This window comes from Stenotrophomonas sp. 22LJNL06-5-1 (genome assembly GCF_056861455.1).
The window spans coordinates 1-112,155 of sequence record NZ_JBSPUE010000001.1 but is presented as its reverse complement, the minus strand read 5'-3'; the positions used below and the strand labels follow the sequence as shown (position 1 = coordinate 112,155).

Genomic DNA, 112,155 nt, shown 5'->3' with positions numbered 1-112,155 from the left:
TACCGCGCCAAGAGCGACGGCCGGGATCGTACGAGCATTGGTTGATTGCATCCACGCGTGGCGTGGATCTACCGTCCGGTGAGTGGTGGGTGCGGACCGATGGTCCGCATTGCGTGGATGCGGTTGCGTCGTTGGCTGGCTTACCGCGGCCAGGCGTTGGCGATGGTGCAGAACAGCCGCGCGGTCTGCTCGGTGTCATACACCGCGCTGTGCGCCTCGTTGGCATCCCAACCCAGCCCGGCGGCGGTGGCCGCACGCGCCAGCACGGTCTGCCCATAGGCGATGCCGGCCAGGGTCACTGTGTCGAACACGCTGAACGGATGGAACGGATTGCGCTTGTGACCGGTACGTGCCACCGCCGCATTGACGAAACCGAGATCGAAATGGGCGTTGTGGCCGACCAGGATCGCGCGCTGGCAGCCGTACTTCTTCATCGCCGCGCGTACCGGGGTGAAGATGTGATCCAGTGCGGCCTTCTCTTCCTTGGCCAGCCGGAACGGGTGGTCGAGGATGATGCCGGTCACTTCCAGCGACTTCGGGTCGATCTCCAGGCCTTCGGCCGGCACCACGTGGGCGCTGGCGGTCTGGCCGGGGTAGAGCAGGCCGTTCTCGTCCATCTCGATCGGCACAGCGGCGATTTCCAGCAGCGCGTTGCGCTGGCTGTCGAAGCCGCCGGTTTCCACATCCACCACCACCGGCAGGAAGCCGCGGAAGCGTTGTGACATCGCGCGCTGCGCCTGGGGTACTGCGGAATCGGGAGCGGCGGCAGGTGCGGGGGTGGGGTCAGTCATGCGTGAATTCTAGCAGAGCGACCCTGAGCGCCCGGCCAGCCTGTGGCGCACGGGTTCCCTGCGCAGGAGCGTGTCGACCAAGGTCGACACCCACCGGTGCACCGCGCACTCAGGACTCCGGTAGGTGCCAACCTTGGTTGGCACACGACGCGCCGACCAGGGTCGCCATCTACCGGACTGCGGGCCGTGCCGTCGTGCCCGATGGCTGCCACCGCGCCAGCCATGCATCCACGCTCAGCCTGCCGGCGCCGGTGAAGATCAGAGGCAGCAGCATCGCCATGAACAGCACCGGCAGCTTGAAGTTGCCGAAGCCCTGGTCAGTGATCGCATAGCCCATGGCGAGGTCGGCCAGCGAGTTCCACTCCATCGGCCAATGCACCGCATAGGTCGCCACAACGGTCAGCACCAGCAGGCTGGCTGCGGCAAACCGGGTGCCGAAGCCAACCAGCAGGCAGGCCGCGCCGATCAGTTCGAACCAGGTGGCGAGCTGCCAGTTCAGGGCAGCCGGTAGCTGGTCGAACGGGAACGGAAAGGCGTCCTGCAGGTCGGCGAACCAGTTCTGGCCGTGCAGTTTTTCGCGGCCGGATTCGAAGTATTCCCAGGCCAGCAGCAGGCGCAGGCCGAGTGGGGCCAACCAGGGGGCGAGACGGTCCAGCTGGCCGCGCGCAGCGGCCAGGGTCGGGAGGTTCATCGGTGGTTCTCCGGGGGAAGGGGGCGTCAGCCGGGGACTGCGAGCGGGCCGATCACGCCGGCCTGCAGGAACTGCTGCAGCAGCGCAGCACCGGGTCCGGCCAGCGCGTCCTCGGCCAGGCCGTGCGCAGCAGCCAGTTGCTGCAGGTAGGCATGACCATCGAGGCCGGGGTGTTCGCCGATGCTGGACAGCAGGTACACCGCCAGCGGGCTGAGTACGGCAAAGCGCACCTCGCCATCGGCCTCGCGACGGACCAGCAGGCCGGTGGGTTCGGCGGGTGGTTGTGATGGTGCGTCCTCGGCACCGAGCCGGTGCACCGGCCACTGGTACAGCAGCGGCCATGCCAGCGGCGAGCGCTGCAGCGGCACCCGCAGCGGGTCGATGTCACCCGCCGCCGGCAGCGGCTCGGCAGGAAGCTGGTACAGCGCGGTTTCCACCCACTCGTAATGAGCAAGTTCGGCCAATGCCGGGTGCGGCAGCAGTGGCTGCACCTGCAGCCACTGCACGAATTCGGCGGCCAGTTCGGTGAACAGCGGTGTCTGGCAGCGATGGGTCGCGAAGTACTGGCGCACCAATCCGCTCCAGGCCGGTTCGCCGAGCAGGCGCACGCAGACCGGGAAGCCGTTGTTCAACAGGCCGAGCAGGTTGTTGAACAGCAGTCGTTGGTATACCGCGACCCGGCGTGGTTCCAGCCCGGCCGGTGGCGGCATGCCCTGTGGATCGCGCAGATGGGCAGTGAATGCGTGCTGCTGCGCGCGCAGCATGTCGGGAGCATCAGCCATGTGCGCCCCCCGCATGCGTCGCCTGCAGGCGGCGGATGGTCTGCAGCTCGCCCTGCAGTTCGGCGTAGGGTGGGAAGTTGAAATCGCGCTCGAGCAGGGTGGGGCGTGGGCCGATGCGCGCGTAGGTACGCGCCAGCAGCTCCCAGACCGGGTCGATCACCGCGCTGCCATGGGTGTCGATCTTCAGGTCCGGCGCCTCGTCCAGGTGCCCGGCCACGTGCAGGCAGACGATGCGCTCTGCGGGCAGCCCGGCAATGAAGGTGTCGGCGTCGTAGCCATGATTGCAGGCGTTGACGTAGACGTTGTTGACGTCCAGCAGCAGGTCGCAGTCGGCCTCGGCGAGCACGGCATTGGTGAAGACCAGTTCGTCCATCGCTGGTTCCGGTGCCAGGTAGTAGGACACGTTTTCCACCGCGATGCGGCGACCGAGCAGGTCCTGCACGCGGGCGATGCGCGCGGCGGTATGGCGCACCGCTTCGTCGGTGAACGGAATCGGCAGCAGGTCGTACAGGTGTCCGTCGTCGCTGCAGTAGCTCAGGTGCTCGCTGTACAGCGGCACGCGGTGCTTCTCCAGGAACTGGCCGACCTGTTCCAGCAGCTGCGTATCCAGTGGCGCGCTGCCGCCCAGCGACAACGACAGGCCGTGGCAGCTCAACGGATGGCGCTGCGCCAGTTCGGCCAGTGCATCCCCGGCAGGACCACCGACATGGATCCAGTTCTCCGGCGCGCATTCGAGGAAATCGAAGTCACCCGCCGGTGCATCACGCAGGTCCTGCAGCAGCGCCCGGCGCAGCCCCAACCCGGCGGCCGCCGCACGAAGCGGCGACCGCAGGTGGACGGCGCTGGCGCGGACGTCAGTGCTTGGCACCGCACTTGCCTTCGCCGCACTTGCCCTCGGCCGACTTCTTGTCGCCGGACGTGGCCTTGGCGCCTGCCGCAGCACCGGCGGCCTTGCCCTTGTCGGCGCCGCATTTGCCTTCGGCACTCTTGCCGTCGGCACCACATTTGCCTTCGGCGTGCTTGGTCGCGTCGGCGGCCATCTTGGTATCTGCTGCCTTGGCATCGGTGCTGGCCTTGGCCGCCTGGCCGGCCACCAGATAGCCCTGGGCGAGGTCGCTCATGCTCAGCGCCGAGGCACTGGCGGTCATGCCCAGGCCGGCGGCCAGGGCGGTAGCAGTCAGCAGGGACAGGGTCTTGTTGGAACTGCTCATCGGTCGTGCTCCTGGGTGGTGTGGGCGGGTGCCCGGGTGGCCGGCAGGGATGCCGGTGGAATAGATGGTGCAGCGATCCTACTCAACGAATCCTCGCCAAGACCTCAAAATTTCGTGAGGTTTGTTACAGAAGGGGAACACGGTTCCCAGGGAATCGCGTGGATCCATCTGCGACCGGCCAGTAGATCCACGCCATGCGTGGATGAACCGCCGGAATGCCCAGAAACAAGAAGGCCGCTGTCACCAGGACAGCGGCCACCTTGGAGTCAACTCCGGTGTTGCAGTGCAGCGTCAGGGCTGGCCGGTGCTGGAGGTCTCGTCGCGCTTCTCGCGCGGCGGCAGCGGCTGCTCGCCGTGCACCAGGAACCACACGTTCTCGGCGATGTTGGTGGCGTGGTCACCCACGCGCTCCAGGTTCTTGGCCATGAACAGCAGGTGCGTGCACGGGGTGATGTTGCGCGGGTCTTCCATCATGTAGGTCAGCAGCTCGCGGAACAGCGCGGTGTACTGCGCGTCCAGGCGGGCATCGTCCTCGCGCAGTTCCAGCGCGGCATCGGCGTCGTTGTCGCGGTAGGCGGCAATGGCACGGCGCACCTGCTGCGCAGCCAGGCGGCCCAGCGCACGCAGGCCCTGGATCTGCGGCAGCGGCGGCACCTTGCCCAGTGCGATCGAACGCTTGGCCACGTTCGCTGCATAGTCGCCGATGCGTTCGATGTCGGCCGGGATGCGCAGGCCCGCCAGGATCTCGCGCAGGTCGCGCGCCATCGGGCCACGCAGCGCCAGGCGCATCACGTCGTGGCTGATCTGCTGCTCAAGCGCATCGATCGCTTCGTCGTTGGCGATGATGCGATGGGCGGCGTTCTCGTCGCGCTTCTCGATCACGTCCATTGCGGCTTCGAGCTGGGCGACGGCCATCTCGCCCATGCGCACGATTTCGGCCACCAGGCGCTGCTGCTCTTCGTCGTAGCTCTTGACGATGTGGTCGTTGGGAAGGTTCATGGTCTGCAATCCGGGTAGAGCCAGGCCGTGCCTGGCTGGGACATGTGGCGAAGGATCAGCGTCGATCAGCCGAAACGACCGGTGATGTAATCCTCGGTCTGCCGCTGCGACGGCTGCGAGAAGATCACCTCGGTGCGGTCGTGCTCGATCAGGTCGCCCAGGTACATGAAGGCGGTGTAGTCGGACACGCGCGCGGCCTGCTGCATGTTGTGGGTGACGATCACGATCGTGTACTCGTTCTTGAGCTCTTCCACCAGCTGCTCGATGCGGCTGGTCGAGATCGGATCCAGCGCCGAGGTCGGCTCGTCCAGCAGCAGCACCGACGGGCGCAGGGCCACGGCACGGGCGATGCACAGACGCTGCTGCTGGCCACCGGACAGGCCCAGGGCGCTCTGCCCCAGCTTGTCCTTCACTTCGTCCCACAGTGCGCCCTGGCGCAGTGCCTGCTCGACGCGGTCGGCCATGTCGGCCTTGCTCAGCTTCTCGTGGTGGCGGATGCCGTAGGCCACGTTCTCGAAGATGGTCATCGGGAACGGCACCGGCTTCTGGAACACCATGCCGACCTTGCTGCGCAGGCGGTTCATCGGGTACTTCGGCGACAGGATGTTCTCGCCGTCCAGCAGCACTTCGCCGCGCGCTTCCAGCTTCGGGTACAGCGCGTAGATGCGATTGAAGATGCGCAGCAGGGTCGACTTGCCGCAACCGGAGGGACCGATCAGCGCGGTCACGCGCTTTTCCGGAATCTCCAGGTTGATGCCCTTCAGGGCGTGGAACTTGTCGTAGTAGAAGTCCAGTCCACGCGCAGCCAGCTTCACCGGCGACGGCGTGTGCAGGCTCTCGTGCGAGGACGGCACGGCGATGCGCTGCATCGGCACGGCGTTGGAAAGGTCGTTCATGGCGTTATCCACGGAAAGGTCAGTCATGGGAGATACGGTTGCGCAGCAGGATGCCGCGGGCGGCAAGGCTGACCAGCAACACGAAGACAGTCAGCACCAGGGCACCGGCCCAGGCCAGCACCTGCCAGGATTCATACGGGCTGCCGGCGAACTGGTTCATCACCACCGGCACCGAGGCCATCGGCTGGAAGATGTTGTTGTTCCAGTACTGGTTGCCGAAGGCGGTGAACAGCAGCGGTGCGGTCTCGCCGGAGATGCGGGCCAGGGCCAGCAGGATGCCGGTGATGATGCCGGCCGACGCGCTGCGGTACAGCACCTGCACGATCACCTTCCATTGCGGGATGCCCAGCGACAGGGCCGCTTCGCGCATCTGCGAGGGCACCAGGCGCAGCATCTCGTCGGTGGTGCGCACCACCACCGGCAGCACGATGAAGGCCAGTGACAGGGCACCGGCGAACGCCGAGAAGTTGCCGCCGGTCTGCATCACGTACAGGGTGTAGACGAACAGGCCAAGCACGATGGACGGCGCCGACAGCAGGATGTCGTTGACGAAGCGGACCACGGTGCCGGCCTTGCGGGCGTTGCCGTACTCGGCCAGCCAGGTGCCGGCCAGCACGCCCAGCGGAGTGCCGATGCCGATCGCCAGCGCACACATCACGGCACTGCCGAAGAAGGCGTTGGCGAGGCCGCCTTCCTGCATCGGCGGCGGCGTCATCTTGGTGAACAGATCCCAGTTGATGCCGGCCAGGCCCTTCGAGGCCAGGGTGAACAGGATCCAGCCCAGGAAGAACAGGCCGAACAGGGCGGTGGCGCACGACGCGGCGATGGCGATGACATTGCCGATGCGGCGGCGCAGGTACAGCGAATCAGCGGTGGTGGACATCAGTTGCCCTCCTTGCGGGACAGGCGCATCAGCATCAGGCGGGCGATGGCCAGCACCACGAAGGTGACGATGAAGAGGACGAAGCCGAGCAGCAGCAGGGCCGAACGGTAGGTTTCAGTGGCTTCACCGAAATCGTTGGCGATCAGCGCGGCAATGGTGGTGCCCGGTTCCAGCAGCGACGGCGACAGGCGCACGCTGTTGCCGATCACGAAGGCCACCGCCATCGTCTCGCCCAGGGCGCGGCCGAGGCCGAGGAAGATGCCGCCGATCACCGCCGAGCGGGTGTAGGGCAGCACGATGTCCCAGCTCACTTCCCACTTGGTGGAACCCAGCGCGTAGGCCGATTCCTTCAGGCGGGTCGGCACGGTCAGGAACACCTCGCGCATCACCGAGGAGATGAACGGAATGACCATGATGGCGAGCACGAAACCGGCGGTGAGCATGCCGATACCCAGCGGCGGGCCCTGGAACAGCGGGCCGATGATCGGCATCTCGCCCAGCGTTTCGTTGAGGAACGGGGTGACGTACTCGGTCATCACCGGCACCAGCACGAACAGGCCCCACATGCCGTAGATGATCGAGGGGATGCCGGCCAGCAGTTCGATGGCGGTACCGACCGGCCCACGCAGCCAGCGCGGCGCAACTTCGGTCAGGAAGAAGGCGATGCCGAAGCTGACCGGCACGGCGATGACCATCGCGATGAGCGCGGTGACCAGGGTGCCGTAGATCGGTGCGAGCGCACCGAACTTGTTTTCGACCGGATTCCAGTCGGCGGAGAAGAAGAAGCTCAGGCCCTGCATCTGCAGGGCATGACGGCCGCCCCACAGCATCGACAGTGCGGCGCAGGCCAGGGCGATCAGGACGAAGATGACGGTGCCGACCAGCACCCATCGGAACAGTTTGTCGTTGCGGGCATCACGCGTATCACGCGTGGACGGGGCTGCTACAGGCTGGGCGATGGCATTCATGGGGACGGCAGGGCCAGGAAGGGGCGGGGCGGCACGGCGTGGAAGAGGCGGTGCCCGCGCGGGGCGGGCACCGTCGTGTCCATCACTTCAGGTCGGTCGCCCAGTAGGCCTCGATCTGCTTGACCAGTTCGGCCGGCAGCGGCACGTAGTGCAGCTCGTTGGCCTGGGCCTGGCCGTTCTCGAAGGCCCACTTGAAGAAGGCCAGGGTGTCCTGGTTGCGCTTGGCGTCCTTCGGCTGCTTCTGCATCAGCATGAAGTTGGTGGCGGTGATCGGCCACGCCTGCTCGCCCGGAGCGTTGGTGATGACCAGGTTGAAGTCCTTGGCGCTGGCCCAGTCGGCGCTGGCGGCTGCAGCGGCGAAGGTTTCCGCGCTCGGCTCGACCCAGTTGCCGGCCGCGTTCTGCATGGCGGTGTACGGCATGCCGTTCTGCAGGGCGTAGGCCAGTTCGACGTAGCCGATGGAGCCCTTGATCTGCTTCACGTAGGAAGCAACGCCTTCGTTGCCCTTGCCACCGACGCCGTCCGGCCACTGCACCGAGGTGCCTTCGCCGACCTTGCTCTTCCACTCCGGGCTGACCTTGGACAGGTAGTTGGAGAAGTTGAAGGTGGTGCCCGAACCGTCCGAACGGTGGACCAGGGTGATCTTGCCTTCCGGCAGCTTCACGCCCGGGTTGGCGGCGACGATGGCCGGATCGTTCCAGGTCTTGACCTTGCCCAGGAAGATGTCGGCCAGCAGGGCGCCGCTCAGGCGCAGCTTGCCGGCTTCCAGGCCTTCGATGTTGACCACCGGCACCACGCCGCCGATGGCGGACGGGAACTGCGCCAGGCCGGCCTGGGCCAGCTCTTCGCTGCTCAGCGGCTTGTCGGAGGAACCGAAGTCGACGGTGCCGGCCTTGATCTGGGCGATACCGCCGCCCGAGCCGATCGACTGGTAGTTGATCTTGGAGCCGGTGCTGGTGTTGTAGTCAGCCGACCACTTGGAGACCAGCGGGAAGATGAAGGACGCGCCGGCACCGGACACTTCGGCGGTCACCTTGGCACCGGCAGCGGCCGGGGCAGCGGCACCGTCGGCAGCCGGCTGCTGCGCGGCCTGCTTGTCGCCACCGCAGGCCGACAGGCCCAGGGCGATGGCCAGGGAAAGGGCGGCAAGGCCGGCCGAGTGCAGTTTCATGGTCACTCCATAGCGGGGTAGAGCCGACGGCGTCGGCGGATGCGGCTATGAAATGATGTTTTTGTTACAGCCGTATTACGACCATGACAGAGGTGTCCTGGATCACGTTCTGACAAGGGTTTCACGGGGTTGGCTGCGATCCGGGAGACCCCCGGGGACCCCGGATCTGCGCACCGGTATGACGGTCGGGGCTCTACAAACGCTCTTGCCTTTGCTCCTGCCTTCCATGATCCCACCGCGCCCCCGCTGAACCGTCCAGAGGCGGTGGGCCAGGGCGTGCAGGACCGTCCACGGCATGGATGCCGTGGCCGAGCCCCCAGGGACGGGTTTACGGCGTGTCCTGCACGCCCTGGCCCACTGACTCACCCACGGATCAGCGTAAGCGCAACGCTCTTCACGACCAACCCCGAAAAAACAAGAAGAGCGCGAGATCTCGAGGATCTCGCGCCCTGGGCGGGATCGGCGGGGGAGAGAGGACCCGCCGATCCCGTTCCTGCGGGGGAACGCGCTTACTTCAGGTTCTGCGACCAGTAGGTCTCGATCTGGCGGACCAGGCTGTCCGGCAGCGGCACGTAGTCCAGCTGGCGTGCCTGGGCGTCGCCGCTCTTGTAGACCCAGCGGAAGAACTCCTGGGTGGCCTTGCCGTTGGCAGCGTTCTTCGGCTTCTTGTGCACCAGGATGAAGTTGGTGGCGGTGATCGGCCAGGACTCGGCGCCCGGGGCGTTGGTCATCACCAGGTAGAAGTCCTTGGCGCTGGCCCAGTCGGCGCTGGCGGCAGCGGCGGCGAACGAGGCGTCGCTCGGCTGCACGAAGCGGCCGGCGGCATTCTTCATCGCGGTGTACGACAGCTTGTTCTGCAGCGCGTAGGACAGTTCGACGTAGCCGATGCCGCCCTTGATCTGCTTCACGTAGGCAGCAACGCCTTCGTTGCCCTTGCCGCCGATGCCGGCCGGCCACTGGACCGAGGTGCCTTCACCGACCGAGCTCTTCCACTCCGGGCTGACCTTGGACAGGTAGTTGACGAAGTTGAAGGTGGTGCCCGAGCCGTCCGAACGGTGCACGACGGTGATCTTGGCGCTCGGCAGGGTCACGCCCGGGTTCAGCGCGGCGATGGCCGGATCGTTCCAGGTCTTGATCTTGCCCAGGAAGATATTGGCCAGCACGGTGCCGTCCAGCTTCAGCGCGCCCGGGGCGATGCCGGCCACGTTGACCACCGGCACCACGCCGCCGATCACCGACGGGAACTGGGCCAGGCCCGAAGCCGCCAGTTCTTCCGGCTTCAGCGGGGCGTCGGAGGAACCGAAATCAACGGTCTTGGCCTTGATCTGCGCAATGCCGCCGCCGGAACCGATCGACTGGTAGTTGACCTTGTTGCTGGTGGCGGCGTTGTAGTCGGCCGACCACTTCGACATCACCGGGTAGATGAACGAGGCGCCCGCGCCGGTGATTTCAGCGGCGTTGGCGGCGAACACGGACGACGCTGCGAAGACGGCAACGGCAACGCGCGACTTGAAGGCGTGGATCACGGGGTGGCTCCTGGGTTGATTGGGATGCGGGGTTACCCGCCCGGCGCACATTCCATAACGGTTCGATGACAGCGCAGGGACCGTTGTATGACGCAACCGTTACAGCGCTGCCCGGCGCCCCCACAGCAAGGGCGTGAAGGTTCTGCGTACCGCGGGCGACGTGATGACCGATGCGCTGGAGACGGACGTGGCCCGGTTGCGATCACGTTCTATATGTCGCTGAAGACCTGCCCGCTGTGATCGTCAATGCCGTCCCGGCCCGGCATTCCGCAGTGATGCCGCGTCATCCACACGAAACCATCGATACAGGTGAGGGCTGTGCGGCGGCCGGCCCGGGGCGAGACGCCGATACGTGACGCCATATGCCGCAAGGGATCGACAAGCATGTGGCCACAAATGAGTCGTACGCATGACCGCACGAAGAAATCTGTGGTTGGTGCTCAATCTGTCATTCGGTTGTCATGGTTTTAACGGAACGTTCGCAAAACGCTTGACCGGCCTGCCGGCGTGGCGTTCTGCCCAAGCCATTCCAACCCTCTGGAGAAATCCAAAATGCGTTCCCATTTGCTCGCCGCCGCGGTCGTTGCAAGCCTCGGTCTGGTTTCCGCCGACGCCTTCGCAGCCCCCGCCAGCTCGGGCGTGTCCCAGGCACAGTTGCAGCAGCTGCAGGCACAGATCGCTGCGCTGCAGGCCCAGGTCCAGCAGTTGCAGAACGATTCGCAGGCGCTGCAGGCACAGTCCGATGCGCAGTCCGAAGTGAACATCACCCAGGCCCAGGCCCTGGAAGGTGCACAGAAGACCCAGACCAGCGTCGACAAGCTGGCCAAGCTGGTCAATGACAACAAGATCGGCGGTCGCATGTTCTTCGACCTGACCAACATCGACAAGACCAGCAACGGCAAGGACACCGCCGCCAGCGGCACCGGCCTGGACGTCAAGCGCTTCTACCTGACCGTCGACCACAAGTTCAACGACATCTGGTCGGCGAACCTGACCACCGACTTCCAGTACAGCTCGGCCATCGGCAACACCGAACTGTTCGTCAAGAAGGCCTACGTGCAGGGCAGCTTCGACCCGGCCTTCAACCTGCGCGTCGGTGCCGCCGACATGCCGTGGATCCCGTACGTCGAGAAGTTCTACGGCATGCGCTATGTTGAGAACACCCTGACCGACCGCCTGAAGTACGGCAACTCGTCCGACTGGGGCCTGCATGGCTTCGGCAACCTGGGCAACAACTTCAACTACGCGGTCTCGGTCGTGTCCGGCGCCGGTTACAAGAACCCGACCCGCAGCAAGGGCATGGACGTGGAAGGCCGCGCGGCCTATACCCCGAACGAGAACTTCGTGGTTGCCGTCGGTGGCTACAGCGGCAAGCTGGGCAAGGAAACCGACATCCAGAGCGCCGAGAACACCTATACCCGCGCCAATGCGATGGTGGCCTACGCCAGCAGCGACTTCCGCGTCGGTGGCGAGTACTTCCAGGCCAAGAACCTCAACAACGTGATGACCGTCGCCACCGACAAGACCAGCGGCTGGTCGGTGTGGGGCAGCGTGCGCGTCACCGACGGCGGCATCAACGTGTTCGGTCGTTACGATGACACCGACGTCAGCAAGACGCTGGACCCGACCCTGAGCGACAAGTACTGGAACGTCGGCGTCGAGTTCCCGGTCATGAAGAACCTCAAGCTGTCGACCGTGTACAAGTACACGCACCTGGCCAACGCCAGCGACAAGAAGAACGACAAGACCAAGGAATTCGGCGTCTGGGGCGACCTGTCGTTCTGATGTCCTGAAGTACCCTTGCCTACACGCAAAGACGGCGGGCCTTGTGCCCGCCGTCTTTGTTTTGTCACACCACCAACGTGGTCACGCCTCGGCCGTGGTCTTTTCCTTGAACCGGCACAGGTCGGCGATCACGCAGCCAGGGCAATCCGGCTTGCGCGCCTTGCACACATAACGCCCGTGCAGGATCAACCAGTGATGCGCGTCGAGCAGGAACTCGGCCGGAATCACCTTCACCAGTTTGTCTTCCACTTCGCGCACGTTCTTGCCTGGCGCCAGGCCGGTCCGGTTGGAGACGCGGAAGATGTGCGTGTCCACCGCCATCACCGGCTCACCGAACGCAGTGTTGAGCACCACGTTGGCGGTCTTGCGGCCCACGCCCGGCAGCGCTTCCAGTTCATCGCGATCGCGCGGCACTTCACCGCCATGCTTCTCCAGCAGGATCGCGCAGGTGGCGATCACGTTCTTCGCCTTGGCGTTGAACAGGCCGATGGTGGCGATGTACTGCTTCAGCCCGTCCTCGCCAAGCGCGAGGATCTTCGCCGGCGTGTTGGCCACCGGGAACAGACGGCGCGTGGCCTTGTTGACGCCGACATCGGTGGCCTGCGCCGACAGCGCGACGGCCACCAGCAGCTCGAATGGCGAGCTGTACTCCAGTTCGGTCTTGGGGTGCGGATTGAGTTCACGCAGGCGGGTGAACATTTCCACCACGTCGGCGCGCGGCATGCTGCCACCGCGTCGCGCCGGCGCGCGCGGGGTCTTCTTCGCGTTGGCCATTACTGCTCCTTGCCAGCGGCGCGGGCCTTGGCCCGGGCGAGGATGGCGGCGGCTGCGGCGGGCAGGGCGGGTTTCACGTCCGGCGCCGGGGCCGGCGTGCGTCGCGCATCGCGTTCGGCCTCGCGGCGCGCCAGGCGCACCGCACGGGCACGGTAGCGTTCGCGTGCAGCCCAGGCAGCGCGCAGCTGCTGCTGGGCCTGCTGCAGGCGTCGTGGAAGGTCAGGGTGGCCGGGCAGCAGCTGTTCGTCGCCAGCGCGGGCGACGTAGTCCATCAGGCCCGCCTGCAGGGCGCCATCGAGATCGTCTGCCTGGACCCGGGCGAACAGCTGCGCTGGGTTGGGTCGGGATGCCATGGCGTCAGCGGTTCTGGAAGGCCGGCGGGCGGCGCTGCAGGAAGGCGCTGGTGCCTTCGCGCATGTCTTCGGTGGCGAACAGCAGGCCGAACTGCGCGCTTTCATACTCCAGCCCAGCCTCCAGGCTGCATTCGCCACCCACGTGCACGGCATCAAGCAGGCCGCGCAGGGCCAGCGGCGCCGAGCGCGCCAACTGGCGGGCGACGTCCTGCACACGGTTGTCCAGCGCGTCGACGGGTACCACCTCGTTGACGATACCCAGTTCCAGCGCACGCGCGGCGTTGACCGGTGCACCCAGCAGGCACAGCTCCAGGGTGGCGGCGCGGCCGCACAGGCGCAGCAGGCGCTGGCTGCCGCCGAAGCCGGGAATCAGGCCGAGGTTGATCTCCGGCTGCCCGACCTTGGCCGTATCGGCAGCGATGCGCAGGTGGCAGGCCATGGCCAGCTCCAGCCCGCCGCCCAGAGCGAAGCCGTTCACGCGCGCGATCACCGGCTTGGGCATGCGCTCGATCTGGCGCATCAGGGCCTGGCCGAGCAGGGAGAAATCACGTCCCTGAACCGCACTGAGTGTGTTCATCTCGGCGATGTCGGCCCCGGCCACGAACGCCTTCGGACCGGCACCGGTCAGCACCACCACGCGCACATCAGGGTCGGCTGCGGCGGCGCTGAACGCCTCGGCCAGCGCCTGCAGGGTCGCGGCATTCAAGGCATTGAGCTTGTCCGGGCGCTGGACGGTCACGGTGCGGATGGCGCCGTCGTCGGCGACAGCGATCAGGGCATCGGCCACGGGAAAACTCCTGAAACGTTAAAAAAAAGTGAGATTGAACTCCGCCAACGCAGACGGGTCTTAGCCTGCATCGTGAGTAGCGGTTACACGTTGTGCCCGTTATCCTAACCCGTCGCCTCAGGGCGGCGCAGAACGTCCCTGAGTTACCACCCCTGGAGAACTGTTTGATGAAGTTGCGTTCTATCGCGGTCGCCGTCGCGGCCCTGGCCCTGACGGGCAATGCCTTCGCCCAGGACGTCTCGTCCGAAAAGGGCAAGCTGAGCTACTACTTCGGTTACGACTACGGCAACAACCTGGCGGAGCTGACCGGTCGTGGTGAGCAGCTGGACATCAACTCGGTGGTGAAGGGCCTGCAGGACGCCTACGCCAAGAAGCAGCCGGCGATCACCGCCGACCAGCTGAAGCCGGCCGTTGAAGCGTTCCAGAAGCGCGAGCAGGGCCGTGCCCAGGCTGCCAAGGCCGAGTACGAAAAGGCTGCTGCCGAAAACAAGACCAAGAGCGATCAGTTCGTCGCGGCGAACAAGGCCAAGGCCGGCGTGCAGTCCCTGCCGAGCGGCGTCCAGTACCGCGTGATCGAAGCCGGCAAGGGCGCCAAGCCGACCCAGGCCAGCACCGTGCAGCTGGAAGTGGCCGGTCCGTTCCCGTACGGCCAGCGCCCGACCGAAGCCCGCCCGGCCCAGCAGATCCCGTCGATCAAGGTCAGCGAAGTCGAAATGAAGGCCATGCGCGAGACCCTGCTGCAGATGCCGGCAGGCTCGAAGTGGGAAGTCACCCTGCCGCCGGATCAGGCCTACGGTGCCGACCCGCGCACCCCGTTCCCGCCGAACGTGGCTGTGCAGTTCGAGATCAAGCTGGTCAGCGTCAAGTAAATCGACGCCGTAAACGAAACGCGCCGGTGATTCCACCGGCGCGTTTTTGTTTGCGCGGAGCGCGACGGTGCCATGCACCGCATCTGCACCTCGCGCAAATTCAGCCCGATCGCGCTACTGTTGCCGGGTGCAAACAATGGAAGAAACGGCGCGTGTTGTCGCAAGTCCCTGCATCGGAGTGTGCACGCTGGATCCGGACCGGCAATGCACCGGCTGCGGGCGGCACATCGATGAAATCGCACGGTGGTCGTCGATGAGCAACGAGGAACGCAGCCGCATCCTGCATCGCGTGCAACCCCTGCGTGAACAGCTGCAGCACTCACTGCGCGGCTCGCTGGCCGATCACGAACGCCTGATGCGCGCGCTGCATCCACTGGCCGAGCCGCCGGCCGGCGACGGCTGGAACCGCAGCGAACTGAGTGACCTGCTGCCGCCGGGGCCACCCGTGGAAGCCGCCGTACTGGCCGGCATCGTGCCGCGCGCCAACGGCGCACAGGTCATCCTTACCCGTCGCACCGAAACCCTGCGCACCCATGGTGGCCAGGTTGGGTTCCCCGGTGGCCGCACCGAACCCGATGACCGCGACGCACTGGCGGCCGCGCTGCGCGAGAGCCAGGAAGAAATCGCACTGGCTCCGGGCCAGGTGCAGGCGCTGGGTTATCTCGATCCCTTTGTGACGATCACTGGCTACCGGGTCACGCCGGTGGTGGCGGTGGTCGATCCGGACTTCGTGCCGGTGCCGCAGCCCAGCGAAGTGGCCGAAGTGTTCGAAGTGCCGTTGGCCTACCTGATGGCCGCAGACAATCTGCGCCAGGTCGAAATCAATCACCGCGGCCGCATCCGCCACGTCCTCGAATACGGCTGGCCGGGCCAGCGAATCTGGGGCGCGACCGCCGCCATTCTCTACAACCTGCGTCGCCGCCTGGAGCAAGTGCAATGAACCCGATCGATCCGCCGTGGACCACCCTGGTCGATGTCGCCACCCTGGCTGCCGCGTTGGGCGAGGGCATCCGCGTGGTCGACGCACGCGCCACCGCCAGCACTGCGGTGCGCGTGGTCGATGCGCGCTCCTCGCTGGCCGACCCGCAGGCCGGCAGCGGCCAGTACCTCGCGGGGCACGTTCCGGGCGCGGTGTATGCCGACCTCAATCGGGACCTGTCGGATCTGACCCGCAGCGGCCACGGCCGTCACCCGCTGCCGGACAGCGATGCCTTCGCCGCGAAGCTTGGCCAGTGGGGTATCGGTCCTGACACCCAGGTGGTGGTCTACGACGGCAGCGACGGCAGCATGGCCGCCTCGCGCCTGTGGTGGCTGCTGCGCCTGATCGGGCACAGCAAGGTGGCCGTGCTCGATGGTGGTATCGCCGCGTGGCAGGCCGCAGGGCATCCTTTGGCGACGGGGCAGGATGAGGTGACCGCGCTGCCGGCTTACCCGGGCCGTTTCGACACCACCCAGATCGCCAATGCCGATGAAATCAGCGCACGCCTGAAGCACGCGCCGGGCTGGCTGGTCGACGCACGCGCGGGCGAACGCTTCCGCGGCGAAGTCGAGCCGCTGGACCCGGTCGCCGGCCACGTACCCGGCGCGGTCAACCGTCCGTTTGCGTTGAACGTCGCCGACGGCCGCCTGCGCGATGCACAGGAACTGCGCGCCGAACTGCAGGGCGTGATCGGCAACCGTGATCCGCAGCAGGTGGTGCTGATGTGCGGCTCCGGCGTGACCGCCTGCCACCTGCTGCTGGCGATGGAAGCAGCAGGCCTGCCCGGCGCGCGCATCTACGCCGACTCCTGGAGCGGATGGGTGAGCGACAGCAGCCGCCCGGTGGCGACCGGCGCCTGAGCTCGTACCCTCGCACGCATCGCGCATGAAGCAGTCGAGCGCGGAGCCTCTCCAGAGCCGAGCGGCCGGCTCCACGCGCATGGCGATGCGTTCAAATCATCGGCGCCCGCAGGTCATGGAGCGCGGCTCGACTCTACAAAGGCACCCTCCGATCGATTCGATCCCGTGCCGACCAAGATCGGCACCCACCAACAGCAGCGGGAAACTGTCGAAGGCGGGGTGGGTCCGGTTGCGGGGGTGTCCGCGGCATGGATGCCGCGGCCAAGCCCCCATGGACGGGTTTACGGCGTCCCCCGCAACCGGACCCACCCCGCCATCCCACGGAATGCCAGCGTTTGACGTTGCCGTTGCCGTTGCCTCTGCGGGTGCAGGGCGCAGCCCTGCCGCTTACCCAACCGGCTGCAGCGGCACCTTCGCCAGCACCCGCGCCCACGGGAACAACGGCCCCGGGTCACGCTTGCGTGCCACCATCAGCGTCGGGTCATCACTGGCCGGCACCTGCTCCAGATCCAGCTGGTCATGCCCGGCAATCCGCCGCAGCGACGGATAGCGCACCACCAGCGCCTGCAGCAGCTGCTCCAGCGCCTGCAGCTGTGCCTCGGTGTACGGCTCGTCCATCGCCTGGTGGCGGCTGTCGAACCAGTCCGGGTAGCGCCCGGTGTTGACCAGCTCGATGCCCAGCGTATGCGCGTTCATGCCGCGCACGTGGTGGGCCACGCGTTCCGGCGCCACGTACTGCACCACGCTGCCATCGCGGTCGATGTAGAAGTGGCCGCTGTTGCCGGCGCCGCTGTCGTACAGCACGCGCTCGCCATACTCGCGGGCCATCGCCAGATCGGGCAGCTCGGTGCAGTGGATCACCACCATCTCCAGCGTGGCCGGGTCGCGCAGTGGCAGACGGTCTTGGTAGGGCAGGGGCTGCAGCTGCAGGCCGGGCAGGAGCGGGTTGGGCATCCGGCGATGCTAGCATTGCGGCATGAACCTGCCTCCTCTTTCGCCGCCGACCCGCTCCCACGGAGCGCGCGCATGAGCCGCGGCCACTGCATCCTGTCCCACGGTTTCGAGAGCGGCCCGGAGGCGACCAAGGTCACCGCGCTGGCTGACGTGGCGCAGCGCCTGGGCTGGACCCATGAGCGCCCGGATTACACCGACCTGGACGCGATGAGCGAGGTCAGCCGGGTGGGTGACGTGCGCACCCGGCTGCAGCGCCTGGTGGAACGCACCGCCATCGCCGCCCAGCAGGGGTCGGTGGTGTTGGCCGGCTCCAGCCTGGGCGCCTACATCTCCGCCATCGCCTCGCTGCAGGTGCCGGTGGCCGGCCTGTTCCTGATGGTGCCGCCGACCACCATGGGCCCGATGCCGGCGCTGGATGCCGCTGCGGTGCCCACCACGGTGGTGCAGGCCTGGCATGACGAGGTGGTACCGGCCGCCGGGGTGATTGCCTGGGCGCAGGCGCGTTCGGCGCAGCTGCTGCTGGTCGACGACGGCCACCGCCTGGAACGCCACGTGGAGGCCTCCGCGCAGGCCTTCGAGCGCCTGCTGCGGCAACTGTGAAGCCCGGGCGCACGGCGCGCCCGCCCGCATTGACTACAATGGCAGCCCCGCCGCCCCCGGCGCGGGCCTGCCGGCCGTGCCTACGGCCCTCCTTTCCGACTGGCCCGGCCCCTGTGCCGCGCCCGACCACCTGCGAACCGATCCCGTGAAATTCTTCGTCTCCTGCGCCAAGGGCCTGGAATACCTGCTTGCCGATGAACTGTCGGCCCTGGGCCTTGGCAAGGCCACTGCTACCATTGCCGGCGTCAACGCCGAAGGCGAACTGGAGCAGGCGCTGCGGATCGTGATGTGGTCGCGCCTGGCCAGCCGCGTGCTGTGGCCGATCGACGAGTTCGAGTGCCCGGACGAGCAGGCTCTGTACGACGGCGTGCGTGCGCTGCCGTGGCATGAGCACATCAAGCCGGAGATGACCCTGGCGGTGGACGCACATGTGTCCGGCGACAAGATCACCCATGCCCGCTTCGCCGCGCAGCGGATCAAGGACGCCATCGTCGACCGCATGCGCGATGAAGGCCTGGAGCGCCCCTCGGTCAACACCGACCTGCCGGACGTGCGCGTCAACCTGTCGCTACGCAAGGGCCGTGCTTCGCTGTCGATCGACCTTGGCGGCGGCCCGCTGCATCGCCGTGGCTGGCGCGGGGCCGCCCACGAGGCACCGCTGAAGGAAAACCTGGCTGCCGCGCTGCTGCTGCGCGCGCAGTGGCCGCGCCTGCACGCCGCCGGTGGTGGCCTGCTGGACCCGATGTGCGGCAGCGGCACCCTGCTGATCGAAGGCGCGCTGATGGCCGCCGACGTTGCTCCCGGCCTGATGCGCCATGGCAGCCTGCCACCGAGCCGCTGGCTGGGCTTCGACAAGGCCGCCTGGAAGACCATCCAGAGCGAAGCGCGTGACCGTGAGGCCGCAGGCCTGGCCGCGCTGAAGCCGGTCATCCACGGCAGCGACATCGACCCGACCGCGATCCAGGCGGCACGCGAGAATGCCGAGGTCGCGGGCGTCGCTCATGCGATCCGCTTCACCCGCGCCGATGTGGCCGACCTGGCCGCGCCTGAACAGGAGATCGGTGCGGTGGTCTGCAACCCGCCGTACGACGAACGCCTGGCCGCCGACCCGACGCTGTACCGCGCACTGGGCAACGCCCTGCAGAAGGCCGTGCCGCAGTGGCGTGCCAGCCTGCTGTGCGGCAACGACGAACTCGCTTTCGCCACCGGCCTGCGCGCGGGCAAGAAGTACCAGATGTTCAATGGTGCGCTGGAATGCGCGTTGATCGTCTGCGACCCGATTGCCGTGCCGGGCCGTGATCCGGCACAGCCGCGCGAGCTGAGCGAAGGTGCGCAGATGGTGGCCAACCGCCTGCGCAAGAACCTGAAGAAGTTCAAGAGCTGGCGTGCCCGCGAAGACATCACCTGCTTCCGCGCCTATGACGCCGATCTGCCGGAATTCGCGGCGGCCATCGACGTCTACGAGGAGGACGGCGGCAAGCGCCGTACCTTCCTGCACGTGCAGGAATACGCCGCACCGGCTGCCATTCCGGAGAACGACGTGCGCCGTCGCCGCAACGAGCTGCTGGCGGCTGCGCGTGAAGTGTTCGGCGTGCCGCCGGAGCAGGTCTCGATGAAGTCGCGCGAGCGAGGCAAGGGCGGCAGCAAGTACGGCCGCTTCGAGCAGCGTGACGAATTCATCGTGGTGCGCGAGAACAACGCGCTGCTGCAGGTGAACCTGTTCGACTACCTGGACACCGGCCTGTTCCTCGACCACCGCCCGCTGCGCCGGATGATGGCCGAGCAGGCGCGTGGCAAGCGTTTCCTCAACCTGTTCTGCTACACCGGCGTGGCCAGCGTGCAGGCCGCGGTGGCTGGTGCCGCCAGCACCACCAGCGTCGATCTGTCGGCCACCTACCTGCAGTGGTGCTACGACAACCTGGCATTGAACGGGCAGGGCGGCAACCAGCACCTGCTGGTGCAGGCCGATGCGATGGCCTGGCTGGAAGGCGACCGCGGCCAGTACGACGTGATCTTCTGCGATCCGCCGACCTTCTCCAACTCCGCGCGCGCCGATGACTTCGACGTGCAGCGCGAACAGCTGAAGCTGCTGCGTGCAGCCGTGGCGCGGCTGGCGCCGGGTGGCGTGCTGTATTTCTCCAACAACTTCCGCCGCTTCAAGCTGGAAGAGAACGCCATCGCCGAATTCGCCCAGTGCCGCGAGATCACCGCACGCACCATCGGCCCGGACTTCGAACGCAACGCGCGCATCCACCGCGCGTGGGAACTGAAGCGGTTGGGGTAAGCCCGGTAGTGCCGGCCGCTGGCCGGCAACGGTGTCAGACGCGCAGAGGGTTCATGGGATGCCGGCCAGCGGCCGGCACTACCCATATCCGGTCGGCACATCCACGCAATGCGTGGAGGGTTGTTCAGTAGATCCACGCCATGCGTGGAGGGTTGTTCAGTAGATCCACGCCATGCGTGGATGGCAGTTACAGCAACGCCACCAGCAGCCCGGCCACGGGCAGTGCGACTGCCAGCGGCGCGATCCATTTCGGTCGGTACGGGTACAGTCCGAACGACAGCACCACGCCGCCCACGGTCATCACGCCCAGCCACAGCACCGGGCCCATCGCCCAGCCGTGGTCGACCACGCACAACGAGAACGCTACCGTCAGCAGGGCCCAGCCCAGCACCCGCCACTGCGTGCGCCGTGCCGGGGTGGCTGCCGCCTTGCCGTGCAGGTCGTGCTGGTGCTTTTCCATCGCCAGCGACAGCGCGGTGAACGCGGAGAACGACAGGGTCAACGCCAGCAGCATCATGCGCTGGCCTCCGCTTCGGTGGGTTCTGCCACAGCCTTGGGCGCCGCCGCAGCCGCCGCACGCTTCTTCTTCTCGGCCGCGCTCAGCGGTGGCGTCCAGCGCTGCATGCGCCAGCCGCACAACGCCAGCATCGCGCCGAAAGCGATCATCGACAGATCGAAGCCGGCCAGCACCCAGTCACCATTGCGCAGGGTGATGCCCAGGTGCGCGTGCGTGGTCAGTGCATTGACCACCGGCACCAGCGCGAATGCAGCCGCGCCCAGGTACAGCTGCCATGCCCACATCATCCGCTTCGGCCAGATGAAGGCGGCCAGCAGCGCGCCGCCCCAGGCGTAGAAGAACACGTTGGCTTCCGCACTCGAGCGCTCGGCGATGTCCAGCGGCAGCAGGCGGTTGCCCCAGAAGTAGGCGGCAAAGGCGATCGGCAGGCCAGCCACGGTGCCGATGTTCAGCGCATCGACCAGGCGCAGGCCGAAACCGGTACGGCCGCTCTTGGCGTGCTTGGGGCGTTCCTTCACTGCCCACAGCACCACGCCGCTGGCGACCATCAGGCAGCCGACCAGGCCGGACAGGAAGAACAGTGCACGCAGGCCCCAATCGGCAAAACGCGCCAGGTGCAGGCCGTACAGCACGCCGCGGGTGGCGGTGGCGCCACCGGAAGGCGGTGTTTCTTCCAGCAGCGTGCCGTTGACCATGTCGTAGCGCACGGCCGGGGTGTCGGTGGACAGGCGCTTGCCGTCGCGCTGGCGGATGTCGATCACTGCATTGGCAGCGCCCGGGTTGGACACGGTGAAGCCGGCCACTTCCACGCCGTGCCAATGCGCACGCGCGCTGTCCAGCAGCTGCGCGATCGGCAGCGGCGTGGCGCGGCCTTCGGCCGGCGCGGTCACCTCCGGCATGCCGCCGAAGGCTTCGCTGAAGAACTTGTCCTCGTCCTGCGGGTAGGCCACCTTCACGCCCCACGGCAGGTACATGATCATCAGCGTGACGATGCCGGTGTAGGTGATCATCGCGTGGTAGGGCAGGGCCATCACCGCGCTGACGTTGTGGAAATCGAGCCAGGAGCGCAGGCCCTTGTCCTTGCGGAAGGTGAAGAAGTCCTTGAAGATTTTCTTGTGGGTGATGACGCCGGTGATGATCGCCACCAGCATGAACATCGCGCAGAAGCCGACCAGATAGCGTGCCCACAGCACCGGGATGTAGTGCAGGTCGAAATGCAGGCGGTAGAAGAAATCACCGCCACGCGTTTCGCGCGCCTTCAGTGCCTGGCCGGTGTTCGGGTCCAGCGTGGCATCGCCGAAACCACCACGACGGCCACGGCTGGGGTCGGCCAGCTCCGGTGGCAGCCGCCAGAACATCTGCATGGCCGGGTTGCGCGGCTGCGGCAGGGTGACGAACCAGTTCTCGGCCTGCGCGGCGTTGGCCTGCAGGTAGTCCACCGCGCGCTGCGCGGCGACGTCGATGCTGACGTTGCTGGACGGCAGCTCCGGGCGCATCCAGCGGCTGATTTCCTCGCGGTAGTAGCTGGCCGTGCCGGCCATGAAAATCAGCAGCAGCAACCAGCCGACCAGCAGGCCGGTCCAGGTGTGCAGCCAGGCCATCGACTGGCGGAATCCGTTCTTCATGCCCAGGCTCCCAGCATGCGCGCGATGGCTGCCATCAGCAGGGTGGGAGCGAGAATGCCGACCCACGCACGCAGCGCGCTGCGGGTGGCGAACGCCCACAGTGCCGCGCAGGCGGCCACCAGAATCGCCAGCAGCATGCCGGTCAGCACGGTCTGGCCGCGCGCGCCAGGCAGTGCCACTGCGCAGAACACGCTGGTCACTGCGGCCAGCGCGTAGCCGCCGAAGATTGCAGCCAACGAGCGTGACAGCACGCCCCAGCGCGGGTTGGAAAAGAAGGTGCGGGGGCTGGCGGTTGCGGGCGAGCGGTCCACGGCGTTCCTGCAGGTTTCAGTGAAAAGGAACCGGCGCACCGCAGCGCGCCGGGGTTGGCCATCCGTGGCCGGGCGCTGGTCGCAGAACCAGCGCCATCCATCGGGTTCAGAGCTTCCAGCGCAGCGTCACGGTGACATTGCGCGGCTCACCCCAGAACACGCCGTCATAGAAACCGACGCGGTTGTAGTACTTCTTGTCCAGCAGATTGTTCACGTTCACCTGCGCGGTGAAGTTTTCGTTGAAGCGATAGCCACCGGACAGGTTGAGCAGGTAGATGTCACCCTGTTCGATCGCCACGCGGTCACGCTTGCCGGTGGTCGCAAAGGTCGCGCTTGGGCGGTTGCTCAAGCTCCAGATGCCGCTCTGCCAGGTGGCACCGCCACCCAGCCAGAAGCGGCCGTCAGCAAAGGCTGGGCGCCAGCTGGCGTTGAGCCGGAACAGATCGACCGGGGTGGTGGTGTTCTGGCGCACGCCCAGCGCATTGCGGCTGACGGTATGGGTGAAGCCGGCCGACAGGTTCCAGTTCTCGCCGAGGCTGCCCTGAGCTTCGATCTCCCAGCCCTTGACCTTGTTGCCCTTGCCGGTGGAGCGGTAGGCGCTGGCCCCGCCGGGCAACGAGTTCTCAGGCACGGAGTCGTCCAGTTCGGCAACGTTGTCCTTCTGGCCCTTGAACACTGCTGCGGAGGCGTTGAGCAGTCCATCGAAGAACTCGGCCTTTACACCGGCTTCCCACATGTCACCGACCACCGGTTCCAGGTAATTGTTGTCCTTGTCCCGGTAGTCCTGCGGCTGGAAGATGTCGGTGTAGCTGGCATAGCCGCTGAAATAGCGGTTGAAGTCGTAGATGAACCCGGCATAGGGGGTGAACGAGTCGTCCGGCTTGTAGCCGCCGCGACGGGTTCCGGTCAGGCGCGCGGCAGCGTCATGGGTGTAGGTCCAGGTGCGGGTTTCCCAACTGCCATAGCGTGCGCCGAGCACGGCGGTCAGCGGGTCGGCCAGTTGCAGGCGCGTCGCCAGGTAGGCCGCACGCTGGCGCAGTTCGTCTTCCGACGCCAGATAGCCCAGGCGGGTGACCTGAAGCGGTGCGACGTCTCCGTTCCAGTTGCGCCAATCCGGAACACGTTCATAGCCGTCCGGGGAGTCGGCCGTTTCAGTGGCGGGCACTTCCCCCTTGCGCACCGATTGGCCGAACCCGAACACCAGTTCGTGCTCGCGGCCGAACAGCTGGAACGGGCCGCCGACGTTGAAGTCGAACACCTGCATGTCGCCGTTCTCGCCGAAGCTGCCGACGAACGCGCTGATGCCGCTGCCATCGGCGCGCGGGTAGCCGGAGGCGCCATACCACACGGCGCCGTTGGTCTCGCGCTTGGAACGGGTATAGGCGGCCTTCGCGGTCCAGCCGTTGCCCAGCTGTTGTTCAAGGCGCGCGAAGGCGCTCTTTTCGATGATCGGCCAGCTGCTCCAGCGCGCGGACAGATTGGTCGAGCGCGGCAGGTGGGCCGGCTGGCCGTCGGCCCCCCAATAGGGCACCACGCCCCAGGTCACGCCCGTGGTGCGCGGCGACTGGTACTCGTAGCCGGCTTCCAGCAGCGTGCTGTCGGTCAGGTCAGCCTGGACGATGCCGTAGAACACATCCTTGTCCAGCTTGTAGACATCGCGGAACGAATCGCTCTGCTGCTTGGCAGCCACCACGCGCGCGCGGATACGGCCGTCCAGCGCGATCGGACCACCAAGGTCAGCTTCCATGCGCCGGTTGCCCCAGCGCCCAAGCGTCAGGTTGGCGCTCATCTGGAAACTGTCGGTGGGGCGCTTGCGCACGAAGTTGATGGTGCCGGACGGATCGCCTGCGCCGGTGGTCAGGCCGGTCGCACCGCGCACCACCTCGATGCGGTCGTAGATCACGCTGTCGGTGTTGGTCTTGATGTAGCCACCGAAGGTGTTGAGCATCCCATCAACCTGGAAATTGGTGATGTTGTAACCGCGCGAGACGTAGTTGATGCGTTCGCTGTCGGTGAACGACACCGCCACGCCCGTGACCTGGCCCATCACGTCAGACAGCGAGAACAGGCCCATGTCATCCAGGCGCTGGCGGGTGACCACGGTCATCGATTGTGGCGTGTGACGCAGCGACAGGCCGAGCTTGGTCGCGGTGCTGGCGCGCTTGACCGTGTAGCTGTCGGTGATATCGCCGTCGGCGGTGACCTGCACGGTGTCCAGCGTGCGCGCGGAAGGATCGGCAGTGCCGTCGGCGTGGGCCAGCGGGGCGATCATCAGTGCGGTCACGGCCAGGGCCAGCAGAGTGGGATGAGGGTGGTTCAACGGCATTGCCATCGGTGCGATTCCATGCAGGACGAAACAGGCGATGGAATGCGCAGACACAGCAGCCATGCGCTTCGCGCACGTCGCCCAGCGAGTCCCATCGACGGTGCGCCACCCGCTTGGTGCGGGCGACCCGGTAGTCGGGGGATGTACACGGGCGAAGGGGCGGGTAGGTGCGTGCTTCCGTGCCCCGCTTGGCTAAGCGTACAACCGATCGGCAAATGATAGGCATTCGCATTTCGTTAATCAAGCGTGACGGACTCGGCCTTCCACGCAGGGCGTGGATCAACTGCCGGATGGGTTCCTAGAACCTGAACACCACCGTCGCCGCATGCAGCAGCAGGCCGATCAGGCCACCTACCAGGGTGCCGTTGAAGCGGATGAACTGCAGGTCGCGACCCACGCTCAGTTCCAGTTGCTCGACCAAGTGACGTTCGTCCCAGCTCTTCACGGTCTGCGCGATGTGCGTGGTCACGCCTTCGCGCAGGCGGCCGGTCAGACGCTGGGCGCCCTCCAGCAGATGCTGGTTCAGCGCGTCGCGCAGGGCGGGGTCGGCCTGCAGGCTGCTGCCCAGTGACGCGAGGCTGCGCTGCAGGTGCCCGACCAGCGCCGAATCCTCGCGCTGCAGGTCGGCACGCAGGCTGGCATGGATGCGCGCCCACAGCCCCTGCACGTAGTCCTGCAGGGCCGGGTGGTCGATCATTTCCTGCTTGAGCTGTTCGATGCGTTCGGCCAGGGCCGGGTCCTCGCGCAGGCGCTGCACGTAGTTCTGCAGCCAGCTCTCGTAGTCCTGGCGCAGCGGATGCTGCGGCTCTGCCAGCACCTGCTGCAGTTCTTCCAGCACCGCCCGCGCCAGGCGCTCGGCCAGGCTGTCGCCGATCTCGTCGATCGGCTTGACCCAGTTCACTGTGCTCGACAACGTCGGCCATTCGCGCTGGATATAGCGCACGATCAACTGCGAGGCGCGTTCCTTCACCTCCGGTTGTTCCAGCCAGCGCCCCAGCCGCTGCAGGCCCTCGTCCAGCACGCGCTGGTGGCGCCCATCGGCGGTCAGCAGGGCCAGCAGTTCACCGGCGGTGGCGGCGGCATTCCACTGCCGCAGCTGCTGCACCACGAAGGCATGCAGCTGACGGCGTACGGCGGTCTCGTCGAAGAAATCCAGCGCCTGCAGGGCCCAGCCGCGGGCCATGTCGGCCAGCATCCGCGAACGTGCCGGGTCGGCCAGCCAGCTGCCGAGGCGGCTGGCCGGATCGAACACCTGCAGCTTGGCCAGCAAAACACCCGGCTCCAGAAACTGGTCGCGCACGAACAGCGCCAGGCTGTCGCCGATGCGTTCCTTGCTGCGTGGAATGATCGCGGTGTGCGGGATCGGCAGGCCCATCGGTCGCCGGAACAGCGCGACGACCGCGAACCAGTCGGCCAGTGCGCCTACGGCCGCTGCTTCGCAGAAGGCCGAGACCCAGGCCCAGATGCCGCGCTCGCCCTGCCAGTGGCTGACCGCGAAACCGGCCAGCATCAACAGCAGCAGGCCCAGCGCGAGGGCTTTGAGGCGCCGCAGCTGTGCGCGGCGCGGATCGTGGGCAGACGTCATGCCGGAAGTCTAACCGGCACGGCATGAGCATCTGGTAGTGCCGGCCGCTGGCCGGCATCCTCAACGCACCCGGAACGTTCATGGGGTTGCCGGCCAGCGGCCGGCACTACCCGTTGGTTCAGAGCGCTTCGAGCTGCTTGCGCAGCGCGGCCAACTGCGCGCGCAGGGTGTCGTTCTCGCGGGTCAGCGCGACCACGCGGCGGCGCAGCGCCGGGGCATCCTCGCCCAGCTGCTCCAGTGCCGACAGCACCTCGGCGTCGCGGCTGGCGATCTGCACTTCGTCCGCTTCCTCGAAGTCCATCTCGGCTGCTTCCGGCTTCGGTGCGCGCGGCTTGCGCTTGGACTCGCGCACGCGCTTGGCGGCCTGCTTCAACTCATCCTTGCCACCGGCGGCAGCGGCGCGCTGCTCGTCTTCCGGCAGGTCGGCCACGGCCGCGGCAGCGCTGATCGAAATCACGCCGGCCTTCACCGCTTCCACCACCTCGGCCGCGGCCTGGGCGTGGATGCGCTCGATCATGCCGACCTGGCTGGTGCTCAGCTTGGCCTCGCGGGCCAGCTCGGCGCGGCTGATTTTCGGTGCCGGTTCCCACGGCGGGCTGTCCTCACCCACGTCTTCGACGACGTCGGCGGTGCCGTCGCTCTCGCGCTGCAGCTGTGCCTGCTCGACCTGCTTGCGGGCCGCCAGGATGTCGCGCTTGCGCAGCGCCAGTACGCCGCGCTGGAAGTCGGACACGCTGCGGCGGCCCAGGTGCTGCTCGATCATCCACAGGTGCACGTCTTCCATGCTCTGGAAGCGGGTGTTCTGCACGGTATTGAACGTCAGGCCATGCTTCTGGCAGATGCCGAAACGGTTGTGGCCATCGACCAGCACATCACCCCACAGCACCAGCGCATCGCGGCAGCCTTCGGCCAGGATGCTGCGCTCCAGCGCGTCATGTTCGTCCGCGGTCAGCGGGTCGATGTAGGCCTTGAGTTCTTCTTTGACGACGATATCCATGGGCACGGCAGCGAGCAGGAGCGGAACCGCCCATTGTACCCGCTCGCCACCGCCGGCCCGGGCTCAGGCGGTGGCCCGGATCATCTCGCCCAGGGTGCCGGTGATCTGGTCGATCTGTGCCTTGTCCACGATCAGCGGCGGCGACAGCGCGATGATGTCGCCGGTACAGCGCACCAGCAGCCGGCCGTCGTGGAAGCAGCGCCGGAACACCTCGTAGCCACGGCTGCCGGGGGCGTCGCGGCGCGGCGCCAGCTCGACCGCGCCGACCAGCCCGAAGTTGCGGATGTCGATCACGTTGGGCAGGCCCTGCAGCGCATGCAGCCGTTCCTGCCAGTACTCGCCCAGCTCGATGGCACGCTCGAACAGGCGTTCCTCGGCGTAGACGTCCAGCGTGGCCAGCGCTGCGGCGCAGGCCAACGGATGGCCGGAATGGGTGTAGCCGTGGAACAGCTCGATGGCCTGCGGTGGCGCCTGCATCAGCGCGGCGTGCACGGCGTCGCTGGCCAGCACGCCGCCCAATGGCACCGCGCCGTTGCTGACCGCCTTGGCGAACGTCAGCAGGTCCGGGGTGACCCCGAAGCGCTGCGCGGCGAACGGCATGCCAACCCGGCCGAAGCCGGTGATGACCTCATCGAACACCAGCAGGATGCCGTGCTGGTCGCACAGTTCGCGCAGGCGCTGCAGGTAGCCGGGCGCGGGCAGGATGACCCCTGCGGAACCGGCAATGGGTTCGACGAACACCGCCGCGATGGTGGAGGCGTCGTGCAGCGCGATCAGCCGTTCCAGGTCGTCGGCCAGCTCCGCGCCCTGGCGTGGCAGGCCCTTGCTGAACGCATTGCGCGGCAGGTCCAGGGTGTGCCGCAGGTAGTCCACGCCACCCAGCTGCAGGCCGAACGGCTTGCGGTTGTTGGGCAGCCCGCCCAGCGCCATGCCGCCGAAGCCCACCCCGTGGTAAGCCTTCTCGCGGCTGATGAAGCGGGTGCGCTGGCCCTCGCCACGCTGGCGGTGGTAGGCCAGCACGATCTTCATCGCGGTATCCACCGCCTCGGACCCGGAGCTGGTGAAGAACACATGGTTGAGCGGGCCTGGCGCCAGTGCCGCCAGCCGCTGCGCCAGCGCGAAGGCCGGCGGTGAGCCCATCTGGAAGGCCGGCGAATAGTCGAGGGTGCGTGCCTGCTCGACGATGGCCTCGACGATGCGTGGGCGGGCGTGGCCGGCGTTGCAGCACCACAGGCCGGCGGTGCCGTCGAGGATCTGGCGGCCGTCGACGTCCTCGTAGTGCATGCCTTCGGCGCGTACCAGCATGCGCGGCGCGGCCTTGGACTGGCGGTTGGCGGTGAACGGCATCCAGTACGCGTCCAGTGACTCGGGGCGCTGGGTGGCCAGGTCGTGCAGGTCGCTTTCGGGACGCTTCATGCCAGCTCCATCGGATCCGATGCGATGAATGTAGCGCAGCTGCGTCACGGCGGAGTCGCGGCGGCCCCGGTATAACCAAGGCTCGTTGAATGTTGGAGCTTCCCATGGCCGATTTCCCCGACCGCAGCCATTGGCAGGCGCTGGCCCTCCAGCTGTCGATGCCGGGCCAGGCCTTCATTGACGGCCGCTATGTCGATGCCGCCAGCGGCGCCCGCTTCGACTGCATCAGCCCGATCGACGGTCGCGTGCTGGGCGCGGTTGCCGACTGCGACGCGCAGGATGTCGAGCGCGCGGTACGGGCTGCGCGGCGCAGCTTCGAGGCGGGCCACTGGTCGCAGGCGAGCCCGGCCCATCGCAAGCGCGTGCTGCTGACGCTGGCGGCATTGGTGGAAGCGCACGGCGATGAACTGGCCCTGCTGGAAACCCTGGACATGGGCAAGCCGGTGCGTGACGCGCGCCGTATCGACCTGCCCGGTGTGGTGCGCTGCCTGAGCTGGACCGCCGAAGCGGTGGACAAGCTGTACGGCGAGGTCGCGCCCACCGGCCCGCACGAACTTGGCCTGGTCACGCGCGAGGCCGCTGGCGTGGTGGCGGCCATCGTGCCGTGGAATTTCCCGCTGTTGATGGCGTGCTGGAAGATCGCGCCTGCATTGGCCATGGGCAACTCGGTGGTGCTCAAGCCTTCCGAGCGGTCACCGCTGAGTGCGCTGCGGTTGGCCGCACTGGCGGCCGAGGCGGGCCTGCCGGAGGGCGTACTGAACGTGCTGCCGGGCCACGGTGCGCGCGTCGGTGAACCGCTGGCCCTGCACATGGACGTGGACGTGCTGGCCTTCACCGGTTCCACTGCCACCGGCGCGAAGCTGCTGGAGTATTCCGGGCGATCCAACCTCAAGCGGGTCTGGCTGGAATGCGGTGGCAAGAGCCCGCATGTGGTGTTCGCCGACGCCCCCGATCTGGACGCAGCCGCCAAGGCGGTGGCACAGGGCATCTTCTTCAATCAGGGCGAGGTCTGTACTGCTGGCTCTCGGCTGCTGGTCCAGCGCTCGATCCGCGAGGATTTCGTGCATCAGGTGATCGCCCATGGCCAGCATATGCAGCCGCAGCATCCGCTGGAGGCGGATGCGCCGATGGGCGCGCTGGTGGACGCCGCGCATCTGGACAAGGTGATGGGCGACATCGCACGCGCCGAAGCCGAGGGTGCCCGCCTGTTGCTGGGTGGCCATCGTGCCGAGGTGGAGGCGGGTGGCAGCTATGTGCAGCCGACGGTGTTCGACCAGGTGCGCCCGGAGCAGGCCTTGGCACGCGAGGAAGTGTTCGGGCCGGTGCTGGCCGTGCTCGGCTTCGACGACGAGGCCGAAGCCGTGCGCCTGGCCAATGACAGCCGCTACGGCCTGGCTGCGGGTCTGTGGACGCGCGATCTCGGCCGCGCGCATCGGGTCGCGCGACAGTTGCGCGCCGGCAGCGTCTGGGTGAACGGCTGGGACGGTGGTGACATGACCGCACCGTTTGGTGGTTACAAGCAGTCCGGCAATGGGCGGGACAAGTCACTGCATGCGTTCGACAAGTACAGCGAGATCAAGGCTACCTGGATCCAGTTGTAACGACGCGATTGCTGGACGGCTGTTCGCTCTTTGTAGAGTCGAGCCATGCTCGACTGCCGTTCGTTCTTCTGTAGAGCCGAGCCATGCTCGGCTGCACTCGGGAAGAGCAGTCGAGCATGGCTCGACTCTACAAAGGCGTGCCCGCTACCGGCAGCGGGCACTCACCTGCAGCACTGCCGCGCGCAGCATGTCGCGGTCGGCTTCTTCGACCGCGTTCTGGAAATACTCCATATTCTGCTTGCCCAGTTCGCAGGGGTCGACGATGTACCCCGGTGGCCACAAACCCAGCAGTTGCGCCACGCCATGCACGATCTGCTCGGGGCTCATCTGCCGACGGATCCGGAAGTAATTGCGGCGAGGCCCGAACGCAGGATGGACCTCGCGCCGACCGATCAGGCGCGGCGCCACGCCCGCTGCGCTGATGCCGTCACCGCCATCGATGCTGCCCGCAGGCAGGTCCAGCATCAGTGGCGCTGTTGCAGGCGGTTCCTCGGACGCGGGCGCAATGGCATCCGTGGGTGCAGCCAAGGTCGGGCGTGGCGCTGTCGATGCCGCTGGTCGCGTCGCCGATGCAGAGGGCAGCGCCGGGTGTGGTTGAACCGCCGCGGGTTGCTCCGGCGGTAACCAGCGCAATGAAATCCTGGCAGCTTCTTCGCCACGCAGCGCCATCCTGCCACTGCCCAGCAGCCACACTGCCATCAACCCATGCACCAGCAGCACCACCAGCCATGCCGCCATGCGCGGCAGCTTCGGCGAATCGGACCACGACAGCGCGACTGCAGTCATCGGCAAAGCATCCATGCAGGGACCGGTGGCGCAGCCTAGCGGGCGGCCCGAAAAATTCCGTTGGCATCGGTGTCGGCTGAAACCATCGCCCCGTGCGGCCATCGGCCCGTGGCAGAATCGGGCGATCCGCCGTTACCCGTGTTGCCGATGTCGACGATCACCGCTGCCGCGCCGCCCGTGAATTCCCCCAGTCGAGTCCTGCTGGCCAGCCTGATCGGCACCACCATCGAGTTCTTCGATTTCTACATCTACGCCACGGCGGCAGTGCTGGTGTTCCCGCACCTGTTCTTCCCGGACAGCAGCGAACAGGCTGCGCTGCTGCAGTCACTGGCAACGTTCGCGGTCGCGTTCATCGCGCGCCCGGTGGGCTCGGCGGTGTTCGGCCACTTCGGTGACCGTATCGGTCGCAAGGCCACCTTGGTCGCCGCGTTGCTGACCATGGGCCTGTCCACGGTGCTGATCGGTTTGCTGCCGACCCACGCGCAGATTGGCCTGTGGGCTCCCGCGCTATTGGCGCTGTGCCGCTTCGGCCAAGGCCTGGGGCTGGGCGGTGAGTGGGGCGGGGCAGTGCTGTTGGCCACCGAGAACGCACCGCCGGGCAAGCGCGCCTGGTACGGCATGTTCCCGCAGCTGGGCGCACCGCTCGGCTTTCTGCTGTCGGCCGGCATCTTCCTCGTGCTCGGCCGCTGCCTGAGCCAGGACGACTTCCTGCAGTGGGGCTGGCGCATTCCGTTCGTGGCCAGCGCGCTGCTGGTCGGCCTCGGCTTGTGGGTGCGCCTGAACATCCACGAGACGCCCGATTTCAAGAAGGCGCTGGAGCGCAAGGCGCCGGTGCGGCTGCCGATGTGGACGGTGCTGCGTGACCATCCGGTGCCGATGCTGCTGGGCACCCTGGGCGCGTTCGCCACCTTCGTGCTGTTCTACCTGATGACGGTGTTCAGTCTCGGCCATGGCACTGCGGTGCTGGGCTACAGCCGCGAGCAGTTCCTGCTGATGCAGATGGCCGGCATGCTGTTCTTCGCGCTGGGCATCCCGCTGTCGGCGCGCTATGGCGACCGTTGGGGCACGCGGCGCACGATGATTGTCGCCAGCGTACTGATCGTCGGCTTCGGCGTGCTGTTTGCACCACTGTTCCAGCCGCACAGCCCGTGGCTGGTCACTGGCTTCCTGTGCCTGGGCCTGTTCCTGATGGGCCTGACCTACGGCCCCTGCGGCACCTTCCTGGCCGAGATCTACCCGGTGGAGGTGCGCTACACCGGTGCATCGCTGTCATTCAACCTGGCCGGCATCCTCGGCGCGGCACCGGCGCCGTACCTGGCCACCTGGCTGGCTGAACGCTTCGGCCTGGTCGCGGTGGGCTACTACCTGTGCCTGACCGCGGTGGCGACCCTGTGCGCGCTGGTGGCACTGCACCGGCGCGCGCTGCGGCTCAACCAAAGAAGCGCTTGAGCGTGCGCCCCAGCCAACCGCCGCCCTGGTGTTCGCGGGCGAACTGGTTCAGGTGCGCCTTGACCTGTTCGGCATAGGCCTGGTCATCACCGCGGATGTGGTTGAACAGCCAGCGCGAGAGCATGGTGCGCAGTTCGTCGCTGATGTCCTCGCCGGCCTGGAAGCGCATGCGGTACTCCGATACCCGCTTGATGAAGACCTCATGCACGCGCTTGTGCGCGGCACAGAACGGATAGCCCGCTTCTTCCATCAGCTCTTCCTCGAACGCGAAGTGCGACATGGTGTAGTCCACCACCTCGTCGATCACTTCACCCACCGCCGCACGCTGCATGCTGGCCTGGGCCACGTGCAGGTGGTTGAGCATCTCGATGATGCGGCGGTGTTGTTGGTCGATCACATCGATGCCGATGTTCAGATCGTCCTGCCAGACCAGTAGTGCCATCCCCGGCTCCCCTTCATGCGTATGTCGGGGGCGACTGTAGAACTGCCGCGCGGGTGCGGCGTTGATCTGGATCAAAGCGGGCCGGTCAGGGTAGGGCCGGCTCGCGCGGGCGCAGCGGGCTGGCCACCGTGGTGCAGCTGACCCGGTTGCGGCCACCGGCCTTGGCCAGGTACAGCTGGCGGTCGGCCTCGGAGATCAACCGGTGCAGTGCATCGCGCTGCGGGCGCAGGCAGCACAGGCCGATGCTCACGGTCATGCGCAGGGTAGCGCTGCCGATGTCCACTTCCAGTGCGGCGATGCGCTGGCGCAGTTCCTCGAAGTACAGCAGCGCCTCGTCCTGTTCCATGTCCGGCACCAGCAGGCAGAACTCCTCGCCACCGAAGCGTGCGATCAGATCCTGGCTGCGTGCGTGTGCGGCCACCGCGCTGGCCACTGCCCGCAGCGCATCGTCGCCGGCTTCATGGCCGTGGGTGTCATTGATGTGCTTGAAGTGGTCGATGTCGATCATCGCCACCGCTACGCACTGGCCATGCAGCTGGAGCTGCGGCAGCTGGCGCTGGCTCTGTTCCAGGAAGCAGCGGCGGTTGGGCAGGCCGGTCAGGAAGTCGCGGGTGGCCAGATCCTGCAAGGTGCCGATCAGTTCCAGCTGGTCCACGTTCTGCGAGACGCGGCAGAAGAATTCCTCGCGCGAGAACGGCTTGCGCAGGAAGTCGTTGGCACCGTTCTTCAGGAAGCGAGGGATCAGCGAGGCATCGGTATTGCCGGAGATGCCGATCACCGCCACCTTGTCGCGCGAGCGCAGGGTGCGCAGGCGGCGGGTGAACTCCACGCCCTGCATGCCGGGCATTTCCTGGTCGACCACCGCCAGGCGGATTGCCGGATGCGCCTCGATTGCAGCCAGGCCCTCGTTGCCGTCGGCCGCTTCATGCACCTCATGGCCGTACATGCGCAGCAGGGCTGCGGCATAGCCACGTGCGGACGGCGAATCGTCCACCACCAGCGCGGCGATGCGACGGTTGCGTTCCAGCCGCTGCACCAGCCACACCAGGTAGTCGATGCTGCCGGGGGTGTTCTTCAGCACGTAGTCGATGATCTGCTGCTGCAGCACGCGCTTGCGCAGGTCCTCGTCGTACACGCCGCTGACCACCACGGTCGGCAGGTCGCGCTTGAGGAAGAACTCGACCACCGCATCGCGGTCGCCGTCGGCCAGCACCAACCCGGTCAGCACCAGGAACCAGCCGCCGCCTTCGTTGAGCAGGCGGTCGGCCTCGGCCAGGGTGGAGGCAATCACCACCGGCAGTTCCAGGCGCTGCTCGATGGCTTCGCGCAGCATGCCGGTGAAGGCACGGGAATTTTCGACCAGCAGGATCCGCTGTGGCAACGGATCGGCCAGGTCGCCATCGACGGCGGCCTGCGGCAGGACGGGCATGATGCGGTGGCTCACGAAGGAGGACTCGGCACGGAAAGCGGCGGTTTCGGGCGTAACTTTAGCCGGAGCCCTCGCTTGTGGACATATCTGCCCTGCGCGGTTCGGAGCAGTGCATCGGTTATCTTTGGGACGATAGAGTCAGGTTCGAAGGCTCCCTTCATGGCGCTCACAGTGCGGCATGGTTATGCTGGGTCGCACCACCCCTACTGGTGTCTTGGACACGACTGCGTCGAACGAAGGAACCCTTCAAGCGAGGTCGAACGCCATCCAGTAGTGGGGTGGCGAAACGGAATTGCCTGGAGTTGTCTTTCCAACCATCCATGGGGGTGAGCGTGAGATTTTCTGAATTGCGAGTGTTGCTTCCGGCCGCATTCCTTCTATCTGCATCCGCTTTCAGCGCGTCGGCATGTTGTCCGAGCGATGACAATGGAGTCGCAATGGCCAAGAGCGGTTTGGGCGAATCGTTGCCGCTCGCGGCGGACCTGAGCCTCAATCCGAACTGGCGTGTCTACGGATTCGAACGCGAGGGGATCAACTACTATCAGGTCAATGACCTCTCTGGTCAGGTTGTGCTCATTGTCGCCAATGTTGAGGCCACATTCTGGACATTGCCCGCCGGAAAGCGCCCAGCCAAGGTATCGTTGCCAGCGCACCGGTTGACCCTCCCAGCGAAGGCACTCCGGCACGTAGTGTTCCGCAATGCGGAGTTTTCGCTGGTGGTGCATGGTGGTGGCGTGGACGCGATTTGGGTTATCGAGTCTGCGGGTACGCCTCGCTGAATCCCGCCGTAGAGACAAGGGGCGGAGGCGGAAAAGCAGGAGTCGGGTATGGCCGACTCCTGCAGGTTTTGGATGCCGGGATGCAGCAGGTGCCGATTCTCTATGCAATGTCAGTGCGGGCGATCCAAGCGGCGTGAGTGCTGCCATGTGAAATGCCGGTGGCAGGCTCCAGCAGCAGTACACGAACTCGATTTCCAGAGCAATCCACGCGACCTCCATAGGCAACTGCACGCGAGCTCAAGCGCTCTACCGCCAGCTTTGTTGTTTCGAGCATCAATTGACGATCGCGATCAAGCAGGGCAACGCTGAGCAGGATTCCCTGCTGGTCGCGCAGCCTGCCAGAACGCGCGCTAATCTGAATTTGCCCCTGTTCATTTTTGAGGAGCAGAGCCACGGCCTCTGTAAGCGTGCGGTAGGCTGCGAGCTGCAGCGCAATGCTCAACTGACAGGGATCTCCGGCTAGACGCGGAGGCACGATGCGATGCGTCTGATCCCAGCTTTCACGGATGCCACTGACCTGAAGGGCCAGATACAGCCCAACCTGCTCGACTTCAGTTGGATACACCAAGCTGGTCAGTTCGCGGAACTGGCGTGAATGCGCATTGGACGTAGTCAGAAGGTCCATGGCAGGCGAGTCATGTCCGTGCATTTTCAGCAGGTCGGCAGTCTGATTGAGGGAAGCCTCGATACCGTTGGCAATCCTTCTGAGATCCAAAGCGCGCTCCCTGAGATCCATCTCTCCGGCCATGTGTGCAGTGCGGGAGAGCTTGGCGGTCTGGCTGCCGTCCAGATCCCTCCGCACACGCTGGTGATAGTGCTGTGAGATCCGGGATCCCAGTGCCAATAGTGCCGTTCCCGCGACGGCAACTAGCTGTTGTGTCATGAAGGTTCGTTCATCGAATGAGCCGGGAAGTCCCGATGTTGGAGTCGTCATTGCGATGAGAATGTTCAGGAGCGGAACGCTGATTGCCGCGCCCTGCCATCCGTGAACGCAGGTCAGCACGATTGCCGGCAAGGTCATCGCCAGCTGCAGGGTTGTCTTGCTGGTGTCGGATAGGCCAGGGGCAAACGCTGTGAACAGCCCAAGACCAAGCATCAATGCGAGGGACGTAAGTGTCGGTGAAGAGCGCCAGAATCGCGACTCGGAAGCTAGGTTCCGCCTTGTCCACAACAGGGTGATCGGCGCCACTGTGAGAATTGCTATGTAGTCACCGAGGACAAATCGCATTGCCCTTGTGGCCAATGGAATACTGGAAGGGCTTTCCGACAGCAGATGAGCGAGCCCCAGTTTCAATGCTGTGGCGACCAGTGCGGCAGATACGGCGATCGATAGCAGCCATCCTTCCGAAGCCGCTGTTCTGGCCTTGCGGTGTGCTCCAACTACCAGCGCGACGGCAGGCATCAGGAAGGCCGACCCCAGGATTACCCAAGCCAGTCCGTATTTTTCTATTAGCGGGTATCGCAACTGAGCGAAGTACGCATACTCGCCAAGGAGCAAGTAGGGCCAGAGGCGAGGGGGGCATAGCAGCAGCGCCGCTACCCGGATGCCCGCAGGCAAGTAGAACTGGTCAAGAGAGATCTGTCGGGCTCCCCAGCACATCACGGCATAAAGCGCAGCGATGGCCAGTCCATGCGGCCGTACCCGAAAACTCAGATCAATTCCTTTTTTCCACCAATTCAATCCCAAGCCTCCCTTGCTCGATACATGGCAGCAGGCCCATCGATGATTGGACGCCCCATGGGGCGACAGTATCGGCAGAAGCAACAGTGCGCAATCGTGAGGTATCGACGAGCATTGATCGGTCTACTGGGCGCGCCAACAAACATCACTTTCGAGAAGTGATCAATGTCTCGTTTTTTTGCAGTATCAGATTGCTGCCTGTGGGTCGTTTGGGTCGATTGGGCGAGTGGTTGCCTGAAACAAGGTGGAACGAGCTGTGTGGGGGAGATCTTCCTGTGCTTCCAGCAATACCATGCGGAGCCTGTTGCCAATAATGTCCATGTGGCCACCGTGGGCAATGACCCGGCCAAGAAATTGCTCGTTTGCCAGTTCCTTGGTTCGGCTTCCCAATGCCTCGTGCTGGTCCAGCAGGGCCACGCAGATGAACACGCCAAGTCTCCCCCTGAAGTTCCCACAGCGGATACGGACCGAAATCTGTCCGGATTCGCACTTCAGCAGGAGTGATACCGCATCCACCACAAGTCGGTATGCCGCAAGCTGCAGGCCAACCCCCAGTGGGCAGGGATCACCCATCAACCTGGGTTGCCCGATTCGATGCGTGGCGTTCCATGCCTCACGCACTCCACCCGCCTGCAAGGCCACGTACAAGCCCAGCCGTTCCAGGGCGGCGGGATAGATCATGCTGGCCTGGGCCCGGAACAGGCGTGAATGCACCTCCGAGGTATGCCGCAGGCTGTCGGCCACGGCGTGATGACCCTGCGCATGCAGCCAGTTCACCATTTCGTTCAGCGACAGGTCCATGCCATCGCCCAGCTGGCGCAGATGGGCCGCGCGCTCACGCAGGTCCATCTCGCTGGCCAGATGTGAATTCCGAGCAAGCTGCAGGGCCGCTCTGCCATCTTCCTCGCGCAACCGGTGCTGGTTCTGGAAGTGGGTGATGCGCGCGCCGAGCAACAGCAGGGCGATGCTGGCGATGGCCATGGCCTGCTGGGTGGCGAAGGTAGCCGGGTCGAATGCCGTCGGATGGTCGGCGGGGGTGCTGAGGCCAAGAATCATGTTAACGGCGGCGACACCGATGGCCGCACCGCGCCATCCCAGCAGGCATGTCAGAGCGATCGCGGGAATAGGCAGGATCAACAACAACTGCAGCGAGCCAGGGGCGGTGATCGAGGCAGGTACCGGCGTCGCCTGCAGGCCAATGACCAGCATGGCTCCGAGGGCTCCGACGGTGGCCGCAACAGACCGGATCGTCCATTGTTCCTCGGCGCGGCGGATCCACAGCAGTGCCAGAGGCGCCAGGATCAGGATGCCGGTGAAGTCGCCCAGCGCATAGCGCAGCACGTTGGTGAGAAATGTCTCTTCATGCAACGGTTCCCAGATCAGGTACGAGATGCCCAGGTTGAGCAGACTGATGACCGTCGCGGCGCATACCGCAATTGAGATCACACCGAGGATCGTGGTGCGCGCAAGCAGCTTCCGGTGCAGGCGCACGATCAGCATCACGGCAGGCATCAGGAACACCGAGGCCAGGATCACCCAGGTCAAGTTGTATTTGCTGATCAGGGGGATGCGCAGATGCGCGAAGTAAGCGTATTCACCGATCAGCAGGTAGGGCCAAAGACGGGGCGGGCACAACAGCAATGCGGCCACCCGTACGCCGGCAGGCAGGAAGAACTGGTCCAGTGACAGCTTGCGCGCACCCCAGCAGGCGAGGGCATAGAGCAGCGCCAGCGCCAGCCCTTCGGGGCTGACCCGTATCCTCACCAGCAGGCCGTCTTTCCACCACTGCATCCACGTGCTCCCCAGCTCCTGCGCCGATTATGTGGCTGGGAAGGCCCCGCTACCACAACGCATCCCGCAGCTTGTACCACGACATCGCCGCCACCAGCAGCGGCGTGCGCAGCCACCGGCCGCCGGGGAAGGGGGAATGCCGCAGGCGCTGGAACACGTCCAGGCGCTCACTCTGGCCAGCAATGGCGGCGGCGATCACCTCGCCGGCCAGCCCGGCGGCGGCCACCCCATGGCCGGAGAACCCCTGCGCGAAGTACAGATTGCCGTCCAGCCGGCCCCAATGCGGGGCGCGGTTGCGGGTAATGTCCACATAACCACCCCAGACCTGCTCCAGTGTCACGTCGGCCAGCTGCGGGAACACCTGGTGCATGCGCCGCTGCATCACCCTGCGCAGGCCGGGCGGGGGCAGTGCCGAGTAGCTGGCGCGGCCACCAAACAGCAGGCGGTGGTCGTGGCTGAGACGGAAGTAGTCCAGTGCCCAGGCGGTGTCGGCCACGGCCATGTTGTTGCCGATCAGGGCCCGGGCGCGCTCGGGACCCAGCGGCGCGCTGGCGCCGATATAGGTGCCGACCGGCATGATCCGCCGTTCCAGCTCGGGTAGCAGGCCCTGCAGCCAGGCGTTGCCAGCCACCACCAGATGCGCAGCGCGCACGCTTCCCTGCGCGGTATGCAGGGTGGGCTGCGGTCCGCGTTGCACGCGGGTCACTGCGGAGTTCTCGTGGATCACCACGCCGGCCGCACGCGCCGCATCGGCCAGTCCGCGGGCATAGGCCAGGGGTTGCAGATGCGCGCTGAGCGGATCGAACATCGCGGCGCGGTAGCGCGGGCTGTCCAGCTGTGAGCGCAGGGCATCACGATCCCACCACTGCATGGGGTAGTCGTAGTGGCGTTGCAGATGCTCGCAGTTGGCCCGCAGGTCGCGCTCATGGCGTTCGCGGATCGCGACGCTGGCGTGGCCTTCCATCCAATGGCAGTCGATGCCGTGGCGATCGATGCGTGTGCGCATTGCCTGCACCGCGTCCCGTGACCAGTCGAACAGGTGGCGCGCATCATCACGGCCGAGCTGACGCTCCAGTTCGTCCACCTCGCAGCCATAGCCGACCAGCGCCTGGCCACCGTTGCGACCGGATGCGCCCCAGCCGATCCGCTGCGCCTCCAGCACCACCACGCGCTGGCCACGTGCGGCCAGTTCCAGGGCCGCGGTCAGGCCGGTGTAGCCCGCACCAAGCACTGCGACATCGGCCTGAACCTCACCCTGCAGCGGGGGCAGCGCGGGTGGTTCGGGCAGGCTGGCGGCATACCAGCTGGGCGGGAAGGCGGCGCTCACAGCGGGCCTCGCGGGCGCAGTGCGGGAGGGGGGAGTGGGGCAGGACGATCAGCATTCACCCGCGTAGTTTCGCCGATGCGTGACAGCCATGGTGTGACGGCGACGACTTGCCGCCCTCGGCGGGCGACGGGTAACGTGGCGGCACGCCAAGGAGTTTTCCCATGCGCCGCCTGCCCTGGGTGGGCCTGCCCACCGACAGTACCGTGCTCGGCCACCACCGCTTCGCGGTGGCTGGCGAGAAGTACGTGCGCGCGCTGGCCGAGGCCGCCGAAGTGACCCCGGTGGTACTGCCGAGCCTGCAGCCTCCTTTGCCGGCTGGCGACTGGCTGCAGGGGCTTGATGGCCTGTTGTTGACCGGGGCGGTCAGCAACATCGAACCGCAGCACTACGAGGGCGGCCGCAGCTGGCCGGGCAATCCGCATGACCCGGCCCGTGATGCCAATGCGTTCGCGCTGCTGCGCGAGGCGCTGGCGCTGGACCTGCCGGTACTGGCGATCTGTCGCGGCTTCCAGGAACTGAACGTCGCGCTGGGTGGCAGCCTGCATCCGCAGGTGCACGCGGTGCCTGGCCTGGCTGACCATCGCGAAGACCCACAGGCGCCGGTGGAGGTGCAGTACGGTCCGGCCCACGCGGTTACCCTGGTTGCTGATGGATGGTTGGCGCGGTGGAGCGGCAGTGACAGGACGCAGGTCAATTCGGTGCACGGGCAGGGCCTTGCCCGCCTCGCGCAGGGCCTGCAGGTCGAGGCCGTGGCTGATGATGGACTGGTCGAGGCGGCGCGCAGCCTGCACCATGGTTTCGTGCTCGGCGTACAGTGGCACCCGGAGTGGCGTGTCATGCAGGCGCCGTTCTATCACGCTATTTTCCGTGCGTTCGGCCAAGCTTGCCGGCAGCACCAACAGAACCGACTGGATTCCCGATGAGTTCCCGAACGCGCCCGCGCAAGACGGCCACGCCCCCCGCACCGCAGGAAAGCAGCCTGCTGCGCTGGCTGAAGGAGCGGCGCATCACCGAGGTGGAATGCCTGGTGCCGGACATCACCGGCAACGCGCGCGGCAAGATCATTCCCGCCGACAAGTTCTCGCACGACTACGGTACGCGGCTGCCCGAAGGCATCTTCGCCACCACCGTCACCGGTGAGTTCCCTGACGATTACTACGACCTGACCTCGCCGTCGGACTCGGACATGATGCTGCGCCCTGATCCGGACACGGTGCGCATGGTGCCGTGGGCGGCCGATGCCACCGCGCAGGTCATCCACGATTGCTACACCAAGAACGGTGAGCCGCACGAACTGGCACCGCGCAATGTGCTGCGCCGCGTGCTGGCGGCCTACGCCGAACTGGGCCTGCGCCCGGTGGTGGCGCCGGAGCTGGAGTTCTTCCTGGTGCAGAAGAACACCGACCCGGACTTCCCGCTGCTGCCACCGGCCGGCCGCTCCGGGCGCCCGGAAACCGCGCGGCAGTCGTACTCGATCGACGCGGTCAACGAATTCGACCCGATCCTCGACCTGATGTACGACTACGCCGATGCGATGAAGCTGGACGTGGACACGCTGATCCACGAGTCCGGCGCGGCGCAGCTGGAGGTCAACTTCACCCATGCCGATGCGATGGACCTGGCCGACCAGGTGTTCCTGTTCAAGCGCACCATGCGCGAGGCGGCGATGCGCCACGGCGTGTATGCCACCTTCCTGGCCAAGCCGATGGAGAACGAGCCGGGCAGCGCCATGCACATCCACCAGAGCCTGGTGCGGGTGAGCGATGGCAGCAATGTGTTCGCCGGTGAGACCGATGCCGAGGGCGAGTTCAGCCCGGTGTTCGGCCACTACCTGGGCGGTCTGCAGAAGTACGTGCCGCAGGCGATGGCCTTCTTCGCGCCGAACGTGAATTCCTATCGGCGGCTGGTGTTCGGCGAGGTCTCGCCGAGCAACGTGCACTGGGGCTATGACAACCGCACCTGCGGGCTGCGCGTGCCGCTGGACACGCCGGAGAACATGCGCGTGGAAAGCCGTTTCGCCGGGTCCGACGCCAATCCCTACCTGGCGATGGCGGCGACCCTGGCCTGCGGCCTGCTGGGCATTCGCGAGCGATTGGCACCGGATGCGCCGGTGACTGGCAGCGCCAAGGAACTGGGCTACAACCTGCCGCGCTCGCTGGGCGAGGCGCTGGACGGGCTGGAGCAGTGCAGCGAGCTGCAGGCACTGCTGGGCGAGCGCTTCTGCCGCGCCTACATCTCGGTCAAGCGCAAGGAATACGAGACCTTCTTCCGCGTCATCAGCTCGTGGGAGCGCGAGTTCCTGCTGCTGAACGTCTGAGCATCTGGAATAGAAAAATCCGCCGCCGGGGGGTAGGCTGGCACCCGTTGCCGGCCCCGCCGGCCCCCCTTTCCGCATTCTGGAGCACCCGATGAAGCTGCGTATCCTCACGCTCAGCCTGGCCTCCGCCATGCTCGCCGCCTGCAGCGGTGGCAACGGCGGCGCGCAGGACAGCCAGGTCCTGAACGTCTACAACTACAGCGATTACATCGCCGAGGACACCATCCCGACCTTCGAGAAGGAGAGCGGCATCAAGGTGACCTACGATGTGTTCGACAGTGATGAGATGGTCGAGACCAAGCTGCTGGCCGGCAACAGCGGCTACGACGTGGTGGTGCCGACCCTGAACTTCTTCGGCCGCCAGATCCAGGCCGGCGTGTTCCTGCCGCTGGACAAGAGCAAGATTCCGAACCTGGCCAATCTCGATCCGGCGGTGATGAAGCGCATCGCCACCCAGGACCCGGGCAACCAGTACGGCGTGCCGTACATGATCGGCACCACCGGCATCGGCTACAACGTGGAGATGCTGAAGCAGCGCTTTGGCGGCAGCACCGACATCGCCAACAGCTGGGACCTGGTGTTCAAGCCGGAGAACATCAGCAAGATGAAGGACTGCGGCGTGACCATCCTGGACACGCCGGCGGACATGATCCCGATCGCGCTGCATTACCTGGGCCTGGACCCGCACAGCGGCGATGCGGCCGAGCTGCAGAAGGCTGCCGACCTGCTGAAGTCGATCCGCCCCTACGTGCAGAATTTCCACTCCTCGCAGTACGTGGGTTCGCTGGCCAATGGCGGCACCTGCCTGGTGGTCGGCTGGTCGGGTGACATCATCCAGGCCCGCGACCGCGCCGAGGAAGCCAGCAATGGCGTGCACGTGGCCTATTCGATCCCGAAGGAAGGCGCCCCGCAGTGGTTCGACATGCTGGCGATCCCGAAGGATGCCAAGCATCCGGAAGCCGCTTACGCGTTCATCAACTATCTGCTGCAGCCGAAGGTTGCCGCGGCCAACACCAACTTCATCCACTACGCCAACCCGGTGCCGACTGCGACTCCGCTGGTGGATGAGGCGATCCGTACCGACCCGACCATCTACCCGCCGGCCGACGTGGCCGAGAAGATGTTCACCTATTCGATCAACACGCCGGAGACCGACAAGCTCTACACCCGGCTGTGGACCGAGGTGAAGACCGGCCGTTAAGCCGGTCTGGCGCCACCGGGTCATGCCCGGCGGCTCCCTTACCCTAGGCCGAAGCCGGTACTCCCGCTTCGGCCCAGGTTCCGCAGGATGGCCGGCAACAGGTCGCGTGCATCGCGACCGCCGTTGCACAGGAACGACGAACTCATCCGCTGCAGGTTGTGCATGCCGATGAAGAACAACCCCGGCTGCGGTGAAACGCCGAACTCCCCGAGCGGATAGCCGTGTGCATCCAGCGCGCCCTGCACGTCCAGCCAGGGCCATTCGGCAACGAAACCGGTGGCCAGCACCACCGAGCGGATGCCTGCGGCCTGCAGATCCAGCTCGCATGGCGACGGTTCCGGCTCCCAGTGCAGATAGACCTCTTCGGGAATGTAGCGGGCATCATCGGTGCGCGGTTCGGGCCGCGTGGCGTAGTACGCGCTGGCCAGCGAATCGAGATAGTCATATTCGCTCCGTGTCGCCTCGATCGCGGTGTGCAGCTGCGGGCGGACATCGGCGAAGCGGGCGGTGTTTCCACTGAACTCCTGCAACCGGCCCAGCAACCTGATGCCTGCGCGGTGCATCGCCAGCAGGCTGATCGAGCTGCCCAGGCCGGCACTTCCCTTGCCGGAGATCAGCGGGAACTCGGCGGTGCGGGCCTTGCGCAGCGCATCCGGTTGTCCGGCCAGTACGGCGGCCGCTTCACTCACATGCTGGTGGATGCGCCCGGCCATGTCCCACCAGGTCATCGAGTCCTTGCCGCGCAGCCGGCGGGTATGCGAATGACGCTGGGCCAATGACCAGTACACGCTGCGACCGCTGTCGCGCAGGTCCTGGGCGATCTGTGCGCCGGACTGCCCACCGCCGATGACCAGCACGGCGCCATCGGGCAGCTGGCGGGCACTGCGGTAGTCGCCCGAGTGCAGCACGGTCAGGCCTGGCGCGGCTGCGAAGGGCACCCGGGGCAGCCGCGCGCGGCGGTATTCACCCGTGGCGACCACCACTGCGCGGGCGTGGATCGGCCCCTGGCTGCTGTCGATGGCGTATCCACCGGACTCAGGCCCAACCCGATCCACCACGCATCCCTCGCTGATCGGCAACGAGCGCTCGTGGGCATAGACGCGGAGCCGCCGGATCACCTCCGGGGCCCCCATGAAGCCTTCCGGGTCATCGCCGGCATAGGCATGACCGTGCAGGGCCATCGTCGCGTTGGCGGTGTTGGTCTGGAACGACTCCCAGCGCCGCTGCCAGCTGGCGCCCACGGTTTCGGCCTCCAGCACGCGATGCTCGACGCCGGCCTCCTGCAGGAGTGCGCTGAGCGACAACCCGGCCTGGCCGGCGCCGATGATGACCAGCGGCAGCCTTGCAGGCAGGGAGCCCGGCAGGCGGGGCGGGAAAGGGGAGGGGCTGTCCGGGGAGATCACCAGTGGGGGTCCATGCAAGGCCTTGATCCGGGGCATTGCGCGGGCAATGGCCCGGGCCTTCAACAGATCCGGTTCTGAAAAACGTTGCAGATCGGGGCGTCGCCCGTGGTGTCTGGCCGGGACGGCCGCAGGGGCGTCCACGTGAGCTCGGGCCTTTGCGCGGACAGGCCACCGTGGCGGGGGAAAACCGACACTCCTCGGGCCCCCGGGGCCGGCCAGCGGCCGCTTCCGCCTGCCTCCGTCATATCCCCTGCGGCCCCCGGCCGTTAGAATGGCGGCCGCTGTCCACCGCCCGCTCCCGGAGCCCCCATGCCCGTTGAAGCCCAGCCGGTAGCCGCCGTCGTCGACGTCGCTGGCGGTTGAAGCGGTCCGTAGCGACCCGACCATCTACCTGCCGCCTGACGTGGCCGAGAAGATATTCACCTATTCGATCTACACGCCGAATATCGACAAGCTCTACACCCGGCTGTGGGCCGAGGTGAAGATCGGGCATTGAGCGCTGGTCGGGAGGCGCGGGTGATTGCCGACCGTTGGTCAGCGCGCCTTTAGATGAAGGCGCATGCCGTGCAGTCAAGCAGCGATGGAAGCAGCCCATGATGGAAAGCGCACAGTGGGGGTACAGGAGTGAAGCGGATGTAGACACGTCTCCCTAGCCGAGAATTCCTTGGAGCAGGGCTGCACTGCAAAAATTCTGAAAATGGCGAGTGGATTAGCATTCGTTCGTCGATTTCTTGCATTTTCATTCTCATGTCGCGGATGCTTGTTGTCCATCCACCTCAAGGGAGTGAATAATGAAAGCCATATCCTGGATCGGTTCTGTGGTCATATTTCTGGCCGGGGCTGCTTCGGCAAATGCGCAGTTGTCCGTGGAAATGAAGCAGGCAGCAGGAGCCGCCATGGCTGACGTAGTGGTCCACGTCACCTACATCAATTCGGGCGCAGTGGCGCTCAGTATTCCCGAGAGGGGGCTACCCAGAGTCCTGCAGGATGGAAGGCTGTGGAATGATGCGTTTCTTGTCGTTTCGCAGGATGGAGATGCAGCTGCATATCGCGGAATCATTGCCCACCTGAGCGCCGCAGCCCGAGAGAAAACGCTGACGCTGGAGCCTGGACAGCGGCTTGTTCGACAGGTCAATCTTTCCCTGAACTATGAGCTTCGTCCGGGTCAGACATACAAGATTTCCGCTCCGATTCTTAGATACCGGGTTCTTGACGGTACGGAGACTGCAGGAGCGGCCGCGATCGACAAGGAGGCTTCCACATCTCCCGTCTCGTTGCTGATCGTGGCTCCGCTGCCTCGTGCAGGCCAGCGCGCCGAAACTGCGCCGCAGGAAGCATCCCGAGTGGCATCTTGCCCGCCAACCCGATTAAAGGAGGTAACGGCGGGAATTGCCGCTGCGGCGGGTATCGCCCGCAGTTCGAAGAATTATCTGGAGTCGCTTTATGGATATGAGTCTGGAGAATCATCCATTATCGTGACGTTCAAAGAGACTGCTCGCTACAGGTCGTGGTTCGGTGAGCATGGCGATCCTAACATCGCAAATCCGGTCAATGACCGGATCAGAAAGACAGTCTCGGGAGTCGCTACCCGGTTCGCATTGCTCAAGCAACCTTCTTGCGATTGCCCGGAAGAGATGGTTGGAGACACCAATGCTTGGATCTCCACTGCAGTTCCCTATGTTGTGAATTATTGCCCACGTTTTTTCGATCTCCCGATAGGTCCCAATGTGCCCTCTGGGTCAAAGGCGGCGACCATCTACCATGAAGTAACTCATTTTTCCGATACCTTCGCACTTGGAACGACCGATTTGGACGAGCAGTTTCCAAGCCCGGAAGACGCGCGCTACGTCGCTAGGACGGCGCGTGATCTGGCATCTGAGCATTCATACGGATACGAGTACTTCGCTGACAATCATGGCAATGAGAACTGATCGGCGGCGCATGAAGGGTGGTGTTACTTTGTAACGATCGTATTGGTGCGTGGGGTAGCGGGCGGGAATGACGGGTCCGCGGCCGATGCATCGGCGTCGTCTTGCCAGCTCCCCGTCATATCCCCTGCGGCCCCCGGCCGTTAGAATGGCGGCCGCTGTCCACCGCCCGCTCCCGGAGCCCCCATGCCCGTTGAAGCCCAGCCGGTAGCCGCCGTCGTCGACACGACCGGTGCGCCCGGCTATCTCTCCATTCGTGACCTGCGCAAGGAATTCGACGGTTTCGTCGCCGTCGACGACGTCAATCTGGACGTGCGCAAGGGCGAGATCTTTGCCCTGCTCGGTGGCTCCGGCAGTGGCAAATCGACCCTGCTGCGCTGCCTGGGTGGCTTCGAGACGCCCACCAAGGGCAGCATCACCCTCGATGGCCAGCGCCTGGACGCGCTGCCGCCGTACCAGCGACCGGTCAACATGATGTTCCAGTCCTATGCGCTGTTCCCGCACATGACGGTCGAGCAGAACATTGCCTTCGGCCTGAAGCAGGATGGCCTGGGCAAGGACGCGATCAGCAAGCGCGTCGGCGAGATGCTCGACCTGGTGCAGATGGGCCACCTGGGCAAGCGCAAGCCGCACCAGCTGTCCGGCGGCCAGCAGCAGCGCGTGGCGCTGGCGCGGTCGCTGGCCAAGGGGCCGAAGCTGCTGCTGCTGGACGAACCGATGGGCGCGCTGGACAAGAAGCTGCGCTCGCAGATGCAGCTGGAACTGGTCAGCATCATCGAGTCGTCGGGCGTGACCTGCGTGATGGTCACCCACGACCAGGAAGAAGCGATGACCATGGCTACCCGCATCGCAGTGATGGATGCGGGCTGGATCCAGCAGGTCGGCAAGCCGGACGAGGTCTACGAGCAGCCGGCCAACCGCTTCGTCGCCGAGTTCATCGGTTCGGTCAACCTGTTCGACGGGGTGATCGACGAGGACCTGCCCGAGTACGTGACCGTGCGCTCGCCGCTGTTCCCGGCGCCGATCTACATCGCCCATGGCATCACCGGCTATGAAGGGCAGCCGGTCGCGTTCGCGCTGCGCCCCGAGAAGGTGATGATCGGCAAGGACGAGCCGGAAGGGCACACCAACAAGGCCCAGGGCGTGATCGAGGACATCGCCTACTTCGGCAGCCATTCGGTCTACCACGTGCGCCTGCCCAGCGGTGCCAAGGTGCTGGCCAACTTCGCCAACTCGCAGCGCTGGGCCAGTGATGGCCTCACCTGGGGCGACGAGGTGTGGGTGCACTGGCGCGACAACGACGGCGTGGTGCTGACCTCATGAGCACGGCCGGACTGAAGCGCTGGCTACCGGGGCTGCGTGCCACGGTGATCGGCATTCCGTATCTGTGGCTGCTGCTGTTCTTCGCAGTGCCGTTCCTGATCGTGCTGATGATCAGCTTCTCGCTCAGCCGGGTCGGCTCGCCGCCGTATACCTGGCTGCTGCAGTACGCCGACGGTGGCTTCTCGCTGAAGCTGAATCTGGAAAACTACCTGGCGCTGTTCCGCGATTCGATCTATGCGCAGGCCTTCCTGAGCTCGATCAGGATCGCGGCGATCTCGACCTTCCTGACCCTGCTGATCGGCTACCCGATGGCCTATGCCATCGCCCGCCTGTCCCCGGCCGCGCGCAACGTGGCGATGATGCTGGTGGTGCTGCCGTCGTGGACCTCGTTCCTGATCCGCGTGTATGCGTGGAAGGCGATCCTGGACCGCAACGGCCTGCTCGACCAGTTCCTGCAGTTCACCGGCCTGCAGACACTGATGACCAGCATGGGCCTGCCCAAGCTGCAGCTGATCGACACCCCGACCGCCGCCTATATCGGCATCGTCTACTGCTATCTGCCGTTCATGGTGCTGCCGCTGTACGCCAATCTGGTCAAGCATGACCACCGCCTGCTGGAAGCGGCCTACGACCTCGGTGCCAAGCCGTGGCAGGCGTTCCTGCGCATTACCCTGCCGTTGTCCAAAGCGGGCATCATCGCCGGCTGCATGCTGGTGATGATTCCGGCCATTGGTGAATTCGTGATCCCCGAGATGCTCGGTGGCTCGGAAACGCTGATGGTCGGCCGCCAGCTGTGGAACGAGTTCTTCAACAACCGCAACTGGCCGGGCGCCTCGGCGATGGCGGTGGCGATGATCCTGTTGCTGCTGGTGCCGATCCTGCTGTTCAACCGTTCCCAGCAGCGCCTGCTGGAAGGGAAACAGGCATGAGCCCGCGTAGCGCAAAGGGCCTGGGGCTGGGCGTGCTGCTGCTCGGCTTCGCCTTCCTGTACCTGCCGATCCTGCTGTTGATGTTCTATTCGTTCAACAGCTCGCGGCTGGCGATGGTCTGGGCCGGGTTCTCCACCCGTGCCTACAGTGACCTGTTCGCCGACCGCGCGCTGATGGACGCGATGTGGACCAGCCTGGTGGTCGCGTTCTGGACCGCCTGCACGGCCACCGTGCTGGGCACGCTGGCGGCGATGGTGATGACGCGCTTCAAGCGCTTCCGTGGCAAGCCGCTGTTCGGCGCGCTGGTGACTGCACCGTTGGTGATGCCGGATGTGATCCTGGGCTTCTCGCTGATGGCGCTGCTGGCTTCGATGGGCGCGATTCCCGGCTTCCCGGCACGCGGCCTGACCACCATCTGGATCGCCCACGTCACCTTCACCCTGTGCTTCGTCACCGTGGTGGTGTCCTCGCGTCTGCAGGAAATGGACCTGTCGCTGGAAGAAGCGGCGATGGATCTGGGCGCCAGCCGGTTGACCGTGTTCGGCCGCATCACCCTGCCGATCATCGCGCCGGCGCTGGTGGCGGGCTGGCTGCTGGCGTTCACCCTGTCGCTGGATGACGTGGTGGTGGCCAGCTTCGTGGCCACGCCGGGCTCGACCACGCTGCCGATGAAGGTGTTCGCCTCGGTGCGCATGGGCATCAGCCCGAAGATCAACGCACTGGCCACCCTGCTGGTATCGGCGGTCTCGATCGCTGCGGTGATCGGCTGGTACATCAATGCCCGCGCCGAGAAGCGGCGCCAGCGCGACCTGCAGCTGGCACGCCAGGACAACGGCTGAGCACACGGTTTGTCGACAGCGTCGGCAACACCCGGCTCACGGGCAGCGGCGCACAATGGGGGTCTTCCAGATGGAGATCCCCCATGACCGTCGAGATCATCGACCCGGCTACCGGCCAGGTGACCTACCGCCATGAACTGATGGGCGCAGCCGACATCGAGCAGCGCCTGCAGGCCGCTGCCGATGCCTTCCCCGGCTGGGCCGATCGCTCGTTGCAGGATCGCGGTGCCATCCTGCGCCAGATCGCCGCGCAGCTGCGCGCCCGTCGTGATGACCTGCAGCAGGCCATGACCCACGAGATGGGCAAGCTCAAGGCCGAGGCGCTGGCCGAGGTCGACAAGTGCGCTGCCGCCTGCGAGTACTACGCCGACCACGCGGCCGACTATCTCAAGCCGCAGCTGATCGACACCGAAGCCCAGCGCAGCTATGTGCGCTACGAGCCGATCGGCTGCGTGTTCGCGGTGATGCCGTGGAATTTCCCGATCTGGCAGGTGTTCCGTTTCCTGGCCCCGGCGTTCATGGCTGGCAACGTGGCCCTGCTCAAGCACGCCAGCAACGTGCCGCAGTGCGCCGACCTGATCCTGGCGGTGTGCCGTGACGGCGGGCTGCCGGACGGCGTGTTCGATGTACTGCACATCGACAATGACCAGGCCGCCGAGGTGCTGCGCGACGCGCGGGTGAAGGCGGTGACGCTGACCGGCAGCGAGCGGGCAGGGCGCTCGATCGCCTCCAATGCCGGCAGCCAGCTGAAGAAATCGGTGATGGAACTAGGGGGCAGCGATGCCTTCGTGGTGCTCGATGACGCCGATCTCGACAAGACCGTCGCGGCGGCGGTGAAGTCGCGCTTCGACAACAGCGGGCAGACCTGCATCGCGGCCAAGCGCTTCATCGTGGTCGATGCTGTGGCTGATGAATTCACCCGGCGCTTCGTTGAAGCGGCGGGCCAGCGCCAGTACGGTGATCCGGACGAGCGCGGTACCACGCTGGCGCCGATGGCCCGTGCCGACCTGCGTGACGAACTGCACAAGCAGGTGCAGGCCAGCGTGGCCAAGGGCGCGCGGGTACTGCTGGGTGGTGAGCCGATTGCGGGTACACATGCTGGCTATCCGGCCACCGTGCTCGATCAGGTCGGCCCGGGCATGCCGGCGTATGAGGAGGAGCTGTTCGGGCCGGTGGCTGCGGTGATCCGGGTTGCCGATGAGGCCGAGGCACTACGCGTGGCCAACGACACCCGCTTCGGCCTGGGCGGCAGCGTATGGACGCGCGATCCGGTGCGCGGCGAACGTTTCGCCCAGCGCATGGAATGCGGCGCCGCGTTCGTCAACGCCATCGTCAAGAGCGATGCGCGGTTGCCGTTCGGTGGCAGCAAACAGTCCGGTTTCGGTCGGGAGCTGGCCGACCACGGCATCCATGAGTTCATGAACATCAAGACCGTCTACGTGGCTTGATGCCGAACGGTAGTGCCGGCCGCTGGCCGGCATGGCCTGGTTGCCGGCCAGCGGCCGGCACTACCAGAAGCGGGTCACAACCACTTCGCGCGCTTGAACAACCGGTACAGCCCCACGCACACACCGCCCACGCCAACAATCATCAGCGGGTATGACCATGGTTCGCTCAGCTCCGGCATGTGGCTGAAGTTCATGCCGTACCAGCTGGTGATCAGTGTCGGTGCCGCCAGCAACGCGGCCCATGCACCGAGGCGCTTGACCGTCTCGCCCTGTGCAAGCGTCACCAGTGACAGGTTCACGCTCAGTGCGGTGCCCAGCATTTCGCGCAGGGTGTCGATCACATCGTTGATGCGCACGGCGTGGTCGTGCACATCGCGCACGTACAGCTTTACTTCGTCGGGTATCAGCTCGCCCTGGTAGCGACGCAGCTGCGACAGCACGTCCTGCAGTGGCGCCACCGCCATCCGCATCTTGTTCAGTTCGCGCTTGAGCTCGTACAGCCGCACCACGGTGCTGCGCTTGTAGTTGTCAGCGAAGATGTCCTTTTCCAGCAGTTCCAGAGTATCGCGGAAGCGGTGCACGATCGGCAGGTAGTTGTCGACCACGAAGTCGGTTACCGCGTACAGGCAGTACGACGGGCCCATCTTCAGCAGCTGCGGCTCGCGCTCGACGCGAGCGCGCACCGGTGCATAGGACAGCGACGCGCCGTGGCGTACCGTCACCAGGAAGCGTGGGCCGAGGAAGGCATGGGTCTCGCCATACTGGATGCGCTCATCGACCATCTGCGCGGTGGTGACCACCACGAACATCGAATTGCCGTAGGTCTCCACCTTGGGCCGCTGGTGCGCGTTGCGTGCGTCCTCGATGGCCAGGTCGTGCAGGCAGAATTCCTCCTGCAGTTTCAGCAGGACATCATCGTTGGGGTCGTAAAGACCGACCCAGACGAAGCCATTGCCGCTGGCAATGACATCGCTGATGGCGTCCAGGCTGATGTCGTGGCGCTTGCCCTCGTCATCGTAGTGGACGCAGTTGATGACGCAGGCGGGGTTGGCCGAGGCAGGTGCGGAAGCGGAGGCGGGCAATGACATGCCCGCCATCGTGCGTCAGGGCCGTGTTTCGGACAAGTGAGGACGACGCCCCAGCACCCATGCCAGTGCCACGTGCACCGGCAGCAGCAGCACGATCCACTGCACGTTGTACTGGGCCTGCAGGCTCAGCCAGTGCAGCACCAGCGCGGCCACTGCCTGTACCGCCAGCAGCCACAGCACGATCCTGAACATGCGGCCTGGAATACGCCGGCGCAGCAGGGCGATCGCGCCCGGCAGCAGCAGTATTGCCAGCGGCGAGAGCAGCAGCAGGTTGCGGTTGGCCCAGGCGGCGTAGTGGATGCTGAAGCCCCACAGGAACACCAGTACGCCGCCGAGCAGGGCGCACAGCAGCCAGAACGGCAGCGCCAGCCCGGCCAGCAGGCGCGGACGGCGGCCCATCGCCAGCACGCCAGCGGCGATCACCAGCCCGCACAGCAGCCACGGCCACCAGCGGCGCGCGAACTCCTTCGGTTCCGGGTCGATGCGGTGCGGCAACAGCTCCTGTTCGGACTGCACCAGCGGCCGCCCGTCGCTGTTGCGCGCCTGGCGCAGTGCATCGGCCAGGCGCATCGGCACGAACGCTTCCTGCCAGCGCGACAGCGGTTGGTCGGCGAACGGACCGAGGCCAACGTCGAAGCCCAGCCACATCCACGGTGCCGGCGAGGCCAGACGCACCGATTCACTGCGATAGGTGTTGCCGCGCGAGCGCCCCGACAACTGCGAGTGCAGGCCGCCGCCCAGCGCCTTGTCCACGGTGTCGCGCACCATCGTGGCGCAGTTGGCGGTGTAGTAATCGTAGTGGTAGCGCGCGTTCTCCGGCTTGGCCCGCTCGGCCAGGTCGGCGGCCAGCGCACGCGCCTGGTCCGGGCGCAGGTCCAGCCACTGCACGCTGGCGCCACGGCCGGTCTCGTCGTAGTACGACAGGTCCTGCTGCAGCGGCAGCGCCACCAGGTAATACATCATGTCGCCGCGTGCGAAGCGGCTGATGAAATCGTCCTCGGACGGGTCGAAGTAGCCGAAGTTGTACGAGGTTGCCTCGTCGCTGACCGGATCAACCACCACGATGGCGTCATGGCCGAAGCGTTCGAAGAACACCGTGCCCGGCTGCATGGTCACCACGCCGATGCGCGGGGCAGGGGCTTCAGCGTTGGTCGTGGGTACGGCAGGTGTGGCTGCCACCGGCTGCGCGAAGGCGGCCAGCGGCAGGGCCATGGCCAGCACGCACAGTGCCAGCCACACCATGAGGATCAGGCCGCGGCGCTTCAAGCGTCGTCCTGCGCGTCCGGCGGCAGCACGGTCACGTGGAAGGCCTGTACCCGGCGCGCATCGGCGCGGGCCACGCGGAACATGAAACGGTCCAGCGCCAGCTCGTCACCGACTTCCGGCAGATGGCCCACGGCCTCGGTGACCAGGCCGCCGATGGTGTCGTAGTCCTCGTCGGAGAACGTCGCGCCGAACCGCTCGTTGAAGTCGCCGATCGGGGTCAGCGCGTCGACCACGTACTGGCCGTCGGACTGGATCGCGATCTGCGCCGAGGGATCTTCAGCCTCGTCATGCTCATCGTCGATCTCGCCGACGATCTGTTCCAGCACGTCCTCGATGGTGACCAGGCCGGCGACACCGCCGTACTCATCGACCACGATGGCCATGTGGTTGCGCGACAGGCGGAATTCCTTCAGCAGCACGTTGAGCTTCTTCGCCTCCGGAATCAGTACCGCCGGGCGCAGCAGCTCTCGCACGTTGGCCGGACCGTTGTCGGCGACCACGCCGCGCAGCAGGTCCTTGGCCAGCAGGATGCCAAGGATGTCGTCCTTGTTCTCGCCGTGCACCGGGAAGCGTGAATGGCCGGATTCGACCACCTGCTTCATCAGTTCCAGGAAGGGCGCTTCAACCGGCAGCGAGACCATCTGCGAGCGCGAAATCATCACGTCGCCCACGGTCAGCTCGGCCACCGAAATGGCGCCTTCCATCATCTTCAGGGTATCGGCGGCGATCAGACCCTCTTCCTGCGCGGTGTGCAGGATAGCGACCAGCTCGTCGCGGGTATGGGGTTCGCCGGAGAAGGCGGAGGTCAGGCGTTCAAGCCAGCCGCGCTTCTTTTCACTGTGCTCCGCAGGGGAGCTACTACTGTCGTCTTCTGACATCTCTGGAAAAAAGGCACCCGGCAGGCCGGGCGTTGACCCAAGTCTAGCAGGATGTGACGGCCTGTCAGTGACTGCCGGTGGCCGGGCCTGGGGCGGCCGTGGCCGGCTCCTCTTCGGGCAGGTCCAGGCTGTAGGTGCAGCCGGCCAGGGTCTTGCCCGGGTGGGAGGCCACGGTGGAGACGCTGAGGATGATCGACTCGATCTGGGCCTCGCCGGTCTTCGGGTTGGTCACGTCGCGGCTGATCAGCTCGCGGCCGGCCATGAACTTGCCGTCCTGGTCGTAGCCGGTCTCCAGCGCCAGGCGCTTGGCCAGCGGGCGTGGGTCGGCCTGGTCGAGGACGGCCATGATGCTGGCGCCGGCCATCGCCACCCGCTCGGTCTGTTGGCCGAAGACGGTGATCGGGTTGGCCAGCCGGAACTCGCTCATGAACTGGTTGCCCTGCGGCAGCGGCTGCAGGCCCTGGGCCACGGCCTTCAGCGGATCGGCCAGCAGCGGCGCCAGCGCGGCCTGCTCGGCCACGCCCTGGCGGCATTCGATCAGGGCCGGCAGGTCCAGGCTGGTGGCGAAGGCGGAGGGAGCGGCGAGGGCACAGAGCAGGGGCAGGCAGCAGCGCAGTGGCACGGTCGGTTTCCGCAGGCGAAGGGCCGCCATCATAGCCCCGGCGAGCGCCTGAACAGCCCGCTGAGAAGGCGCAGAAAACCGGTCATCGCCCGCCGCACGACCATCAGTGAGAGGGTCAGCACGACCGCAAGCATGGCGACCTGCATCGATTGCCCCGCGATGCGCGCCACCGCCGGCCACAGGCCCGGGCTGGTCAGCCAGGGCATCAGTTCCGCTGCGGCGGTCCTGGCCACTTTCATGTAGATCACGGCCAGCACGAACAGCACCAGCAGCGAGGTGCGGCTGGCGTGGAAGAACGGAAGCGCGTTGACCGGCCTGCCAAACCGCTGCTGCAGCAGCGTTCGCCACAGCACCGGCAGGGTCAAGGCACCGACCAGTATCAGCACCATCGACGTTTCCCACAGCCCGGGCAGGTGGGCGGGTTCCGCTCTACCTGTGAGGTGGGGGCCGATCATGCCGATCGCCAGCCCGGCCAGCAGGCACAAAGGCGAGAGCAGGGCCAGGCTGCGCAGCAGCCAGTGGCTGCCGCTGGGGTCGCGGGCGCTGATGCGGCGCACGGTGTAGGCACCCAGTACCAGCAGGCCGGCGAACAGGCCGGCGCTCATTGCAAACGTCGTGATGCTGTTTCCCGAGGTCATCCTTGATCCCCTTGTAGTCGTGGCGACGGACGGTGGCCCGCTCAGCGCTCGCCCGCGTACGGATCGGCGATGCCCAGCTCGGCCAGGATGTCGCGCTCCAGCTGCTCCATCGCCTCGGCTTCCTTGTCGTCCTCGTGGTCCCAGCCGAGCAGGTGCAGCACGCCGTGCACGGTCAGGTGCGCGTAGTGGGCGTTGAGCGCCTTGCCCTGTTCGTCGGCCTCGCGCGCCACGACCGGAGCACAGATCACCAGGTCACCGAGCAGCGGGAACTTGACGCCCTTGGGCAGGCCTTCGGGCACTTCGGCCGGGAAGCTGAGCACGTTGGTGGCGTAGTCCTTGCCGCGGTAATGGCGGTTCAACGACTGTCCTTCCTTGGCATCGACCACGCGGATGGCCAGATCGGCCTCGCGGATGCGGCCCTTCAACGCGGCGGCCACCCACTTGCGGAAGCTCACTGCCGCCGGCAGGCCGGCACGTGGCAGGGCATAACTGACGGCGACGTCCAATCGCACGGGACCACGGGTCATGGAGTTGCTCCAGGTTGGATCTGATGCAGGTCGCGGCGGTCGTAGGCGCTCACGATGCGCGCGACCAGCGGGTGGCGGACCACGTCACGGGATTCGAAGAAGGTGAAGCTGACGCCCTCGACCTCGCGCAGCACGTCGATGGCGTCGCGCAGGCCGGACTTCACATGCTTGGGCAGGTCGGTCTGGGTCAGGTCACCGGTGACCACCGCAGTGGAGCCGTAACCCAGGCGGGTCAGGAACATCTTCATCTGCTCGATGGTGGTGTTCTGTGCTTCGTCCAGGATCACGAACGCATCGTTGAGTGTGCGGCCGCGCATGTAGGCCAGCGGCGCGATCTCGATGACGTTCTTCTCCAGCAGCTTGACCACCTTCTCCACGCCCATCATCTCGTACAGGGCGTCGTACAGCGGTCGCAGGTAGGGATCGACCTTCTGGCTCAGGTCGCCGGGCAGGAAGCCCAGCTTCTCGCCGGCCTCCACCGCCGGGCGCACCAGGATCAGGCGCTGTACCCGCGATTCGTTCAGTGCTTCGACCGCGCTGGCTACGGCCAGGAAGGTCTTGCCGGTACCGGCCGGGCCGATGCCGAAGTTGATGTCGTGGGTGGCGATCTGGTGCAGGTAGCGGCCCTGGTTGGCACCGCGGCCGCGTACCGTGCCGCGCTTGACCTTGATCGCCACCTCCTGTGCTTCATAGGAGCGCTCGGCGATCTGCTCGACATTGGCCTGCGCCAGGCGCAGATGGATGGCGTGGTTGTCGAAGGTGGTTTCGCCGGCTTCGGCGTACAGCGCCTCAACCAGCTTCTGCGCTTCCACGATGGCCTCGTTGGGCCCGCTGATGCGGAACACGAAGCCACGATTTGCGATCTCCACACCGAGCTTCAGCTCGATCTGGCGCAGGTGCCCATCGAAGGGGCCGCACAGGTTGGCCAGTCGCTCGTTGTCTTCCGGCGACAGGGTGAAGTCTCGATGCTCGATGCTTTTCATTGCTTGGGGTGGGGCGGGTTCGCCGTCCACCGCGATGGACTCGGGATGACAAGGTTACGCGCGTGCCGGGCGGCCGGCCAGCGCGGGCATCGGAACGGTGTAGCGCCAGGCGGTTTTCCACACCGGGTGTGGACCGGCGTTGCGGAAAGCTGTGGATAGCCCTTCGCAGCGCTTGTGCCACAAGCATCATGAGGGGCTGGTGAAAAAACCGTCACGACCCGCAGTCGCTCCTTCCCCCGGGAACGGCGGTGCAGGGAGGTGCGGTAGCGGGCTGTGCATTCCCGTTCAATCCGCCATCCGCACCGGCATGTTCCTGATGGCGGGGCATGTTCTGCTGCCAAACGAGCAAGGGGAGCTTGTTTCGCCGGTTTTCCACACCGGTTGTGGAATGATGCTGAATCAACCTGTGGATAGGTGGTGCGGAGCCTTGCAGCAAAAGGCCCGCCAGCGTGTGGTGAAAAAACCGTCAGGTCTGATCGGGATCATTGTGGGTGCACGGGGCGCATGCCACCGTGGCGCCGTCGCAGGAGGGGATGGCATGGGCATCGGCAACGGGATGCGGGGAATCGGACTGGCGGGCATCGGCTTGCTGGCAGGGTGCGGGCAGGCACCGCCGACCGCGTTGGGCACGCTGGAGTGGGACCGGATCACGGTGCCGGCACCGGCGGCCGAAGTGATCGCCGCGGTGGAGGTGCGCGAGGGCCAGCCGGTCAAGGCGGGCACTGTGTTGATGCAGCTTGATCCCGCCCGTGGCGACGCACAGTTCGCCGCCGCACAGGCCGATACGCTGCGCGCGCAGGCACAGCTGGAAGAGCTCGAGATCGGCCCGCGCCAGGAACAGATCACCCAGGCCCAGGCCCAGCTGGCCGCGCTTCGCGCCCAGGCCGTCGAAGCCAGCGCCTACTATCGCCGGGTGCAGCCGTTGGCACGCCAGCAGCTGGTGGCTGCCGCTGAACTGGATCGTGCACGTGCCGCCGCCGGCAACGCCGAGGCCAGCGCGCGCGCGGCCGAGCAGGCTTGGCTGGAGCTGGTGCACGGCAGCCGGGCACAGGACATCACCCAGGGCAAGGCCGCGGCCGACGCCGCACGCGCACAGCAGGTGGTGCAGGGCGTGAATCTGCAGAAGCTGCAGCTGCGTGCGCCGCGCAATGGTGTGGTCGATGCCTTGCCCTACCGGCAGGGCGACCAGGCGCCGATCGGCGCGCCGTTGGCGGTGATGCTGGTCGGTGAGCGTCCCTATGCGCGCGTCTGCCTGCCGCAGCCGCTGCGCCTGCAGGTGAAGGTCGGTCAGGCCGCGCAGATACAGCTGGAGGGTCGGAGTACGGTGCTGAAAGGGCGCGTGCGATCGATCCGCAGCGAACCGTCGTTCACCCCGTACTACGCACTGACCGGCGACGACGTCGAGCGCCTGAGCTACCTGGCTGAAATCGAAGTGACCGAAGCCACCGACATGCAGAAGCTGCCGGCCGGCCTGCCGGTGCAGGTGCGCTTCTGAACACCGGTGCGGACATCGCGGTGCATGCGCAGGGCCTCACCCGTCGCTTCGGCGAGTTGCTGGCCGTGGACAACGTCGACCTGACCGTGCCGCGTGGGCAGGTCTATGGCTTCCTGGGCCCGAACGGGTCGGGCAAGTCGACCACCATCCGCATGCTGTGCGGCCTGCTGGAACCCAGCGCCGGGCAGATCGAGGTGCTGGGGCTGGCGGTTCCCGAGCAGGCCGAAGCGCTGCGCCGGCGCATCGGCTACATGACCCAGCGCTTCTCGTTGTATGAAGATCTGTCGGTGCGCGAAAACCTGGAATTCCTCGCTGCCATCCAGGACCTGCCACGCGCGCAGGCGCGGCAGCGGGTCGACGAACTGCTGCAGCAGTACCGTCTCCTGGACCGGCAGCCGCAGCTGGCCGGCACGCTCAGTGGTGGGCAGAAGCAGCGCCTCGCCCTGGCCGGCGCCGTCGTGCACGCGCCCGAGCTGTTGTTCCTGGACGAGCCGACCAGCGCGGTCGATCCCGAATCGCGCCGCGACTTCTGGGAGGCCCTGTTCGAGCTGGCTGATGCGGGCACCACGGTGCTGGTATCGACCCACTACATGGACGAAGCCGAGCGCTGCCACCGGCTGGCGATCCTGGACCGTGGTGCGCTGGTCGCCGATGGCACGCCGGCCGAGCTGTGTGCACGGCTGGACGGCCGCACGTTGCAGGTCACGTCGGTGCAGCCGCGGCAGGCCAGCCGCGCGCTGTCTGAGCTGCCCGGCGTGCTGAGCGTGGCGCAGATCGGTACCCAGTTGCGCGTGCTGTGCAGCGAGGGGGCCGCCGATACGCCAGCGTTGCGGCGTGCGCTGGCCAGCGCCGATCCGCAGGCCCGCATCGAGGCGGTGGCGCCGAACCTGGAAGACGTGTTCGTCGCCGCTACCCGCGGCCGTGGCCGGGAGCCGGCGGCATGAACCTGCGCCGGCTGTGGGCGATCATGCTCAAGGAGCTGCGGCAGCTGCGCCGCGACCGCATCACGCTGGCGATGATCGTTGGCATTCCGGTGATGCAGCTGTTGCTGTTCGGCTATGCGATCAATCTCAACCTGCGCCACCTCGACGCTGGTGTCGCCGACCAGGCCAACAGTGCCGCCTCGCGCGCGCTGGTGCAGGACATGGTCGCCACCGGCGTGATCACGCCGCGCAGCGAAGCCTACACGCCCGACCAGTTGATGCAGGCGCTGCGGCGTGGCGAGATCAGTGTCGGCATCGTGGTGCCGGCCGACTTCGAGCGCCGTCGCTTCGATGGACGCGAGGCGGTGCAGGTGCTGGTTGATGGCAGCGACACCGTGGTGCAGAGTGCGGCGATCCAGCTGGCGCAGGTGCCGCTGGAGACGCGACCGACCAGCAACACGCGGCCGCTGCGCGAAGGCAGCATCGCCGGTGGTCCAATCAGCGTGACCAGTTTCTACAACCCGCAGCGGCGCTCGGCGGTGAACATCGTGCCGGGCCTGATCGGGGTGATCCTGACCATGACCCTGGTGATGTTCACGGCCGTGGCGGTGGTGCGCGAACGCGAGCGCGGCAACATGGAACTGCTGATCGCCACGCCGGTGTCGCGCAGCGAACTGATGGTCGGCAAGGTGCTGCCCTATGCGGCCATTGGCCTGCTGCAGACCACCCTGGTGCTGGTGCTGGGCACCTGGCTGTTCCAGGTGCCGATCCGCGGCAGCCTGCTCGATATCTACCTGGCTGCGGTACTGCTGGTACTGGCCAACCTGGCGCTGGGCCTGCTGATTTCCACGCGCGCGCGCTCGCAGTTCCAGGCGATGCAGATGACGCTGTTCCTGTTCCTGCCGTCGATCCTGTTGTCGGGCTTCATGTTCCCGTTCGCCGGCATGCCGCAGCCGGTGCAATGGCTGGCCGAAGTGCTGCCGCTGACCCACTTCCTGCGCCTGGTGCGCGGCATCATGCTGCGCGGCGCCTCGCTGTGGGAACTATGGCACGACGCGCTGGCGCTGCTGGCCTTCATCGTGGTGATGATGACCCTGGCGATCCTGCGTTTCCGCAAGCGGCTGGATTAGGAAATGCCGACCAACGGTCGGCATCCACCCTGGTAGGTGCCGGCCGCTGGCCGGCATCAATTCCGGTGGGTGCCGACCGTTGGTCGGCACACCCTAACCTTATTCCGCCACCACCCGCGCGCGCAGCGAATTGGTCAGCGCTTCGGTAATCACCACGTCCACGAACTGGCCGATCAACCGTGCCGGCGCCGGGAAGTTCACCGAACGCATGTTCTCGGTCTTGCCGGTCAGCTCGTTCGGGTTCTTGCGCGAGGGCCCTTCCACCAGCACGGTCTGCACGGTGCCGACCATCTTCTCGGAAATGCCGGCGGCATGCGCATTGATGCGCTCCTGCAGGCGCGACAGGCGCGCGTGCTTCTCGGCATCGCTGATGGTGTCCTCCAGGTCCGCCGCCGGGGTGCCCGGGCGACGCGAATAGATGAAGGAGAAGCTGTGGTCGAAGCCGATGTCTTCGATCAGCTTCATGGTCTTCTCGAAGTCGGCATCGGTCTCGCCGGGGAAGCCGACGATGAAGTCCGAGCTGATCGAGATGTCCGGGCGCACCGCGCGCAGCTTGCGGATCTTCGACTTGAATTCCAGTGCGGTGTAGCCGCGCTTCATCGCCGACAGTACGCGGTCGCTGCCGGCCTGCACCGGCAGGTGCAGGAAGTTCGCCAGCTGCGGCACGTCGCGGAACGCATCGATCAGCGAATCGCTGAACTCCAGCGGGTGCGAGGTGGTGAAGCGGATGCGGCCGACGCCATCGATCTCGGCGATGGTGCGGATCAGCAGGCCGAGGTCGGCGAATTCGCCATCCCCATAGGGCCCACGGTAGGCGTTGACGTTCTGGCCGAGCAGGTTGATCTCTCGCACGCCCTGCGCGGCCAGCTGGGCCACTTCCACCACCACGTCCTCGAACGGGCGGCTGACTTCGGTGCCGCGGGTGTAGGGCACCACGCAGAACGAGCAGTACTTCGAGCAGCCTTCCATGATCGATACGAACGCCGAAGCGCCTTCGGCGCGCGGTTCCGGCAGGCGGTCGAACTTCTCGATTTCGGGGAAGCTGATGTCCACCTGCGGGCGCTTCTGCTCGCGCCGGGCGCGGATCAGCTCCGGCAGGCGGTGCAGGGTCTGCGGCCCGAACACCAGGTCGACGAACGGCGCGCGCTTGATGATCGCTTCGCCTTCCTGCGAGGCAACGCAGCCGCCCACGCCGATGATGACCTCACGGCCCTTGTTCTTCAGGCCCTTCCAGACGCCGAGCTGGCTGAACACCTTCTCCTGCGCCTTTTCGCGGATGGAACAGGTGTTGACCAGGATGACGTCGGCGTCGTCCGGGCTGTCGGTCAGTTCCAGGCCATCGCTGGCGGCAAGCACGTCGGCCATCTTGGCCGAGTCGTACTCGTTCATCTGGCAACCGTGGGTCTTGATGTACAGCTTGCCCTTGACCTGGTCGGGCTTGCGCGGACCAGCGGGCAGGGCAACGAGCGGGGTGCCGCCCGGCGTGGCGGGCGGAAAGACGTCTGGCGTCCCGGTCATGGCGCTTAATCCATTCGGGTGGCGGGAAAGCGGGCAATTCTACCCGCATCCCGGCGCGGGCGCCGGCCCAGTAGAGCCAGGCCAAGCCTGGCTGCATTCATCCACGCATGGCATGGATCTACTGGAATTCCGGGTCCGCCCCCTGGTAACGCCGGGCCGCGCCCGGCGGCACGCCTCAGGCCGCCACCAGCTCCGCATCGATCTGTCGCGAACGCTCGAACGCGGTCATCGCGCCGATCCTTGCGACATAGTCCTTGGTGGCCGGGGCCAGCTGCAGCAGGCCGAAATCGCTGGTCCAGCCCAGCGCATTGCCCCACAGCACATCGGCGGCGCTCATCGTCTCGCCGAGCAGGTAAGGCCCATGTGCCAGCTGGGCCTCGATCACCTGCAGTACGGTCTCGGCGTCGTTGTACGGCGACATCAGGCGCGGCGGCGGCTCGCGATGCATCGCCTTGTCGATCATCGCCGGCTCGAAGCAGGCGCCATAGAAGGCCATCCAGCGCAGGTAGGGGCCGCGCAGGGCGTCGCCGATCGGCGGCGCCAGCCCGGCTTCCGGGTACAGGTCGGCCAGGTACAGGTAGATCGCCACCTGTTCGGTTACCAGCGCGCCGTTGTGGACGATGGCCGGCACCTTGCCCATCGGGTTGATGGCCAGATAGGCCGGGGCGAGGTTGGCGCCGGCCTTCAGGTCCAGCACCTGCATGCGGTAGTCGGCACCCAGCGCTTCGAGCAGGGCCACGGCGCCGCTCGAGCGGGAGCGGGCGGCGTGGTACAGGGTGATCTGGCGTGAATTCATGGCATTGCTCCTTGCGGTGGGTGGTGAACTGGAGGCCATCCTGAGGCACTATTGAGGACGACTTCTGTCCTCGATCCTTCATGCGCCATACCGCCCATCGACTGCTGCGCCTGATCGCCCTGCTGCAGGCCCGCCGCCAGTGGTCCGGGGCCGAACTCGCCGAGCGCATGGGCGTGGACCGGCGCAGCATCCGCCGCGATATCGAGCGACTGCGTGAACTGGGCTATCCGGTACAGGCCTCGTCAGGGGTCGGCGGCGGCTACCAGCTGGGGGCTGGGGCACCGGTACTGCCGATGCTGCTGGACGAGGAGGAGGCAACCACCCTGGCCATCGCCCTGCGTGCGGCCTCGGCCACAGTGGCCGGCATCGACGACACCGCGCGTGGCCTGCTGTCCAAGCTCGATCCGCTGGTGCCGACCCGTCGCCGCCAGCAGGCGGGCGAGGTGCATGCGGCGACGGCCACCCTGTCCGATCTTCCGTCCACCGATGCACGCCTGCTCGGGCGGCTGGCCCAGCACTGCCGGCAGGCCTCGCGGCTGGCCTTTGAATACCGCAGTGCACAGGATGCGGTGACCCAGCGCGAGGTCGAGGCCCAGCACCTGGTCAATTACGGGCGGCGCTGGTATCTGCTGGCCTGGGACCTGGGCCGGCAGGACTGGCGCACCCTGCGCGTGGACCGGATGGGCGCGGTACGTGAGTGCTCCGAGCCGGGCATGCACCGGCGCACCCCGGCGCCGCCGGATGTGATGGTGCGGCAGGCGGTCAGCCAGGCCCCGTTCGCGCTGCAGGCCATCATCCGCCTGGCCGGCAGCCGCGCCGAGTTGGAAGGTCGCATTCCGCCCTGGTGCGGGGTGCTGGAGGCGGACGGTACCGAGCACTGCCTGCTGCGCATGGGGGCCGAGAGCCGGGGCATGATGCTGGCGCAGATCCTCAGCCTGGACCGCGTGCCGGTGGCGCTGTGGACCACGCCGCCGGGCCTGCGCGACGAACTGGCCCAGCGCCTGGCCGGGCTGGGCCAGGTGCTGGCTGTGCCGCCGGTCACAGGCTGAGCCACATCGCTTGGCAAGCCCCGGCGAAGCTGGGACACTCGCCGCCATGAAGGGGATACTGGGGACAACGGCGATCATCATCGCTGCGCTGACCGCTGCGCCGGCCAGCGCCGGAACCCTGTACAAGTGCCAGGGCCCTGATGGCGTCACCAGTTATGTGAGCAAGCGGGTGGCGGGTGCGCGCTGCAGCACCATCAGCTACAGCCGCGACACCCGTCCGGCGCCGCGTCCGGTGGTGGCCGCGCCCAGGCCGGCGCCGACCACGGTGGCCAGCATCGAACGCAACCCGGTTGCCGTTGCCGCCAGTGTCGCGACGCCGGCAACGGTCGCGCCGGCACCTGCTGCAGCCGCGCCTGCAGCTGCTCCGGCACAGCCGGTCGCCTCGCGCGCCGGGCGCGTGGTCAGCGGCCAGGTCTATTCCTTCATGAAGGATGGCGTGCGCCACTACACCAGTGCGCGCCCGACCCAGGTCGCCAACCTCGGCCCGGTCCGGACCATCCGCTACAGTTTCATGGAGCGCTGCTACGCGTGCGGGGTCAATCCACGCGTGGACTTCGGCACCGTGCGCCTGAACACCTCGGCCTTCCAGACCGAGATCACCTCGGCCGCGCGCGAGTTCGGCGTGGAAGAGGCGGTGGTGCGGGCCATCATCCATGCCGAGTCGGCCTACAACCCGACCGCGCTCAGCCGCGCGGGTGCGCAGGGCCTGATGCAGCTGATGCCGCCAACCGCCGCGCGCTTCGGCGTCAGTGATTCCTACGATGCCGGGCAGAACATCCGCGGCGGCGTACAGTATCTTGCCTGGTTGTTGAAGCGCTTCAATGGCGACCTGACCCTTGCCGCAGCCGGCTACAACGCTGGCGAAGGCGCGGTCGACCGCCACGGTGGCGTACCGCCCTACAGCGAAACCCAGTACTACGTGCGTCGGGTCGGGCAGCTGGCCGAGCGTTACCGCACCGCATTGACGCACCAGTAGTGCCGGCCGCTGGCCGGCAATCCCTGGGCAATGGCCGGTACTGACCGGCCGCTGGCCGGCAACCCCGCAATCAATGTTGTTGCAATGCGTTGTGTGGCGCGCGACGGTTCCGCTACACTCGACCGTGATTCAATGCGGCTCTGGCCCCCACCGGATCCGCTGGCAGCCTTAAAGCTACCTAATCAATATCGGAGTGCCGGATGGCCAACGATGGGGTACACGATCCAGTCAACACCGGACGTCGGCGTTTTCTTTCTGCCACCACAGCCGTGGTGGGCGCCGTCGGCGTCGGATTCACCGCAGTTCCTTTCATCAAATCCTGGAACCCCAGTGCCCGCGCCAAGCTTGCCGGCGCACCGGTGGTGGCCGACATCAGCGCCCTGCAGGAAGGCCAACGCCTGATCGTGGAATGGCGTGGCCAGCCGATCTGGATCGTCAAACGGTCCAAGGCGATCCTCGATGCGCTGCACGGGCTGGACGGCCGTCTCAAGGACCCCGAGTCCGGCGAGAAGGACCAGCAGCCGGAGTACGTGCTGAAGCAGAACCCCGAGCTGCGCTCGATCAAGCCGGATATTTCCGTGCTGGTCGGCCTGTGCACGCACCTGGGCTGCTCGCCGGAAATGGTGGCCGAGATCCGGCCTGAGCCCTACGACCCGCAGTGGAAGGGCGGCTACTTCTGCCCCTGCCACAAGTCGCGCTTCGACATGTCCGGCCGCGTCTTCAAGGACGTGCCGGCGCCGATCAACCTGAAGGTGCCCGCGCACCACTACCAGGACGACAACACCATCATCATCGGTGTCGATCCGCAGGGGGCTGCCTGATGGCCAATATCCTCAGCCGTACCGCCAGCGGCGTGGCCGACTGGGTCAATGCGCGCGCGCCCGGCCTGATGCCGGTGTACCGCAAGCACGTCAGCGAGTATTACGCGCCGAAGAACTTCAACATCTGGTACTACTTTGGTTCGCTGGCGCTGCTGGTACTGGTCAACCAGATCGTCACCGGCATCTTCCTGACGATGCACTACAAGACCAACGCCGCCGAGGCGTTCGGCTCCATCGAATACATCATGCGTGATGTGGAGTGGGGCTGGCTGATCCGCTACATGCACTCCACCGGTGCCTCGCTGTTCTTCATCGTGGTCTATCTGCACATGTTCCGCGGCCTGCTGTACGGCAGCTACCAGAAGCCGCGCGAGCTGGTGTGGATCCTGGGCATGCTGATCTACCTGGTGCTGATGGCCGAAGCGTTCATGGGCTACGTGCTGCCGTGGGGGCAGATGTCGTTCTGGGGCGCCAAGGTGATCATCTCGCTGTTCGGTGCCATACCGGTCATCGGCAACGGCCTGACCGAGTGGATCATGGGCGACTACCTGCCCAGTGACGCTACGCTCAACCGCTTCTTCGCGCTGCACGTCATCGCACTGCCGCTGGTGCTGCTGTTGCTGGTGGTGCTGCACCTGGGTGCACTGCACGAAGTGGGGTCGAACAACCCGGACGGCGTGGAGATCAAGAAGGGGCCGAAGGGCAACCGCTGGTCGCCGAACGCACCGGCCGACGGCATTCCGTTCCATCCGTACTACACGCTCAAGGATGGTGTCGGCGCCGGCTTCCTGCTGATCATCGCCGCCTTCATCATCTTCTTCGCACCTGCATTCGGTGGCCTGTTCCTGGAGCACGACAACTTCACCGAGGCCAATCGCCTGGTGACCCCCGAGCACATCAAGCCGGTCTGGTACTACACGCCGTACTACGCGATGTTGCGCGTGGTGCCGAACAAGCTGGGCGGCGTGCTGGTGATGTTCTCGGCCATCGCCATCCTGTTCCTGGTGCCGTGGCTGGACCGTGCGCGGGTGAAGTCCTACCGCTACCGCGGCCTGCTCTCGAAGGTGCTGCTGGGGGTGTTCGCGGTGTGCTTCGTCTGGCTGGGCGTGATCGGCTCCGGCCCCGGCACCGACGCGCACGAGACCTATGTCGGGCGGGTGCTGACCTTCCTGTACTTCGCGTTCTTCATCACCATGCCGCTATGGACAAGGTTGGACAGGACCAAACCGGTACCGGAGAGGGTGACCACCCATGACTGAACGCTGGATGGTCCGGCTGGCCCTGATGGCCACCCTGATGCTGGGCAGTTTCCTGGCCTCCGCCGCCGAAGGCGGCACCAAGCTGCTGCAGGCCGGCAACGACCTCGGTGACCGCGCATCGCTGCAGCGCGGCGCGCAGCTGTACATGAACTACTGCTCCGGCTGCCATGCGCTGAAGTACCTGCGCTATTCGCGGATGGCGCAGGACCTGGGCCTGACCGAGGAAGAGGTGATGAACAACCTCAACTTCACCGGCTCGGCGATCGGCGACCCGATCCCGGTGGCGATGCCCAAGGAGAATGCCGAGAAGTGGTTCGGCAAGATGCCGCCGGACCTCAGCCTGATCTCGCGCGTGCGGGGCAGTGACTGGGTCTACACCTACCTCAAGTCGTTCTACCTGGACAGCAGCCGGCCGCTGGGCTGGAACAACGCGCTGTTCGCCAACGCGTCCATGCCCAACCCGCTGTGGGAAATGCAGGGCCTGCAGCATGCCGTGCATGGCAAGCCGGAGGCGCCGGGCATGGATCCGCCGGTGACCGGCCTGCGCCTGGAAACGCCAGGCAACGTCGATGCCGGACAGTACGACCAGGCAGTGCGGGACATCACCAACTTCCTTGAATATGCCGGCGAACCGGCCGCGCTCAAGCGCCAGCAGCTGGGCGTGTGGGTGATCCTGTTCCTGGCCCTGCTGACCTTCCTGCTGTATCTGTTGAAGAAGGAATACTGGAAGGACGTTCACTGAATCTGCCGCCGACCATCGCACGGGCCTATTGGCTTTTGTGATGGTCGGTTGCACACTCGGGGAGGAGTCGATCGCTGGCACGGTGCCGGCGGCGCCGATGCGGCAGGCGGTCTCCTGTCGTGGGAGAGCCTTTGATGGCGGCGAGCGTACGCATGCGCAATACACTGACGCTGTTTTCCTCGAACGACGATGTGCTGTGCCACCGTGTACGCCTGGTCCTGGCGGCCAAGGGTGTGACCTTCGACTTCGTTCCGGTCGATCCACAGAACCCGCCTGAAGACCTGATCGACCTCAATCCGTACCACTCGGTGCCGACCCTGGTCGAACGCGAACTGGTGCTTTACGCCGCGTCGGTGGTCAGCGAATACCTGGACGAGCGCTACCCGCATCCGCCGCTGATGCCGGTCGATCCGCTGTCGCGTGCGCGCATCCGCCTGGCCATGCTGCGCATCGAGCACGACTGGGTGCCGCAGGTGCAGGCCATCCAGCTGGGCAACAAGACCCAGGCCGAGGCCGGCCGCAAGCGCCTGAAGGAACTGCTGACCGCCTCGCTGCCGCTGTTCAAGGCCAGCAAGTTCTTCCTCAACCCGGAAATGAGCCTGGCCGACTGCGCGATGGCGCCGATCATCTGGCGCCTGCAGTCGCTGGATGTGCCGCTGCCGAAGGACGGCAAGGCGATTGAAGACTACGGCAACCGCATCTTCCGCCATCCGGGTTTTGTCCGCAGCCTGACCGACCAGGAAAAGAAACTGCGCGATCTGCCGGGCTGATCCAGCCTTGCTTTACCCGTCTGCACGCCGACCGGCGTGCAGGCGATCCGCCCCGGCAGGGCGCCGGGCGCGTACACTTCACGCATGACCGAAGACTTCTTCCACATGACCAGCCACCGCCCGTACCTGCTGCGGGCGCTGGTGGAATGGATCAACGACAACCAGCTGACCCCGCATATCCTGGTCGACGCCGGCGTCCCCGGCGTGCAGGTGCCGCCTTCGGCGGTCAAGGATGGCCGGGTTGTGCTCAACATCGCCGAACGTGCTGTCGTGCGGCTGATGATCGACAACGAGATGGTGAGCTTCTCGGCGCGCTTCTCCGGTACCAGCTACCCGGTGCAGGTGCCGATCAGCGCCGTGCTGGCCGTCTACGCCCGCGAGACCGGGCAGGGCATGGCATTGCCGGATGACATTCCGGGCAACGAAACCGCGCCGGCCAGCGACGAGCTGCTGCACGAGGAAGGCACGCCGCCGGACGATACGCCGCCGGCCAGCCCGCCGCCGAAGGGGCGCCCGAACCTGCGCGTGGTCAAGTAATGTTTCCGACGCCGCCCCGATGGGCGGCGTTTTCCTTTACAGGATTTACCGGTGGGTGCCGATGCAGGATTTACCGGTAGGTGCCGACCGTTGGTCGGCACTCAAAGCCCCTACACATCCTCGGCATCGTCCACATCCGCGCGGATCTGGCTGATCCGCGCCGCGCCCGGGCCAGTGAATGAGATCAGCTGGTCGCCGCGCAGCACCATGCGGCCCACGTGGCGATCAATGCCATCGTAGGAGTACTCGAACTTGAAGGTGCGCTCGAAACCGAGCCGGCCATCCTCGCCGCGCGACAGGCGCAGGCCGGTGGCGTGCACTGCCTGGTCCAGCCACTGCACATCGGCGGCGCGGCAGGCGTTGCGGCCCAGCTCAACGGCGCGTTCGGCGGCCGAACGTGCGGCATTCCAGAAGAAATAGATGATTCCGCCGGCAATCAGCAACAGCAGCAGGGTGGGCATGGCGTCAGCCGTCAGAGGTCGATCCCGCAAAGATGGCGGCGAACGCGCGCTGGATCAAGCGCCTGGCATCAGCGCGTTGGTTGTGGGCCAGTTGAGACCGGTTGAGGCGGTATGACAACCGGTTGCGGCGCAGGCAGGGGCTGCATTGGTGTCGCAGTGGGCGACGGCATCACCAGCGGTGCCGTGGCGGTCAACTGCAGCAGCGCCGCCCAGTCCTGGCGGTTGAAGCTGCATTCGTCCTCGCGGCCCGGCGTGCAGCTGGGGTCGATGCCGGTGCTGTTGCGTTCGCGCGCGGGCGGCAGCTTGATCAGTCCGGTGCGGTCCAGCTGCAGCAACCGCATCGCCACGGTGTTCATCACGTTGCCACCGACCAGGTACAGGGTCTGGTCGCCGCCAAGATTGGCCGCTACCACCACTTCGCAATGTGATTTCCAGTGGCCCACCGAGCCATTGCCCAGTGCCTGCACCAGCCCGCTGTAGCTGAGCGTGGTGCTGCGGTCGCGCAGGAAGCACAGCAGATCGCCTGGTGCGGGTTTGGCCGTGGCCGGATCGACCAGCCGGTACGGTACGCCCGAGGGGCCGCCCTGGTACGCGGCACGGATGTAGTCGATGTGGCGTGGCGACGTGTTGAAGCCGGGAACGCCGGACTGCACCATCACCCAGGAAATGAAGGCGGCTGACCACGGGTTGTCGACCAGGAAGGCGCGGCAGTCGCTGTCGGTGTAGCGCGTACCCAGCGGCGCCAGACAGCTGCTGGCGCCGGCGATGCTGCCCATTGCGTTGAGCGTGCCGCTGTTGCGCCAGTAGCCGGCCACGCGCTGCCAGGCGATCAGGCCGTTGTCGGCCAGGTGATCGCTTTCGGCTTCGGTGACGCTGAGGCTGGCGGCGCGGCCATCGCGGTCGATGAAGGGCCGGTACCAGAGCCGGTGCTCATTGCAGGCGGTGTTGCGGATGGCGACCGCCAACGGACTCAGGCCGAAGCGGGGCGGTACATCGCAGGCTTCGGCCGCCGCTGCGGACAACGGCGCCGCGGCCAGCAGCAGGCAGGCAGGCAAGAGCATCCGGCGCATGCGCGGCTCCTGTGGGGGATGACCGCAGCGTCGCAGCGCTGTCGTGAACGCCGGGTGTGAGAACCGGGTCAGATCCCTTTTCCCATGGAAAAGGAGAATGGGATCGGACCCCGGCCAGGCCTCAACCCGGGGGCGGGCCCAGCTTCAGCGACAGATCGATGGCCTGCACGTGCTTGGTCAGGCCGCCAATGGAGATGCAGTCGACGCCGTCCTCGGCGATCGAACGCAGGCCGCCCAGGCCCACGCTGCCGGACACTTCCAGCGGAATGCGCCCCGCCGTGATGCGCACCGCCTCGCGGCGCAGGTCGGGGCTGAAGTCATCCAGCAGGATGCGTTCGCAACCGGCTTCCAGCGCCTGGCGCAGCTGCGCCAGGTCTTCCACCTCGACCACCAGCGGCAGCGCGGGCCATTGCCGGCGCGCGGCAGCAACTGCTGCCGCCAGCGAACCGGCGGCGCGGATGTGGTTTTCCTTCAGCATCACCGTGTCGTACAGGCCGAAGCGGTGGTTCTCGCCGCCGCCACAGCGCACCGCGTACTTCTGCGCCAGGCGCAGGCCGGGCAGGGTCTTGCGGGTATCGAGAATGCGCGTGCCGGTGCCGGCCACCGCCGCCACGTAACGCGCGGTGGTCGTGGCGGTGCCGGACAGTGTCTGCAGGAAGTTCAGCGAGGTGCGTTCGGCGCTGACCAGGCTGCGGCTGCGCCCGTGCAGCAGCGCCAGTACGGTACCGGCGGTGACCGCGTCGCCATCGGAAACCTGCCATTCGATGCGCACGTCCGGGTCGAGTGCGCGGTGGGTGGCGTCGAACCACGGGCGGCCGGCAATCACCCCGTCCTGCTTGCACAGCAGGTAGGCGCTGTCGGCCTGGTCGGGCAACAGGGCGGCGGTGACGTCACCGCTGCCCAGGTCCTCGGCCAGCGCACGCGCGACATCGGCGGCGACAACGGCCGCATCCGGCGTCGGCAGCGCGCTCATGCGGCCGGGAAGTCGGCGATCTGGGCGGTCGGGATGGCTTCCTCGGCCAGCAGCACCGGGATGCCGTCGTCAACGCGGAACACCTGCTTGCGGTCGCGGGTGACCAGCGCTTCGCGCAGCGGCTGCGCCAGCGGGTTGCCATCGGCCTTGTTCACCGCGCCGGCGGAAATGGCCTTGTTGAGGGCTTCCAGGCCCTTGCCATCCAGCAGGGACAGGGGCTGGCGGGTGTCCGGCGACACCAGCAGGTCGAGCAGCTTGCGATCCATGGTTCTTCGTCTTGCGTGGAAGATGGCTAGAATACGTCTTTAAGGCAGGTGACGGCCAATGACCCCCAACCCGATCGCGCCGCTTGTCGGCATCGTCATGGGTTCCCGTTCCGACTGGGAAACCATGCAGCACGCCGCCCAGAAGCTTGAAGCCCTGGGTGTTCCGTTCGAAGTGAAGGTGGTGTCCGCGCATCGGACGCCGGATGTGTTGTTCAGTTACGCCGAGCAGGCGGGCCCGCGTGGCCTGCGCGCGATCATCGCCGGTGCCGGCGGGGCCGCGCACCTGCCGGGCATGATCGCCGCCAAGACCGCCGTACCGGTGCTGGGCGTGCCGGTGCAGTCCAAGGCCCTCAACGGCATGGATTCGCTGCTGTCGATCGTGCAGATGCCGGCCGGCATTCCGGTTGCCACCTTCGCCATCGGCAATGCCGGCGCCTCCAACGCCGCGCTGTTCGCCGCCGCGATGCTGGCCAGTGACCAGCCGGCGATCGGCCAGGCGCTCGACGCTTTCCGTGCGCGCCAGACCGAAGACGTGATGGCCCACGACGACCCGCGCCAATGAGCCTGACCGTCGGCATCCTGGGCGGCGGCCAGCTCGCCCGCATGATGGTTCTGGCCGGTGCGCCGCTGGGATTGCGCTTCGAACTGTACGACCCGGCAGCTGACGCCTGCAGCGGCCCGCTGGCGCCGCTCACCGTCGGTGCCTTCGATGACCGCCAGGCGCTGGCGGATTTCGCCGCCAAGGTCGACGTGGTCACCTTCGATTTCGAGAACGTGCCGGCCGACAGCGCGCAGTTCCTGGCCGACCGCGTGCCGGTCTATCCGCCGCCGGCTGCGCTGGCGGTGGCCCAGGACCGGTTGAGCGAGAAGACCCTGTTCCAGCAGCTGGGCATTCCGCTGCCGGCCTTTGCCGACATCTGCAGCCGTGACGAGTTGGCCGCGAAGGCCGCCGAGTTCGGCCTGCCGTGCATCCTCAAGACCCGCCGCCTCGGCTACGACGGCAAGGGCCAGTTCCGCCTGCGCAGCGAAGCCGACATCGACGCTGCATGGGACGCGCTGGGCGCACAGGTCGAGCGCACCGGGCTGATCCTGGAAGGCTTCGTTGCTTTCCAGCGCGAGGTCAGTGTGGTCGCTGTGCGTGGCCGCGATGGCAGCTTCGAGGCCTGGCCGGTCACTGGCAACTGGCATGTCGACGGCGTGCTGTCGGCCAGCGTGGCCCCGGCCGTGCTGTCCGACGCCGAGCAGCAGGCGGCGATCGGCTATGCCCGCCGCGTCGCCGAGCACCTGCAGTACGTCGGTGTGTTCGCGCTGGAGCTGTTCTGCCGCGATGGTGAGCTGTTGGCCAACGAGATGGCGCCGCGGGTGCACAACTCCGGCCACTGGACCATCGAAGGCAGCGAAACCTCGCAGTTCGAGAACCACCTGCGTGCCGTGCTGGGCCTGCCGCTGGGCAGCACCCGCATGCTCGGCCATGCCTGCATGCTGAACTGGCTGGGCGCGATGCCCGACCCGGCACCGGTGCTGGGCCAAGCCAGCGGTCACTGGCACGACTATGGCAAGGAGTCGCGCGAAGGCCGCAAGGTCGGCCACGCCACGCTGCGCGACGATGATGCCGCTGCACTGGCCGATGCGCTGGACCAGGTTGGCCTGGAGCTGGACCGCCAGGCCCAGGTGGCGCCGGCGGTACACGCGCTGCGCAATCGCTGGGCCCGGTAGTGCCGGCCGCTGGCCGGCAGTGCAACGCTATGACGCGCCGGTGCAGGCATCGGCGCAACATTCCCGGTGGTAGCGTGGAGCTCCTTTTACAGGAGTCACGACCATGCTCGACTGGAATGCCTACCGCAAGGAACTGAAGGGCCGCATCGGCGAGATCGGCAAGCTCTCGCCGGATACGGTGAAGGGCTACGCCACGCTGGCCAACGCCGGCGCCCAGACCAACCACCTGGATGCCAAGACCCGCGAACTGATCGCGTTGGCGGTGGCGGTGACCACCCGTTGCGACGGCTGCATCACCGTACATGTGGACGCGGCGCTGAAGCACGGCGCCAGCCGCGAGGAAATCGCCGAGGCGCTGGGCGTGGCGGTGTCGCTCAATGCCGGTGCGGCACTGGTGTATTCGGCGCGGGTGATGGACGCGGTGGCCGCGCACGGGAACGCGTGAAGCTCTGTCCTGTTTCCCGGTAGTACCGGCCGCTGGCCGGCAGATTCGCCATCTCTGTACACCGATGGGGATGCCGGCCAGCGGCCGGCACTACCCCGGGGGGAGCCGCTGCCTCAGCGCAGCTGGCTCTCGGCGAATTCCCAGTTGACTATCTGCCAGAACGCGTCCAGATAGCGCGCGCGATCATTCTGGTAGTCGGTGTAGTAAGCGTGCTCCCAGACGTCGCAGCACAGCAGCGGGGTGCTTTCACCGGTCAATGGCGTGCCTGCATTGCGGGTGGCCTGCAGGCCCAGCTGCCCGCCCGGATGCTGCACCAGCCAGACCCAGCCGGAGCCGAACAGGCCCAGCGCGGTGCGGTTGAATTCCTCGCGCAGGCGCTGCACGTCGCCGAACTGGCGCTTGACCAGTTCGCCCAGCCGCCCCTGCGGCTCACCGCCGCCGCGCGGGCGCAGGCACTGCCAGTAGAAGCCATGGTTCCAGGCCTGGGCGGCGGCATCGAACAGCGTGCCCTGGGCGTGGCGGACGATCTCCTCCAGCGACGCTTCCTCCCACTCGGTGCCGAGGATGCCGGCGTTGACGGCATCCACATAGGCGCGATGGTGGCGGCCGTGATGCAGTTCCACGGTCTGTGCGGACAGGTGCGGCTGCAGGGAGCCGGGAAGGTAGGGCAGGGCAGGCAATTCGACAGGCATGGACAGGTTCGTGGCCAGGGGGCGGCGGCAGCCGGTTCCATCCGCTTACAATGGCGGCTACCGTGGGCAGTCTAGCCGACCATCACGGTCGGTTTGTCCGGCGAAGCAAGGAGTGTGGTTGTGGCGGTAATGCAGCAAATCCAGGCCGAGGTCGATCGTTACCCGCTCGTGCTGTTCATGAAGGGCACCCCGCAATACCCGATGTGCGGCTTCTCCAGTCGCGCCGTACAGGCGTTGATGGCGGCCGGCGCGGTCACCCTGCGCACCGTCAACGTGCTGGAAGAGCCCGAGATCCGCGCCAACCTGCCGCGCTTTTCCAACCTGCCGACCTTCCCGCAGCTGTTCATCAACGGTGAGTTGATTGGCGGCTGTGACATCGTGCTGGAGCTGTTCGAAGCCGGCGAGCTCAAGCGCATCGTCGAAGAGGCGACCCAGGGATGAGTGCCTGGCCATCGACGTCACCGACCGACGGGGCGCTCGATGGCCGCCCGTTGCAGGATCGCGTGGTGCTGGTCGCCGGCGCCGGTGGTGGGCTGGGCAGTGCTGCGGCAGTGGCTGCTGCAGCCGCTGGGGCCACCGTGGTCCTGCTGGGCCGCAAGCCGCGGCGCCTGGACCGGGTCTACGCCCAGGTCCAGGCGGTCGGCCCGGAGCCCCTGCTGTATCCGCTGGACCTGGAAGGCGCGGGACCCGACGACTATGCCGAACTGGCCCAGGCCCTGCAGCGCGAGCTCGGGCGGCTGGACGGCCTGCTGGTCTGTGCCGCTCACTTCCCGGGCCTGACCCCGTTCGAACTGGCCGACCCGGCCAGTTTCGCCCGCGCGGTGCACGTCACCCTGACTGCGCCGGCCTGGTTGGCCCAGGCCTGCCTGCCGCTGCTGCGGCAGCGTGAAGATGCGGCGCTGGTGTTTGCGGTCGATGCCCCTGAACGGGTCGGCCAGGCCTACTGGGGCGGTTACGGTGTGGCCCAGCATGGCCTGCGTGGCCTGATCGCCAGCCTGCACGACGAACTCGGCCGCAGCCCGGTACGGGTCAGTGGCCTGTACCCCGGTCCGCTGCGCACGGCCCTGCGGGCCCGGGCCTATTCCGTAGACCAGGACCCGGCCGCCCAAGGCCCGGAGGCCGCCGCCGCTGCGGCCGTGACCCTTTTGTCCGGTGCTGGCGCCGCCTGGCGCGGCCAGATTCTCGATGCTAGCGAGGCATCCCCCGCCGAGTGAGTGCCGGGGAAAGACGGAGTGAAGAACCCGTCACGATTGCGTTGCGATCCGGTGCCGTTTGTCGCACAACCGTCACATTGATGGCGTAGCGTGTTAATCTAGTGTTAACCGTTGTGGCTTCCTTCAGCCAAGCGGTAGGGAACCCCAGATAAATGTCCGACCAGCCACCCGCAGGGCTGTTTGGATGCGCTTTTTTTCCGCCATCGCCAACTCGCATCGAGGCTACCGAAAAATGACCCACCCACTCCGGATGTCCAAGCTCACCCTTGGTCTCGTGGCTGCGCTCGCCGCCGCTCCCGCCTTCGCCCAGAGCACCTCTGCCGGTGTCGGCGGCCAGGTGATGTCCTCTGCAGGCCAGCCTGTCGCTGGCGCTGAAGTCACCATCACCCACACCGAGTCGGGCACCGTTTCGCGTGCCACCACCGACGCGTCGGGTCGTTACAACGCGCGCGGCCTGCGCGTGGGTGGCCCGTACACCATCACCATCACCAAGTCCGGTGAAGGCACCAAGACCGAAGAGGGTGTCTTCCTGAACCTGAACCAGGTCAACACGGTCAACGCCAGCCTCGGCGGCGACCTGGCCGCCACCAACCTGGACGCCGTGAACGTTGTCGCCACCGCTGGCGGCCTGGACCTGTTCAGCGCCACCAAGATGGGCAGCGGCACCAACGTGACCCGCGAAACGATGGACGCGCTGCCGTCGGCCAACCGCAACATCCAGGACTACATCCGCCTGGATCCGCGCATCTCGCAGGTCAGCAAGGCTGACGGCGCGATCTCGGCCGGTGGCCAGAACACGCGTTACAACGCCATCCGCATCGACGGCATCAGCGCCTCCGATCCGTTCGGCCTGGGCTCCAACAACCTGCCGACCGAGCGTCAGCCGGTGTCGATGGACGCCATCCAGGAAATCAACATCGACCTGGCCAACTACGACACCACCATCGCCGGTGGCACCGGTGCGGTGATCAACGCCGTGACCAAGTCGGGTACCAATGAATTCCACGGCACCGTGTACGGTTCGTACCGCGACAAGGACATGGTCCGTTCGCGCCTGGAAGGTGACAAGCAGGACTTCAACGGCTTCAAGGACGAGAAGACCTACGGCATGACCTTCGGCGGCCCGATCGTCAAGGACAAGCTGTTCTTCTTCACCAACTACGAAAAGTATGAGCGTAGCGGCGGCGGTGTCAGCCTTGGCGAAAGCCCGTACAACAAGGCTGGCGGCATCAGCGACGCTGATATCGCCCGCGTCCAGAAGCGTATGTCCGATCTTGGCTATCAGGTCGGCGGCGTAGGTGCGCTGAACAACAAGACCGAGATCGAAGAGTACGCGGTCAAGCTGGACTGGAACATCAATGAGAACCACCGTGCGGCCCTGCGCTACAACAAGATGAAGCAGGACGTGGTGCGTTTCCCGAAGGTCAGCAACAGCGAAATTTCGCTGAGCGACTTCTGGTACACCCAGCCGACCGAGTATGAAACCTGGATGGGTGAACTGTTCAGTGACTGGTCCGAGAACTTCTCGACCGAGTTCAAGGTCTCGCACAAGGACTACTCGTCCAACCGTGTTGCTGCTTCGCACCTGCCGCAGATCCGCGTCCGCTTCGACAACAACAATTCGCTGTACCTGGGTACCGAGCAGAACACCCACACCAATCTGGTCGAGTCGAAGGAACTGAGCGCCTTCGGTGCCGGTACCTGGTACGTCGGTGACCACACCGTCAAGTTCGGCTTCGACTACACCGACAACGACCTGATGAACTTCTACGGCCGTAATCTGTACGGTGCGTACGAATTCGCCAACCTGGCTGCGTTTGAAGCCGGCACCCCGTCCGCGTACCAGGTGCGCGTGCCGCGTGCTGGTGGCAGCCTGGATGACATTCCGGCGAAGTTCCACCTGAAGAACACGGGTCTGTTCATCCAGGATACCTGGGCGATCAACTACAACCTGAGCCTGATGTTCGGTGTCCGCGTTGACATGCCGGACTTCAGCACCCAGCGCCTGTACAACCCGCGCATCGAACAGCTGTACGGCTTCAACAACACCAAGCTGGTCGACAAGAAGCTGTTCCAGCCGCGCGTCGGCTTCAACTACACCTTCGACAGCGATCGCCCGACCCAGCTGCGCGGTGGCGTGGGCCTGTTTGGCGGTGCTGCCCCGAATGTGTGGCTGGCAGGTGCCTACCAGAACACTGGCCTGAACTACTCCGAGTACAACCTGACCCGTAATCCGGGTGGTTTCAGCTTCGATGCGGACAATCCGTTCATTCCGAATCCGTCGCTCGCGTCGGCCCGTCAGAACGTCGACCTGATCGCCCCGGGCACCCGCCTGCCGTCGGTGTGGAAGGCCAACCTGGCCTTTGATCATGAGCTGCCGTGGTACGGCATCGTGGCCTCGGCCGAGCTGCTGGTGACCAAGGTCAAGGATGGTCTGTACTTCGATCGTCTGGACGTCATGACCCCGAACGCCAACCGCTCGGTTGGTCAGGACGGCCGTGCGCTGTACTGGAACGACTACGGCATGAACGGTGCCAATGCTGGCTCGAACGGCATGCAGGCTGGCCAGAAGAATGGCCGTGCCTGCTCGGCCACCGATCAGACCTGCCCGAGCGATCGTGTCAACCGTCCGGGTGATATCGGCGACGTGATCCTGCTGCGCAACACCGACAAGGGTCGTGGTTCCCAGGCTACGTTCTCGCTGGCCAAGCCGCTGACCGAGAACTGGGGCTGGTCGCTGGGTTACACCTATACCCAGGCGAAGGAAGTGAGCCCGCTGTCCAGCTCGCAGAACACCTCGAACTGGAACAACACGCTGAGCCTGAACGCCAACGACAACGTTGCGTACAACTCGCGCTACGCGATCAAGGACCGTATCACCGGCACCCTGGAGTGGAAGCACAACTTCTTCGGTGACAACGCCACCCGCGTCGGCCTGTTCTATGAAGGCCGTTCGGGTCGTCCGTACAGCTACGTGTTCTATAACGACGTGAACGGCGACGGCGCAGGCACCAACGATCTGTTCTACGTGCCGAAGGGCCCGGGCGACGTGATCTTCACCGGCGGTGCCGACATGGAGAAGAAGTTCTTCGAGTGGCTGGCGCAGAACCCGGAGCTCGATGCCTACCGTGGCAGCGTGGTCCCGGCCAACGCGCACCGCGCCAAGTGGGTCAACAGCTTCGATGTCCGCATCAGCCAGGAGTTCCCGGGCTTCGCGAAGACCCACAAGGGCGAGATCGCGCTGGACATCATGAATGTCGGCAATCTGCTCAACAAGAAGTGGGGTCTGATCGACGATTACGGCTTCTACGCCACCCGTCGTGTTGCCAACTACTCGGGTATCGACCCGGCTACCGGCAAGTACCTGTACAACTTCACTGGCCGTACCGACAACTCGTCGATCCAGGAAAACAACAACGACAAGGGCAACACCGCCGTGTCGCGCTGGTCGATGCAGCTGACCGTGAAGTACAAGTTCTGATCCGTCAGAGCCTGAAGCAGTAAGTGAAAACGGCCGGGGAAACCCGGCCGTTTTCCGTTCAGGCGAAAGTTCTTGCAGGTCACCAGGCATCGGCGTAGCATCCAGAAATGTGCGCGGTGCCAACGCCGCCGATGCGGTCCCGGAAAGGCGAACGCGGGAAGCACACATCCAACGGTCGGGCTTCCCGGCCGTTTTGCTTTTTAAGGGGGCGGCAGTACAGTCGGAAACCTTGAAGGAAGCGAAAAATTGGACATGACCACGAACGAAAAATCAGCCCGTGCACTGCCGGTGCAGGACGCGCGGATCTACCCGCGCGGTGGGCTGGATGTGCTGTCGCGGGCCGAAGTGGCCCGCCTGCGCGATGCCTCTGCCGGCGGCATGCACGAGCTGCTGCGCCGCTGCGCGCTGGCCGTGCTGACCAGCGGCAGTGCCTCTGACGATCCGCGCGCGGCACGCGATCTGTATCCCGATTTTGACATCCAGGTGGCGCAGCAGGATCGCGGCGTGCGCATCGACCTGGTCAACGCACCGGCGATGGCCTTCGTCGATGGCGAGATCATCCGCGGCGTCGCCGAACTGCTGTTCGCCGTGGTGCGTGACCTGGCTTACATGGCCATCGAGATGGGCCCGGCCTACGCGGCCGAGCTGGAATCGTCCGAGGGCATCACCAACGCGGTGTTCGGCCTGCTGCGCAACGCGCGCATCCTCAACCCGGGCGACCCGAATCTGGTCGTGTGCTGGGGTGGCCACTCGATCTCGCGCGATGAATACCTGTACACCAAGCAGGTGGGCTACGAGCTGGGCCTGCGCGGCCTGGACATCTGCACCGGCTGCGGTCCGGGCGCGATGAAGGGCCCGATGAAGGGCGCCACCATTGCCCATGCCAAGCAGCGCCGCACCGTGACGCGTTACATCGGCCTGACCGAGCCGGGCATCATCGCGGCCGAGTCGCCGAACCCGATCGTCAACCACCTGGTGATCATGCCGGACATCGAGAAGCGCCTTGAGGCCTTCGTCCGCATCGGCCACGGCATCATCGTGTTCGCCGGTGGTGTCGGTACCGCCGAGGAGATCCTGTACCTGCTCGGCATCCTGCTGCGCGAGGAAAACAAGGACCTGCCGTTCCCGCTGATCCTGACCGGCCCGACGGTGGCAGCGCCGTACTTCGAGCAGATCGACCGCTTCATCCGCCTGACCCTGGGCGACGCGGCCGCCGAGCGCTACGAGATCGTCATCGGCGACCCGGTGGCAGTGGCAAAGAAGATGGCCAACGGCATCAAGCGTGTGCGTGAGCACCGCCTGGCGCAGAAGGACTCGTTCTTCTTCAACTGGTCGATCGAGATTCCGTGGGAGTACCAGCAGCCGTTCGTGCCGACCCACGAGGCAATGGCCGCGCTGGATCTGCACCACGGGCGTGCCCCGCACGCGCTGGCAGCCGACCTGCGCCGGGCGTTCTCGGGCATCGTCGCCGGCAACGTGAAGGAAGACGGCATGCGCCGCATCGAGCAGTTCGGCCCGTTCCAGATCCATGGCGACCCGGACATGATGCAGGCCCTGGACGGGCTGCTGCGTGCCTTCGTCGAGCAGCGCCGGATGAAGATCTCCGGCGAATACCAGCCCTGCTACCAGGTGCTGGCCTGAGCCCGCGCCGGCGCGATGGGGATCGCGCCGGGACAGGTAGGGGAGGGCGGGTCGTCAAGGCGTTGACGCCCGTCGCCCCGGATTGACCGTTCATCCTGCCGCCGCTTGCCGGTGGCAGGGCGATGGCCCATCGTGGCCATCAACACGCTGGGGAGCGTCCAATGTCTTTGCGCCGGCAAAACGGCTTCACGCTGGTCGAGTTGATGATCACGATCATGGTCCTGGCCGTGCTCGCGACGATCGCTTTTCCCAGTTTCCAGAGCACCCTGCGATCCAATCGCATCGCTACCGCGAGCAACGAGCTGATCGCTTCACTGGCCTTGGCCCGTAGCGAGGCGGTCAAGAACCGTCGCGGTGCGGGTGTCTGTGCGTCGTCTGCGGGCAGTACATGCGATGGCAAAAGCTGGGCCGACGGCTGGTTGGTCTGGGCGGACACCAATGGAGATGGTGCGCTGAGCGCTGGGGAGACCGTGCTCCGCTACAGTGCCGGCCGACCTGGGCTGACTACGATTGGGACGCCGGATCTGTCCGTGGGTTTTGACCCGCGTGGTCGCAACCGCGCCAACGCGTCGCTGGACCTGACCCTGCGCCCGGACGCCTGCGGCAAGCAACCGCTGCAACGAACGTTGCGCATTTCGCCGACCGGACAGGTCCGGCTGTTGAAGGAGGATTGCAAGTGAGGCCGTCCCGATCCCGTTCCCCGCGCGGCGTGCAAGGGGGCTTCAGTCTGATCGAAGTGCTGATCGCCATTCTCGTGCTTGGCGTAGGCCTGCTCGGTTTCGCGCTGATGCAGACCATGAACGTACGCTTCGTCCAGAGTGCCAACTACCGCACCCAGGCGACCAATCTGACCTACGAGATGCTGGATCAGTTGCGAGTGAATCGGAAGAGGGCGCCGGTCTATGTCGGCGACTACACCGCGACCACGTCCAGCAAGAACTGCGTACCTCCCACGGGCAAGGACATCAGCAAGGATGCCTTCACCCTGGATTGGAGGTGCCGCCTGGGCAAGGCGCTGGGCGACGGAGCCACGGGAAAAGTAACCCGGAACGGTGACCAGTACTCGGTCAGCGTGAGCTGGGGAGATGAGCGCTGGAATACCGATGCCGGTGACACCACGTTCACTGCCAGGAGCGGCTTGTGATGCGCACCACATGCTCTTCATCCCGACGCATGTCGGGTCTTTCGATGGTTGAGCTGATGATCGCACTGGCCATTGGTGTGATCGTCATGCTCGGCGTGGTGCAGGTGTTTGCAGCATCGAGGGCGGCCTACCAGCTGTCCGATGGCCTGGCGCGGGTGCAGGAAAACAGTCGCTTTGCGATGGATGCCCTGCAGCGCGAACTTCGCATGGCTGGGCATTTCGGCTGTGTCAATGACCAGGGACGAAATGCACCGGACAATGCCTCGCTGTTCAGTACCTTCGCAACGGCTCCGCATCCGGCGCTGGACTTCCAGACGTCGATCCAGGGCTTTGAAGCTACCGCGACGGCGCCGGGCGCGGCGGTTACCCTGTCAGCCACGCCGGCAACTGGCGGAACCGGCTACAAGCCGGCGCTGCCCGCCGAGTTTGCTGCGGCCATGCCCAATCGGGTCAATGGCAGTGACATCGTGGTGTTGCGTTACCTGATGCCGGATGGCGTACCGATCACCGCCATTGGCGGCGTTCCAGGCAAGCCGGTTTTCAGTTTTGACAAAACGCGCCTTGCAGTACTGCAGAGTGGTGTCTCCAACCCGGGGCTGTATGGTGCGGCCGACTGCGCCAGCGTCACAATCTTCCAGGCGCGCGCGGTGGACAAGGGCGCTGGCACCGTCACCTTTGGTGACGCGCCGAACAATGTAGGGAATTTCACCCGTCCGGTTACCACCGGTCAGGCGATGCTGCACCGTGCAGAAAGCGCGCTGTACTACATCGGCTATGACGCCGCCATTGCCCGTTCTTCGTTGTATCGCGTGCGCTTCACCGCCATCCCCAATGGCGCGCTGGTGGCCAGTGCGCCGGAGGCACTGGTGGAGGGCGTAGAAAACATGCAGTTGTTGTATGGCCAGGACCGCGGGCTTACCGACGTTTATCCAACCGGTTTCATTGATCGCCAGGGCACTGCGGAAACGGTGCAGGGCTCTACCAATCCGGCCGCGAATGGTTGGCGTCGCGTCGGCGCCGTGCAGCTGGGGCTGGTGATGTCCAGCCCGGATCCATCGGCGGCGCCGCAGGCCGACCAGAACGCTGCGCTCACTTCGCTGGGCGTGACGTTCACGGCGCCGGCAGACGGTCGCATGCGCGCTGTCTACCAAACCACCATCGCCCTTCGCAACCGCCTCTTTGGCAACTGAGGCTCGCATGTACACACGCCCGCGTCTTCCTTCCTTCACAGCACGCCGGCAGCAGCGTGGCGCAGTGCTGTATGTCGCCCTGATCATGTTGATTCTGCTGGCCCTTATCGGCATCGCCGGAATGCAGGTCACCGGTATGCAGGAGCGCATGGCGGCCAACTACCTGCGTTCCAATCAGGCCTTCCAGAACGCTGAAGCCGACGTGCGTACCCAGGAGGCGGCAATCAAGACAGCCATCGAAAGCGGCAGCGTTTTCGAGGCCAACCAAGAAGAATGCAGTCCGGTATTCGACCCGGCAACCTGGGCCGATGGCAAGACCACGGCTGCGGCAATCCATACCCGGCGACTTGATAAATGCGTCATGGGTGGCGGGGGAACTGGCCTCGGGGGCCGGAAGAACGAAGAGACCGAAAACATCTACCAGATCACCGTACTGGCCAGTGACGACCCGGCCAATCCTTCTTCCAGCGCTGTCATCGACACGATCTTCATTCCATGAACATTTCGCGCCGCTTCTCCCGCATGGTCTCGACTCCCTGGCTGCGCGCGGGCGCCGCCGTTGCCGCGCTGGTTGGCGTGGGTGCGTTGGTCTACCCGCTGCTCGCCGCGATCGGTGACTACGACATCGCGCAGGAGCCGCTGTACAGCAAGAAGACCCAGCCGCCGCTGATGATGATGGTGATGTCGCGCGACGAGCAGCTGTTCAACAAGGCCTACAGCGATTACAGCGACCTGGATGAGGATGGCACCCTCGACACCACTTACCAGGACAAGTTCGATTACTCCGGCTACTTCGATTCGAACCTCTGCTACACCTATGCCAGCGGCCAGTTCAAGGCCAGTGCACAGGCCAGCGGCACCTGGAAGCACAGCTGCGGTGGGACCTGGTCCGGCAATTTCCTGAACTGGGCAACGATGAGCCGCCTGGACGTGATGCGCTACGTGCTCTACGGCGGTCATCGCATCACCGACAGCGCCGCCAGCACTGTGCTGGAGCGCGCGCAGATCCCCAACGATCTGCACGCGTGGGTAAAGGTATACAGCGGCAGTGATATCAACAGTTTCACCCCCTACAAGACCACCATGTCCTTCTGCAACGCCACCATCGAATCCGGTGGTGCACCGCTGATGCGCGCTGCGTCTGGCAACTGGGGCGAGTGGGCGGCCACGGCCAGCCGCCAGTGCATCACCGGCCGAAGCGACGAAGGCAAGGCCGATTCACCTGGCTCTGCCACCAACTTCAATGTCCGGGTTGAGGTCTGCGCCAATGGCAGCGGAGCTTTCCCGGAGGCGTTCTGCCGCAAGTACAACGATGGCACCAGGGACTACCTGAAACCGGCTGGCCTGCTGCAGTCGTATGGTGAAAGCGGCCGTCTTCGCTTTGGCCTGGTCACGGGCACCTATGTCAATCCGCGCGATGGTGGCGTGGTGCGGCGGAACATCGGAAAGATCGCAGGCAACGGCACCGGATTCTGTGCGGCCGGCGACGAAATCAACCTGTCCAATGGTCAGTTCTGTAACAGCTTGTCCGGTGGTGCGGAGGGCATCATCAATACCATCTCCAACTTCCGTATCGATCAGTGGAACTGGAGCAACAACTGGAATGACTGCAACGACTACAGCATCCTCAACCGGCAGGGCTTCGGTGACAGAGGTAATCTGACCGACCCGGGCAATGCCTCGAAGAAGTGCAGTGCCTGGGGCAACCCTCTGGCCGAGATGTATGCCGAAGCTGTGCGCTACATCAAGGGTGAAACCAAGGGCATCTACAGTGCGTCCGGAGACCTGAGCGGGCTGCCCAATGCGGTTGCCTGGAAGGATCCCTACCGCTCCCCGAACGATGGCGGCAACTCCTACTGCGCCACCTGCAACATCCTGGTGATGTCCTCAGGCCTGCCGTCGTTCGATAGCGACAACATCGGGTCGATCAATGGCCTGGCGACTGCGGCGTCGGCAACGGATGCGATCGGCAATCTTGAAGGCATTACTGGCGGCAGTTACATGGCTGGCCGTGTCGGCCTGACCGAGCGCTATGCCTCGATCAATACCCATGAGGACATCTGTCGCGCGGCCAAGGTTACTGGCCTGTCGCTGGTGCGTGGCATCTGCCCGGATGTACCTTCCACGGAAGGCAGCTACCTGATGGCGGGCTTGTCAAAAGCCGCGGCCGAGACCGACCTTCGTCCGGGCGTGCAGAACAAGCCGGATACCTACAAGCTCACTGCGACCACCTATACCGTGGCCATGGCTGAAAGCCTGCCCAAGTTCGAGATTCCGGTGGGCAACGGCAAGATCACCCTGGCCCCACTGTGCCAGGCCAACAATACCGGTTCGGCAAAGATCACCAGCAATGGCTGGCGCAGTTGCTTCCTCGGTTCTGTTGGTATCGGCACCAAACAGTCTACGGTCTCGCCGAACTTCGTCTATGGACGAACTTATCGCGCAGACGGCAAGGCTGGCAGTTTCTCGCTGGTATGGGAAGACTCGTTGTGGGGCAATGACCACGACAACGACGTGGTCTCCATGCTCAGCTACTGCGTGGGCGCTACCTGCAACGACGGCGACAACACGAATTTCCGCAACATCTGCTGGCGCTCCAGCAGTGCGGAGTGCAGCAACAATGCTGTACGCAATACCGTGGGCAGCGATGAGGTGCTGGTCCGCATTGAGAATCTTTCTGCCTATGCCGGCAACGCGATGCTCACCGGCTACACGATCGTGGGTTCGAACGCGGCCGACAACGTGCAGCGTCTGGTACTGCGGCCCGGCGACAAGAACGGTTCGGTGCTGACGACCAGTTCCGCTCCGCCGGCGGAATGGACCGGTGCCATTGTCCTGCGCTACCGCCTGGGAAGCGGCCAGGCCAATCAGTTGGAAAGCCCGTTGTGGTACGCCGCCAAGTACGGCGTGCCTGCTGGCAAGAAGTGGGACAGCAAGGTGCCTGGCGTTCCGGACAATTACTTCCTGGCGCGCAACCCGGCCAAGCTGAAATCGGCGTTGGAGTCGATCTTCGACAGTGCTGCCGCGGGCGAAGCGCCGGTGGGGGGCAGCGCCACTGGAGCGCGGGTCAATGCAGGTTCCTTCACGGTCTCGGCGCATTACACGGTTCCGTCGGGATCCAATGACTGGACTGGCGATCTTATCGCCCGTCAGACCCTCTCCAATGGTGGAGTCGGTCCCGAGCTTTGGCGGGCGTCGACCAGGATGAGCGCCTCGGGCCGCAGTATTGTGATGTCGACTGCGCCGACCTTCGTGGACAAGTCCAATCAGTTGATTGCTGCAGCAGCGGCCGATTTCACTGCGGACAACATTCCCGGCCGCGACCGCGCCGAGAAATTGGGCAACCTGGGGCTCAATACCATTCCCAACTGGTTCGGTTCGCATACGGTTGCCGATCTCGTCAGTTATCTGCGTGGTTCACCGGTCAGCGGGTTCCGTCCGCGCAGCGTACTGCTTGGCGACATCGTCAATTCCAGCGTCGAGATTGTTTCCACCCGGGATGACTACGGCTATGCATCCTGGAAGGAGCAGGGTGGGATAGGCTGGAAGACGACACTGGGTACCCGCTACAAGGCCTATCTGACATCGAAGACTGCGTCTGGCGGCCCCCCGTCGATGGTCTATGTCGGGGCCAACGACGGCATGCTGCACGGATTCAATGCCGGCACCGGAGCGGCTGCCGGTACCGAACAGTTCGCCTACATTCCCTCCACGTCGCTGCAGCACATGGCCGAACTGGCCAACCCTGCCTATGGCCATCGCTACTACGTTGACGGCGGACTGACGGCATCCGACGTCCACTACGGCGAGGCGTGGCATACGGTACTGGTAGGGACCACCGGCGGCGGCGGTGCCACGCGCGGCCCGTCCGCCACGGCAGTCGGCAATGGCTCGGTGTTTGCGCTGGATGTCAGCAATCCAACGGCGTTCAATCGCGGCAACGTACTGTGGGAGATTTCCGGCAAGACCGAATCGGACATGGGCTTCGCGTTCGGCAAGCCGGTGGTGGTACCTGTCGCTGGCACTGATCCGAACGGCGCGCCGCGATTCGTTGCGCTGTTCGGAAACGGCGTCAATTCGAGTACGGGCCGTCCTGTGCTGTATGTGGTCGATATCCAGAGCGGTGAGGTACTCAAGCGGCTGTATCCGAGCGGGGGCAAGTACGCTATTGCCAATGGGCTCAACCACGTCACTGCGGTGGCACTGCACAACAGCAGCAGCCTGGCCGATACCGTGTACGGCGGTGACATGCAGGGCAATATCTGGCGCTTCGATCTGCGTGGTGGCGATCCTACGGCATGGAATGTGTCGCTCAGCGGTACACCGCTCTTCACCGCCATGCGCAGTGCGGTGGCGCAACCGATCACCGGCGCGATCCAGACGTCTGCGGGACCGGGTGGGGGTGTCAGCCTGTTCTTCGGTACCGGTCGTTATTTCACTGCCGACGACAACGCCGTTACCCGTAATTCACCTGTGCAGACGCTGTACGGAATATGGGACAACCTCAGCGATGCAATCTCCAGCCGTGACGCGCTGGTGGGGCAGGCGATCAGTGCCAATGGCGCGGGATTCCGCGACATCTCCAGCAATGCGGTGGACTATTCAACAAAGCGTGGCTGGTATGTTGATCTGATCGTTGATACCACGGTGGAGGGCGAGCGCTTCTTTGGATATCCGACGTTGCAGGGGGGCACCGTGATGTTCACCACGTACGTGCCTGGACAATCCGTCTGCGGTACAGGTGGTGGCGTCAACTGGCGCTATCGGCTGAACATGGCCACCGGCCAGCCGGCGATGGGCGGTCTCACCGACGAAGTGGGGGGCGACCCGCTGTGTGGTGCGAACTGTGGCGCCGGTGCGCTGACTCGCGGCGGAGACGTCGCGACCGGGGCTCCTGTGCTGGATACGCAAGTCAGTACATCGATGCGCAAGGGCTGCGACCCCAGCGATCCGAAGTGCTCGGTTGATGGTTCGATTGACCGGTGCATCGTGACGCTCAACACTCCGGGCGCGGATACTGCATACGGCCAGCGTGCCTGCGGTCGCCAGTCCTGGCGCCAGATCCGCTGATGACCATGAACATGAGAGCGCCGATGCACACATCCTCAACCCGCCGCTTTGCAGCCGGTTTCACCCTGATCGAGCTGATGATCACCGTAGCCGTGATCGCCGTCCTGGCGGCCGTGGCCCTGCCGTCCTATCAGCGGCATGTGCTGAAGACCAACCGGGCCCTGGCCAAGGCCGATCTGGTCGAGATCGCACAGCTGCTCGAGCGCTACCATACGGTGCAGAACAGCTATGACGGTTTCTCACTGCCGTTCAACCAGTCACCGCGACAGGGCAACAAGCGCTACACGCTGTCCCTGAACGGCAAGGCCACGGCCAGCACCTACACGCTGCAGGCGGTGCCGGAAACCGGCCAGGACAAGGATGTGTGCGGCACGCTGACGCTGGATCAGGCCGGACGCAAGACGCCGGACAAGAAGACCAATGCGGAGTGCTGGTAACGGTTGGGCATCGCACCTGCAAAAAGGGCTTGCGCTGGCCGCCAAACGCTGGCTAAAATGCGCACCCCGCCCGAATAGCTCAGCCGGTTAGAGCACTTGACTGTTAATCAGGGGGTCGTTGGTTCGAGTCCAACTTCGGGCGCCAGATTCGAAAAAGCCGCGAGAAATCGCGGCTTTTTTCGTTTCTGCGATGGCATTGCAGGTTTCAGCAGAGGGTGGGCCTGCGCGGGCGTTGGCTCCTGACCCGTCCGGGGACGCTGATGATGACGCGGCTGTGCTCCTGTCCATTCACGCACAGCACGATGGACTGGTTGGTGCCGGCATTGCGGCCGTCGGGCCGGAACCGTATGTCGGGCCGATGATCGCTGGTGCGCAGGTCGACATGACGCTGGCGCGCCCTGTGCACGCGCAGTTCCTTTGCGGCACCGGTCGCGCTGTTGGCCGGTTCGACCTGTACCCGCCAGCCCTGGCTCCATGCCTGGTCACACGTCATGCCGTCCGACGAACCGCAGACCGTCACGCGGCGGCGTTCGGTGATGGCGGCGCTGCGTGCCAACGACAGGCTGGCGGTCAGTTCGGCGCGCAGCGTTTCCGCCTGGAAGTGCCGCAACATGCGTTGCCAGGGGCCCCACGCCAACGCCAGCAGGACCGATAGCACCATGACGGCGATCAGCAGCTCGATCAGATGGAGGCCGCGGTGGAGCCGGGCAGGGCGAAGACGAAGGAACATGCCTTCAGCCTCGACGTACGCCGGGGCATTCACCATCAGGCACCGCCGCGCCCGCCTGCCCGAAAACCCCTCAGCGGGCCGTCACTCCATGCCCCGTATACTCACCACTCCCGGGAACTGGCACCACCATGAGCGACCGTTTTGAACTCGTCTCGCCGTACTCGCCGGCGGGCGACCAGCCTGATGCCATCGCAAAGCTGACCAGCAACTTCGAAGCGGGCATCGCCAAGCAGACGCTGCTGGGCGTCACCGGCTCGGGCAAGACCTACACCATCGCCAACGTCATCCAGAACGTGCAGAAGCCGACGCTGATCATGGCGCCGAACAAGACGCTGGCGGCGCAGCTGTATGGTGAGTTCAAGGCGTTCTTCCCGCACAACGCGGTGGAGTACTTCGTCAGCTACTACGATTACTACCAGCCGGAAGCCTACGTGCCGTCGTCGGACACCTTCATCGAGAAGGACAGTTCGATCAACGAGCACATCGAGCAGATGCGACTGGCGGCGACCAAGACCCTGCTGTCGCGCCCGGACGCGATCGTGGTGGCGACGGTGTCGGCAATCTACGGCCTGGGCGCGCCGGAAGACTACCTGTCGCTGCGCCTGATCCTGTCCAAGGGCGAGCGCATCGACCAGCGCGACCTGATCAATCACCTCACCCAGCTGCAGTACACGCGCAACGAGTACGAGCTGCAGCGCGGTACGTTCCGCGTGCGTGGCGAAGTGATCGACGTGTTTCCGGCCGAGTCGGACAGCGAAGCCCTGCGCCTGGAGCTGTTCGATGGCGAGGTCGAGAAGATCACCCTGTTCGACCCGCTCACCGGCGAGACGCTGCGCAACATGCAGCGCTTCACGGTCTACCCGAAGACCCACTACGCCACCACGCGCGAGCGTGTGCTGGCAGCGATCGAGACGATCAAGGTCGAGTTGAAGGAGCGCCTGGAGCAGCTGTACGCGCAGAACAAGCTGGTCGAAGCGCAGCGCCTGGCGCAGCGCACCCAGTTCGATCTGGAAATGATGGCCGAGGTCGGTTTCTGCAACGGCATCGAGAACTACTCCCGGCACCTGACCGGCAAGAACGCCGGCGAACCGCCACCGACCCTGTTCGACTACCTGCCGGCCGACGCGCTGCTGGTGATCGACGAATCGCACGTGACCATTCCGCAGATCGGTGCCATGTTCAAGGGCGACCGTTCGCGCAAGGAGACGCTGGTTGAATTCGGGTTCCGGCTGCCCTCGGCGCTGGACAACCGTCCGCTGCGCTTCGAGGAGTGGGAAGAGCGCTGCCCGCGCAGCATCTATGTGTCGGCCACACCGGGCCCCTATGAGTACCGCGAGGCCGGTGACGAGATCACCGAGCTGGTGGTGCGCCCGACCGGCCTGATCGACCCGGTGGTGGAGATCCGCCCGGTGGGGACCCAGGTTGACGACCTGATGAGCGAAGCCAACGCGCGCATCAAGGCCGGTGACCGGGTGCTGGTCACGACGCTGACCAAGCGCATGGCCGAGAACCTCACTGAATACCTGACCGAGCACGGTATCCGTGTGCGCTACCTGCACTCGGACGTGGACACGGTCGAGCGCGTGGAGATCATCCGCGACCTGCGCCTGGGCAAGTTCGACGTGCTGGTGGGCATCAACCTGCTGCGCGAGGGCCTGGACATGCCCGAGGTGTCACTGGTGGCGATCCTCGATGCCGACAAGGAGGGCTTCCTGCGCTCGACCGGCTCGCTGATCCAGACCATCGGCCGTGCCGCGCGCAACGTGCGCGGCAAGGCGATCCTGTATGCGGACAAGATCACCCGTTCGATGCAGGCCGCGATCGATGAGACCGACCGCCGTCGCGCCAAGCAGGTCGAGTACAACGAGGAGCACGGCATCGTGCCGCGCTCGGTGGCACGTCCGATCACCGACGTGCTGGAGGGGGCGCGCTCCGATGCGGCCGAGAAGGAAGCAAAGAAGGGCAAGGGCAAGGGCAGGCCCGGCGTTGCCGAGGAGGGGAGTGACTATCGATCGCTCAGCCCGGCCCAGCTGGCGTCCCGCCTCAAGGCGCTGGAACAACAGATGTACCAGCACGCCAAGGACCTGGAATTCGAGGATGCCGCCCGCGTGCGTGACCAGATCCGGCAGCTGAAGGAAGCGAGTCTGGGCTGAACGCGGCGGTGCAGCATCTTCTTCACAAAAGTGTTGCGCTTCACGGCCGGCATCCGTAATATACGCGGCCTGCACCGACGCAATCGCGGACGTTCAGAAGCAAAAACGGGCGGTTAGCTCAGCGGTAGAGCACTACCTTGACATGGTAGGGGTCACAGGTTCGAACCCTGTACCGCCCACCACGAAGTCTCCGGAAGGAGGCTGTCGTGAACTGCAAAGCCCGGCCCTGGCGCCGGGTTTTTACGTAGCAAGGCCAGCTTTCGGGCGGCAAGAACAAGATGGGCGGTTAGCTCAGCGGTAGAGCACTACCTTGACATGGTAGGGGTCACAGGTTCGAACCCTGTACCGCCCACCACCTGGCTCCCGGCATTGCCGGTGCAGCGGTGGTTCACGATGGAAGCCGGCCCTGGGCCGGCTTTTTTCGTTTCAGACATCGACCACGGTGCCACATGGTCAGCGTTGCACGACCAGGTCTTCGACGCTGATCATCCGCTGCAGCTTCCAGTGACCGTCCACGCGCTCCCAGAGCTGAGCGACGCGAACCGTCGCACCACGCGTGGGCTGGGCAACGCCGGGTTCGTGTTGCAGGGGCTGGTTGGCCAGCCTCAGGACCCGGTCCTGGCGCAGCCGGTAAAGCAGCAGGGAGGGCGAACCGCAATCCTGCCGTACTACTTCCGGCTGCTGGGTTTCGGCGAGCAGGATCTGGCTGCGAAGGGCCTCTTCAGTGGGCCCGTTGCCCGCGCCGAACAGGCTGGAGAGCAGCAGCATCAGGGCAAGCATCGGCATGGCACGGTGCTCCAGCGGGAAAGTGCACGCAGGCTGGCATGACATGTGGGGTGCTGCAGCCGGCCTGCGACGAAGGCCGGAATTGAACCGCCAAAGACGGCCGGGGGGCGATGAATCCGGGCCGTGCAGGCGTAGACTCCGGTCTACCGCGCAATCGCGCCGTCACTGCAAGGAGCTGCCGCATGAGTGATCACGTTCCGGTTTCCCGGCCCAATCCCATCCTCGAGCTGCTGTTCGGCGGCAACATGCTGGAGGGTACCTTCAAGGCGGTGATCTGGGTGGCCCTGCTGGCGGCAGTGCTGGCGTGGACCACGTTCCGCTGAGTCTTCCCGCTGCCCTGCAGCACCGGCAGCGTTGCTGGCCTGCGCTCAGGCGCTGAAGGCCTGGCGCAGGCTGCGCAGGGTGGCCTGGCGATGTTCCTTTGCGGTCGCTTCGCCCATCTCAAGTTCCTGCAGGCGCAATCCCACCAGCGTCATCGACAACGCATAGCCGCGTGCCGCATCGGCAGCACGCGAAAGGCCCAGTGCGCGGCGCGTCAGCGCGTTCACGTGTTCCAGGTCGGGCAGCAGCCCCAGGTAGGCGCGCTCGGCGCTGTCCAGGTCCGGGGCACGCAGGATCGCGTGTGCTTCAGCAGCAGGGGAGACGGAGGCCATGGGGGGTCCTTGTCTGTTGCGGGCGCTCGATCAGAACGAGCGCATCAGGGAAACGAAGGCCGACGTCTGCGTACCGCGACGGGCCATCGGGCTGTCCTTTACTGCATCGCCGAACCACTGGTTGGCGACGACGCCGGTCGCGCGCCACTTCGTGCCCAGGGGCGTGCTGACCGCGATCTGCAGGCTCGGTGATGTCGCGCTGCCCGGGTTGTAGGCGGCAAGTCCCGAGCGCAGCGCTTCTTCGTCGGTGATGCCGTAGTAGTAGTCGAGCAGGCGCGCACTGGAGTGCACCACTCCGACCTTGGGCACCCAGGTGAAGCGACCGGCCTGGATCGGATAGCTGTAGTGCAGGCGCGACTCCATGCCACCTCCGTGCCCGGTGACCTCGCGCATCACGCTGGCCTCGACGATGCCCCAGTCGGCGCTGTATTCACCATTGATGCCGGCCATGGCGGACATCTGCCGGCTGTGCAGGCGACGCAGCTGAGGATCGTTCACATCGTCGGTCTTGAAGCGCAGCGTGTAGGGCGTGACCGCCGCCGACAGGCGCAGGCCATCGCGCTTGTACAGATACATGCCCAGCGAGCCCGGGCTGGCGAAGAAGCGCTCGCCCTGCCAGGCAATGGACGGCACGACCAGCGGCTTGACATCGTAGTGGGCGTACGCCCCTGAGGTCGCGCCGGCACTGATACCAGCCTGCACCCCCGGGTTCTGGTCGGCGGCGTGGGCGATCAACGGCAGGCCGATGGCAGCGGAGAACAGCAACGGGCGCAGCAGGGGCGGGGACAACGACGGCATCGATCAGCCACTTTGCGGGGGATGGCTGTGCATGGTGCGCGCACAACATTGTCAGAACATTGCGCCTTGGCAATCGGCACGCGAAGGCGCCCAAACCCGGCGCCAGGCACTATGATCGGCACCGTTTCCGGTAGCCGAGCCCCTGATGCGCATCCTCCTGGTCGAAGACGATCCCGATCTGTCCCGTGCCCTGCAATCGGGCCTGGAGCGGCAGGGCGTGGTCGCCGACGTGGTCGGCAGCCTGGCTGAAGCCGCGGTCGCGCTGCGCGAGCCGGTGCACCAGCTGATGCTGCTCGACCGCCAGCTGCCCGATGGCGATGGCGTGGCTTTCGTCGCCACCGCGCGTGCGCTGCGCCCGAACCTGGCGGTGATCATGCTGACGGCCAAGGGCACGTTGTCGGACAAGGTCGAGGGGCTGGATGTCGGTGCCGATGACTACCTGGTGAAGCCGGTGGCGATCGAGGAGCTGATGGCGCGGATCCGCGCCGTCTCGCGGCGGCCCTCGGCGATGGTGACGCCAAGCCTGCATCTGGGGCGGCTGGAATTTGACTTCGAATCGCTGCAGGCACAGGTGGAGGGCCAGCCGCTGGCGCTGCCCCGGCGCCAGGTACTGGTGCTGCAGGCGCTGGCGATGCGCCAGGGCCGCACTGTCACCCGCAGCGCACTGGAGGCGGCGGTGTACGGTTTTGATGATGAGATCCAGTCCAATGCGCTCGATGCGCACATTTCCAAGCTGCGCAAGGCGCTGCAGCAGGCCGGGGCCGGTGTGGAGATCCACGTGATCCGCGGCGTCGGCTACCTGTTGGCGGAGGCCTGAGATGGCCCGTCCGATCCGCTCCATCACGCTTGGCCTGGCCTGGCGGTTGTTCCTGGCGCAGGCCTTCACCGTGTTGTTCGCGGTGGTCGCGCTGATCCTGACCTGGGGCGACAAGGACTCCTGGGGCATGGACATGTTCACGGCCGAGGCGGTGGCCAAAGCCGTGCACAGCGAAGGCGGCCGGTTGGAACTGGACCAGCCGCGCTGGGACAAGCTCAATGCCGGGGCCGGCGGCAACCTCTGGTTCGCGGCCGTTGATGACAGGGGTACGTGGCTGGAGCGCGGCACGATTCCTGCGGTCCACGCGCCGTTGCTGGCACGCTTGCCGACAGTGGGTGCCACCGAACTGGGTTCACTGGTGCCGCCCTATCTGGACGTGGCGCGGGTGATGATCCGCAACGAGGATGGGCGGCGCATCACGGTGATGGTGGGCGGGGCACCGAAGGGCGGGCTGCTGGATGGCGCGCTGATGGTGCTGCGCCTGATCGGCCTGTGGTTCTTCCTGCCGCTGATCGTGATCACGCTGCTGGTGATGCCGACCGTGATCCACCGCGCGATGCGCGGCGTGCGCCGGTCCGCACAGCAGGCCAAGGAGCTGGATATCGGCCAGCCGGGTGCGCGGCTGGACGCACAGCTGGTGTCGACCGAGGTTGCGCCGCTGGTGGAAGCATTCAACGATGCCATCGACAAGGTGCAGCAGGGGTATGCGGCGCGTGACAAGTTCCTTGCCGACGCCGCGCACGAGCTGCGTGTGCCGATCGCCGTGGTGCAGGCGCGCCTGTCGCAGCTGCCGCAGGGCGAGTTGAAGTCGCAACTGCTGACCGACGTGGCGCGGCTCGGCAACGTTGCCGAGCACCTGCTTGACCTGCAGCGACTTGATCGCAATGTCGGCGCACTGCAGCGGCTGGATCTGGCGTTGCTGGTGCGTGAAGCGGCCGCCGATCTGGCGCCGCTGGTGGTCGGTGCCGGTTACGGCTTCGAAGTGGATGCACCCGAGATGCCGGTGTGGATCCATGGCGACAGCCTGGCGTTGGGGCGGGTGATCGCCAACCTGGTGCACAACGCCATCGTCCACGGCGGCGGGCGCGGCACCATCTGCGTGCGCCTGGATGCACGTGGCCTGCTGGAAGTCAGCGATCAGGGCGCCGGTATTCCGGTGAGCGACCGTGAAGCGATCTTCGAACCGTTCCATCGCCTGCGCGCGGCGGGCAGTGGCAGTGGCCTGGGCCTGCATCTGGTGAAGGAAATCGTGCAGCATCACGGCGGCTCGGTCAGTGTCGGCGAGGCCGCCGGCGGCGGTGCCAGCTTCAGGGTCAACTTCCACCGCGGCACCGTCCGGCGCTGACAGCTACGCGGGGAAAACCCCGATAGGCAGCCTGTCACGCCTGGCGGCAGGCTGGTGGAATGGTTTCCGAACGTTCCGCGCCGGCCCTGTTCGGCCCCGGCTGCGCCGCCGGCCTGGTGCTGGGCGCGCTGGCCTGCGTGCAGATGCCGGTGCTGCTGCCGCTGTGGCTGAGCGTGCCGATGGTGGTTGCCGGCGGCGCGGGCTGGCTGGTGCGCTGGCGAGGCCGCACCTGGGCTGCAGTCATGCTCGGGCTGGCATGGGCAACAGTGCACGGGCAGTGGGCCCTGCACGGCCAGCTACCACCCGGCGCGCCGCCGCAGGATGTGCAGGTGCGCGGGCGGGTCGCGGATCTTCCGCAGCGAGGACCCGGCTACACGCGTTTCGTGCTGCATGTGGATGAGGCCGATACGCTGCCAGCGCTGCGTGGCAAACGGCTGCAGGTCACCTGGAACGACCCATGGCGCGGATCGTCAGCGCACGAGGCCGGCGGGCGCCATGCGGTTCGTGCGGGATCACATTGGCAGTTGTCGTTGCGCGTGCGCGCGCCACGCTCGCGGATCAATCCCGGCGGCTTCGATGGCGAACGCCATGCATTGCTGCGCGGTATTTCCGGCAATGGCACGGTGCGCGACCCGGGCGCTGCGCATGAGCGCGCGCCCGCGCAGGGCCTGCCGGCCTGGCGCGAGCGCAGCAGTGACGCCATCGCCACGCAGGTGGCACATCCTGCCGCCCGGTTCGTGCAGGCCTTGGCACTGGGCGACACCCGTGGCCTGTCCGATGCCGACTGGGAGCACCTGCGCGCGCTGGGCCTGACCCATCTGGTTGCCATCTCCGGTTTTCACGTGGGCGTGGTGGCTGGCTTCGGCGTACTGCTGTGCCGCGTGTCGTGGTGGCTGTGCCCGGTGTTGGGACGGCACTGGCCACGGCCGCAGGCGGCGGCATGGGGCGCGGCGCTGGCCGCAGCCGCCTATGCCGTGGCGGCCGGCGGCGCGCTGCCAACGGTGCGCGCGGCGCTGATGATCGGGCTGGTGGCACTGGCCCGTGCCGGACGTCGCCCGGTGGGTGCGGGGCAGGGGCTGGCCCTGGCCGCGATGGTGATGCTGCTGCCGGCGCCGCTATCGGTGTTGTCGGCCGGATTCTGGCTCAGCTTTGGCGGCGTGCTGTGGCTGCTGTGGTGCCTGCCGCGGACCGGGCCGGAGGGCGTCGGCGGCGGCCTGCGCGGCTTCCTGGCTGCCCAGGGCGTGGCCAGCCTCGGCCTGTTGCCGCTGTGCGTGGCCCTGTTCGGCGGCACCGCGCGCTTGGGGCCGCTGGTCAATCTGCCGATCATCCCGTGGTGGACGCTGCTGGTTGTGCCGTTGTCGCTGCTGGGTACCGGCCTGCACGCGCTGCATGACGGCGCGGGGCGTTGGGCCTGGCGTGCCGCCGCCTGGCTGTTCGATCTCAGTTGGCAGGCCCTGCAGCCACTGGCGTTGCACCCGCAGGCGATGTGGTGGTTGGCCGAGGCGCCGCGCTGGGCCGTACCGGCGGCATTGGCGGGGGTGTTCTGGTGGCTGCTGCCACGCGGCGCTGGCGGCGGCCTGGTGGGCCTGCTGCTGTGCCTGCCGCTGCTGTGGCCCGCCCGGCATGCACCGGCCGAGGGGGAACTGGAGCTGCTGGTGCACGACGTGGGGCAGGGCACCGCGGTGCTGGTGCGTACGGCGCGGCACGCGCTCTGGTACGACGTGGGGCCGCCGACCGGCGGCGAAGGCAACGAACGCATTCTGGTCCCGGCCCTGCGCGCGCTCGGCCAGGGGCCGCCCCGGCAGGTGATGCTCAGCCATGACCATATTGATCACACCGGCAGCCTGCCCAGCCTGCGCCGGCAGCTGCCCGGTCTGCAGCTGCTGGCGCCACCCGGCAGCACCATCGCCGGCGCCACGCCCTGCCAGCAGGGGATGCGCTGGCAGTGGGACGGGGTTCATTTCCAGGTCCTGCACCCGGCGCCGGGCAGCCGCCAGGCCGAAAATGAGGACAGCTGCGTGCTGCGCATCGCCAGTCGTCATGGCGTGGTCCTGCTGCCTGACGACATCGGCCGGCCGGCCGAGCGGGCGCTGCTGCAGGCATCTCCGGCCGCGCTGAAGGCGGATGTGGTGCTGGTGCCGCACCATGGCAGCGGCGGCAGCTCCAGCGCGCCGTGGGTTGAGGCCGTGGCGCCACAGCTGGCGGTGGTCTCGGCCGGGCACCGCAACCGTTTCGGCCATCCCCGCCAGGACGTGGTCCAGCGCTGGCAGGCGCAAGGGGCAGAGGTACTGGCCACGGCCGATTCCGGGGCGATCCGCCTATGGCTTGGCGCACAAGGGCTGCAGCTGCGTGAACAGCGCATCCACGCATCCCGCTGGTGGGATGCCGCTGGGCGGGCGCGGTCGGCTGCTATCCTATCGCCGATCGAACAAGCGGCCGTTGGGCCGGAGGGTTGAAACGTGTGGGAACTGGTCAAGGCCGGTGGCTGGCCGATGGTGCCGCTGCTGCTGTTGGGCGTACTGGCTTTGGCGATCATCCTGGAGCGTTTCTGGTCCCTGCGACGTACTGAAGTGCTGCCGCCCGGCCTCGGCCAGGAAGTGCGCAACTGGGCGGCACGCGGCAAGCTCGACCCGGCCCACCTGCAGACACTGCGCGCGAACTCGCCGCTGGGCGCGCTGTTGGCCGCGGCGCTGGAAGCGCGCAACCGCCCGCGTGACCAGATCCGAGAGCGCATCGAAGACACCGGCCGCCACCTGGTGCATCGCATGGAGCGTTTCCTCAACGCGCTGGGCACCATCGCTTCGGCCGGGCCGCTGCTGGGCCTGCTGGGCACGGTGATCGGCATGATCCAGATGTTCCTGGGCATCCTCGACCACGGCGTGGGAGATGTGAACCAGCTGGCCGGTGGTATCGGCAAGGCATTGGTGTGCACCGCCACCGGCATGATCGTCGCCATTCCGGCGCTGATGTTCCACCGCTATTTCAAGGGCCGCATTCACGGCTACGTGGTGGAAATGGAGCAGGAAGCCAGCGCGCTGCTGGATACGCTCGACGGCCGCCCCGGGGTGATGAACCCGGCCCCGGCCGCGCGTCCGGCCGGCGCCGCCACGGCGAAGGCCTGATCGATGCGTATCGGCAACGACCGATCCCAGGATGAGCCGCATATCGACCTGGTGCCACTGATCGACGTCATCCTGGTGTTGATCATCTTCTTCGTGGTCACCACCACCTTCGACGCGCGCTCGACACTCCAGGTGGAGCTGCCCACGGCCAGCCAGCAGCCCAGCAATGAGCCGCCGCGCTCGTTGAGCGTGCTGATCAACGCCGAAGGCCGCTACTTCATCAATGACCAGGAAGTGCTGCGCAGCGACGTCGAGTCGGTCAAGCAGACCATCGCGTCTGTCGCCGGCAGTGACCGCAGCCAGCCCGTGCTGCTGCGTGCCGACGCACGCACCCCCTACCAGGCCGTGGTGACTGCGCAGGACGCGCTCGGTCAGCTCGGCTTCCGCCGTATTGCCATTGCAACAGCACCCGAGGTGCGTCCATGAGTTCCAAACACGCGCCGGTGTGGCCGATCTACAAACGTCTGCTGGGATACACCCGTGCCTACTGGGGCATGATGGTTGCCGCCGTCATCGCCATGGCGGTGGAGTCGGTGGCCGGCTACCACTTCACCAAGCTGATGGAGCCGCTGGTCAACCGTGGCTTCGTCAATCCCGAACCGAAAATGGCGGTGATCCTGCCGTTGACCATCCTCGGCCTGTTCCTGATGCGCAGCGCTGCCACCTGGGTCAGCGACTACGCGCTGGCCAAGACCGGCCGCAGCGTGGTGCGCGACCTGCGTGAGCAGGTGCTGGCCAAGTACCTGCACCTGCCGTCCTCGCATTTCGATACCGAATCAACGCCGGTGATGGTCAGCCGCCTCAACTTCGATACCGAGCAGGTCACCCAGGCCAGCGCCGATGCGCTCAAGACCGTGGTTGCCGACACCCTGACCATCATCGCCATGCTGGCGGTGATGTTGCAGATGAGCGTCAAGGTGACCGTGGCCATGCTGGTGGTGGTGCCGATGATCGGTGTGATCGTGTCCTACGTCGGCAAGCGCTACCGGCGTATCAGCCGCGGCATCCAGGACGGCATGGGCACGATGGCGCAGACCGCCGAACAGTCGCTGGCGGCCCAGCAGGAAGTGAAGGTGCACGGCACCCAGCAGCACGAAATGTCGCGCTATTCGCGCCTGGCCAACCGCATGCTGGCGCTGAACATGAAGGTGGAAATCACCCGTGCCGGTGCCTCCAGCGTGGTCCAGTTCCTGGCCGCGCTGGCGCTGGCGGTGATCGTCTGGGTGTCGACCCGCGAAGCACTGGCAGGCCGCCTCAATGCCGGCCAGTTCATGGGCCTGATGATCTCGATGACCGCGATCATCCCGTCGCTGCGCCGCCTGACCAGCGTGCAGTCCTCGATCTCCCGCGGTGTGTCCGCCGCCGAACGCCTGTTCGACATCCTCGACATGCCGGTCGAGCGCGACGAAGGCCGCAACACGGTGCAGCGCGTGCGTGGCGAACTGGCCTTCGAGCACGTCATGCTGCGTTACCGCGAAGACAGTGGCATCGCCCTGGACGACATCAGCTTCGTGGCCAAGCCGGGTACGGTCACCGCCATCGTCGGTCGATCCGGCAGTGGCAAGACCAGCCTGATCCGGCTGGTGCCGCGCTTCTATGAACCCAGCGGTGGGCGCATCACCCTTGATGGGGTGGCACTGGACGATTATCCGCTGGCCGACCTGCGTCGCCAGGTGGCGATGGTCGGGCAGAAGGTCATGCTGTTCGACGACACCATCGGCGCCAATATCGCCTACGGCATGGACGCGACCGATGAACAGATCCGGGCGGCGGCCGAAGCCGCAAACGCCTGGGAGTTCATCGCGCGCATGCCGCAGCAACTGCAGACCCCGGTGGGCGAGAACGGTGCGCTGCTGTCCGGTGGCCAGCGCCAGCGCCTGGCGATCGCCCGTGCGATCCTGCGCGACGCGCCGATCCTGATCCTCGATGAAGCTACTGCAGCGCTCGACAACGAGTCCGAGCGCCTGGTGCAGGACGCGCTGCAGCGCCTGATGCCCGAGCGCACCACGCTGGTGATCGCGCATCGCCTGTCGACCATCGAGCATGCTGACCAGGTGCTGGTGATGGACCACGGTCGCATCGTCGAGCGCGGTACCCACAAGGAGCTGCTTACCATGGGTGGCCTGTACCAGCATCTGCACAGCATGCAGTTCCGCGAAAGGCAGGACTGATGGCCGGCAAGGGCACCCAGACCCCGCCGTACTGGTACGACGGCAGCCCGGTTCCGTGGGCGATGCGCCTGCTGGCGCCGCTGTATGCCGGCGTCACCGCGCTGCGCCGGCGCGCCTATCGGCGTGGCTGGCGCAAGCGTTACACGCTGCCGGTGCCGGTCATCGTGGTCGGCAACATCACCGCCGGCGGTACTGGCAAGACGCCGCTGACCATCGCGCTGGTGGAGCGCCTGCGTGCCGCCGGCTGGAAGCCGGGCGTGGCCAGCCGTGGCTACGGCCGCGAAGATGCCGACAAGCCGCTGTGGGTAAAGGCCGATACGCCGACCGCCAAGGGCGGTGACGAGCCGGTGCTGATTGCCTGGAAAACCGGCATGCCGGTGCGCGTGGATCGCGACCGTGTGGCTGCAGGCAAAGCACTGATCGAAGCCGGCTGCGACGTGATCGTCTGCGACGATGGCCTGCAGCACTACCGGCTGGCGCGCGACATCGAAATCGAAGTGGTCGATGCGCAGCGCCGCTACGGCAATGGCCGGATGATCCCGGCCGGGCCGTTGCGCGAGCCGGTCAGCCGCGCCAGCGAGTGCGACTTCCGCGTGGTGAATCTCGGCCAGGCCGATGAGGAATCTGCGGCCCAGGCCTGTGGTTTCGGCCAGTGGCCGATGGCCCTGCACATCGACAGCGCACAACCGCTGGCCGGAGGCCGCGCCCGACCGCTGTCGTATTTCAAGGGCCAGCGCGTGCACGCCGTGGCCGGTATCGCGCATCCGCAGCGCTTTTTCGACATGCTGCGCGCGCGCGGCATCGGCGTGGTGCCGCATGCCTTTGCCGACCATCAGGCCTATCAGCCGCAGGACCTGTCCTTTGGCAGCCAGCTGCCGGTGCTGATGACCGAAAAGGACGCGGTGAAATGCCGTGCGTTCGGCAATGACTGGCACTACGCGGTCCCGCTGCGCGCCGAGCTGCCTGCCGCATTCTGGGTGGCGCTGACCGACCGCCTGGACAAGCTGCGACCGAACTGAGTGGCGCGGCGGCGCTTGCATTCATGCGCCGCCGGCCGCATTCCCGTTGTAACGAGCCTGCCGAGTACCGCCCCATGACCGAATTCGTCGTCGCCATTCCGGCCCGCTATGCCGCCTCGCGGCTGCCGGGCAAGCCGCTGCGCCCGCTCGGCGGTGAGCCGCTGGTGCTGCACGTGGCGCGCCGCGCGCTGCAGGCCGGTGCCGCTGAGGTCTGGGTCGCTACCGACGATCAGCGCATTGCCGACGCACTGTCCGGCCTGGCCGAAGTGAAGGTGGCAATGACCGCCACCTCGCATGCCTCCGGTACCGACCGCCTTGCCGAGTGCGCGCGCATCGCCGGCTGGGCCGACGACACCGTGGTGGTCAATCTGCAGGGCGATGAACCGTTCGCGCCCGCGGCGGGCATCCGCGCGGTGGCCGAGGCGCTGGTCGATGGCAACGCGCCGATGTCGACCCTGGCGACCGCCGTGGAGGATGCAGAAACCCTGTTCGATCCGAACGTGGTGAAGCTGGTGCGCAATGTGCGCAACGAGGCGATGTACTTCAGTCGTGCGCCGATCGCCTGGCATCGTGATGGCTTTGCACGCAGCCGCGACACGCTGCCGGCCGGTCACAACTGGCTGCGCCACATCGGCATCTACGGCTATCGCGCCGGTTTCCTGCAGCAGTTCGCGGCGATGCCGCCGGGCCAGCTGGAGCAGGTCGAATCGCTGGAACAGCTGCGAGTGCTGGAAGCGGGCTTCCCGATCAGCGTGGCGATCTCACCCGAACCGTTCCCGCCGGGCATCGACACGCCCGAGGATCTGGAGCGCGCCGAAGCACTGCTGCAGACGCTGGCTGCCCGATGAAGCTGCTGGTCGTCTGCCTCGGCAACATCTGCCGTTCGCCGATGGCCGAAGGTGCGCTGCGCGCACGCCTGGAGGCCTCGCCGCTGGCCGGGCGGGTGCAGGTCGATTCGGCCGGCACCGGCGACTGGCATGTGGGCGAGCCGCCGGACCGGCGTGCGATTGCCTGCGCGGCCGGGCACGGCGTGGACATCGGCGGCTTGCGTGCACGCCAGCTGCAGGCCGTGGATTTCGACCGTTTCGACTGGATCCTGTGCGCCGACGAGGCCAACCTGCGTGATGCCGGCCGCCTCGCTACGCCCTCCCAGCGCGAGCGGCTGGCGCTGTACCTGCCGTGGTCCGGCGGGCAGGGCAGAGGGGCGATCCCGGACCCGTACACCGGCGGCAGTGAGCATTTCGAACAGGTCTGGACATTGGTCGACGATGCTGCAAAACGTGCCGTGGCACGACTGTTGCATGACGCCGACTCCGGCATAATCGGGCCATGAACGTCCAGCCCGTCCCGGACCTGCCCGAGTTCGCCACCTGGCTCAATGCCACCCCCTGCACCCTGACCGAACTGCGCGGTCGGCCGGTGGCGCTGTTGTTCGTCAACGCCGCCTCCGCCTGGAGTGCGCAACGCCTGGCCGAATTCGGCCAATGGCTGTCGCGCCACCCCGGCAAGCTGCAGCCGCTGGTGCTGCAGGTGCCGCGCTTCGACTTCGAACGCGACGCCGGTGCTGCACTGAAGCTGCTGCGTCGCCAGGGCCTGACGATGCCGGTACTGCTCGATGCCGACTGGGATGGTTGGCGCCGCTTCGGCATCACCGCCTGGCCGACGCTGGTGCTGCTGGATGCGCAGGGCCGCGAGCAGCAACGGCTGGTCGGGCAGGGGGCACCCGTTGAGCTGGAGCGCGCCTTGAACGCGCTGTGCGAAGGTGCGCCGTCGGCACCGCCGCGTGGCGGCAGCGAACTGCACCCGGAACCCCGCCAGGCGCTGCGCTTCCCGCTGGGCCTGGCAGTCAGTACCGAACGCCTGTACATCGCCGACAGCGGCCACCACCGCATCCTCGAATGCAGCCATGGCGGCCGTATCCTGCGCCAGTTCGGGCTGGGCACCGCCGATTTCATGGACGGCAACCTCGCCGAAGCGGCGTTCCATCGCCCGCAGGCGCTGGTGCTGGAACGCGATTCGCTGTACGTCGCCGATACCGGCAACCATGCCGTGCGCCGCATCAACCTGCTGACCGGCATCGTCGATACGTTGTGTGGCAACGGGCGTCCCGGGGCGCCGGTGGAAGGTCCGGTCGCGCAGGCGCGGCAGGTCTCGCTGGACCATCCGGTCGGCCTGGCCATCGCCGACAACCAGTTGCACATCGCCATGGCCGGCGACAACCGCATCTGGAGCTACCACCTGGGCCAGCGCAGCCTACAATGGCGGGCGGGTAGTGGTTCCATCGACGAGCGTGATGGCAGCGGCCATCTGGCGGCGTTCGCGCAGCCGAGCGCGCTGGCCGTGGTGCAGCAGGTGCTGTACGTGGCCGATGCATTGGGTTCCTCGATCCGCGCGCTGCAGTTGCGCGGCGACCTGGTGCAGACGCTGGTGGGGCAGGGGCCGTGGCGCTTCGGCAGCGAAGACGGCCCGCGTGCGGACGCCAGCCTGCAGTTCCCGCAGGCGATCGCGCTCAGCCCGGATGCACCGCTGCTGTGGATTGCCGATACCGGCAACGGTCGCCTGCGCACGCTGCGCCTGGGCGGCGGTGAACTGACCACCCAGCCGCTGCCACGCCGCCTGCACGGCCCGGCGGGACTGGCGGTGGGCGCCGGTGCGGTGTGGATCGCCGAGACCGACGCCCACGCCGTGCTGCGCTTCGATCCCGACAGCGGCGTGCTCAGCGAAGTGCCGATCAGCGAATGACCGACGTTCCCGCTCCGGTCTTCGACGGCAAGGCCTTCGCGGCCCAGCTCAGCACCGCCCCCGGCGTGTACCGCATGTACGCGGCCGACGACACCCTGCTGTACGTGGGCAAGGCCCGTGCGCTGCGCAACCGCGTTGGCAGCTATTTCAACGGCAGCCCGAAGAACGCGCGGATCATGTCGATGATCTCGCAGATCACGCGCATGGACGTGACCGTGACGCGCTCGGAAGCCGAGGCGTTGCTGCTGGAAAACCAGCTGATCAAGTCGCTGTCGCCGCGTTACAACGTCTCGCTGCGCGACGACAAGACCTATCCACATGTGCTGCTGACCCGCGAGGACTGGCCGCGCATCGCGCTGCATCGTGGCCCGCGTGCCATTCCCGGCCGCTACTTCGGGCCGTATCCCGGGGTCACCGCGGTGCGTGAAACGCTGAACCTGATGCACAAGCTGTTCAAGCTGCGCAGCTGCGAGGACAGCGTATTCCGCAACCGCTCGCGGCCCTGCCTGCAGTACCAGATCGGCCGCTGCAGCGCGCCCTGCGTGGAGCTGGTGCCGGCGCCGGACTACGCCGAATCGGTGCGTCGTGCCGCGCTGTTCCTGGAAGGCAAGAGCGACGAACTGACCCGTGAGCTGGGCGAGCAGATGCAGGCCGCCAGCGAGGCGCTGGAGTTCGAGCAGGCCGCGCGCCTGCGCGACCTGATCTCCTCGCTGCGCAGCATGCAGACGCGCCAGTACGTGGACGGCCGCGCCGCCGATCTGGACGTACTGGCGGTGGCCATGCAGGGCTCGCAGGCCTGCGTGCTGCTGCTGGCCTTCCGTGATGGCCGCAACCTAGGCACCCGCCCGTTCTTCCCGCGCACCAATGGCGAGGAGAGCCCGGAGGAAGTGCTGGCCGCGTTCGTCTCGCAGTACTACATCGAATTCGAGCCACCGCGCGAGATCCTGCTGGACCGCGAGATTCCCGACGCCGACCTGCTGGTTGCCGCGCTGTCGGCCTCGGCCGAGCGCAAAGTGCAGCTGAAGTGGAACGTGCGCGGCGAGCGCGCCGGCTACGTGGAACTGGCCAGCCGCAACGCGCAGCTGACCCTGGCCACCGAACTCAACAGCCGCAACGCGCAGCACGCGCGCAGCGATGCACTGCGTGACATGCTGGGCCTGGCCGAGCCGGTCAAGCGTGTCGAATGTTTCGATATCAGCCACACTCTGGGCGAGGCCACCGTAGCCTCGTGCGTGGTGTTCGACGCCGCCGGTCCGGTGCGCGCGCAGTACCGCCGCTTCAACATCAGCGGCATCGAACCGGGCGATGACTACGCCGCCATGCGCCAGGCCATCGACCGCCGTTTCCGCCGCGCGGTGGAAGAGCAGGGCGTGCTGCCGGACGTGCTGCTGATCGACGGTGGCGCCGGCCAGCTGGCCCAGGCCCAGGCCGCACTGGCCGACCTGGGTGTGGAAGGCGTGCTGCTGGTGGGTGTGGCCAAGGGCGTGGAGCGCCGCGCCGGCCACGAGGCGCTGGTGATGCCCGATGGCCGCGAGCTGCGCCCGGGCGCGGCCAACCCGGCGCTGCAGTTCATCCAGCAGGTGCGCGACGAGGCGCACCGCTTCGCCATCACCGGCCATCGCGGCCGCCGCCAGAAGGCGCGGATGACCAGCAAGCTGGAGGACATCCCCGGTATCGGGCCGCGCCGCCGCGCCAGCCTGCTCAAGCATTTCGGTGGCCTGGTGGGCCTGAAAGCCGCTGGCGAAGCGGAAATCGCCAAGGTGGAAGGCATCAATGACGCCCTCGCGGCACGTATCTACGCTAACCTGCACGGGTTGGCCACGCCTGATGCGGCCGAGTAGAGAGAGAAGCACGCAAGCATGAAGTTGACCCTGCCCACCTGGCTGACGTTGTTGCGGATCGTGATGATCCCGGTGCTGGTGCTGGTGTTCTACCTGCCCTACACCTGGACCAACTTCGCTTCGGCGGCGATCTTCGGCCTGGCCGCGATCACCGACTGGCTCGACGGCTGGATCGCACGCCGTTACCAGCTGGAGTCGGCCTTCGGTGCCTTCCTCGACCCGGTCGCGGACAAGCTGATGGTGGCAGTGGCGCTGTTCCTGATCGTGCAGGGCCACCCGACGCCGTGGATGGCGTTCTGGGCGGCGGTCATCGTCGGCCGTGAAATTGCGGTATCGGCGCTGCGCGAATGGATGGCCGAGCTGGGCCAGCGCGCCAAGGTGCGCGTGGCGATGATCGGCAAGGTCAAGACCACCGCGCAGATGGTCGCGCTGCTGTGCCTGCTGTATTCGGTGGCCCCGAACGTGCCGGTGGAAGACATCTGGATGGGCTGGCCGGTGTTCCATATCGGCGACTGGACCCTGGCGATTGCCGCAGTGCTGACCCTGTGGTCGGGCCTGCAGTACCTGCACGCCGCCTGGCCGAGCCTGCGCGATGACGAGCGCGCCGCGCGTGAGCGTGCGCGGCAGAAGAAGCTGGGCAACTGAGCCCATCGATTCGCCCATCCACGCATGGCGTGGATCTACTCGACGCGCTGGACGGATCTACGGTGATGCCCCATCCACGCATGGCGTGGATCTACTGGAAATGTTGCATCCACGGATGATGCGGATTCATCTGGAAATGTTGCGTCCACGGATGATGCGGATCCATCGGTGTGCGGGGATGCCGTGGTAGATCCACGCCATGCGTGGATACGCGGTGCCAGGTGCCTCGGTAGACCCTGAAAAAAGCGCTTGACGCCATCCCTGGAATAGGTAAAATTTCGCCTCCCAAGCGGGAATAGCTCAGTTGGTAGAGCGCAACCTTGCCAAGGTTGAGGTCGCGAGTTCGAGTCTCGTTTCCCGCTCCAGATTCAAGAAGAACGCTCCCGGAAGGGGGCGTTTTTCGTTATGCGCGGGGCGGTGTCCGCGCAGATCAATCATCATCCTGCGCCGCTGCGCGCGAACGCATGCCGGTGATGCGTGCTTCCTCGCGTGCCACCTGGCGGTCGGCAAACCATTCCTGCACATCCCCTGCGAAGCTCGCCGGGCGCCCCTTGCCCTGCACACCCTCGGCAATCGAGGCAAGGCTCGAACGCGCCAGTTCTTCGCGCATGGCCTTCTGTGCATTGATCATCACTGCGTGGATGCCACACACACCGCGGTTGGCCCAGCGCGGCGGGCTGCCATCGAACAGCGCACAGCGCCCGCGGATCTCCTGGCAGTCGAACAGTGCCTTCTGCCCCTCAACGGCGTCGACCACATCCAGCACGCTGATGTCTTCGGGCGCGCGCGCCAACTGGTAGCCGCCACGGATGCCGCCAGTGGACTCGACGATTCCTGCTTTCTCCAGCTTGGGAAAGATCTTTGCCATGAAGGCCGCAGGTACACCCTGCAGTTCGGCCAGATCGCGGCTGCTCGGCCGCTGCTCCAATGGCGGGACCAGCCAGAGCAGGCAGTGCAGGGCGTACTCGACACCCGTTCCGATGTGGGCCATGGGGCCGGTCCATAAAAAAATATAACGCGGACTATAGGGGCCTGAGTTACCCGCCGCAACCCTGCGGAACTTCATGCAGATCTTTGATTTCATTGGCGTTGTGGCGGGGAAAAGGAGTAGGGCAGGGAGACGCCGGCCTGAACCGCCCCGCCGTCAGGTGCTTGCACCACATAACGCGGACTCATATGATCCGCGTTATGTGGTGCGCGCGGCACATCACTTACGCCCATGCCGACTGCGCATGTGGGCGTCTGAACCCCATTCCCTGAAGGATTTCCCTCCGTGTCCCAACGCATTCTTGTCATCGGCGCCGGCTTTGCCGGCATGTGGAGCGCACTCGCCGCCGCCCGTCTTCTCGACCAGGCCGCGCGCCGTGATGTGGAGATCGTGCTGGTTGCGCCGTCACCGGAACTGCATGTGCGCCCGCGCCTCTACGAAAAGGGACCGGAGCGCATGAAGGCGCCGCTGCAGGCGATCTTTGATGCCGTGGGCGTGCGCTACCTTGCCGGCCGCGTCGAACACATCGACGCTGCCAACCAGCAGGTGCAGGTGGTGGACATGAGTGCCGATGCCGCAATGCAGACACTGCACTACGACCGCCTGGTGCTGGCCGCCGGTAGTCGTCTGAACTGCCCGCCCATTCCCGGCTTGCAGCAGCACGCCTTCAACGTCGACCAGATTGCCGATGCAGCCCGCCTGCAGGCACATGTGGAAGGCCTCGCCGCTCGCCCGCAGAGCGCGGCGCGTAATACGGTGGTGATCGCGGGCGCGGGCTTCACCGGTATCGAAACCGCGGCAGAAATGCCGACGCGCCTGCGCGAAGTTCTCGGTGCCGATGCTGCAGTAGACGTCATCATGGTCGAGCGCGCCGATGCGGTGGGCCCGGATCTGGGCGAAGGCCCGCGCCCTGTCATCACGCAGGCGCTCAAGGAATTGGGTGTGTCCTGGCGGCTGGGCTCGGGCGTCGCTCGCGTGGATGCAGAGGGCGTGACGCTGGAAAACGGAGAACGCATCGACGCCGCCACCGTTGTCTGGACGGCCGGTGCACGTGCCAGTGTGTTGACTGCTCAGATTCCCGGTCAACATGACGCGGTGGGTCGCCTGCATGTGGATCGCACTCTCAAGGCAAAGGGTGTCGACGCGGTGTTCGCCACTGGCGACTGCGCGCATGCCGCCACCGATGACGAGGGCAACGTGGCGATGATGTCCTGCCAGCACGCAATGAATCTCGGGCGTTCCGCTGGACACAACGCCGCGGCTGACCTGATCGGGGAAGTGATGATTCCGTATGCGCAGCCCAAGTACGTGACCTGCCTGGACCTGGGGCCGTGGGGTGCTGTCTACACCGAGGGCTGGGACCGACAGGTGGTGCTGTCCGGCGCTGAAGCCAAGGCGCTCAAGACCCGGATCAACACCGAATGGATCTACCCGCCCAGTGGTGAGCGCGCGGAGATCCTGGCGTCGGCGGATCCGCTGCGGATTGTTGTGGCCTGACGGCGCAAAGAAGTCCTGCAAGCAACGTTCTCGAGCGGGGGTGTTGCGCTTCATCCCCACTTCACCGCCACCCCATCGCCTCACCACGCGGGTGTTCGAAGCTGCATCTCCGTTCCTCCAGGACGATGCAGCCATGCCCCACACTCCCTCCGCCTACGACCACGATCTGGTAATCGTCGGCGCAAGTTTCGCCGGCGCCGCCTGCGCGTTGGCCGCCGCGCAGTACGGCCTGCGCGTCTGCGTGCTTGAGCGCAAGGCCGATCCCGGCGAGCGCCTGCACACCACCGGCATCGTGGTGAAAGAGGCGATGGAGCAGACCTGGCTGGGGCGCATGCCCGAACATCTGGTGCAACGTGTCGCAAACGTACGCTTGTACTCGCCCAACCTGCGCAGCGTATTGCTGGCCGCGCCGGGCTATTACTTCCTCACCACCGATACACCGAACCTGATGCGCTGGCTGGCCAGCGAACTGCGCGCGAACGGTGTCGATCTGCACCTGCAGCAGTCCTTCACCGACGCCGATCTCAGTGGCGATGGCTGGCAGGTGGAAGGGGCAGGGCGGTGCGCCTATCTGGTCGGCGCTGATGGCGCACGCTCACGCGTTGCCCAGCGCACCGGGCTCGGCCAGGTGCGTGACAATCTCTACGGCGTCGAACGTGAGTTCGCCGGCCTGCAGGTGGCGCAGGGCGATGCGCTGCATTGCTTCGTCAGCAAGCACTACGCACCGGGCTACATCGGCTGGGTCGCGCAGAATCCGACCGGGCTGCAGGTGGGATTGGCGCTGCGTCACGATCCGCAACAGGTACGGCCGCCGGACATCGATGGCTTCCTCGACCACGTGCGCGATGTGGTCGGCATTCCGCCTTCGGCGCGTCCCTCGGCCACCCGCGCAGGGCTGGTGCCCTGCGGCCGGCCGGATGGGCCGATCACCGGCCAGCGGCTGATCCTGACCGGCGACGCGGCGGGCATCGTCTCGCCGCTCTCTGCCGGGGGCATTCACTCCTCGTGGCGGCACGGCTGGGCGGTCGGTGATGCCATCGGCCGCCACCTGCGTGGCGCCGGTCCACAGCCGGAGCGGGTGGCGCGACAGGTGGCGCCGGCATTCCATGGCAAGCGCCTGCTGCGCTGGGCGATGGATCATCTGCAGGCCGACTGGCCCCTCAACGCGCTGCTGCACACGGCGGCCACGCGCCGCATCGCCGAGCAGGTCTACTTCCACCGCCGTGGCCTGCGAACCTGAGGTATCGGTCCTGGGGTCCCGAACGCCGCCCCACAATGCAGGCGAAAATTCCTGTTGACGCCGTGCAGCAATATCGACACAATAGCGCTCCTTCGACGCAGGTCGAACGAAATCTGCGGGAATAGCTCAGTTGGTAGAGCGCAACCTTGCCAAGGTTGAGGTCGCGAGTTCGAGTCT

105 protein-coding genes, 4 tRNA genes and 1 pseudogene (1 of these 110 only partly in view) are annotated in these 112,155 nt (G+C 66.2%); 62 read left to right on the top strand and 48 right to left on the bottom strand.

All coding sequences use genetic code 11. The features are described 5' to 3' along the window. Positions 1-45, top strand: partial view of a two-component regulator propeller domain-containing protein gene (locus AC13GF_RS00550; protein ID WP_483002722.1) — the end only. Its footprint begins 2,982 nt before the window's first position; 45 of the gene's 3,027 nt are visible here — the last part of the coding sequence; its start codon lies off the left edge, out of view; the stop codon is at positions 43-45. A 95-nt stretch (positions 46-140) separates the two neighbouring features. On the opposite strand, the gene rnt is transcribed toward AC13GF_RS00550, so the two are convergent. From rnt to pstS (AC13GF_RS00495), 11 genes are all read right to left on the bottom strand, one after another. Continuing rightward, the gene (gene rnt, locus AC13GF_RS00545; RefSeq protein WP_014036542.1) at positions 141-791 is read right to left on the bottom strand and encodes a ribonuclease T; all 651 of its coding nucleotides are present in this window, start codon (positions 789-791) and stop codon (positions 141-143) included. A gap of 169 nt (positions 792-960) precedes the next feature. Further along, a complete protein-coding gene (locus AC13GF_RS00540) occupies positions 961-1,482 on the bottom strand; it encodes an HvfX family Cu-binding RiPP maturation protein (protein WP_483002721.1) in 522 nt (173 codons plus the stop codon). A 26-nt stretch (positions 1,483-1,508) separates the two neighbouring features. Further along, positions 1,509-2,264 carry an HvfC family RiPP maturation protein gene (locus tag AC13GF_RS00535; RefSeq protein ID WP_483002719.1) on the bottom strand — a complete coding sequence of 252 codons (756 nt, stop codon included), beginning with the start codon at positions 2,262-2,264 and terminating at the stop codon, positions 1,509-1,511. After that, positions 2,257-3,132, bottom strand: a complete 876-nt coding sequence (locus AC13GF_RS00530; protein ID WP_483002718.1) for an HvfB family MNIO-type RiPP peptide maturase — start codon at positions 3,130-3,132, stop codon at positions 2,257-2,259. Before AC13GF_RS00530 ends, AC13GF_RS00535 begins: the two co-directional genes overlap by 8 nt. Then, positions 3,119-3,475, bottom strand: a complete 357-nt coding sequence (locus tag AC13GF_RS00525; protein ID WP_123958374.1) for a hypothetical protein — start codon at positions 3,473-3,475, stop codon at positions 3,119-3,121. The genes AC13GF_RS00530 and AC13GF_RS00525 overlap by 14 nt, the downstream gene beginning before the upstream one ends. A gap of 291 nt (positions 3,476-3,766) precedes the next feature. Next, complete coding sequence (gene phoU, locus AC13GF_RS00520) at positions 3,767-4,474, bottom strand: phosphate signaling complex protein PhoU (RefSeq protein WP_014036547.1); 708 nt, start codon at positions 4,472-4,474, stop codon at positions 3,767-3,769. Between the two features lie 65 nt (positions 4,475-4,539). Further along, the gene (gene pstB, locus AC13GF_RS00515) at positions 4,540-5,370 is read right to left on the bottom strand and encodes a phosphate ABC transporter ATP-binding protein PstB (RefSeq protein ID WP_126928091.1); all 831 of its coding nucleotides are present in this window, start codon (positions 5,368-5,370) and stop codon (positions 4,540-4,542) included. Positions 5,371-5,389: 19 nt separating this feature from the next. Continuing rightward, positions 5,390-6,253, bottom strand: a complete 864-nt coding sequence (pstA, locus tag AC13GF_RS00510) for a phosphate ABC transporter permease PstA (protein WP_049436509.1) — start codon at positions 6,251-6,253, stop codon at positions 5,390-5,392. Beyond that, the gene (gene pstC / locus AC13GF_RS00505) at positions 6,253-7,221 is read right to left on the bottom strand and encodes a phosphate ABC transporter permease subunit PstC (protein WP_126928090.1); all 969 of its coding nucleotides are present in this window, start codon (positions 7,219-7,221) and stop codon (positions 6,253-6,255) included. The genes pstA and pstC overlap by 1 nt, the downstream gene beginning before the upstream one ends. A gap of 82 nt (positions 7,222-7,303) precedes the next feature. Continuing rightward, positions 7,304-8,392 (bottom strand): phosphate ABC transporter substrate-binding protein PstS, encoded by a 1,089-nt coding sequence (gene pstS, locus AC13GF_RS00500; RefSeq protein WP_483002717.1) that lies wholly within the window; start codon positions 8,390-8,392, stop codon positions 7,304-7,306. A gap of 509 nt (positions 8,393-8,901) precedes the next feature. Further along, on the bottom strand, positions 8,902-9,918 hold the full coding sequence (gene pstS / locus AC13GF_RS00495) for a phosphate ABC transporter substrate-binding protein PstS (protein ID WP_014646540.1): 1,017 nt from the start codon (positions 9,916-9,918) through the stop codon (positions 8,902-8,904). A 552-nt stretch (positions 9,919-10,470) separates the two neighbouring features. On the opposite strand from pstS (AC13GF_RS00495), the gene AC13GF_RS00490 reads away from it, so the two are divergent. After that, a complete protein-coding gene (locus AC13GF_RS00490; RefSeq protein WP_054171361.1) occupies positions 10,471-11,703 on the top strand; it encodes a porin in 1,233 nt (410 codons plus the stop codon). 81 nt (positions 11,704-11,784) lie between these two features. On the opposite strand, the gene nth is transcribed toward AC13GF_RS00490, so the two are convergent. The 3 genes from nth to AC13GF_RS00475 are packed head-to-tail and all read right to left on the bottom strand — an operon-like array spanning position 11,785 to position 13,617. Beyond that, positions 11,785-12,477 (bottom strand): endonuclease III, encoded by a 693-nt coding sequence (nth, locus tag AC13GF_RS00485; RefSeq protein WP_483002716.1) that lies wholly within the window; start codon positions 12,475-12,477, stop codon positions 11,785-11,787. Then, positions 12,477-12,830, bottom strand: coding sequence for a hypothetical protein (locus tag AC13GF_RS00480; RefSeq protein ID WP_483002715.1), 354 nt, complete (start codon positions 12,828-12,830; stop codon positions 12,477-12,479). Before AC13GF_RS00480 ends, nth begins: the two co-directional genes overlap by 1 nt. Positions 12,831-12,834: 4 nt before the next feature. Continuing rightward, the gene (locus AC13GF_RS00475; RefSeq protein WP_483002714.1) at positions 12,835-13,617 is read right to left on the bottom strand and encodes an enoyl-CoA hydratase/isomerase family protein; all 783 of its coding nucleotides are present in this window, start codon (positions 13,615-13,617) and stop codon (positions 12,835-12,837) included. A 167-nt stretch (positions 13,618-13,784) separates the two neighbouring features. Here AC13GF_RS00475 and AC13GF_RS00470 point away from each other — a divergent pair, with 167 nt between their 5' ends. The 3 genes from AC13GF_RS00470 (at position 13,785) to AC13GF_RS00460 (ending at position 16,325) form a co-directional block, all read left to right on the top strand. After that, on the top strand, positions 13,785-14,486 hold the full coding sequence (locus tag AC13GF_RS00470) for an FKBP-type peptidyl-prolyl cis-trans isomerase N-terminal domain-containing protein (protein WP_094000159.1): 702 nt from the start codon (positions 13,785-13,787) through the stop codon (positions 14,484-14,486). A 136-nt stretch (positions 14,487-14,622) separates the two neighbouring features. Further along, the gene (locus tag AC13GF_RS00465; protein WP_483002712.1) at positions 14,623-15,426 is read left to right on the top strand and encodes a CoA pyrophosphatase; all 804 of its coding nucleotides are present in this window, start codon (positions 14,623-14,625) and stop codon (positions 15,424-15,426) included. Then, positions 15,423-16,325 carry a sulfurtransferase gene (locus tag AC13GF_RS00460; RefSeq protein WP_483002710.1) on the top strand — a complete coding sequence of 301 codons (903 nt, stop codon included), beginning with the start codon at positions 15,423-15,425 and terminating at the stop codon, positions 16,323-16,325. The genes AC13GF_RS00465 and AC13GF_RS00460 overlap by 4 nt, the downstream gene beginning before the upstream one ends. A gap of 387 nt (positions 16,326-16,712) precedes the next feature. Here the strand turns inward: AC13GF_RS00460 and AC13GF_RS00455 are convergent, their stop codons facing one another. Continuing rightward, positions 16,713-17,279, bottom strand: coding sequence for an N-acetylmuramoyl-L-alanine amidase (locus tag AC13GF_RS00455; protein ID WP_483002708.1), 567 nt, complete (start codon positions 17,277-17,279; stop codon positions 16,713-16,715). Between the two features lie 72 nt (positions 17,280-17,351). Between AC13GF_RS00455 and AC13GF_RS00450 the strand changes: the two genes are divergently transcribed. Continuing rightward, positions 17,352-17,879, top strand: a complete 528-nt coding sequence (locus tag AC13GF_RS00450) for an alpha/beta hydrolase (RefSeq protein WP_483002707.1) — start codon at positions 17,352-17,354, stop codon at positions 17,877-17,879. Between the two features lie 145 nt (positions 17,880-18,024). After that, complete coding sequence (rlmKL, locus tag AC13GF_RS00445) at positions 18,025-20,163, top strand: bifunctional 23S rRNA (guanine(2069)-N(7))-methyltransferase RlmK/23S rRNA (guanine(2445)-N(2))-methyltransferase RlmL (protein ID WP_483002705.1); 2,139 nt, start codon at positions 18,025-18,027, stop codon at positions 20,161-20,163. A 187-nt stretch (positions 20,164-20,350) separates the two neighbouring features. Here the strand turns inward: rlmKL and AC13GF_RS00440 are convergent, their stop codons facing one another. From AC13GF_RS00440 to aptA, 7 genes are all read right to left on the bottom strand, one after another. Then, positions 20,351-20,680: a DUF3325 domain-containing protein gene (locus AC13GF_RS00440; RefSeq protein ID WP_483002704.1), complete on the bottom strand. Its 330-nt coding sequence runs from the start codon at positions 20,678-20,680 to the stop codon at positions 20,351-20,353. Beyond that, complete coding sequence (locus AC13GF_RS00435) at positions 20,677-22,305, bottom strand: PepSY-associated TM helix domain-containing protein (RefSeq protein ID WP_483002702.1); 1,629 nt, start codon at positions 22,303-22,305, stop codon at positions 20,677-20,679. The genes AC13GF_RS00440 and AC13GF_RS00435 overlap by 4 nt, the downstream gene beginning before the upstream one ends. Next, on the bottom strand, positions 22,302-22,616 hold the full coding sequence (locus AC13GF_RS00430; protein WP_046984951.1) for a DUF3649 domain-containing protein: 315 nt from the start codon (positions 22,614-22,616) through the stop codon (positions 22,302-22,304). The genes AC13GF_RS00435 and AC13GF_RS00430 overlap by 4 nt, the downstream gene beginning before the upstream one ends. 106 nt (positions 22,617-22,722) lie before the next feature. Beyond that, the gene (locus tag AC13GF_RS00425) at positions 22,723-24,948 is read right to left on the bottom strand and encodes a TonB-dependent siderophore receptor (RefSeq protein WP_483002701.1); all 2,226 of its coding nucleotides are present in this window, start codon (positions 24,946-24,948) and stop codon (positions 22,723-22,725) included. A 292-nt stretch (positions 24,949-25,240) separates the two neighbouring features. Continuing rightward, positions 25,241-26,527: a DUF445 domain-containing protein gene (locus tag AC13GF_RS00420; protein ID WP_483002699.1), complete on the bottom strand. Its 1,287-nt coding sequence runs from the start codon at positions 26,525-26,527 to the stop codon at positions 25,241-25,243. A 118-nt stretch (positions 26,528-26,645) separates the two neighbouring features. Further along, positions 26,646-27,524: a ParB N-terminal domain-containing protein gene (locus AC13GF_RS00415; RefSeq protein ID WP_483002697.1), complete on the bottom strand. Its 879-nt coding sequence runs from the start codon at positions 27,522-27,524 to the stop codon at positions 26,646-26,648. 63 nt (positions 27,525-27,587) lie between these two features. After that, positions 27,588-28,940: an omega-aminotransferase AptA gene (gene aptA, locus AC13GF_RS00410; RefSeq protein ID WP_483002696.1), complete on the bottom strand. Its 1,353-nt coding sequence runs from the start codon at positions 28,938-28,940 to the stop codon at positions 27,588-27,590. A 104-nt stretch (positions 28,941-29,044) separates the two neighbouring features. On the opposite strand from aptA, the gene AC13GF_RS00405 reads away from it, so the two are divergent. After that, a complete protein-coding gene (locus AC13GF_RS00405) occupies positions 29,045-30,541 on the top strand; it encodes an aldehyde dehydrogenase (protein ID WP_483002695.1) in 1,497 nt (498 codons plus the stop codon). Between the two features lie 144 nt (positions 30,542-30,685). On the opposite strand, the gene AC13GF_RS00400 is transcribed toward AC13GF_RS00405, so the two are convergent. After that, complete coding sequence (locus AC13GF_RS00400; RefSeq protein ID WP_483002693.1) at positions 30,686-31,327, bottom strand: hypothetical protein; 642 nt, start codon at positions 31,325-31,327, stop codon at positions 30,686-30,688. A 147-nt stretch (positions 31,328-31,474) separates the two neighbouring features. Between AC13GF_RS00400 and AC13GF_RS00395 the strand changes: the two genes are divergently transcribed. After that, complete coding sequence (locus tag AC13GF_RS00395; protein WP_010486179.1) at positions 31,475-32,776, top strand: MFS transporter; 1,302 nt, start codon at positions 31,475-31,477, stop codon at positions 32,774-32,776. Here AC13GF_RS00395 and AC13GF_RS00390 read toward each other — a convergent pair. Then, positions 32,757-33,218, bottom strand: a complete 462-nt coding sequence (locus AC13GF_RS00390; RefSeq protein WP_004151683.1) for a bacteriohemerythrin — start codon at positions 33,216-33,218, stop codon at positions 32,757-32,759. The genes AC13GF_RS00395 and AC13GF_RS00390 overlap by 20 nt on opposite strands. Positions 33,219-33,303: 85 nt before the next feature. Next, positions 33,304-34,647, bottom strand: a complete 1,344-nt coding sequence (locus AC13GF_RS00385) for a diguanylate cyclase (RefSeq protein WP_483002691.1) — start codon at positions 34,645-34,647, stop codon at positions 33,304-33,306. Between the two features lie 437 nt (positions 34,648-35,084). On the opposite strand from AC13GF_RS00385, the gene AC13GF_RS00380 reads away from it, so the two are divergent. Next, positions 35,085-35,426: a hypothetical protein gene (locus AC13GF_RS00380; RefSeq protein ID WP_254113673.1), complete on the top strand. Its 342-nt coding sequence runs from the start codon at positions 35,085-35,087 to the stop codon at positions 35,424-35,426. A gap of 100 nt (positions 35,427-35,526) precedes the next feature. Here AC13GF_RS00380 and AC13GF_RS00375 read toward each other — a convergent pair whose 3' ends face one another. The 3 genes from AC13GF_RS00375 to AC13GF_RS00365 form a co-directional block, all read right to left on the bottom strand. Continuing rightward, positions 35,527-37,107: an MASE1 domain-containing protein gene (locus AC13GF_RS00375; RefSeq protein WP_260473412.1), complete on the bottom strand. Its 1,581-nt coding sequence runs from the start codon at positions 37,105-37,107 to the stop codon at positions 35,527-35,529. 186 nt (positions 37,108-37,293) lie between these two features. Next, positions 37,294-38,898 carry an MASE1 domain-containing protein gene (locus AC13GF_RS00370; RefSeq protein WP_483002688.1) on the bottom strand — a complete coding sequence of 535 codons (1,605 nt, stop codon included), beginning with the start codon at positions 38,896-38,898 and terminating at the stop codon, positions 37,294-37,296. A gap of 49 nt (positions 38,899-38,947) precedes the next feature. Continuing rightward, positions 38,948-40,186 (bottom strand): NAD(P)/FAD-dependent oxidoreductase, encoded by a 1,239-nt coding sequence (locus AC13GF_RS00365; RefSeq protein WP_483003675.1) that lies wholly within the window; start codon positions 40,184-40,186, stop codon positions 38,948-38,950. Positions 40,187-40,386: 200 nt separating this feature from the next. On the opposite strand from AC13GF_RS00365, the gene AC13GF_RS00360 reads away from it, so the two are divergent. The 3 genes from AC13GF_RS00360 to AC13GF_RS00350 all read left to right on the top strand — a co-directional run bounded on the left by AC13GF_RS00360 (position 40,387) and on the right by AC13GF_RS00350 (position 43,743). Then, positions 40,387-41,148, top strand: coding sequence for a gamma-glutamyl-gamma-aminobutyrate hydrolase family protein (locus tag AC13GF_RS00360; protein ID WP_483002686.1), 762 nt, complete (start codon positions 40,387-40,389; stop codon positions 41,146-41,148). Continuing rightward, positions 41,145-42,542 (top strand): glutamine synthetase family protein, encoded by a 1,398-nt coding sequence (locus tag AC13GF_RS00355; RefSeq protein ID WP_094000138.1) that lies wholly within the window; start codon positions 41,145-41,147, stop codon positions 42,540-42,542. The genes AC13GF_RS00360 and AC13GF_RS00355 overlap by 4 nt, the downstream gene beginning before the upstream one ends. Positions 42,543-42,633: 91 nt before the next feature. Further along, positions 42,634-43,743 carry a polyamine ABC transporter substrate-binding protein gene (locus AC13GF_RS00350; RefSeq protein ID WP_126929020.1) on the top strand — a complete coding sequence of 370 codons (1,110 nt, stop codon included), beginning with the start codon at positions 42,634-42,636 and terminating at the stop codon, positions 43,741-43,743. A gap of 38 nt (positions 43,744-43,781) precedes the next feature. On the opposite strand, the gene AC13GF_RS00345 is transcribed toward AC13GF_RS00350, so the two are convergent. Further along, positions 43,782-45,182 carry a flavin-containing monooxygenase gene (locus tag AC13GF_RS00345; protein WP_483002683.1) on the bottom strand — a complete coding sequence of 467 codons (1,401 nt, stop codon included), beginning with the start codon at positions 45,180-45,182 and terminating at the stop codon, positions 43,782-43,784. Between the two features lie 316 nt (positions 45,183-45,498). On the opposite strand from AC13GF_RS00345, the pseudogene AC13GF_RS00340 reads away from it, so the two are divergent. From AC13GF_RS00340 to AC13GF_RS00315, 6 genes and pseudogenes are all read left to right on the top strand, one after another. Continuing rightward, positions 45,499-45,642 (top strand): annotated as a pseudogene (locus tag AC13GF_RS00340) (spermidine/putrescine ABC transporter substrate-binding protein PotF); the annotation flags it as partial. A gap of 295 nt (positions 45,643-45,937) precedes the next feature. After that, positions 45,938-47,077 (top strand): M35 family metallo-endopeptidase, encoded by a 1,140-nt coding sequence (locus AC13GF_RS00335; protein ID WP_483002681.1) that lies wholly within the window; start codon positions 45,938-45,940, stop codon positions 47,075-47,077. A gap of 183 nt (positions 47,078-47,260) precedes the next feature. Beyond that, complete coding sequence (locus AC13GF_RS00330; protein WP_019337141.1) at positions 47,261-48,397, top strand: ABC transporter ATP-binding protein; 1,137 nt, start codon at positions 47,261-47,263, stop codon at positions 48,395-48,397. Continuing rightward, the gene (locus tag AC13GF_RS00325) at positions 48,394-49,326 is read left to right on the top strand and encodes an ABC transporter permease subunit (protein WP_005408822.1); all 933 of its coding nucleotides are present in this window, start codon (positions 48,394-48,396) and stop codon (positions 49,324-49,326) included. The genes AC13GF_RS00330 and AC13GF_RS00325 overlap by 4 nt, the downstream gene beginning before the upstream one ends. After that, positions 49,323-50,165, top strand: coding sequence for an ABC transporter permease subunit (locus AC13GF_RS00320; RefSeq protein WP_008267688.1), 843 nt, complete (start codon positions 49,323-49,325; stop codon positions 50,163-50,165). The genes AC13GF_RS00325 and AC13GF_RS00320 overlap by 4 nt, the downstream gene beginning before the upstream one ends. An 83-nt stretch (positions 50,166-50,248) precedes the next feature. Next, a complete protein-coding gene (locus AC13GF_RS00315) occupies positions 50,249-51,613 on the top strand; it encodes an NAD-dependent succinate-semialdehyde dehydrogenase (protein WP_483002679.1) in 1,365 nt (454 codons plus the stop codon). A 74-nt stretch (positions 51,614-51,687) separates the two neighbouring features. Here AC13GF_RS00315 and AC13GF_RS00310 read toward each other — a convergent pair whose 3' ends face one another. The 7 genes from AC13GF_RS00310 to AC13GF_RS00280 form a co-directional block, all read right to left on the bottom strand. Further along, positions 51,688-52,710 carry a magnesium and cobalt transport protein CorA gene (locus AC13GF_RS00310; RefSeq protein WP_483002677.1) on the bottom strand — a complete coding sequence of 341 codons (1,023 nt, stop codon included), beginning with the start codon at positions 52,708-52,710 and terminating at the stop codon, positions 51,688-51,690. 6 nt (positions 52,711-52,716) lie between these two features. Beyond that, positions 52,717-53,967, bottom strand: a complete 1,251-nt coding sequence (locus AC13GF_RS00305; protein ID WP_483002675.1) for a lipoprotein N-acyltransferase Lnb domain-containing protein — start codon at positions 53,965-53,967, stop codon at positions 52,717-52,719. Next, positions 53,964-54,845: an HlyC/CorC family transporter gene (locus tag AC13GF_RS00300; protein WP_483002674.1), complete on the bottom strand. Its 882-nt coding sequence runs from the start codon at positions 54,843-54,845 to the stop codon at positions 53,964-53,966. The genes AC13GF_RS00305 and AC13GF_RS00300 overlap by 4 nt, the downstream gene beginning before the upstream one ends. Positions 54,846-54,909: 64 nt before the next feature. Further along, a complete protein-coding gene (locus AC13GF_RS00295) occupies positions 54,910-55,497 on the bottom strand; it encodes a hypothetical protein (RefSeq protein WP_483002672.1) in 588 nt (195 codons plus the stop codon). Continuing rightward, positions 55,497-56,105, bottom strand: coding sequence for a hypothetical protein (locus AC13GF_RS00290; RefSeq protein ID WP_483002671.1), 609 nt, complete (start codon positions 56,103-56,105; stop codon positions 55,497-55,499). Before AC13GF_RS00290 ends, AC13GF_RS00295 begins: the two co-directional genes overlap by 1 nt. Positions 56,106-56,146: 41 nt before the next feature. Next, entirely contained in the window at positions 56,147-56,632 is a 486-nt protein-coding gene (ybeY, locus tag AC13GF_RS00285; protein WP_019659039.1) for an rRNA maturation RNase YbeY, read from the bottom strand. Next, entirely contained in the window at positions 56,629-57,615 is a 987-nt protein-coding gene (locus AC13GF_RS00280; RefSeq protein WP_412703771.1) for a PhoH family protein, read from the bottom strand. The genes ybeY and AC13GF_RS00280 overlap by 4 nt, the downstream gene beginning before the upstream one ends. 538 nt (positions 57,616-58,153) lie before the next feature. Here AC13GF_RS00280 and AC13GF_RS00275 point away from each other — a divergent pair. From AC13GF_RS00275 to AC13GF_RS00265, 3 genes are read left to right on the top strand one after another with little or no spacing between them, the layout of a single operon-like run. Then, positions 58,154-59,110 carry an HlyD family secretion protein gene (locus AC13GF_RS00275; protein ID WP_483002669.1) on the top strand — a complete coding sequence of 319 codons (957 nt, stop codon included), beginning with the start codon at positions 58,154-58,156 and terminating at the stop codon, positions 59,108-59,110. Positions 59,111-59,130: 20 nt separating this feature from the next. Continuing rightward, positions 59,131-60,054, top strand: coding sequence for an ABC transporter ATP-binding protein (locus tag AC13GF_RS00270; RefSeq protein ID WP_483002668.1), 924 nt, complete (start codon positions 59,131-59,133; stop codon positions 60,052-60,054). Then, positions 60,051-61,163 carry an ABC transporter permease gene (locus AC13GF_RS00265; protein WP_483002667.1) on the top strand — a complete coding sequence of 371 codons (1,113 nt, stop codon included), beginning with the start codon at positions 60,051-60,053 and terminating at the stop codon, positions 61,161-61,163. The genes AC13GF_RS00270 and AC13GF_RS00265 overlap by 4 nt, the downstream gene beginning before the upstream one ends. Positions 61,164-61,262: 99 nt before the next feature. Here the strand turns inward: AC13GF_RS00265 and miaB are convergent, their stop codons facing one another. After that, a complete protein-coding gene (miaB, locus tag AC13GF_RS00260; RefSeq protein WP_049399909.1) occupies positions 61,263-62,681 on the bottom strand; it encodes a tRNA (N6-isopentenyl adenosine(37)-C2)-methylthiotransferase MiaB in 1,419 nt (472 codons plus the stop codon). Between the two features lie 175 nt (positions 62,682-62,856). Then, positions 62,857-63,477, bottom strand: a complete 621-nt coding sequence (locus AC13GF_RS00255) for a glutathione S-transferase family protein (RefSeq protein ID WP_483002665.1) — start codon at positions 63,475-63,477, stop codon at positions 62,857-62,859. Between the two features lie 80 nt (positions 63,478-63,557). Here AC13GF_RS00255 and AC13GF_RS00250 point away from each other — a divergent pair, with 80 nt between their 5' ends. From AC13GF_RS00250 to AC13GF_RS00220, 7 genes are all read left to right on the top strand, one after another. Next, positions 63,558-64,526, top strand: coding sequence for a helix-turn-helix transcriptional regulator (locus AC13GF_RS00250; protein ID WP_483002663.1), 969 nt, complete (start codon positions 63,558-63,560; stop codon positions 64,524-64,526). Positions 64,527-64,572: 46 nt separating this feature from the next. Further along, the gene (locus AC13GF_RS00245; RefSeq protein ID WP_483002662.1) at positions 64,573-65,502 is read left to right on the top strand and encodes a lytic transglycosylase domain-containing protein; all 930 of its coding nucleotides are present in this window, start codon (positions 64,573-64,575) and stop codon (positions 65,500-65,502) included. A gap of 200 nt (positions 65,503-65,702) precedes the next feature. Further along, complete coding sequence (gene petA, locus AC13GF_RS00240) at positions 65,703-66,323, top strand: ubiquinol-cytochrome c reductase iron-sulfur subunit (protein ID WP_010486121.1); 621 nt, start codon at positions 65,703-65,705, stop codon at positions 66,321-66,323. Continuing rightward, positions 66,323-67,582 carry a cytochrome b gene (locus AC13GF_RS00235; RefSeq protein ID WP_053442777.1) on the top strand — a complete coding sequence of 420 codons (1,260 nt, stop codon included), beginning with the start codon at positions 66,323-66,325 and terminating at the stop codon, positions 67,580-67,582. Before petA ends, AC13GF_RS00235 begins: the two co-directional genes overlap by 1 nt. Continuing rightward, a complete protein-coding gene (locus AC13GF_RS00230) occupies positions 67,575-68,324 on the top strand; it encodes a cytochrome c1 (protein ID WP_483002661.1) in 750 nt (249 codons plus the stop codon). Before AC13GF_RS00235 ends, AC13GF_RS00230 begins: the two co-directional genes overlap by 8 nt. Before the next feature lie 134 nt (positions 68,325-68,458). Further along, complete coding sequence (locus AC13GF_RS00225) at positions 68,459-69,094, top strand: glutathione S-transferase N-terminal domain-containing protein (RefSeq protein WP_032128879.1); 636 nt, start codon at positions 68,459-68,461, stop codon at positions 69,092-69,094. Between the two features lie 84 nt (positions 69,095-69,178). Beyond that, positions 69,179-69,631, top strand: coding sequence for a ClpXP protease specificity-enhancing factor (locus AC13GF_RS00220; protein ID WP_126929004.1), 453 nt, complete (start codon positions 69,179-69,181; stop codon positions 69,629-69,631). A gap of 110 nt (positions 69,632-69,741) precedes the next feature. On the opposite strand, the gene AC13GF_RS00215 is transcribed toward AC13GF_RS00220, so the two are convergent. From AC13GF_RS00215 to AC13GF_RS00200, 4 genes are all read right to left on the bottom strand, one after another. Beyond that, the gene (locus tag AC13GF_RS00215; protein WP_005408844.1) at positions 69,742-70,092 is read right to left on the bottom strand and encodes a DUF3301 domain-containing protein; all 351 of its coding nucleotides are present in this window, start codon (positions 70,090-70,092) and stop codon (positions 69,742-69,744) included. Between the two features lie 68 nt (positions 70,093-70,160). After that, on the bottom strand, positions 70,161-71,162 hold the full coding sequence (locus AC13GF_RS00210) for a DUF2272 domain-containing protein (RefSeq protein WP_483002659.1): 1,002 nt from the start codon (positions 71,160-71,162) through the stop codon (positions 70,161-70,163). Positions 71,163-71,283: 121 nt separating this feature from the next. Further along, the gene (gene nadC, locus AC13GF_RS00205; RefSeq protein WP_483002657.1) at positions 71,284-72,135 is read right to left on the bottom strand and encodes a carboxylating nicotinate-nucleotide diphosphorylase; all 852 of its coding nucleotides are present in this window, start codon (positions 72,133-72,135) and stop codon (positions 71,284-71,286) included. Then, positions 72,132-72,401 (bottom strand): Trm112 family protein, encoded by a 270-nt coding sequence (locus tag AC13GF_RS00200; protein ID WP_005408847.1) that lies wholly within the window; start codon positions 72,399-72,401, stop codon positions 72,132-72,134. Before AC13GF_RS00200 ends, nadC begins: the two co-directional genes overlap by 4 nt. 58 nt (positions 72,402-72,459) lie before the next feature. On the opposite strand from AC13GF_RS00200, the gene purE reads away from it, so the two are divergent. The 3 genes from purE (at position 72,460) to AC13GF_RS00185 (ending at position 74,562) form a co-directional block, all read left to right on the top strand. After that, positions 72,460-72,963, top strand: coding sequence for a 5-(carboxyamino)imidazole ribonucleotide mutase (purE, locus tag AC13GF_RS00195; protein WP_005412808.1), 504 nt, complete (start codon positions 72,460-72,462; stop codon positions 72,961-72,963). Then, entirely contained in the window at positions 72,960-74,117 is a 1,158-nt protein-coding gene (locus tag AC13GF_RS00190) for a 5-(carboxyamino)imidazole ribonucleotide synthase (RefSeq protein WP_483002655.1), read from the top strand. The genes purE and AC13GF_RS00190 overlap by 4 nt, the downstream gene beginning before the upstream one ends. A 103-nt stretch (positions 74,118-74,220) precedes the next feature. Beyond that, positions 74,221-74,562: a carboxymuconolactone decarboxylase family protein gene (locus tag AC13GF_RS00185; RefSeq protein WP_483002654.1), complete on the top strand. Its 342-nt coding sequence runs from the start codon at positions 74,221-74,223 to the stop codon at positions 74,560-74,562. A gap of 113 nt (positions 74,563-74,675) precedes the next feature. Here the strand turns inward: AC13GF_RS00185 and AC13GF_RS00180 are convergent, their stop codons facing one another. Further along, positions 74,676-75,254, bottom strand: coding sequence for a superoxide dismutase (locus AC13GF_RS00180; RefSeq protein WP_483002653.1), 579 nt, complete (start codon positions 75,252-75,254; stop codon positions 74,676-74,678). 120 nt (positions 75,255-75,374) lie between these two features. On the opposite strand from AC13GF_RS00180, the gene grxD reads away from it, so the two are divergent. From grxD to AC13GF_RS00125, 11 genes are all read left to right on the top strand, one after another. Further along, a complete protein-coding gene (gene grxD, locus AC13GF_RS00175) occupies positions 75,375-75,695 on the top strand; it encodes a Grx4 family monothiol glutaredoxin (RefSeq protein ID WP_005408852.1) in 321 nt (106 codons plus the stop codon). Further along, positions 75,692-76,468: an SDR family NAD(P)-dependent oxidoreductase gene (locus AC13GF_RS00170; RefSeq protein ID WP_483002652.1), complete on the top strand. Its 777-nt coding sequence runs from the start codon at positions 75,692-75,694 to the stop codon at positions 76,466-76,468. The genes grxD and AC13GF_RS00170 overlap by 4 nt, the downstream gene beginning before the upstream one ends. 232 nt (positions 76,469-76,700) lie before the next feature. Beyond that, positions 76,701-79,949 carry a TonB-dependent receptor gene (locus AC13GF_RS00165; protein ID WP_483002651.1) on the top strand — a complete coding sequence of 1,083 codons (3,249 nt, stop codon included), beginning with the start codon at positions 76,701-76,703 and terminating at the stop codon, positions 79,947-79,949. A 252-nt stretch (positions 79,950-80,201) separates the two neighbouring features. Next, on the top strand, positions 80,202-81,590 hold the full coding sequence (gene ppnN, locus AC13GF_RS00160) for a nucleotide 5'-monophosphate nucleosidase PpnN (RefSeq protein WP_049436550.1): 1,389 nt from the start codon (positions 80,202-80,204) through the stop codon (positions 81,588-81,590). 161 nt (positions 81,591-81,751) lie between these two features. Next, positions 81,752-82,270 (top strand): GspH/FimT family pseudopilin, encoded by a 519-nt coding sequence (locus AC13GF_RS00155; protein ID WP_483002650.1) that lies wholly within the window; start codon positions 81,752-81,754, stop codon positions 82,268-82,270. Further along, on the top strand, positions 82,267-82,734 hold the full coding sequence (pilV, locus tag AC13GF_RS00150) for a type IV pilus modification protein PilV (protein WP_483002649.1): 468 nt from the start codon (positions 82,267-82,269) through the stop codon (positions 82,732-82,734). The genes AC13GF_RS00155 and pilV overlap by 4 nt, the downstream gene beginning before the upstream one ends. Further along, on the top strand, positions 82,734-83,924 hold the full coding sequence (locus AC13GF_RS00145; protein WP_483002647.1) for a PilW family protein: 1,191 nt from the start codon (positions 82,734-82,736) through the stop codon (positions 83,922-83,924). The genes pilV and AC13GF_RS00145 overlap by 1 nt, the downstream gene beginning before the upstream one ends. A gap of 7 nt (positions 83,925-83,931) precedes the next feature. Then, on the top strand, positions 83,932-84,423 hold the full coding sequence (locus tag AC13GF_RS00140; RefSeq protein WP_483002646.1) for a pilus assembly PilX family protein: 492 nt from the start codon (positions 83,932-83,934) through the stop codon (positions 84,421-84,423). A gap of 416 nt (positions 84,424-84,839) precedes the next feature. After that, the gene (locus AC13GF_RS00135; protein ID WP_483002644.1) at positions 84,840-88,994 is read left to right on the top strand and encodes a pilus assembly protein; all 4,155 of its coding nucleotides are present in this window, start codon (positions 84,840-84,842) and stop codon (positions 88,992-88,994) included. A 23-nt stretch (positions 88,995-89,017) separates the two neighbouring features. Then, positions 89,018-89,431, top strand: coding sequence for a type IV pilin protein (locus AC13GF_RS00130; RefSeq protein WP_125893533.1), 414 nt, complete (start codon positions 89,018-89,020; stop codon positions 89,429-89,431). Positions 89,432-89,499: 68 nt separating this feature from the next. Then, positions 89,500-89,576 (top strand) — tRNA-Asn (locus tag AC13GF_RS00125). Positions 89,577-89,636: 60 nt separating this feature from the next. Here AC13GF_RS00125 and AC13GF_RS00120 read toward each other — a convergent pair. Next, entirely contained in the window at positions 89,637-90,197 is a 561-nt protein-coding gene (locus tag AC13GF_RS00120; protein WP_483002643.1) for a GspH/FimT family pseudopilin, read from the bottom strand. 92 nt (positions 90,198-90,289) lie between these two features. On the opposite strand from AC13GF_RS00120, the gene uvrB reads away from it, so the two are divergent. From uvrB to AC13GF_RS00105, 3 genes are all read left to right on the top strand, one after another. Next, a complete protein-coding gene (uvrB, locus tag AC13GF_RS00115; RefSeq protein ID WP_295558283.1) occupies positions 90,290-92,314 on the top strand; it encodes an excinuclease ABC subunit UvrB in 2,025 nt (674 codons plus the stop codon). Positions 92,315-92,421: 107 nt separating this feature from the next. Next, positions 92,422-92,496 (top strand) — tRNA-Val (locus AC13GF_RS00110). 98 nt (positions 92,497-92,594) lie between these two features. Further along, a tRNA-Val gene (locus AC13GF_RS00105) sits at positions 92,595-92,669 on the top strand. Positions 92,670-92,767: 98 nt separating this feature from the next. On the opposite strand, the gene AC13GF_RS00100 is transcribed toward AC13GF_RS00105, so the two are convergent. Then, a complete protein-coding gene (locus tag AC13GF_RS00100) occupies positions 92,768-93,100 on the bottom strand; it encodes a hypothetical protein (RefSeq protein WP_483002641.1) in 333 nt (110 codons plus the stop codon). A gap of 182 nt (positions 93,101-93,282) precedes the next feature. On the opposite strand from AC13GF_RS00100, the gene AC13GF_RS00095 reads away from it, so the two are divergent. Continuing rightward, entirely contained in the window at positions 93,283-93,423 is a 141-nt protein-coding gene (locus AC13GF_RS00095; RefSeq protein ID WP_010486087.1) for a hypothetical protein, read from the top strand. A gap of 45 nt (positions 93,424-93,468) precedes the next feature. Here AC13GF_RS00095 and AC13GF_RS00090 read toward each other — a convergent pair whose 3' ends face one another. Continuing rightward, complete coding sequence (locus AC13GF_RS00090) at positions 93,469-93,753, bottom strand: hypothetical protein (RefSeq protein ID WP_019337170.1); 285 nt, start codon at positions 93,751-93,753, stop codon at positions 93,469-93,471. Between the two features lie 30 nt (positions 93,754-93,783). Continuing rightward, entirely contained in the window at positions 93,784-94,551 is a 768-nt protein-coding gene (locus AC13GF_RS00085) for a MipA/OmpV family protein (protein ID WP_483002640.1), read from the bottom strand. A gap of 145 nt (positions 94,552-94,696) precedes the next feature. On the opposite strand from AC13GF_RS00085, the gene AC13GF_RS00080 reads away from it, so the two are divergent. From AC13GF_RS00080 to AC13GF_RS00020, 13 genes are all read left to right on the top strand, one after another. Continuing rightward, the gene (locus AC13GF_RS00080) at positions 94,697-95,368 is read left to right on the top strand and encodes a response regulator transcription factor (protein ID WP_483002638.1); all 672 of its coding nucleotides are present in this window, start codon (positions 94,697-94,699) and stop codon (positions 95,366-95,368) included. Position 95,369: 1 nt separating this feature from the next. Beyond that, on the top strand, positions 95,370-96,713 hold the full coding sequence (locus AC13GF_RS00075) for a sensor histidine kinase (RefSeq protein ID WP_483002636.1): 1,344 nt from the start codon (positions 95,370-95,372) through the stop codon (positions 96,711-96,713). A gap of 59 nt (positions 96,714-96,772) precedes the next feature. Beyond that, positions 96,773-99,169 (top strand): DNA internalization-related competence protein ComEC/Rec2, encoded by a 2,397-nt coding sequence (locus AC13GF_RS00070; protein WP_483002634.1) that lies wholly within the window; start codon positions 96,773-96,775, stop codon positions 99,167-99,169. 3 nt (positions 99,170-99,172) lie between these two features. Continuing rightward, on the top strand, positions 99,173-99,835 hold the full coding sequence (locus AC13GF_RS00065; protein ID WP_483002633.1) for a MotA/TolQ/ExbB proton channel family protein: 663 nt from the start codon (positions 99,173-99,175) through the stop codon (positions 99,833-99,835). A 3-nt stretch (positions 99,836-99,838) separates the two neighbouring features. Continuing rightward, positions 99,839-100,261, top strand: coding sequence for an ExbD/TolR family protein (locus AC13GF_RS00060; RefSeq protein WP_483002632.1), 423 nt, complete (start codon positions 99,839-99,841; stop codon positions 100,259-100,261). After that, entirely contained in the window at positions 100,258-102,006 is a 1,749-nt protein-coding gene (msbA, locus tag AC13GF_RS00055; RefSeq protein WP_032128904.1) for a lipid A export permease/ATP-binding protein MsbA, read from the top strand. Before AC13GF_RS00060 ends, msbA begins: the two co-directional genes overlap by 4 nt. Then, entirely contained in the window at positions 102,006-103,025 is a 1,020-nt protein-coding gene (gene lpxK, locus AC13GF_RS00050) for a tetraacyldisaccharide 4'-kinase (RefSeq protein WP_483002630.1), read from the top strand. The genes msbA and lpxK overlap by 1 nt, the downstream gene beginning before the upstream one ends. A 74-nt stretch (positions 103,026-103,099) precedes the next feature. After that, on the top strand, positions 103,100-103,873 hold the full coding sequence (gene kdsB, locus AC13GF_RS00045; RefSeq protein ID WP_483002629.1) for a 3-deoxy-manno-octulosonate cytidylyltransferase: 774 nt from the start codon (positions 103,100-103,102) through the stop codon (positions 103,871-103,873). Further along, a complete protein-coding gene (locus tag AC13GF_RS00040) occupies positions 103,870-104,358 on the top strand; it encodes a low molecular weight protein-tyrosine-phosphatase (protein WP_483002628.1) in 489 nt (162 codons plus the stop codon). The genes kdsB and AC13GF_RS00040 overlap by 4 nt, the downstream gene beginning before the upstream one ends. Beyond that, entirely contained in the window at positions 104,355-105,767 is a 1,413-nt protein-coding gene (locus tag AC13GF_RS00035) for a hypothetical protein (protein WP_483002626.1), read from the top strand. Before AC13GF_RS00040 ends, AC13GF_RS00035 begins: the two co-directional genes overlap by 4 nt. After that, the gene (gene uvrC / locus AC13GF_RS00030; RefSeq protein ID WP_010486074.1) at positions 105,764-107,608 is read left to right on the top strand and encodes an excinuclease ABC subunit UvrC; all 1,845 of its coding nucleotides are present in this window, start codon (positions 105,764-105,766) and stop codon (positions 107,606-107,608) included. The genes AC13GF_RS00035 and uvrC overlap by 4 nt, the downstream gene beginning before the upstream one ends. Positions 107,609-107,626: 18 nt before the next feature. Next, positions 107,627-108,253 carry a CDP-diacylglycerol--glycerol-3-phosphate 3-phosphatidyltransferase gene (pgsA, locus tag AC13GF_RS00025; RefSeq protein ID WP_012510614.1) on the top strand — a complete coding sequence of 209 codons (627 nt, stop codon included), beginning with the start codon at positions 107,627-107,629 and terminating at the stop codon, positions 108,251-108,253. Between the two features lie 289 nt (positions 108,254-108,542). After that, a tRNA-Gly gene (locus AC13GF_RS00020) sits at positions 108,543-108,618 on the top strand. 65 nt (positions 108,619-108,683) lie between these two features. On the opposite strand, the gene AC13GF_RS00015 is transcribed toward AC13GF_RS00020, so the two are convergent. Next, a complete protein-coding gene (locus AC13GF_RS00015) occupies positions 108,684-109,244 on the bottom strand; it encodes an RrF2 family transcriptional regulator (protein WP_126927770.1) in 561 nt (186 codons plus the stop codon). Between the two features lie 282 nt (positions 109,245-109,526). Between AC13GF_RS00015 and AC13GF_RS00010 the strand changes: the two genes are divergently transcribed. Then, positions 109,527-110,738: an NAD(P)/FAD-dependent oxidoreductase gene (locus AC13GF_RS00010; RefSeq protein WP_483002625.1), complete on the top strand. Its 1,212-nt coding sequence runs from the start codon at positions 109,527-109,529 to the stop codon at positions 110,736-110,738. Positions 110,739-110,871: 133 nt separating this feature from the next. Beyond that, positions 110,872-111,978: an NAD(P)/FAD-dependent oxidoreductase gene (locus AC13GF_RS00005; RefSeq protein ID WP_483002623.1), complete on the top strand. Its 1,107-nt coding sequence runs from the start codon at positions 110,872-110,874 to the stop codon at positions 111,976-111,978. The last annotated feature ends 177 nt before the right edge of the window (positions 111,979-112,155 follow it).

Bases quoted from the DNA above. Each gene is read 5' to 3' on its own strand.
- rnt (WP_014036542.1), bottom strand. From the start codon at position 791: ATGACTGACCCCACCCCCGCACCTGCCGCCGCTCCCGATTCCGCAGTA.
- AC13GF_RS00540 (WP_483002721.1), bottom strand. From the start codon at position 1,482: ATGAACCTCCCGACCCTGGCCGCTGCGCGCGGCCAGCTGGACCGTCTC.
- AC13GF_RS00535 (WP_483002719.1), bottom strand. From the start codon at position 2,264: ATGGCTGATGCTCCCGACATGCTGCGCGCGCAGCAGCACGCATTCACT.
- AC13GF_RS00525 (WP_123958374.1), bottom strand. From the start codon at position 3,475: ATGAGCAGTTCCAACAAGACCCTGTCCCTGCTGACTGCTACCGCCCTG.
- phoU (WP_014036547.1), bottom strand. From the start codon at position 4,474: ATGAACCTTCCCAACGACCACATCGTCAAGAGCTACGACGAAGAGCAG.
- pstB (WP_126928091.1), bottom strand. From the start codon at position 5,370: ATGAACGACCTTTCCAACGCCGTGCCGATGCAGCGCATCGCCGTGCCG.
- pstA (WP_049436509.1), bottom strand. From the start codon at position 6,253: ATGTCCACCACCGCTGATTCGCTGTACCTGCGCCGCCGCATCGGCAAT.
- pstC (WP_126928090.1), bottom strand. From the start codon at position 7,221: ATGAATGCCATCGCCCAGCCTGTAGCAGCCCCGTCCACGCGTGATACG.
- pstS (WP_483002717.1), bottom strand. From the start codon at position 8,392: ATGAAACTGCACTCGGCCGGCCTTGCCGCCCTTTCCCTGGCCATCGCC.
- AC13GF_RS00490 (WP_054171361.1), top strand. From the start codon at position 10,471: ATGCGTTCCCATTTGCTCGCCGCCGCGGTCGTTGCAAGCCTCGGTCTG.
- nth (WP_483002716.1), bottom strand. From the start codon at position 12,477: ATGGCCAACGCGAAGAAGACCCCGCGCGCGCCGGCGCGACGCGGTGGC.
- AC13GF_RS00480 (WP_483002715.1), bottom strand. From the start codon at position 12,830: ATGGCATCCCGACCCAACCCAGCGCAGCTGTTCGCCCGGGTCCAGGCA.
- AC13GF_RS00470 (WP_094000159.1), top strand. From the start codon at position 13,785: ATGAAGTTGCGTTCTATCGCGGTCGCCGTCGCGGCCCTGGCCCTGACG.
- AC13GF_RS00465 (WP_483002712.1), top strand. From the start codon at position 14,623: ATGGAAGAAACGGCGCGTGTTGTCGCAAGTCCCTGCATCGGAGTGTGC.
- AC13GF_RS00460 (WP_483002710.1), top strand. From the start codon at position 15,423: ATGAACCCGATCGATCCGCCGTGGACCACCCTGGTCGATGTCGCCACC.
- AC13GF_RS00455 (WP_483002708.1), bottom strand. From the start codon at position 17,279: ATGCCCAACCCGCTCCTGCCCGGCCTGCAGCTGCAGCCCCTGCCCTAC.
- AC13GF_RS00450 (WP_483002707.1), top strand. From the start codon at position 17,352: ATGAGCCGCGGCCACTGCATCCTGTCCCACGGTTTCGAGAGCGGCCCG.
- AC13GF_RS00440 (WP_483002704.1), bottom strand. From the start codon at position 20,680: ATGATGCTGCTGGCGTTGACCCTGTCGTTCTCCGCGTTCACCGCGCTG.
- AC13GF_RS00435 (WP_483002702.1), bottom strand. From the start codon at position 22,305: ATGAAGAACGGATTCCGCCAGTCGATGGCCTGGCTGCACACCTGGACC.
- AC13GF_RS00425 (WP_483002701.1), bottom strand. From the start codon at position 24,948: ATGGCAATGCCGTTGAACCACCCTCATCCCACTCTGCTGGCCCTGGCC.
- AC13GF_RS00420 (WP_483002699.1), bottom strand. From the start codon at position 26,527: ATGACGTCTGCCCACGATCCGCGCCGCGCACAGCTGCGGCGCCTCAAA.
- AC13GF_RS00415 (WP_483002697.1), bottom strand. From the start codon at position 27,524: ATGGATATCGTCGTCAAAGAAGAACTCAAGGCCTACATCGACCCGCTG.
- aptA (WP_483002696.1), bottom strand. From the start codon at position 28,940: ATGAAGCGTCCCGAAAGCGACCTGCACGACCTGGCCACCCAGCGCCCC.
- AC13GF_RS00405 (WP_483002695.1), top strand. From the start codon at position 29,045: ATGGCCGATTTCCCCGACCGCAGCCATTGGCAGGCGCTGGCCCTCCAG.
- AC13GF_RS00400 (WP_483002693.1), bottom strand. From the start codon at position 31,327: ATGACTGCAGTCGCGCTGTCGTGGTCCGATTCGCCGAAGCTGCCGCGC.
- AC13GF_RS00395 (WP_010486179.1), top strand. From the start codon at position 31,475: ATGTCGACGATCACCGCTGCCGCGCCGCCCGTGAATTCCCCCAGTCGA.
- AC13GF_RS00390 (WP_004151683.1), bottom strand. From the start codon at position 33,218: ATGGCACTACTGGTCTGGCAGGACGATCTGAACATCGGCATCGATGTG.
- AC13GF_RS00385 (WP_483002691.1), bottom strand. From the start codon at position 34,647: ATGCCCGTCCTGCCGCAGGCCGCCGTCGATGGCGACCTGGCCGATCCG.
- AC13GF_RS00380 (WP_254113673.1), top strand. From the start codon at position 35,085: ATGGCCAAGAGCGGTTTGGGCGAATCGTTGCCGCTCGCGGCGGACCTG.
- AC13GF_RS00370 (WP_483002688.1), bottom strand. From the start codon at position 38,898: ATGCAGTGGTGGAAAGACGGCCTGCTGGTGAGGATACGGGTCAGCCCC.
- AC13GF_RS00360 (WP_483002686.1), top strand. From the start codon at position 40,387: ATGCGCCGCCTGCCCTGGGTGGGCCTGCCCACCGACAGTACCGTGCTC.
- AC13GF_RS00355 (WP_094000138.1), top strand. From the start codon at position 41,145: ATGAGTTCCCGAACGCGCCCGCGCAAGACGGCCACGCCCCCCGCACCG.
- AC13GF_RS00350 (WP_126929020.1), top strand. From the start codon at position 42,634: ATGAAGCTGCGTATCCTCACGCTCAGCCTGGCCTCCGCCATGCTCGCC.
- AC13GF_RS00345 (WP_483002683.1), bottom strand. From the start codon at position 45,182: ATGCCCCGGATCAAGGCCTTGCATGGACCCCCACTGGTGATCTCCCCG.
- AC13GF_RS00335 (WP_483002681.1), top strand. From the start codon at position 45,938: ATGAAAGCCATATCCTGGATCGGTTCTGTGGTCATATTTCTGGCCGGG.
- AC13GF_RS00330 (WP_019337141.1), top strand. From the start codon at position 47,261: ATGCCCGTTGAAGCCCAGCCGGTAGCCGCCGTCGTCGACACGACCGGT.
- AC13GF_RS00325 (WP_005408822.1), top strand. From the start codon at position 48,394: ATGAGCACGGCCGGACTGAAGCGCTGGCTACCGGGGCTGCGTGCCACG.
- AC13GF_RS00320 (WP_008267688.1), top strand. From the start codon at position 49,323: ATGAGCCCGCGTAGCGCAAAGGGCCTGGGGCTGGGCGTGCTGCTGCTC.
- AC13GF_RS00315 (WP_483002679.1), top strand. From the start codon at position 50,249: ATGACCGTCGAGATCATCGACCCGGCTACCGGCCAGGTGACCTACCGC.
- AC13GF_RS00310 (WP_483002677.1), bottom strand. From the start codon at position 52,710: ATGGCGGGCATGTCATTGCCCGCCTCCGCTTCCGCACCTGCCTCGGCC.
- AC13GF_RS00300 (WP_483002674.1), bottom strand. From the start codon at position 54,845: ATGTCAGAAGACGACAGTAGTAGCTCCCCTGCGGAGCACAGTGAAAAG.
- AC13GF_RS00295 (WP_483002672.1), bottom strand. From the start codon at position 55,497: ATGGCGGCCCTTCGCCTGCGGAAACCGACCGTGCCACTGCGCTGCTGC.
- AC13GF_RS00290 (WP_483002671.1), bottom strand. From the start codon at position 56,105: ATGACCTCGGGAAACAGCATCACGACGTTTGCAATGAGCGCCGGCCTG.
- ybeY (WP_019659039.1), bottom strand. From the start codon at position 56,632: ATGACCCGTGGTCCCGTGCGATTGGACGTCGCCGTCAGTTATGCCCTG.
- AC13GF_RS00280 (WP_412703771.1), bottom strand. From the start codon at position 57,615: ATGAAAAGCATCGAGCATCGAGACTTCACCCTGTCGCCGGAAGACAAC.
- AC13GF_RS00275 (WP_483002669.1), top strand. From the start codon at position 58,154: ATGGGCATCGGCAACGGGATGCGGGGAATCGGACTGGCGGGCATCGGC.
- AC13GF_RS00265 (WP_483002667.1), top strand. From the start codon at position 60,051: ATGAACCTGCGCCGGCTGTGGGCGATCATGCTCAAGGAGCTGCGGCAG.
- miaB (WP_049399909.1), bottom strand. From the start codon at position 62,681: ATGACCGGGACGCCAGACGTCTTTCCGCCCGCCACGCCGGGCGGCACC.
- AC13GF_RS00255 (WP_483002665.1), bottom strand. From the start codon at position 63,477: ATGAATTCACGCCAGATCACCCTGTACCACGCCGCCCGCTCCCGCTCG.
- AC13GF_RS00250 (WP_483002663.1), top strand. From the start codon at position 63,558: ATGCGCCATACCGCCCATCGACTGCTGCGCCTGATCGCCCTGCTGCAG.
- AC13GF_RS00245 (WP_483002662.1), top strand. From the start codon at position 64,573: ATGAAGGGGATACTGGGGACAACGGCGATCATCATCGCTGCGCTGACC.
- petA (WP_010486121.1), top strand. From the start codon at position 65,703: ATGGCCAACGATGGGGTACACGATCCAGTCAACACCGGACGTCGGCGT.
- AC13GF_RS00235 (WP_053442777.1), top strand. From the start codon at position 66,323: ATGGCCAATATCCTCAGCCGTACCGCCAGCGGCGTGGCCGACTGGGTC.
- AC13GF_RS00230 (WP_483002661.1), top strand. From the start codon at position 67,575: ATGACTGAACGCTGGATGGTCCGGCTGGCCCTGATGGCCACCCTGATG.
- AC13GF_RS00225 (WP_032128879.1), top strand. From the start codon at position 68,459: ATGGCGGCGAGCGTACGCATGCGCAATACACTGACGCTGTTTTCCTCG.
- AC13GF_RS00220 (WP_126929004.1), top strand. From the start codon at position 69,179: ATGACCGAAGACTTCTTCCACATGACCAGCCACCGCCCGTACCTGCTG.
- AC13GF_RS00215 (WP_005408844.1), bottom strand. From the start codon at position 70,092: ATGCCCACCCTGCTGCTGTTGCTGATTGCCGGCGGAATCATCTATTTC.
- AC13GF_RS00210 (WP_483002659.1), bottom strand. From the start codon at position 71,162: ATGCGCCGGATGCTCTTGCCTGCCTGCCTGCTGCTGGCCGCGGCGCCG.
- nadC (WP_483002657.1), bottom strand. From the start codon at position 72,135: ATGAGCGCGCTGCCGACGCCGGATGCGGCCGTTGTCGCCGCCGATGTC.
- AC13GF_RS00200 (WP_005408847.1), bottom strand. From the start codon at position 72,401: ATGGATCGCAAGCTGCTCGACCTGCTGGTGTCGCCGGACACCCGCCAG.
- purE (WP_005412808.1), top strand. From the start codon at position 72,460: ATGACCCCCAACCCGATCGCGCCGCTTGTCGGCATCGTCATGGGTTCC.
- AC13GF_RS00190 (WP_483002655.1), top strand. From the start codon at position 72,960: ATGAGCCTGACCGTCGGCATCCTGGGCGGCGGCCAGCTCGCCCGCATG.
- AC13GF_RS00185 (WP_483002654.1), top strand. From the start codon at position 74,221: ATGCTCGACTGGAATGCCTACCGCAAGGAACTGAAGGGCCGCATCGGC.
- AC13GF_RS00180 (WP_483002653.1), bottom strand. From the start codon at position 75,254: ATGCCTGTCGAATTGCCTGCCCTGCCCTACCTTCCCGGCTCCCTGCAG.
- AC13GF_RS00170 (WP_483002652.1), top strand. From the start codon at position 75,692: ATGAGTGCCTGGCCATCGACGTCACCGACCGACGGGGCGCTCGATGGC.
- AC13GF_RS00165 (WP_483002651.1), top strand. From the start codon at position 76,701: ATGACCCACCCACTCCGGATGTCCAAGCTCACCCTTGGTCTCGTGGCT.
- ppnN (WP_049436550.1), top strand. From the start codon at position 80,202: ATGACCACGAACGAAAAATCAGCCCGTGCACTGCCGGTGCAGGACGCG.
- AC13GF_RS00155 (WP_483002650.1), top strand. From the start codon at position 81,752: ATGTCTTTGCGCCGGCAAAACGGCTTCACGCTGGTCGAGTTGATGATC.
- AC13GF_RS00145 (WP_483002647.1), top strand. From the start codon at position 82,734: ATGCGCACCACATGCTCTTCATCCCGACGCATGTCGGGTCTTTCGATG.
- AC13GF_RS00140 (WP_483002646.1), top strand. From the start codon at position 83,932: ATGTACACACGCCCGCGTCTTCCTTCCTTCACAGCACGCCGGCAGCAG.
- AC13GF_RS00135 (WP_483002644.1), top strand. From the start codon at position 84,840: ATGAGCCGCCTGGACGTGATGCGCTACGTGCTCTACGGCGGTCATCGC.
- AC13GF_RS00130 (WP_125893533.1), top strand. From the start codon at position 89,018: ATGCACACATCCTCAACCCGCCGCTTTGCAGCCGGTTTCACCCTGATC.
- AC13GF_RS00120 (WP_483002643.1), bottom strand. From the start codon at position 90,197: ATGGTGAATGCCCCGGCGTACGTCGAGGCTGAAGGCATGTTCCTTCGT.
- uvrB (WP_295558283.1), top strand. From the start codon at position 90,290: ATGAGCGACCGTTTTGAACTCGTCTCGCCGTACTCGCCGGCGGGCGAC.
- AC13GF_RS00100 (WP_483002641.1), bottom strand. From the start codon at position 93,100: ATGCCGATGCTTGCCCTGATGCTGCTGCTCTCCAGCCTGTTCGGCGCG.
- AC13GF_RS00095 (WP_010486087.1), top strand. From the start codon at position 93,283: ATGAGTGATCACGTTCCGGTTTCCCGGCCCAATCCCATCCTCGAGCTG.
- AC13GF_RS00090 (WP_019337170.1), bottom strand. From the start codon at position 93,753: ATGGCCTCCGTCTCCCCTGCTGCTGAAGCACACGCGATCCTGCGTGCC.
- AC13GF_RS00085 (WP_483002640.1), bottom strand. From the start codon at position 94,551: ATGCCGTCGTTGTCCCCGCCCCTGCTGCGCCCGTTGCTGTTCTCCGCT.
- AC13GF_RS00080 (WP_483002638.1), top strand. From the start codon at position 94,697: ATGCGCATCCTCCTGGTCGAAGACGATCCCGATCTGTCCCGTGCCCTG.
- AC13GF_RS00075 (WP_483002636.1), top strand. From the start codon at position 95,370: ATGGCCCGTCCGATCCGCTCCATCACGCTTGGCCTGGCCTGGCGGTTG.
- AC13GF_RS00070 (WP_483002634.1), top strand. From the start codon at position 96,773: ATGGTTTCCGAACGTTCCGCGCCGGCCCTGTTCGGCCCCGGCTGCGCC.
- AC13GF_RS00060 (WP_483002632.1), top strand. From the start codon at position 99,839: ATGCGTATCGGCAACGACCGATCCCAGGATGAGCCGCATATCGACCTG.
- msbA (WP_032128904.1), top strand. From the start codon at position 100,258: ATGAGTTCCAAACACGCGCCGGTGTGGCCGATCTACAAACGTCTGCTG.
- lpxK (WP_483002630.1), top strand. From the start codon at position 102,006: ATGGCCGGCAAGGGCACCCAGACCCCGCCGTACTGGTACGACGGCAGC.
- kdsB (WP_483002629.1), top strand. From the start codon at position 103,100: ATGACCGAATTCGTCGTCGCCATTCCGGCCCGCTATGCCGCCTCGCGG.
- AC13GF_RS00040 (WP_483002628.1), top strand. From the start codon at position 103,870: ATGAAGCTGCTGGTCGTCTGCCTCGGCAACATCTGCCGTTCGCCGATG.
- AC13GF_RS00035 (WP_483002626.1), top strand. From the start codon at position 104,355: ATGAACGTCCAGCCCGTCCCGGACCTGCCCGAGTTCGCCACCTGGCTC.
- uvrC (WP_010486074.1), top strand. From the start codon at position 105,764: ATGACCGACGTTCCCGCTCCGGTCTTCGACGGCAAGGCCTTCGCGGCC.
- pgsA (WP_012510614.1), top strand. From the start codon at position 107,627: ATGAAGTTGACCCTGCCCACCTGGCTGACGTTGTTGCGGATCGTGATG.
- AC13GF_RS00015 (WP_126927770.1), bottom strand. From the start codon at position 109,244: ATGGCCCACATCGGAACGGGTGTCGAGTACGCCCTGCACTGCCTGCTC.
- AC13GF_RS00005 (WP_483002623.1), top strand. From the start codon at position 110,872: ATGCCCCACACTCCCTCCGCCTACGACCACGATCTGGTAATCGTCGGC.